At 44.4% G+C, this 93,203-nt stretch carries 85 protein-coding genes, 21 tRNA genes, 1 rRNA gene, 1 pseudogene, 1 riboswitch and 1 other annotated feature; of the genes and pseudogenes, 78 read left to right on the top strand and 30 right to left on the bottom strand.

Translation table 11 applies throughout. The features are described 5' to 3' along the window. Nucleotides 1-171: 171 nt before the first annotated feature. From rrf to AS888_RS10325, 22 genes are all read left to right on the top strand, one after another. Nucleotides 172-287: ribosomal RNA gene (gene rrf / locus AS888_RS10430) — 5S ribosomal RNA — on the top strand. A gap of 10 nt (nt 288-297) precedes the next feature. Beyond that, a tRNA-Val gene (locus tag AS888_RS10425) sits at nt 298-373 on the top strand. A 10-nt stretch (nt 374-383) separates the two neighbouring features. Further along, a tRNA-Thr gene (locus tag AS888_RS10420) sits at nt 384-459 on the top strand. A gap of 21 nt (nt 460-480) precedes the next feature. Continuing rightward, nucleotides 481-556 (top strand) — tRNA-Lys (locus AS888_RS10415). Between the two features lie 8 nt (nt 557-564). Next, nucleotides 565-646, top strand: a tRNA-Leu gene (locus tag AS888_RS10410). Between the two features lie 8 nt (nt 647-654). Further along, nucleotides 655-729 (top strand) — tRNA-Gly (locus tag AS888_RS10405). 12 nt (nt 730-741) lie between these two features. Then, nucleotides 742-830 (top strand) — tRNA-Leu (locus AS888_RS10400). Nucleotides 831-840: 10 nt separating this feature from the next. Beyond that, nucleotides 841-917: transfer RNA gene (locus AS888_RS10395), tRNA-Arg, on the top strand. A gap of 10 nt (nt 918-927) precedes the next feature. Further along, nucleotides 928-1,004, top strand: a tRNA-Pro gene (locus AS888_RS10390). A gap of 18 nt (nt 1,005-1,022) precedes the next feature. After that, nucleotides 1,023-1,098: transfer RNA gene (locus tag AS888_RS10385), tRNA-Ala, on the top strand. A gap of 28 nt (nt 1,099-1,126) precedes the next feature. Further along, a tRNA-Met gene (locus tag AS888_RS10380) sits at nt 1,127-1,203 on the top strand. A 10-nt stretch (nt 1,204-1,213) separates the two neighbouring features. Beyond that, a tRNA-Ile gene (locus AS888_RS10375) sits at nt 1,214-1,290 on the top strand. Nucleotides 1,291-1,312: 22 nt separating this feature from the next. Further along, nucleotides 1,313-1,405: transfer RNA gene (locus AS888_RS10370), tRNA-Ser, on the top strand. Between the two features lie 102 nt (nt 1,406-1,507). Continuing rightward, nucleotides 1,508-1,581: transfer RNA gene (locus AS888_RS10365), tRNA-Met, on the top strand. A gap of 6 nt (nt 1,582-1,587) precedes the next feature. Then, nucleotides 1,588-1,663, top strand: a tRNA-Asp gene (locus tag AS888_RS10360). A 23-nt stretch (nt 1,664-1,686) separates the two neighbouring features. Continuing rightward, a tRNA-Phe gene (locus AS888_RS10355) sits at nt 1,687-1,762 on the top strand. A gap of 29 nt (nt 1,763-1,791) precedes the next feature. Next, nucleotides 1,792-1,867 (top strand) — tRNA-His (locus tag AS888_RS10350). Nucleotides 1,868-1,871: 4 nt separating this feature from the next. Beyond that, nucleotides 1,872-1,945, top strand: a tRNA-Gly gene (locus AS888_RS10345). 5 nt (nt 1,946-1,950) lie between these two features. Then, a tRNA-Ile gene (locus AS888_RS10340) sits at nt 1,951-2,027 on the top strand. A gap of 12 nt (nt 2,028-2,039) precedes the next feature. Further along, a tRNA-Asn gene (locus AS888_RS10335) sits at nt 2,040-2,114 on the top strand. 1 nt (nt 2,115) lies between these two features. Further along, nucleotides 2,116-2,206: transfer RNA gene (locus AS888_RS10330), tRNA-Ser, on the top strand. A gap of 3 nt (nt 2,207-2,209) precedes the next feature. Next, nucleotides 2,210-2,281: transfer RNA gene (locus tag AS888_RS10325), tRNA-Glu, on the top strand. A gap of 44 nt (nt 2,282-2,325) precedes the next feature. Here the strand turns inward: AS888_RS10325 and AS888_RS10320 are convergent. Both AS888_RS10320 and AS888_RS10315 read right to left on the bottom strand, forming a co-directional pair. Next, nucleotides 2,326-3,072 carry a TraR/DksA C4-type zinc finger protein gene (locus tag AS888_RS10320; RefSeq protein ID WP_061142096.1) on the bottom strand — a complete coding sequence of 249 codons (747 nt, stop codon included), beginning with the start codon at nt 3,070-3,072 and terminating at the stop codon, nt 2,326-2,328. A 146-nt stretch (nt 3,073-3,218) separates the two neighbouring features. Beyond that, complete coding sequence (locus AS888_RS10315) at nt 3,219-4,139, bottom strand: 1,4-dihydroxy-2-naphthoate polyprenyltransferase (RefSeq protein ID WP_061142095.1); 921 nt, start codon at nt 4,137-4,139, stop codon at nt 3,219-3,221. A 298-nt stretch (nt 4,140-4,437) separates the two neighbouring features. On the opposite strand from AS888_RS10315, the gene AS888_RS10310 reads away from it, so the two are divergent. From AS888_RS10310 to AS888_RS25700, 7 genes are all read left to right on the top strand, one after another. Continuing rightward, nucleotides 4,438-5,847 carry an isochorismate synthase gene (locus tag AS888_RS10310; RefSeq protein WP_061142094.1) on the top strand — a complete coding sequence of 470 codons (1,410 nt, stop codon included), beginning with the start codon at nt 4,438-4,440 and terminating at the stop codon, nt 5,845-5,847. Then, nucleotides 5,840-7,591 (top strand): 2-succinyl-5-enolpyruvyl-6-hydroxy-3-cyclohexene-1-carboxylic-acid synthase, encoded by a 1,752-nt coding sequence (menD, locus tag AS888_RS10305; protein WP_061142093.1) that lies wholly within the window; start codon nt 5,840-5,842, stop codon nt 7,589-7,591. Before AS888_RS10310 ends, menD begins: the two co-directional genes overlap by 8 nt. Then, nucleotides 7,588-8,397 carry a 2-succinyl-6-hydroxy-2,4-cyclohexadiene-1-carboxylate synthase gene (gene menH / locus AS888_RS10300; protein ID WP_061142092.1) on the top strand — a complete coding sequence of 270 codons (810 nt, stop codon included), beginning with the start codon at nt 7,588-7,590 and terminating at the stop codon, nt 8,395-8,397. The genes menD and menH overlap by 4 nt, the downstream gene beginning before the upstream one ends. Before the next feature lie 13 nt (nt 8,398-8,410). Then, nucleotides 8,411-9,229: a 1,4-dihydroxy-2-naphthoyl-CoA synthase gene (gene menB / locus AS888_RS10295; RefSeq protein WP_061142091.1), complete on the top strand. Its 819-nt coding sequence runs from the start codon at nt 8,411-8,413 to the stop codon at nt 9,227-9,229. A gap of 84 nt (nt 9,230-9,313) precedes the next feature. After that, a complete protein-coding gene (locus tag AS888_RS10290) occupies nt 9,314-10,795 on the top strand; it encodes an o-succinylbenzoate--CoA ligase (RefSeq protein ID WP_061142090.1) in 1,482 nt (493 codons plus the stop codon). Next, on the top strand, nt 10,792-11,895 hold the full coding sequence (menC, locus tag AS888_RS10285; RefSeq protein ID WP_061142089.1) for an o-succinylbenzoate synthase: 1,104 nt from the start codon (nt 10,792-10,794) through the stop codon (nt 11,893-11,895). Before AS888_RS10290 ends, menC begins: the two co-directional genes overlap by 4 nt. Nucleotides 11,896-12,087: 192 nt before the next feature. Next, a complete protein-coding gene (locus AS888_RS25700; RefSeq protein ID WP_155645452.1) occupies nt 12,088-12,234 on the top strand; it encodes a hypothetical protein in 147 nt (48 codons plus the stop codon). 51 nt (nt 12,235-12,285) lie between these two features. Here the strand turns inward: AS888_RS25700 and AS888_RS10280 are convergent, their stop codons facing one another. Beyond that, nucleotides 12,286-12,981 (bottom strand): response regulator, encoded by a 696-nt coding sequence (locus AS888_RS10280; RefSeq protein ID WP_061142088.1) that lies wholly within the window; start codon nt 12,979-12,981, stop codon nt 12,286-12,288. Then, the gene (locus AS888_RS10275; protein WP_061142087.1) at nt 12,974-14,584 is read right to left on the bottom strand and encodes an ATP-binding protein; all 1,611 of its coding nucleotides are present in this window, start codon (nt 14,582-14,584) and stop codon (nt 12,974-12,976) included. The genes AS888_RS10280 and AS888_RS10275 overlap by 8 nt, the downstream gene beginning before the upstream one ends. 141 nt (nt 14,585-14,725) lie before the next feature. Here AS888_RS10275 and AS888_RS10270 point away from each other — a divergent pair, with 141 nt between their 5' ends. Then, nucleotides 14,726-15,790: a DctP family TRAP transporter solute-binding subunit gene (locus tag AS888_RS10270; RefSeq protein ID WP_061142086.1), complete on the top strand. Its 1,065-nt coding sequence runs from the start codon at nt 14,726-14,728 to the stop codon at nt 15,788-15,790. 42 nt (nt 15,791-15,832) lie between these two features. On the opposite strand, the gene AS888_RS10265 is transcribed toward AS888_RS10270, so the two are convergent. Continuing rightward, a complete protein-coding gene (locus AS888_RS10265) occupies nt 15,833-16,789 on the bottom strand; it encodes a metal ABC transporter solute-binding protein, Zn/Mn family (protein ID WP_061142085.1) in 957 nt (318 codons plus the stop codon). Between the two features lie 120 nt (nt 16,790-16,909). Continuing rightward, nucleotides 16,910-17,131, bottom strand: a complete 222-nt coding sequence (yidD, locus tag AS888_RS10260) for a membrane protein insertion efficiency factor YidD (RefSeq protein WP_397251469.1) — start codon at nt 17,129-17,131, stop codon at nt 16,910-16,912. Nucleotides 17,132-17,337: 206 nt separating this feature from the next. Here yidD and AS888_RS10255 point away from each other — a divergent pair, with 206 nt between their 5' ends. After that, complete coding sequence (locus AS888_RS10255; RefSeq protein WP_061142083.1) at nt 17,338-17,811, top strand: S-ribosylhomocysteine lyase; 474 nt, start codon at nt 17,338-17,340, stop codon at nt 17,809-17,811. Nucleotides 17,812-17,846: 35 nt separating this feature from the next. Here AS888_RS10255 and ytzI read toward each other — a convergent pair whose 3' ends face one another. After that, entirely contained in the window at nt 17,847-18,002 is a 156-nt protein-coding gene (ytzI, locus tag AS888_RS25035) for a YtzI protein (protein WP_081092389.1), read from the bottom strand. A 122-nt stretch (nt 18,003-18,124) separates the two neighbouring features. On the opposite strand from ytzI, the gene AS888_RS10250 reads away from it, so the two are divergent. Then, the gene (locus AS888_RS10250) at nt 18,125-18,565 is read left to right on the top strand and encodes a Dps family protein (protein WP_061142082.1); all 441 of its coding nucleotides are present in this window, start codon (nt 18,125-18,127) and stop codon (nt 18,563-18,565) included. A gap of 95 nt (nt 18,566-18,660) precedes the next feature. Here the strand turns inward: AS888_RS10250 and AS888_RS10245 are convergent, their stop codons facing one another. After that, a complete protein-coding gene (locus AS888_RS10245) occupies nt 18,661-18,918 on the bottom strand; it encodes a DUF6154 family protein (RefSeq protein ID WP_057915644.1) in 258 nt (85 codons plus the stop codon). A gap of 236 nt (nt 18,919-19,154) precedes the next feature. Here AS888_RS10245 and AS888_RS10240 point away from each other — a divergent pair, with 236 nt between their 5' ends. Next, nucleotides 19,155-19,505 (top strand): hypothetical protein, encoded by a 351-nt coding sequence (locus tag AS888_RS10240; RefSeq protein ID WP_061142081.1) that lies wholly within the window; start codon nt 19,155-19,157, stop codon nt 19,503-19,505. Between the two features lie 87 nt (nt 19,506-19,592). Beyond that, complete coding sequence (ytkD, locus tag AS888_RS10235) at nt 19,593-20,072, top strand: RNA deprotection pyrophosphohydrolase (RefSeq protein ID WP_260320180.1); 480 nt, start codon at nt 19,593-19,595, stop codon at nt 20,070-20,072. A 233-nt stretch (nt 20,073-20,305) separates the two neighbouring features. On the opposite strand, the gene AS888_RS10230 is transcribed toward ytkD, so the two are convergent. The 3 genes from AS888_RS10230 to AS888_RS10220 are packed head-to-tail and all read right to left on the bottom strand — an operon-like array spanning nt 20,306 to nt 22,880. Next, nucleotides 20,306-21,097, bottom strand: coding sequence for an ABC transporter permease (locus AS888_RS10230; RefSeq protein ID WP_260320179.1), 792 nt, complete (start codon nt 21,095-21,097; stop codon nt 20,306-20,308). Next, nucleotides 21,087-21,857 carry an ABC transporter ATP-binding protein gene (locus tag AS888_RS10225; protein ID WP_061142078.1) on the bottom strand — a complete coding sequence of 257 codons (771 nt, stop codon included), beginning with the start codon at nt 21,855-21,857 and terminating at the stop codon, nt 21,087-21,089. The genes AS888_RS10230 and AS888_RS10225 overlap by 11 nt, the downstream gene beginning before the upstream one ends. Before the next feature lie 30 nt (nt 21,858-21,887). Continuing rightward, on the bottom strand, nt 21,888-22,880 hold the full coding sequence (locus tag AS888_RS10220) for an ABC transporter substrate-binding protein (RefSeq protein WP_061142077.1): 993 nt from the start codon (nt 22,878-22,880) through the stop codon (nt 21,888-21,890). 131 nt (nt 22,881-23,011) lie between these two features. Between AS888_RS10220 and AS888_RS10215 the strand changes: the two genes are divergently transcribed. The 4 genes and pseudogenes from AS888_RS10215 (at nt 23,012) to AS888_RS10200 (ending at nt 25,765) form a co-directional block, all read left to right on the top strand. Then, nucleotides 23,012-23,803: an alpha/beta hydrolase family protein gene (locus AS888_RS10215; protein WP_061142076.1), complete on the top strand. Its 792-nt coding sequence runs from the start codon at nt 23,012-23,014 to the stop codon at nt 23,801-23,803. 47 nt (nt 23,804-23,850) lie between these two features. Then, a complete protein-coding gene (locus tag AS888_RS10210) occupies nt 23,851-24,093 on the top strand; it encodes a DUF2584 domain-containing protein (RefSeq protein WP_061142075.1) in 243 nt (80 codons plus the stop codon). A gap of 408 nt (nt 24,094-24,501) precedes the next feature. After that, nucleotides 24,502-24,965, top strand: a pseudogene (locus AS888_RS10205) (2-thiouracil desulfurase family protein). Nucleotides 24,966-24,994: 29 nt separating this feature from the next. Beyond that, nucleotides 24,995-25,765, top strand: a complete 771-nt coding sequence (locus AS888_RS10200) for a sulfite exporter TauE/SafE family protein (RefSeq protein WP_061142074.1) — start codon at nt 24,995-24,997, stop codon at nt 25,763-25,765. A gap of 48 nt (nt 25,766-25,813) precedes the next feature. On the opposite strand, the gene AS888_RS10195 is transcribed toward AS888_RS10200, so the two are convergent. Next, nucleotides 25,814-26,221 (bottom strand): VOC family protein, encoded by a 408-nt coding sequence (locus AS888_RS10195; protein ID WP_061142073.1) that lies wholly within the window; start codon nt 26,219-26,221, stop codon nt 25,814-25,816. Between the two features lie 246 nt (nt 26,222-26,467). On the opposite strand from AS888_RS10195, the gene AS888_RS10190 reads away from it, so the two are divergent. Both AS888_RS10190 and AS888_RS10185 read left to right on the top strand, forming a co-directional pair. Continuing rightward, nucleotides 26,468-27,829 carry an MATE family efflux transporter gene (locus AS888_RS10190; RefSeq protein ID WP_061142072.1) on the top strand — a complete coding sequence of 454 codons (1,362 nt, stop codon included), beginning with the start codon at nt 26,468-26,470 and terminating at the stop codon, nt 27,827-27,829. Between the two features lie 217 nt (nt 27,830-28,046). Next, on the top strand, nt 28,047-29,735 hold the full coding sequence (locus AS888_RS10185; RefSeq protein WP_061142071.1) for a methyl-accepting chemotaxis protein: 1,689 nt from the start codon (nt 28,047-28,049) through the stop codon (nt 29,733-29,735). Between the two features lie 64 nt (nt 29,736-29,799). Here AS888_RS10185 and wecB read toward each other — a convergent pair whose 3' ends face one another. Beyond that, on the bottom strand, nt 29,800-30,936 hold the full coding sequence (gene wecB, locus AS888_RS10180) for a non-hydrolyzing UDP-N-acetylglucosamine 2-epimerase (protein WP_061142070.1): 1,137 nt from the start codon (nt 30,934-30,936) through the stop codon (nt 29,800-29,802). Between the two features lie 199 nt (nt 30,937-31,135). Here wecB and AS888_RS10175 point away from each other — a divergent pair, with 199 nt between their 5' ends. Genes AS888_RS10175 through AS888_RS10165 form a run of 3 tightly spaced genes read left to right on the top strand, consistent with a single transcriptional unit; the run spans nt 31,136 to nt 35,025 of the window. Continuing rightward, nucleotides 31,136-32,335 carry a glycosyltransferase family 4 protein gene (locus tag AS888_RS10175; protein WP_155645454.1) on the top strand — a complete coding sequence of 400 codons (1,200 nt, stop codon included), beginning with the start codon at nt 31,136-31,138 and terminating at the stop codon, nt 32,333-32,335. Between the two features lie 29 nt (nt 32,336-32,364). Continuing rightward, nucleotides 32,365-33,681: a glycosyltransferase gene (locus AS888_RS10170; RefSeq protein WP_061142069.1), complete on the top strand. Its 1,317-nt coding sequence runs from the start codon at nt 32,365-32,367 to the stop codon at nt 33,679-33,681. Nucleotides 33,682-33,723: 42 nt separating this feature from the next. Continuing rightward, nucleotides 33,724-35,025 (top strand): nucleotide sugar dehydrogenase, encoded by a 1,302-nt coding sequence (locus tag AS888_RS10165; protein WP_061142068.1) that lies wholly within the window; start codon nt 33,724-33,726, stop codon nt 35,023-35,025. 138 nt (nt 35,026-35,163) lie between these two features. On the opposite strand, the gene pckA is transcribed toward AS888_RS10165, so the two are convergent. Continuing rightward, complete coding sequence (gene pckA / locus AS888_RS10160; RefSeq protein ID WP_061142067.1) at nt 35,164-36,750, bottom strand: phosphoenolpyruvate carboxykinase (ATP); 1,587 nt, start codon at nt 36,748-36,750, stop codon at nt 35,164-35,166. A 344-nt stretch (nt 36,751-37,094) separates the two neighbouring features. After that, nucleotides 37,095-37,257: riboswitch (SAM riboswitch) on the top strand. 163 nt (nt 37,258-37,420) lie between these two features. Here pckA and metK point away from each other — a divergent pair. Next, on the top strand, nt 37,421-38,614 hold the full coding sequence (gene metK, locus AS888_RS10155) for a methionine adenosyltransferase (RefSeq protein ID WP_061142066.1): 1,194 nt from the start codon (nt 37,421-37,423) through the stop codon (nt 38,612-38,614). Between the two features lie 148 nt (nt 38,615-38,762). Here the strand turns inward: metK and AS888_RS10150 are convergent, their stop codons facing one another. After that, nucleotides 38,763-39,281, bottom strand: a complete 519-nt coding sequence (locus tag AS888_RS10150) for a gamma carbonic anhydrase (RefSeq protein ID WP_061142100.1) — start codon at nt 39,279-39,281, stop codon at nt 38,763-38,765. A gap of 210 nt (nt 39,282-39,491) precedes the next feature. On the opposite strand from AS888_RS10150, the gene AS888_RS10145 reads away from it, so the two are divergent. Further along, the gene (locus AS888_RS10145; protein WP_061142065.1) at nt 39,492-40,295 is read left to right on the top strand and encodes an alpha/beta hydrolase; all 804 of its coding nucleotides are present in this window, start codon (nt 39,492-39,494) and stop codon (nt 40,293-40,295) included. Nucleotides 40,296-40,457: 162 nt separating this feature from the next. On the opposite strand, the gene mnmM is transcribed toward AS888_RS10145, so the two are convergent. Then, complete coding sequence (gene mnmM, locus AS888_RS10140; RefSeq protein ID WP_061142064.1) at nt 40,458-41,030, bottom strand: tRNA 5-(aminomethyl)-2-thiouridylate-methyltransferase MnmM; 573 nt, start codon at nt 41,028-41,030, stop codon at nt 40,458-40,460. Continuing rightward, nucleotides 41,020-41,988 carry a tRNA modification radical SAM protein MnmL/YtqA gene (mnmL, locus tag AS888_RS10135; protein WP_061142063.1) on the bottom strand — a complete coding sequence of 323 codons (969 nt, stop codon included), beginning with the start codon at nt 41,986-41,988 and terminating at the stop codon, nt 41,020-41,022. The genes mnmM and mnmL overlap by 11 nt, the downstream gene beginning before the upstream one ends. Before the next feature lie 170 nt (nt 41,989-42,158). Between mnmL and AS888_RS10130 the strand changes: the two genes are divergently transcribed. The 12 genes from AS888_RS10130 (at nt 42,159) to AS888_RS10075 (ending at nt 56,608) form a co-directional block, all read left to right on the top strand. Then, a complete protein-coding gene (locus AS888_RS10130; protein WP_061142062.1) occupies nt 42,159-42,665 on the top strand; it encodes an SMI1/KNR4 family protein in 507 nt (168 codons plus the stop codon). Between the two features lie 96 nt (nt 42,666-42,761). Next, nucleotides 42,762-43,025 carry a DUF2524 family protein gene (locus tag AS888_RS10125; protein ID WP_061142061.1) on the top strand — a complete coding sequence of 88 codons (264 nt, stop codon included), beginning with the start codon at nt 42,762-42,764 and terminating at the stop codon, nt 43,023-43,025. A gap of 148 nt (nt 43,026-43,173) precedes the next feature. Beyond that, nucleotides 43,174-43,405 (top strand) — a binding site (T-box leader). A gap of 52 nt (nt 43,406-43,457) precedes the next feature. Beyond that, on the top strand, nt 43,458-45,872 hold the full coding sequence (gene leuS / locus AS888_RS10120) for a leucine--tRNA ligase (protein WP_061142060.1): 2,415 nt from the start codon (nt 43,458-43,460) through the stop codon (nt 45,870-45,872). Between the two features lie 295 nt (nt 45,873-46,167). Next, nucleotides 46,168-49,335, top strand: a complete 3,168-nt coding sequence (locus AS888_RS10115) for an Ig-like domain-containing protein (RefSeq protein ID WP_061142059.1) — start codon at nt 46,168-46,170, stop codon at nt 49,333-49,335. 292 nt (nt 49,336-49,627) lie between these two features. Continuing rightward, on the top strand, nt 49,628-50,113 hold the full coding sequence (locus AS888_RS10110) for a DUF2712 domain-containing protein (RefSeq protein ID WP_061142058.1): 486 nt from the start codon (nt 49,628-49,630) through the stop codon (nt 50,111-50,113). Nucleotides 50,114-50,183: 70 nt separating this feature from the next. Next, on the top strand, nt 50,184-50,948 hold the full coding sequence (locus AS888_RS10105; RefSeq protein WP_061142057.1) for a DUF2705 family protein: 765 nt from the start codon (nt 50,184-50,186) through the stop codon (nt 50,946-50,948). Continuing rightward, complete coding sequence (locus AS888_RS10100) at nt 50,938-51,669, top strand: WxPxxD family membrane protein (protein WP_061142056.1); 732 nt, start codon at nt 50,938-50,940, stop codon at nt 51,667-51,669. The genes AS888_RS10105 and AS888_RS10100 overlap by 11 nt, the downstream gene beginning before the upstream one ends. Next, complete coding sequence (locus AS888_RS10095) at nt 51,662-52,384, top strand: DUF2705 family protein (protein ID WP_061142055.1); 723 nt, start codon at nt 51,662-51,664, stop codon at nt 52,382-52,384. The genes AS888_RS10100 and AS888_RS10095 overlap by 8 nt, the downstream gene beginning before the upstream one ends. Before the next feature lie 11 nt (nt 52,385-52,395). After that, on the top strand, nt 52,396-53,037 hold the full coding sequence (locus tag AS888_RS10090) for an ATP-binding cassette domain-containing protein (protein WP_061142054.1): 642 nt from the start codon (nt 52,396-52,398) through the stop codon (nt 53,035-53,037). Continuing rightward, nucleotides 53,024-53,671 (top strand): hypothetical protein, encoded by a 648-nt coding sequence (locus AS888_RS10085; protein ID WP_061142053.1) that lies wholly within the window; start codon nt 53,024-53,026, stop codon nt 53,669-53,671. Before AS888_RS10090 ends, AS888_RS10085 begins: the two co-directional genes overlap by 14 nt. Nucleotides 53,672-53,898: 227 nt before the next feature. After that, nucleotides 53,899-54,435 carry a GNAT family N-acetyltransferase gene (locus AS888_RS10080; RefSeq protein ID WP_061142052.1) on the top strand — a complete coding sequence of 179 codons (537 nt, stop codon included), beginning with the start codon at nt 53,899-53,901 and terminating at the stop codon, nt 54,433-54,435. 484 nt (nt 54,436-54,919) lie between these two features. Further along, nucleotides 54,920-56,608: a right-handed parallel beta-helix repeat-containing protein gene (locus AS888_RS10075; RefSeq protein ID WP_061142051.1), complete on the top strand. Its 1,689-nt coding sequence runs from the start codon at nt 54,920-54,922 to the stop codon at nt 56,606-56,608. Nucleotides 56,609-57,443: 835 nt separating this feature from the next. Here the strand turns inward: AS888_RS10075 and AS888_RS10070 are convergent. From AS888_RS10070 to AS888_RS10055, 3 genes are all read right to left on the bottom strand, one after another. Continuing rightward, nucleotides 57,444-58,052, bottom strand: coding sequence for a hypothetical protein (locus tag AS888_RS10070; protein ID WP_061142050.1), 609 nt, complete (start codon nt 58,050-58,052; stop codon nt 57,444-57,446). Between the two features lie 462 nt (nt 58,053-58,514). Next, nucleotides 58,515-59,009: a spore coat protein gene (locus tag AS888_RS10060; protein WP_061142048.1), complete on the bottom strand. Its 495-nt coding sequence runs from the start codon at nt 59,007-59,009 to the stop codon at nt 58,515-58,517. A gap of 137 nt (nt 59,010-59,146) precedes the next feature. Next, nucleotides 59,147-60,049 carry a LysR family transcriptional regulator gene (locus AS888_RS10055; protein WP_061142047.1) on the bottom strand — a complete coding sequence of 301 codons (903 nt, stop codon included), beginning with the start codon at nt 60,047-60,049 and terminating at the stop codon, nt 59,147-59,149. Nucleotides 60,050-60,183: 134 nt separating this feature from the next. Between AS888_RS10055 and gltB the strand changes: the two genes are divergently transcribed. After that, entirely contained in the window at nt 60,184-64,728 is a 4,545-nt protein-coding gene (gltB, locus tag AS888_RS10050; RefSeq protein WP_061142046.1) for a glutamate synthase large subunit, read from the top strand. Between the two features lie 16 nt (nt 64,729-64,744). Then, the gene (gltD, locus tag AS888_RS10045; RefSeq protein ID WP_061142045.1) at nt 64,745-66,226 is read left to right on the top strand and encodes a glutamate synthase small subunit; all 1,482 of its coding nucleotides are present in this window, start codon (nt 64,745-64,747) and stop codon (nt 66,224-66,226) included. Nucleotides 66,227-66,427: 201 nt separating this feature from the next. Here the strand turns inward: gltD and AS888_RS10040 are convergent, their stop codons facing one another. Further along, nucleotides 66,428-66,976 carry an MEDS domain-containing protein gene (locus tag AS888_RS10040; RefSeq protein ID WP_260320178.1) on the bottom strand — a complete coding sequence of 183 codons (549 nt, stop codon included), beginning with the start codon at nt 66,974-66,976 and terminating at the stop codon, nt 66,428-66,430. Between the two features lie 31 nt (nt 66,977-67,007). After that, nucleotides 67,008-67,337 carry a winged helix-turn-helix transcriptional regulator gene (locus tag AS888_RS10035; protein WP_061142043.1) on the bottom strand — a complete coding sequence of 110 codons (330 nt, stop codon included), beginning with the start codon at nt 67,335-67,337 and terminating at the stop codon, nt 67,008-67,010. Between the two features lie 210 nt (nt 67,338-67,547). Here AS888_RS10035 and AS888_RS10030 point away from each other — a divergent pair, with 210 nt between their 5' ends. Next, nucleotides 67,548-68,387 (top strand): pirin family protein, encoded by an 840-nt coding sequence (locus tag AS888_RS10030; RefSeq protein ID WP_061142042.1) that lies wholly within the window; start codon nt 67,548-67,550, stop codon nt 68,385-68,387. Between the two features lie 77 nt (nt 68,388-68,464). Here AS888_RS10030 and AS888_RS10025 read toward each other — a convergent pair whose 3' ends face one another. Both AS888_RS10025 and AS888_RS10020 read right to left on the bottom strand, forming a co-directional pair. Further along, on the bottom strand, nt 68,465-69,100 hold the full coding sequence (locus tag AS888_RS10025; RefSeq protein WP_061142041.1) for a FusB/FusC family EF-G-binding protein: 636 nt from the start codon (nt 69,098-69,100) through the stop codon (nt 68,465-68,467). A 140-nt stretch (nt 69,101-69,240) separates the two neighbouring features. Further along, the gene (locus tag AS888_RS10020; protein WP_061142040.1) at nt 69,241-69,504 is read right to left on the bottom strand and encodes a CD3324 family protein; all 264 of its coding nucleotides are present in this window, start codon (nt 69,502-69,504) and stop codon (nt 69,241-69,243) included. Between the two features lie 334 nt (nt 69,505-69,838). Between AS888_RS10020 and AS888_RS10015 the strand changes: the two genes are divergently transcribed. From AS888_RS10015 to AS888_RS09955, 13 genes are all read left to right on the top strand, one after another. Further along, nucleotides 69,839-70,483 (top strand): SDR family oxidoreductase, encoded by a 645-nt coding sequence (locus AS888_RS10015; protein WP_061142039.1) that lies wholly within the window; start codon nt 69,839-69,841, stop codon nt 70,481-70,483. Nucleotides 70,484-70,796: 313 nt separating this feature from the next. After that, nucleotides 70,797-71,969: a glycosyltransferase family 4 protein gene (locus AS888_RS10010; protein ID WP_061142038.1), complete on the top strand. Its 1,173-nt coding sequence runs from the start codon at nt 70,797-70,799 to the stop codon at nt 71,967-71,969. A gap of 65 nt (nt 71,970-72,034) precedes the next feature. Further along, nucleotides 72,035-73,159 (top strand): DegT/DnrJ/EryC1/StrS family aminotransferase, encoded by a 1,125-nt coding sequence (locus AS888_RS10005; RefSeq protein ID WP_061142037.1) that lies wholly within the window; start codon nt 72,035-72,037, stop codon nt 73,157-73,159. Beyond that, entirely contained in the window at nt 73,149-74,126 is a 978-nt protein-coding gene (locus AS888_RS10000) for a Gfo/Idh/MocA family protein (protein ID WP_061142036.1), read from the top strand. Before AS888_RS10005 ends, AS888_RS10000 begins: the two co-directional genes overlap by 11 nt. Continuing rightward, nucleotides 74,126-74,752, top strand: a complete 627-nt coding sequence (locus AS888_RS09995; RefSeq protein ID WP_061142035.1) for a PIG-L deacetylase family protein — start codon at nt 74,126-74,128, stop codon at nt 74,750-74,752. The genes AS888_RS10000 and AS888_RS09995 overlap by 1 nt, the downstream gene beginning before the upstream one ends. Beyond that, on the top strand, nt 74,753-75,466 hold the full coding sequence (locus AS888_RS09990) for a WbqC family protein (protein ID WP_061142034.1): 714 nt from the start codon (nt 74,753-74,755) through the stop codon (nt 75,464-75,466). A 74-nt stretch (nt 75,467-75,540) separates the two neighbouring features. After that, a complete protein-coding gene (locus tag AS888_RS09985; protein WP_221408593.1) occupies nt 75,541-76,797 on the top strand; it encodes an oligosaccharide flippase family protein in 1,257 nt (418 codons plus the stop codon). Then, the gene (locus AS888_RS09980) at nt 76,794-78,080 is read left to right on the top strand and encodes a hypothetical protein (protein ID WP_061142032.1); all 1,287 of its coding nucleotides are present in this window, start codon (nt 76,794-76,796) and stop codon (nt 78,078-78,080) included. The genes AS888_RS09985 and AS888_RS09980 overlap by 4 nt, the downstream gene beginning before the upstream one ends. Beyond that, the gene (locus tag AS888_RS09975) at nt 78,077-79,198 is read left to right on the top strand and encodes a glycosyltransferase (protein ID WP_061142031.1); all 1,122 of its coding nucleotides are present in this window, start codon (nt 78,077-78,079) and stop codon (nt 79,196-79,198) included. The genes AS888_RS09980 and AS888_RS09975 overlap by 4 nt, the downstream gene beginning before the upstream one ends. A 10-nt stretch (nt 79,199-79,208) precedes the next feature. Further along, the gene (locus tag AS888_RS09970; RefSeq protein WP_061142030.1) at nt 79,209-79,724 is read left to right on the top strand and encodes a serine O-acetyltransferase; all 516 of its coding nucleotides are present in this window, start codon (nt 79,209-79,211) and stop codon (nt 79,722-79,724) included. 138 nt (nt 79,725-79,862) lie between these two features. Then, nucleotides 79,863-80,729, top strand: coding sequence for an ATP-binding protein (locus tag AS888_RS09965; protein WP_061142029.1), 867 nt, complete (start codon nt 79,863-79,865; stop codon nt 80,727-80,729). A 15-nt stretch (nt 80,730-80,744) separates the two neighbouring features. Then, nucleotides 80,745-82,661, top strand: a complete 1,917-nt coding sequence (locus tag AS888_RS09960) for a vWA domain-containing protein (protein WP_061142028.1) — start codon at nt 80,745-80,747, stop codon at nt 82,659-82,661. A gap of 164 nt (nt 82,662-82,825) precedes the next feature. Further along, nucleotides 82,826-83,521 (top strand): hypothetical protein, encoded by a 696-nt coding sequence (locus AS888_RS09955; RefSeq protein WP_260320177.1) that lies wholly within the window; start codon nt 82,826-82,828, stop codon nt 83,519-83,521. Nucleotides 83,522-83,569: 48 nt separating this feature from the next. On the opposite strand, the gene AS888_RS25695 is transcribed toward AS888_RS09955, so the two are convergent. From AS888_RS25695 to AS888_RS09945, 4 genes are all read right to left on the bottom strand, one after another. Further along, on the bottom strand, nt 83,570-83,710 hold the full coding sequence (locus AS888_RS25695; protein ID WP_155645450.1) for a hypothetical protein: 141 nt from the start codon (nt 83,708-83,710) through the stop codon (nt 83,570-83,572). Between the two features lie 27 nt (nt 83,711-83,737). Next, nucleotides 83,738-83,881 (bottom strand): hypothetical protein, encoded by a 144-nt coding sequence (locus tag AS888_RS26425; protein WP_155645449.1) that lies wholly within the window; start codon nt 83,879-83,881, stop codon nt 83,738-83,740. Next, nucleotides 83,874-85,322 (bottom strand): YfcC family protein, encoded by a 1,449-nt coding sequence (locus AS888_RS09950; protein WP_061142027.1) that lies wholly within the window; start codon nt 85,320-85,322, stop codon nt 83,874-83,876. The genes AS888_RS26425 and AS888_RS09950 overlap by 8 nt, the downstream gene beginning before the upstream one ends. Before the next feature lie 312 nt (nt 85,323-85,634). Continuing rightward, complete coding sequence (locus tag AS888_RS09945; RefSeq protein WP_061142026.1) at nt 85,635-86,360, bottom strand: DUF4261 domain-containing protein; 726 nt, start codon at nt 86,358-86,360, stop codon at nt 85,635-85,637. Between the two features lie 263 nt (nt 86,361-86,623). Here AS888_RS09945 and AS888_RS09940 point away from each other — a divergent pair, with 263 nt between their 5' ends. Then, nucleotides 86,624-87,340, top strand: a complete 717-nt coding sequence (locus AS888_RS09940; RefSeq protein WP_061142025.1) for a YebC/PmpR family DNA-binding transcriptional regulator — start codon at nt 86,624-86,626, stop codon at nt 87,338-87,340. Between the two features lie 99 nt (nt 87,341-87,439). Here AS888_RS09940 and AS888_RS09935 read toward each other — a convergent pair whose 3' ends face one another. Beyond that, the gene (locus tag AS888_RS09935; RefSeq protein ID WP_061142024.1) at nt 87,440-88,846 is read right to left on the bottom strand and encodes a polysaccharide deacetylase family protein; all 1,407 of its coding nucleotides are present in this window, start codon (nt 88,844-88,846) and stop codon (nt 87,440-87,442) included. Nucleotides 88,847-89,031: 185 nt separating this feature from the next. On the opposite strand from AS888_RS09935, the gene AS888_RS09930 reads away from it, so the two are divergent. Together AS888_RS09930 and rsiV are read left to right on the top strand one after the other, a co-directional pair. Further along, nucleotides 89,032-89,547 (top strand): sigma-70 family RNA polymerase sigma factor, encoded by a 516-nt coding sequence (locus AS888_RS09930; RefSeq protein WP_061142023.1) that lies wholly within the window; start codon nt 89,032-89,034, stop codon nt 89,545-89,547. Continuing rightward, entirely contained in the window at nt 89,532-90,404 is an 873-nt protein-coding gene (gene rsiV, locus AS888_RS09925) for an anti-sigma-V factor RsiV (RefSeq protein WP_061142022.1), read from the top strand. The genes AS888_RS09930 and rsiV overlap by 16 nt, the downstream gene beginning before the upstream one ends. A gap of 52 nt (nt 90,405-90,456) precedes the next feature. Here rsiV and AS888_RS09920 read toward each other — a convergent pair whose 3' ends face one another. Continuing rightward, the gene (locus AS888_RS09920; protein ID WP_061142021.1) at nt 90,457-90,681 is read right to left on the bottom strand and encodes a hypothetical protein; all 225 of its coding nucleotides are present in this window, start codon (nt 90,679-90,681) and stop codon (nt 90,457-90,459) included. Between the two features lie 328 nt (nt 90,682-91,009). Between AS888_RS09920 and AS888_RS09915 the strand changes: the two genes are divergently transcribed. Together AS888_RS09915 and AS888_RS09910 are read left to right on the top strand one after the other, a co-directional pair. Further along, nucleotides 91,010-92,503, top strand: a complete 1,494-nt coding sequence (locus tag AS888_RS09915) for a peptide MFS transporter (RefSeq protein WP_061142020.1) — start codon at nt 91,010-91,012, stop codon at nt 92,501-92,503. Between the two features lie 333 nt (nt 92,504-92,836). Further along, nucleotides 92,837-93,203: transposase (locus tag AS888_RS09910; protein WP_185113073.1), on the top strand; the 367-nt coding region annotated here is incomplete at its 3' end.

The raw sequence follows: 93,203 nt of genomic DNA, 5'->3' as shown, positions 1-93,203 counted from the left end.
AAGCGTGGCGACATGTGGAGCTGACTGATACTAATAGATCGAGGACTTAACCAACGCTTTAAAAAATGAAAGGCCTTCTTATTATCTAGTTTTGAAGGAATGAAAATTTCTTCTTGCATTTTCTCGAAAAGACGTTATAATAATATATGTCTTGAAAAAATGTAAACAATGTTTGGTGACGATAGCGAAGAGGTCACACCCGTTCCCATTCCGAACACGGCAGTTAAGCTCTTCAGCGCCGATGGTAGTTGGGGGTCTCCCCCTGTGAGAGTAGGACGTCGCCAAGCAGTTATATATGGAGGATTAGCTCAGCTGGGAGAGCATCTGCCTTACAAGCAGAGGGTCGGCGGTTCGATCCCGTCATCCTCCACCATTTTACACCTGCCGGTGTAGCTCAACTGGTAGAGCAACTGACTTGTAATCAGTAGGTTGGGGGTTCAAGTCCTCTTGCCGGCACCATTTCTTTAGTAGGACAAGCACGAGCCATTAGCTCAGTTGGTAGAGCATCTGACTTTTAATCAGAGGGTCGAAGGTTCGAATCCTTCATGGCTCACCATTTTTCATGCGGGTGTGGCGGAATTGGCAGACGCACCAGACTTAGGATCTGGCGCCGCAAGGCGTGGGGGTTCAAGTCCCTTCACCCGCATCTTTCATGCGGAAGTAGTTCAGTGGTAGAATACAACCTTGCCAAGGTTGGGGTCGCGGGTTCGAATCCCGTCTTCCGCTCCACTTTTCGTATATGCCGGGGTGGCGGAACTGGCAGACGCACAGGACTTAAAATCCTGCGGTAGGTGACTACCGTACCGGTTCGATTCCGGTCCTCGGCACCATCTTATATATGCGCCCGTAGCTCAATTGGATAGAGCATCTGACTACGAATCAGAAGGTTGTAGGTTCGACTCCCGCCGGGCGCACCATGTTTTTTTGCGGGAAGTAGCTCAGCTTGGTAGAGCACTTGGTTTGGGACCAAGGGGTCGCAGGTTCGAATCCTGTCTTCCCGACCACGTGATTTTTTAATGAATGGGGCCTTAGCTCAGCTGGGAGAGCGCCTGCCTTGCACGCAGGAGGTCAGCGGTTCGATCCCGCTAGGCTCCACCATTTTTCAATCAGAAACTTATATTATATTGGCGGTGTAGCTCAGCTGGCTAGAGCGTACGGTTCATACCCGTGAGGTCGGGGGTTCGATCCCCTCCGCCGCTACCAATAAATATAAGGACCTTTAGCTCAGCTGGTTAGAGCAGACGGCTCATAACCGTCCGGTCGTAGGTTCGAGTCCTACAAGGTCCACCATATGTATTTTTTTAACAGCCATGGAGGTATACCCAAGTTCGGCTGAAGGGATCGGTCTTGAAAACCGACAGGGGAGTCAAATCCCGCGGGGGTTCGAATCCCTCTACCTCCTCCATTTCTTTAAAAGCAGCAAGTTGTTTTGAAACAACCTTTAATAGAGGAAGCGGAATAAACAATACATACGAAAACTTGATGCTAATCGTTTCATTATTACCGTCGCGGGGTGGAGCAGTCCGGTAGCTCGTCGGGCTCATAACCCGAAGGTCGCAGGTTCAAATCCTGTCCCCGCAATTATTAGGTCCCGTGGTGTAGCGGTTAACATGCCTGCCTGTCACGCAGGAGATCGCGGGTTCGATTCCCGTCGGGACCGCCATTTTTAAAATTTAATACATATGTGGCTCAGTAGCTCAGTCGGTAGAGCAAAGGACTGAAAATCCTTGTGTCGGCGGTTCGATTCCGTCCTGAGCCACCATTATTGCAAAATCCATGCAATATATTACGGCGGTTGTGGCGAAGTGGTTAACGCACCTGATTGTGGTTCAGGCATTCGTGGGTTCGATTCCCATCAGTCGCCCCATTTCGCGGGTGTAGTTTAGTGGTAAAACCTCAGCCTTCCAAGCTGATGATGAGGGTTCGATTCCCTTCACCCGCTCCAAATATGGGCCTATAGCTCAGCTGGTTAGAGCGCACGCCTGATAAGCGTGAGGTCGATGGTTCGAGTCCATTTAGGCCCACCATATTCATATTGTTCCGCAGTAGCTCAGTGGTAGAGCATTCGGCTGTTAACCGAACGGTCGTAGGTTCGAGTCCTACCTGCGGAGCCATGGGGAAGTACTCAAGAGGCTGAAGAGGCGCCCCTGCTAAGGGTGTAGGTCGCGCGAGCGGCGCGAGGGTTCAAATCCCTCCTTCTCCGCCATTTGGCCCGTTGGTCAAGCGGTTAAGACACCGCCCTTTCACGGCGGTAACACGGGTTCGAATCCCGTACGGGTCATAACAAAAAAGGAAGCATACATCAGGTATGCTTCTTTTTTTCATCTATTTTTTTTCATTGATATAACTATCTTTTTGCTTGTAGGGGATGTCCCCAAGGTTGGAATCGATATGTTCGTCTTCCAAGGTATCCTCATATTCCTTTTGCCGCTTGTTCGGCATATCCACTCTATTTTTCCCTTCAATGTCATTTGCGGCAAAGCCTTCGTAGTCTTCAGGGAATCCATTCGTTTCATCTTCATTATCATAAAGGTCATTGTAATTGTCATGGTCGCCTGTGTAATCGGATGGCGTTTCGGATGTGCCGAATTTGGCGACTTCACCAAAGCTATCTTCTTTATCGACTATTTCATTTCCGTGACGGTTTTCAAAATCATCACCCATGGATGGGATCAGGATGTCTTCTTCAACCGGGCGATCATGTGCATTCGCCCGTTCCGGCGTATGTTCGACACAATAGAGCGTGCTCGGGATGGCTTCAAGCCTCTCGAAAGGGATTTCCTTCTGGCAGGTTTTGCAATGACCATACGAGCCTTCTTCGATGGCATTCAAGGCTTCTTCAATTTTCTCCATTTCCGATTGGGCATGTTCATCGAGTGCTTGATTGCGTTCGGCTTCGAATAATTCGGTGCCAAGGTCGGCAGGATGATTATCATATGATGATAATTCCCCTACTGATTCCGTCTGGCTTTCAAGTTCAGTTCCTTCATCATTTTGTATCCTTTTTTCAAGCTCCGTTTTTTCCTGGAGCAGTTCCTTTTTGAATGTTTGTATTTGTTGCTGGGTTGGCATATCGACTACACTCCTTCTAAAGTACATATCTATGAACTATTGGTAAGATGCTTGTATTATCTATTACCCGAAATGGCGCATAGGAAAACAAAATGAAACGGAAGATAGAAAAAAGGACTGAGTCGGATGAACTCAGTCCTTTGGGGTTAAATAAAATAGCTGATGAATAAACCGATGGCCATAAGCAGGCCAAAGAAAGTGTTGGTTTGGGCCGTGGCTTTCATTGCCGGCACCATCGTGATCGGCTGCGTTTTACCGACGAAGCCTTTGACTGCTTTCATGGCTTTTGGAATGCTTAGCAGGGCAAGGAGAATCCATGCCGTTACGTTTCCGGTAACGACCAAGCCGACCAGCCATAAGTAAGAAAAACCAAACATGATGGCCATGAAGGTGAGGGCGTTTTTCCTGCCCATCACGACGGGCATCGTTTTACGGCCGTGAGCTTTATCTCCATCATGGTCACGGAGGTTATTGGATAAGTTGATCAATCCGACCAATATTCCGCTCGGTATGGCAATTAAAATGGCGGTGGCGGACACATAACCTGCTTGAATGTAAAAGGCGATCAAAATGATCAAAAAGCCCATGAACAACCCTGAAAAAAGTTCCCCGAAAGGTGTATAGGAGATGGGCAGCGGGCCTCCTGTATAAAGATAGCCGACAAGCATGCAAACCAGTCCTACTGCAGCAAGCCACCAAGATGATGCGGCACAAATGTAGATTCCAAGTAACAAGGCGATGGCATACATGCCAAGTGCCAGGGTCATGATGAGTTTTGGGGTCATTCCATGGCGTACGATTCCGCCGCCGATGCCGACCGATTCCTCGGTATCCAAGCCCCTTTTGAAATCATAGTATTCATTGAATAAGTTCGTAGCGGCCTGGATCAGGATACTGGCCATCATCATGGCGGCAAATAGCAGCCAATTGACGCCATCTTCCAAAAGCGCAATCACCGTTCCAAGCAAGACCGGGACAAAAGCTGCTGTTAGTGTATGTGGACGAATTAACTCCCACCAGATCTTCCACGTCCGTTTCATGGGAAGTCCGTCGTATTCTGTTTGCATTGTTTCTCTCCTCAAAATCAGTATGGGTACCCTCGAAATTATATCAAATATTGAAAAGTTGCACAAAAGTTACCCTATTAAGTGTAGGGAAATGGGGGAAGGGTGTCAATTGAATGAATAGGGTAATCCGCTTCCAAATTCAAGGATGTCATGCTGCATTCGCCAAGATTCATATAATAAGGAAAAAAGCGGGCAAGTATCGTTGGGAAAAGGGGCGTTTTATTGACATCAGGTTGACGGGAGGTGTATCTTTAAATAGGTTAAAAAGCTTTTAAAATGTACATTTGGGGGGATTTTTTTGGCTATCTCGGAAGAAACTGAACAGTTTCAGGGGCTGGCTTCAGCTATACAAAAGGCGAAGGACTTGAATGATCAAGTTCTATTCAGTCATATTAAGAAAATTCAAGGCACCAACCCCCTTTCATTTTATCAAGCTGGAAGAGAACGGTATGCGGGTGAACGCTTTTTTTGGGAGGATCCTGCAAAGGAAATAACCATCACTGGTTTAGGCAATGTTAAGAAACTCAAAGCGGCAGCGAATGCCGAACGTTATAGAGAAGTCGAAAAGAGCTGGATCAAACTGCAGGAAACTGCTGTCAAAACGGGAGTGACCGATTTAGAAGCGACAGGACCTTTACTGTTTGGGGGCTTTTCTTTTGATTATGAATCTAACAGTACGCTGCTTTGGAACCAATTCGGGGACAACCTGTTTTATATACCTGCCTTCATGCTATCAATAGTGGGGAAACAAGCTTACTTAACGACAAACTTACTTTGTTCGCCTGATGATTCAGAAAAACTCTTCAGAGATATGATAAATGAACGGGAAGCTTTCCTTTTCGAAAGCTTGGATGGAGCTCCATGCGGGCCTAACTCCCTTGTTAGTCAGAGGGAGGTGCAGCCTGAGGAGTGGCAGCGCACGGTCAAGGATGCTGTCGAGGAAATCAAGACGACCGATCTCGATAAGATCGTGTTGGCCAGGGAACTGCGGCTTACCTTCGATCACTCCATCGATTCAGGGAAGGTGCTCGAACGATTGATTGCAGAGCAGCCATTAAGCTATATTTTCAGTTTGGAAGCGGGCGGCGACTGCTTTGTCGGGGCTACTCCCGAACGCTTGATCAAGAAGCAGGGACATGATGTCTTTTCAACCTGTCTTGCCGGTTCGATGGGACGAGGGAAAGATGAGCAAGAAGATGTTAGCCTGGGCAATGAATTGCTTCATGACCAAAAGAATTTACAAGAGCACCAATATGTCGTATCGATGATATCCAATGCTTTTGATGCTGTATGTGAAAAGGTCATGGTTCCGGACGGACCGGAGCTCATGAAAAATCGTCATATCCAGCATTTGTATACGCCGGTTCGCGGTGTCGCAAAGGAAGGCGTCACGATATTGCAATTTGTTGAGAACCTCCATCCGACACCTGCCATGGGCGGGCTTCCTAAAGAAAAGGCCGTTATGAGAATTCGGGAAATGGAAGGGCTTGAACGCGGCTTTTATGCGGGGCCGCTGGGCTGGATGGATACGTATGGAAACGGGGAATTCGCTGTAGGGATACGCTCGGCCCTGATACAGGACAATGAGGCTTCGCTTTTTGCGGGCTGCGGCGTAGTGGAGGATTCGACTCCCATGGCAGAGTTCAGGGAAACGGGGATTAAATTCAATCCGATGTTAAGTGCTTTAGGAGGAAATCTTAATGAATGACCGAGATGCATTGACAGCTTATGCTGCTTCATTTGTCGATGAGCTGGCAGAAAATGGGGTGAAGCATGTGGTGGTGAGCCCAGGTTCACGATCCACACCGCTCGCTTTATTGTTGGTGGAACATCCTGAAATTGAAATCCATATTAATGTGGATGAGCGTTCGGCCGCTTTTTTTGCCCTTGGGATGGCCAAGGTCTTAAAAGAACCTGTCGGACTTCTTTGTACGTCCGGTACGGCGGCAGCGAATTTTTACCCGGCCGTGATCGAGGCTTTCTATTCAAGGGTGCCGCTTATTGTACTTACTGCAGATCGACCGCATGAGCTCCGTGATGTAGGTGCCCCTCAGGCCATCGATCAGATACATTTATACGGGAGGCAAGTGAAATGGTTTGTCGAAATGGCCCTTCCGGAAAACACCGGTGAGATGATGCGGTATGCAAGAACGGTCGGTGCAAGGGCAGTGGCTGCCGCAGCAGCGGAACCAGCAGGGCCTGTGCACTTGAATTTCCCGCTTCGCGAACCACTGATACCGAATCTTGAGCAAGCGAAGGAATTCAGGCAAAACAAACTGACTCCTTCCGTATTGATCGAGAGCGGAGTTCGCTCACTCTCTGCATCACAAATGGACTCGGTTGCAGCCACTTTGTCACAAGCGAAGCAAGGGCTGATCGTATGCGGGGAATTACCGGACCCAGCGATGAAGGAGGCCGTTGCCGCATTAGCGGAAACGCTTGCTTTTCCGCTATTGGCCGATCCCCTTTCCCAGCTGAGGAGCGGAAGCCACGACAAAGGTGTCATAATTGATGCGTACGATACCTTTTTACGCGATGAAGCGGCAAAATCAGTCTTCAGACCGGACGTGATTCTGCGATTTGGTGCCATGCCTGTTTCAAAACCATTACTGCTATTCATGAAAAAGCAAAAACAGGCCGTCACGCTCGTGGTTGACGGTGGAGCAGGATGGCGCGAACCGGCAGGCTTGGCAACGAACATGATTTACTGTGAAGAGAAAGATTTCTGTCAACGGGTCGGGCAAAGAATCACCGGTACCGCTGGAGATGGATGGCTGCGCTTATGGCAGACCGTCAACGGAGTGACGAAGAATGCATTGGCTACCGTCCTCGATGAAGCGGAATTAAGTGAAGGCAAGCTGTTCGCCCTGCTTGCCGATATGCTGCCGCAAAAATCCACGCTGTTTGTCGGAAATAGTATGCCGATAAGAGACTTGGATACTTTCTTCATGAATAATGAAAAAGGAATCAGGACTTTGGCGAATCGTGGCGCAAATGGCATTGATGGTGTCGTGTCCACTGCGCTGGGGGTAAGTACGGTGGCAGATAAGACCGTGCTGGCAATCGGCGATTTAAGTTTTTTCCATGATATGAATGGCTTGCTTGCAGCCAAGCTGCAAAAGCAGGACATCACGATATTATTGATCAATAATGATGGGGGCGGCATTTTCTCTTTCCTGCCACAGGCGAATGATAGGGAACATTTCGAAACGCTTTTCGGAACGCCCCATGGCCTTGATTTTTCCCATACCGCCATGCTTTACGGCGGTAAATACGACAAAGTGCAAACGTGGGACGAACTGAAGAGGGTATTTACGGAGTCTTTTGAGATTCAAGGCCTGAAGATCATCGAGGTGCCGACCGAAAGGGAGTCCAATTTGCAAAAACATCGAAATTTGTGGAGTTATGTTTCCCGGGAAATAAAATTGGTGTTAGACAGGGAAATATCATGAATATTGTCAGCGGGAAAGTCACTTATGCTGTTGAAATAACGGGAAATGGGGAACCGCTGGTATTATTGCATGGATTTACGGGAAATCGGGATACGTGGAATTTCCTCATTCCCATATTGAGTGAGGATCATACGCTGATCATGATCGACATTATCGGTCATGGTATGTCTGCGTCACCCGCTGAGCCGGAACGGTATGAAATGGATCGCGTCGCTGAAGATATCAAGCATATCCTGGATGAGCTGCATTTCCCGAAAGCACATATTCTTGGATACTCGATGGGGGGCAGGATTGCGCTTGCATTTGCCTGTTTGTATCCTGGATATGTGGAAACATTGATATTGGAAAGCGCGTCTCCCGGCCTTGTAACTGCCAAGGAGCGAGGGACACGCAGGCAAAACGATCGGAAGCTAGCCGAACGGATTCTTGAATCTGGCCTGGAGGCATTCGTGGACCATTGGGAGAACATCCCGCTTTTTGAAAGCCAAAAACGGTTATCGGCCACAACGAGGGCTGCCATCCGGAAGCAGCGGCTGGCAAATGACCCTGTCGGCCTTTCCAATAGTCTCCTTGGCATGGGGACAGGCAGCCAGGCTTCCTATTGGGGGAATTTGCAAGCGCTTGATTTTCCTGTCCTGCTGCTGACCGGGGAACTCGATCCTAAGTTTTGTGACATTGCAAAATCGATGGAAGAGAAGCTGGATCGGGCCGAATGGAAAATAATAAATGGTAGTGGACATGCGATTCATGTGGAAGATGGAGAAAAGTTTGGTAAAATAATAAGTGAGTTTTTAAAGCGAAATTAAAGGAGGAATTTAAATGACGATTCAATGGGAAACAATACGTGAGTATGATGAAATTTTATACGAAAAATATAATGGGATTGCGAAAGTGTCGATTAACCGACCGCATGTACATAATGCATTCACGCCAAAAACGACTGCAGAAATGATCGATGCATTCGCAAGGGCACGTGATGATTCAAGCATCGGTGTCATCATCTTAACGGGTGTAGGCGGCAAAGCCTTCTGTTCAGGCGGGGACCAAAAAGTGCGCGGAAATGGCGGATATGTTGGGGAAGATAACATTCCACGTCTAAACGTGCTTGATTTGCAGCGCTTGATCCGCGTGATTCCAAAACCGGTCGTGGCGATGGTGGCAGGTTATGCAATCGGCGGCGGCAATGTCTTGAATGTGGTTTGTGACTTAACGATTGCCGCTGACAATGCGATCTTCGGGCAAACAGGACCGAATGTGGGCAGCTTCGATGCTGGTTATGGCTCTGGCTACCTGGCGCGTATCGTGGGGCACAAAAAGGCCCGTGAAATCTGGTACCTATGCCGTCAATACAATGCACAGGAAGCATTGGATATGGGATTGGTCAATACGGTCGTACCATTGGACCAATTAGAAGCGGAAACGGTGAAATGGTGTGAAGAAATGCTCGAGAAGAGCCCGACTGCGCTTCGCTTCCTGAAAGCGGCAATGAATGCGGATACGGATGGTCTTGCAGGTCTTCAGCAATTGGCTGGAGATGCTACATTACTATACTATACAACGGAAGAAGCAAAAGAAGGCCGCGATGCGTTCAAGGAAAAACGCAGTCCGGACTTTGGTCAATTCCCGCGTTTCCCTTAATGGAAAGGCATAAATCGATAAGACGGACAGCTTGGCGAATCGCCGGGCTGTTTTCTATATTTAAATAGAGGAGGGGAACCGATCATGGCAGAAGAAAAGTTGCCAAACTGGCTCAAGAACCGGGCTCATCTTTCACCAGATCGCCCGGCCATCGAGTTTGAAGGTCAGACGTATAGCTTTCTGGAGCTGCATACATTAACGGAGAAAATGGCACGCAGGCTGGCGAGCGCCGGTCTCATGGCTGGCGATTCATGCGCAGTGCTGCTCCGTAATCATATTGACGGCGTCGTCGCCATCCACGCCCTATTTTATCTCGGTGTGAAGATCGTGATGCTGAATAATAAATTAACGGCAAAGGAATTGTCGTGGCAGATCGAGGACAGCGGTGCTTCCTATTTGCTCTCTGAAGGCTCCTTCGCAAGCAAGCTTGATGATATGGCGGGGAATCTTCCTGAATTGCCCCTTCTTTTAATCGAACAATTGCCAAATGGAGGAACGGCAGAGATCCTTCAGGAGTTTTATCTGGAGGATACCGCTACGATCATGTACACATCGGGCACGACAGGAAATCCAAAGGGCGTGATCCAATCATTCGGCAATCATTGGTGGAGTGCCGTCGGATCGGTGTTGAACCTTGGATTGCACGAAGGGGATACCTGGTATTGTGCGGTTCCTATCTTTCATATCAGCGGTCTATCCATCCTGATGAAAAGCGTGATTTATGGGATGAAGGTCGTCTTGGCCGAGCGGTTCGATGAACGGGAAGCGAACAGGGCAATCCAGGAAAATGGCGTGACGATCATTTCGGTCGTGACGACGATGCTTAATAGGATGGTGCATGACTTGAAAGAAGCAAGCTATCCCGACGATTTTCGCTGTATGCTGTTAGGCGGGGGACCTGCGCCCATTCATTTACTGGAAGCCTGTAAGGAGAAAAAAATCCCCGTCTATCAATCATATGGGATGACGGAAACATCTTCTCAAATCGTGACGCTGGCTCCGGAGTACAGCATGACGAAAATCGGTTCGGCAGGAAAACCATTATTTCCTTCGCAGCTACGGATCGAGCAGGATGGCAAGGCGTCCGGACCGGGTGAGGCGGGGGAAATCGTTGTTTCGGGTCCGAATGTGACAAAGGGCTATTTCAATCGGCTGGATGCCACACAGCAGGCGATTAGTGACGGCTGGCTTTATACGGGAGATCTTGGTTATTTGGATGAGGATGGCTTTTTATATGTTCTTGACCGGCGATCGGATTTAATCATCTCCGGCGGTGAAAATGTCTATCCGGCCGAAATTGAAAATGTCCTCGGTAAGCACCCTGATGTTTTCGAAGCGGGAGTGACGGGGACCGAAGATGAAAAATGGGGACAGGTTCCGCTCGCTTTTGTCGTCTTGCATCAAGGGGCGGAGCTAAGTGAGAGCGACCTGCTTGATTATTGCAGGCAATCCCTGGCTTCCTATAAAATCCCCCGGAGCGTGATTTTTTGCAAGAGTCTTCCGCGAAATGGGGCCAGCAAGCTGTTGAGAAGGGAACTGAAGAAGGGAATGGAGGAGTGGCAATGAAGGTATCGTCCATTACGCTAAAGGTCATCAATGCCCCTTTAAAGCAGCCATTCAAGACGCATCTCGAAACGGTGAACGACAGGGAAGTCATCATAGTCGAAGCCCAAGATAAAGATGGGCGGATTGGATACGGGGAAGCGGTGCCCTTTTCGAGTCCTTGGTACACTGAGGAAACGATCAAAACATGCTTTCATATGCTGGAGGATTTCTTGATTCCGTTGACATTGGCAAGTAAGCCCCGGCATCCCGGGGAGCTGCAGAGCTTATGGAGCGGGATCAGACGGAATGCGATGGCAAAGTCGGCATTGGAACAGGCCATCGTCGATCTATATGCGAAGCAGGAGGAAATCTATCTCGGACGGTTGTTTGGCGGTGAACGAAGCGAGGTCGCCGCAGGCGTGGTCATCGCTTCCCATGATGTGGGAGAGGCGATGCGCCAGATCGAAGGCTTTTCCCAATCGGGTTATCAAAGATATAAGATAAAAATCGATCCTCGTCACGATATCGAGTTTTTATCGCAAATTCGCGGTGCTTATCCCGATATCCCGTTGATGGCGGATGCCAATTCAGCATATACCCTTGATGATATCCCCCATCTGCAACAGCTTGATGACTATAAGCTGATGATGATTGAGCAACCACTGGGACATGACGACATCGTTGAACATTCCCGATTGCAAAAACAGCTGCAGACTCCGATTTGCCTGGATGAAAGCATCAATTCCTATCATGATGCCAATAGTGCCCTCTCACTTGGGAGCTGCGGGGTAATCAACATCAAGATGGCAAAAGTGGGCGGATGGACGGAAGCTGTCAAGATTCATGATCTTTGTGCGGAAAATGGCGTACCGGTATGGTGTGGCGGAATGATTGAATTTGGCATATCGCGTGCCCATAATATTGCGCTTGCCACATTGAAGGGGTTCACGATTCCTGGGGACATTTCCTCCTCTTCGCGCTATTGGGAAGAAGATATCATCGAGCCTGAAGTCGTCGTCGAGGGTGGAATGATCCAGGTCCCTGAAAGGGCCGGAATCGGTTTTTCGATCAATGAAAAGCGGCTCAGGGATTTGACCACGTACAGTGAAATATACAGGTGAAAACAGCAGAAGGGGGGCAAGCCTTCCCTCTTTTGCATGCAGGGAATACCCAATTCTATATTCGCTTATTTCAAATATATTCATTTGGACCGAGTTCCTTTTTTTAGGAAAATGGGGCTTTGTCTATTTTTTTATTAGTGGATTATTTTGTATAATGAAATAAAATATAGAAAATAAGGGAGGAAGGGGAAAATGAAAAAACCGTACTTGATTGCGGAAATTCTTTTAAGAAGGGGCATGCCCGACTGCGTCATTCAAGAAGTGACGGCGCTGGCGGAATGCGAACTGTTTCTGTTGAAGAGAAAGTGGGGACTTTATGATCGGAAGACAGGAGCGTGAATGGATCGATGGAAGGGAACCGCTTACCTTTTGTCCGGTCCCCGATGCAGGTCAAGGTTTTTTGAGCCGATACCGATTGACCGGGCGGCCGATGCTGCCATACTGAACATCAAGCAAAAGCGTATCTTCGCCATGTAAGTATTCCAGATAACGCCGGGCTGTCACCCTGGCAATGCCAATCCCGTCAGCGACCTCTTCCGCCGATAAAGACCCAGGTGTGTTTTTTATGAACCTCGTCACCTGCTCAAGTGTTGCACCATTCAATCCTTTGGGTACTTCGGATTTCGGAACCGCCTCAGAAGGTATTTCATTTTGAAAGAGAATTCGATCGAGCTCAGTTTGGGAGATGTGATGGTCCGGTTCAACCTCCATCCGAAAAGCAAAATATTGTTCCAGCGTATGTTTTAGCCTTTCGAACTTAAATGGCTTGATTAAATAATCGAAAGCCCCGTTTTGTATCATTTTTCGAATGGTTTTCTGGTCATTGGCCGCCGAAATGATGATGACATCCACATCGATTCGTTCTTTCCTAATCTGGTAAAGTGTATCGATTCCGTTTAAAGAAGGCATGAAGATATCCAAAATGACAAGATCGGGTGCGGATTTCCTGATTTTATCCAGCCCTTCAAGCCCATTCGAAGCCGTATCAACGATTGTAAAGGCAGGCAGGCGCTCAATGAACTGTTTATTGACCTCTTGGACCATTGGGTCGTCTTCAATTAAAAGTACACGAATATTATTAGTCATGTTGATTCTCCTCTATATCGTGCATCGGAAAAGAAAGAAAAAAGCTGGTTCCTTCATCGGGACGCGTCGTGAATTTCAGTTCGCCCTTCGCTTTTTTTACGATTTGATCTATTAGATAAAGACCAATTCCAGATCCGTCCGCACCTTTTGTCGTAAAGCCATAATCGAATATCTCTCCATGTATGCCCTCGTCGATGCCTGGCCCGTTATCCTCCAGTACGATTTGGCAATGATGTTCATCCTGGTAGATCGATAGATACACCTGCTTTGTTTCTTCTGCGCAGTATTTTAGAGCGGCAAAGGAATTTTCAATCAGGTTCCCGATAATCAAAACAAAATCGTGATGATCCATATCGGCAGGGAAACGGTCCAATTTCGTGTGCTTATCCATGATGAGTTCGATTCCCAGTTCACGTCCCAAAGAAATCTTGCTTAAGAGGAGCCCCACTAAATTATCATCGTGAATGTGCTTCGTTAAAAATCTGGTCAATTCCTCTTGCTCTTCGGTGATTTGAAAAATATATTGCAATGCATCGTCCAGATTCCCAAGCTGGATCAATCCTGCTATCGTATGGAGTTTGTTCATATGTTCATGGTTTTGAACACGCAGGGCTTCAACGAATGCCTTGACGCTGGTCAACTCTTCAGCAAGCTTCGTCACATCGGTCCGATCCTGGAAAATCGCGACGGCCCCGATGGTCTTATCGGCAATCTTGATGGGCACCCGGTTGCTGACGATATTCCTGTTCTGAACGGATATTTCCTGATTGAAGATCGGGGAAGTCCGATCGAGCACTTCCGGAAGCCGGGTGTCGTGGATGATGTCATTGATATTCCGGCCGATGACATCCCCGCTGATATCGAGCATCTGCTTCGCCTTTTCATTGAAGATCGTGATGGTCTGATTGTTATCAATGGCGATCACCCCTTCATGCATGGCATTGAAGGCAGCTGTCCTTTCGACTAACATCCGTGATATTTCATGGGGTTCAAGTTGAAAGGTTTCTTTTTTGATTCTCCTTGCCATGAGCCAGGAGCCGCAAACACCGAACAAGAGTGTAAGAAAGAGGATGATTGCGATTTCACCTTTCAAATCCTTGATTAGCTCCGGGATCGTCGGCAAAATGTTCCCGACAAGAACGACACCGATCTGCTCGTTATCGTCATCCAGGATTGGAACGAAGGCACGTATGGAAATGCCAAGCTCCCCAGCTGCCTTTGAAAGATATTCATGTTCAGCGAATGCTGCGCTTTCATCAGTGCTGTTGGACGTGGTGCCCAATTGGCTGAACACAGGATGGGAATAGCGTATATGCTGATTATTCAGGACAACGATATAATCTGCTTGATGGATTTTCCTCAGGTTTTCAATGATCGGGTTCAGCTGAAGCCAGCCTTCAGGTTCCCGGACCCATTTTTGGACGTCCGGGAGCTCTGCGATCGTATGGGCAGTGATCATCGAGCGTTTGCCGATTTCATCTTCCCTGACGGAAACGATATTGCCAAATATAAAAATCCCGCCTATAAGTATCGAAAAAGCGACGATTACGAATGACAGCAGGGTGATTTTTAGTTGAATGGGCATATGAAAGGATTTTTCCATGATTGTTCCTCCAGTACTTCTACACTTAATAGTACCAGAATTTTTGCCTCTTTTCGCTATTTTTCGCGCATTGTATTACGACAGGAAAAAGGCTGTGATAGAATAGATATCATGTGAAGTGAGCGGTAAGGAGCTGTCGAAATGCGAGAATTATGGGGGTATTTCCTGTTAATTGGCATGGGACTTGTGATAGCGGTGTATATCTCGTTTCAATCGTTCTTCGCAAGCTTCGGCTTCAATCTGCCGAGCGATGAAGAGCAGGAGGGGATGGAGGACCAAATCGTCATTAAATTCAGCCATGTCGTTGCCGAGAATACGCCTAAAGGGCTGGCTGCGAACCGGTTTGCCAACCTTGTTGATGAATATACCGACCATCGTGTCAAAATAGAGGTCTATCCGAATCAATCTTTATATAGCGATCATGAAGAAATCGATGCATTACAAAAAAACAAGGTGCAGATGATAGCACCTACTACTTCCAAAGTTACGAATCTATCAAAAAAATGGCTGCTTTTGGATCTTCCCTACGTCTTTCCAACGGACGCTGCCCTGCAGGAAGCCTTGAATGGGGAAGTGGGGGAAGAGCTGCTTACGTCGATGAATGTGATTGATATCGAAGGACTTGCTTTCTGGTCGAATAATTACAAGCAAATGACAAGCAATGAACCGATCCGGCGTCCCCAGGACCTGTCAGGGAAGAATTTCAGGATCATGCCAAGTGCCGTCCTCGAAAGCCAATTCGAGCACTTTGGGGCATCGACATCGGAGCTTGAATTCAATGATACGTTCAAGAGCCTTGAAATCAACAAAACGGACAGCCAGGAAAATACGATCTCGAATATCTATTCCAAGAAATTATATGAGGTGCAAAAATACTTAACCATCAGTGATCATGGATATTTAGGCTATGTCGTATTGGTAAACAAGCCGTTTTGGGATCAGCTACCACCGGATATCCGTAAGCAGATTCAACGGGCAATGGAGGATACAACGAAATGGCTGTGGGTCAAATCAAATGAATTGAATCAGGAACAGCTCAGGGAAATCAAGCAAAAATCGAATATCGACATCTATGAATTATCTGACCAAGAAAAGAAAGAATGGATGAACGAGCTGACCGTCATCTATCCGGAATTCGAATCGATGATCGGACCGGAATTGATGAGGAAGATGGAGGTTATCCGTGAGAAGTATGTAGAAGAATAACCGTAAAAAAGAAGCGGCCCAATCGGGTTCCGCTTCTTTTGCTTATTGCAATGCCGTTTGCAATGTTTTTATGTTTTTTTCCATTAAGCTGAAGTAATCTTCACCCGCTTTAATATCATTATCCGTCAGCACGGAAAGGTTATGGAGCGTCAGCGATTTCGCTCCCATTTCCTTTTGGATGATCTCGGTAAGCTTGGAACTGATATTTTGCTCAAAGATGACATAGTTCAAATCCTCCTCATCCGCCATGGTCACGATTTTTGCCAGTTCCTTTTGGGAAGGCTCATTGGATGACGTTAACCCTGTGACGCCAATCTGTTCAAGGCCGTAGCGTTCCTCCCAATACCCGTAAGCGGAATGGGAAACGATGATCTTTTTGGTCCGGCCAGCCTCGATTGTCGTTGCCAATTTTTCATCAAGTGCGTTCAGCTTTTTAGCAAGCTCGTTGAAATGGCTGTTGAAATATTCCTTTTTCTCAGGCATTTGCTTCGTCAACTCATCCCTGATGCTTTTTGCCATTTCAATGGAATAAATCGGATCCAACCACAAATGGGGATTGACCCCGCCGTGGTCATGACCGTCTTCTTCATGTGCGTGCTCATGCTCATCTTCGTGTGCATGCTCAGCTGCATCCAAGTGGACCGTTTCACCTACAGCGACCGTAGTGACTCCCTCTTTGCTTAAAATCGGCTCGGCCTTCGTTACGAAACCTTCAAGATTATAGCCAATATAGAAAAATAGGTCCGATTCCGCCATTTTTACGATATCCTTTTGTGAAGGATCAAACGAATGTTCATCCGTTCCGGGAGGATAAACGGTATCGACGTTAACGTATTCCCCGCCAATCGCCTCCGTGAAGTATTGCAGAGGATAAACCGTCGTATATATATCCAAAGTATCCTTTTTTGAATCAGCGGTATTTTTTTCCTTCGAGTTTCCGCAGGCTGATAACAGCAGCACGATAACCAGGAAAAGCGAAAGCCATGCTCGGTTCTTCATATGAATTGCTCCTTTTTAATTCGGATTGATTACGATTTGAAATGTATGTGTAAAAACGAAATCATTACGATTTGACTTCTGTATAATACAAAAATTCTAGCAAGAAAGCAAGGCTTTTTTCTAATGGCCTTCATCTTTTTTCTTTTTTTCCGGAACCGGATCGATGCCGCCTGGATGGAACGGATGACATTTAAGAATCCGGACGATGGCCAACCAGCTTCCTTTGATTGGACCGAACCGATTGATCGCTTCCAGTCCGTAATGGGAACAAGTCGGGTAAAAACGGCAGGTAGGCGGTTTTAATGGAGAAATGGCAATTTGATAAAAACGAATGATTCCCATTAAAAATTTTTTAAACAAAATGCTTCATCTCTTTTCACGTAATTTCACTGCCATTCATTATAGCATATTTTCCTTTGTGCCAATAATGGTGAAGCAGGAATAAACTGAATAAAACCGATGGAAATAATAAGAATTTATTTAAAAGGATGAAATAAATTGTCTTTCAAGGTAAAATAGAGAGGAAATACTATTAAGGAGTGAATGGAATGCCTTCAGTTGAAAGCTTTGAATTAGATCATGATGCTGTTAAAGCCCCATATGTAAGACATTGCGGTGTCCATAAGGTCGGAACAGATGGTGTTGTCAATAAATTCGATATCCGTTTTTGCCAGCCAAATAAACAAGCGATGAAGCCGGATACGATCCATACTTTGGAACATTTGCTTGCATTCAATATCCGTAAGCATTCTGAGCAGTACAGCCATTTCGATATTATCGACATTTCGCCAATGGGCTGCCAAACGGGGTATTACCTTGTTGTCAGCGGTGAGCCGACAGTAACGGAAATTATCGATGTCCTTGAAGACACATTCAAGGATGCTGTTGAAATCACGGAAATTCCTGCTGCAAATGAAAAACAATGCGGCCAAGCGAAGCTGCATGACCTTGAAGGTGCCAAGAAGTTAATGAAATTCTGGCTTGCGCAAGATAAACAAGATCTTCATAAAGTTTTCGGTTAATGAAAAAATCCTGTCATTTTGTGACAGGATTTTTTTTATTTTCGCGGTTCTTCATTCTTCGCCTCTTCCTCGGGCAAAGGATCGATCGGATCGATGGTATGCTTGTAACTGTATCCTTTTCCGATAGTCAGGATGGATAAAGCCAAGACGACCAGAATCACAATAATGGAAATGATTAAAACCGTGATCATTCTTCACAGCTCCTAACGTTCACAATTTACATTCATTTTAGCATAAGAAGCGATAAGAATATGTTTCAATTTCTGATTAGAGGGAATCATAAAGTATAACCAACTTACGGAGGTAGATATTTATGGCTCAGAAAAAATTAGGAAAATTAGTGAACAAGGAAATTGCCAATTTCAGTGTCCTTTACACAAAAATCCACAATTACCACTGGTTCGTGAATGGACCCCACTTCTTTGAACTTCACCAAAAATTGGAAGAGTTATATGTGGAAATCACAGCCAATTATGACGAATTGGCCGAGCGATTGCTGGCGATCGGCGAAAAACCAGTTGCTACCCTTAAAGAGTATTTAGAATTAACGACCCTTGAAGAAGCGACAGGCAACGAAAATACGGAAGATATGGTCCAAAGCGTCATCAATGACTTTGAGAAGCTTTCGGAAGAGTTCCTTGAAATCATCGAAGCTGCTGAAGAGGAAGACCCAGTTACGGCTGATATGCTGACAAGCATGAAGAAAAGCTTCAATAAACATGCATGGATGCTTCGTGCATACTTAGGACATTAATATTGGCTGAGAGTCCCTGCTTCGGCGGGGCTTTTTTTTATGGGCGTAAAACAAAAAGGCATCCATCGAGAGAGGGACACCTGACAAGGTATGTATTAATGGATATTCCGTGGCGGAAAATGTGTAGGTTTCGTATCGTCCATGCTATTTTGAGCAAACTTCCCTTTTAACGTTTCAATAATGTAAAGGCCCATTAGATTGGTAAGCTCTTGATCATCCATTTCTTGAAGTAATTCGAAAATTTCCTTACGGTCCAACTGCTCCAAAACCGCAAAAGTAAGCATATCAATATCTTCTTCATCACCAGTCAGCTTATTACGGTACATATTGTATAATTCTTCAATTAACTTCAAAACTTTTCACCTCACATTTGTTAGAAATCCGTTATCTCTTTATATGTAGGTTATCAAAAAAACCTCTGGGTGCATATAAAAATCTGAAGGGATGCTTGGGCTTATTATATGTTTTACCCTTTGAAAGATACTTTAATCTATTATTTAACATCTTTGTACTTCTGTAAACAAATTTTTCCATTGTATGATGTCGGGAATTACGTGAAAAATAAGCGTAGGATATTTGGAAAGGGTGGATGAAAGTGTCCGAAAACAGGAAAAAATATTACATCTGGCTTCCGACTGGGGAGATCACACAAGATAGGGAAAGCTCCCCGTGGAATTTCGAAATCGAGGCTACAGATAATGAGGTCATCCAGCTGCGCGAATTATTTGATTACAATTATTCTGTAGGCGAAGAAAACTTTTACCGAGCACATGTCCCTTACCTGCAATATCATTTCGACAGGGAAAATGATAAGCAGGATATCACACTCCAAAAAATTTATGAAATGATCCATCAACTTGGAACGGAAGAGGGAAGAAGGCATATTGAAAGCATGGGAATCTTACAGGCAAAGCCAACGGACGATGGCCTCGAATATTGAGGGCATCGTTTTATTGCCGTGAGGAAAATTCAAGCTGGATAGTCCGTTTTTTTATCCATATAATGAAGGAAGAGTCGAATATCATATATGGAGAGAAGGGAACATATGCAAAGGTTTTTCGACAAGAACGGATATATGGTGGAACTCTCCGAAAAAACCGTATTTGGCGAGTCCTGGCATGTTTTCGTGCTCAGCAGGTTCAGGGGAAGATGGGTCTTGACCAAGCATAAACGCAGGGGCTTGGAGTTCCCTGGAGGCAAGCGGGAAGCAGGAGAGACAATTGAACAAGCAGCGATACGGGAAGTGCATGAAGAAACGGGCGGAATCGTTGAGCAACTGCAATTCCTGGGACAATACAAAGTTCACGATCCAATCAAGTCATTCGTTAAATCAATATACTTTGCCCAACTACGTGAAGTGGAAAAGAAAGATACCTATCTCGAAACGGATGGGCCCATCTTTTTGGATAGATTGCCGGACGAACCCGGCGAAGAATTCAGCTTTATCATGAAAGATGAAATCGTCCCCTGGAGCGTATCAAAGCTGAATGATGGTAACCTGCCATAAAAAGCCGGAATTGGCGAGTAAACTGCCAAAACTGAGGAGAAAGCGCCGGAATCGGGATGAGAAATTCAAATTCACGAGTAAAAGTCCTAAATTCACGAATAAACTGCCTAAACTCACGAATAAACTGCCCCAAATGAGGAGAAAGCAGCCAGAATCGGGAAAGTAGCCGAAATCCAAGCTCATGAGCTAATCTGGAGTAAAACGAAAACTGCCGACGGTTATCGGCAGTTGTGTCAGTCTTTGATTAGCTTGCGTTCGAGGAGTTCGACCAGTTGATACATGATGGTGGCAAAGACGGCGATGATCATCAAGGCGAGCATGACAAGAGTGAAGTTGAAGACTTGAAATCCATAAATGATCAGGTAGCCAAGTCCTTTCGCCGAGACAAGGAATTCACCGACGATGACGCCGACCCAGGAGAGGCCGACATTGACTTTCAGGGTCGAGATGATGGTCGGGAAGGAGGCCGGTAATATGGCTTCCCGAAATGCTTGTGTTCTTGTAGCTCCGAATGTTTGGAGCACCTTCAGGTAGTTCGGGTCGACTTCGCGAAATGCGGTGTAGACGACGATGGTGGTGATGATGATGGAGATGATTGCCCCCATTGAGATGATGGAGGGAAAGCCAGGACCGAATGCGACGATGATGATGGGCCCGAGTGCGACTTTGGGCATGGCATTCAAGATGACGAGATAGGGGTCCAGTGTTTTTGACAACCGGGGCGACCACCAGAGGAGTGATGCCAGGACCGTTCCTAGCAGTGTCCCGATGATGAAGCCGAGTACGGTTTCAAAGAGGGTCACTCCGGAATGTGAAAGCAGGGTGCCATCACCCAATTTCTGTAGGAAAAGCTGCCATACTTTTGATGGTGAGCTGAAGATGAGCGGGTCGATCCATTCCATCCGGGAGAATAACTCCCAGCTGCTGAAAAATACAAGGAAAATCAGGATCTGATAAAGGCGGATGAGCCTGTTTTCCTTTTTCAAAGAGGTTTTATATTGTTTATGGAGTTGGTCAATATTCAAGGCTCTCAAGCTCCTTCCAGATTGTTTGGAAAAGAATGGGGTATTGCGGATGGTTGCGTGCATGGAATGGCATCAGCCCGCGCAGTTCATCAGGTACTTCGAATGTTTTGTGCACTCTTCCAGGATTCGGGGAAAATAGATGGATGCGGTCGCTCATGGCTATGGCTTCCCCGATATCATGGGTGACGAGCACGGCTGTCTTTCCGAAGGATTTCAAGGTTTCAAAAACAAGATCCTCCAGCTTGAGCTTCGTTTGGTAATCAAGGGCCGAGAAGGGTTCATCAAGCAACAGGATCTTTGGGTCGACCGCCAATGTCCGTGCCAGTGCGGCGCGTTGTCTCATTCCGCCTGAAAGTTCACGGGGATATAGCTTCCCGGTGCCTCCCAGTCCAACGTCGCTTAATAGCTTCAGCGTTTTTATCCTCTCAAGGCCTTCATCCTTTTTAATCAGTTTCAATCCCAATAAGATATTTTCTTCTATCGTTTTCCATGGAAAAAGATAATCCTGCTGCAGCATATAGCCGATGGAAGCGTCACTGTCGGCGTTCAATGGTTTATTTTCGAGCAGGATCTTTCCCGAGGTGGGCGGGAAAAGCCCGGCGATAATGGAAAGCAGGGTGGTCTTTCCGCAGCCGCTCGGACCTAGAAAAGAGACGAATTCACCTTTTTCAATGTCGAGGGAAATGTCCGCGAGCGCGGTCGCTGCCGTCTGATTTGAAAAATAAGTATGGTGAATGTCTTGGATTTTTAAAAAGCTCATGGATGGACATCCTCCTTACTGGTAGCTATGCTATTTTGCGGCTTTTTCTGCAAAATCGGTATTCACCAATTTATCATGGCTGACTCGTGCTGGCAGCTCGCCTGCCTCATCCATGATGTCTTGCAGATTGTTCCATTCTTCTTCATCCAGAATGGGGTCGGTGGCAAAGGAGCCTTGTTCTTTGTAACGGTTGATGACTGTTTCCATCGTTTCGACATTGATATCCTCGAAATAGGGCTGGATGACTTTGGCGATTTCGGCGGCATCATGATCCTGGACCCATTTTTGTGCTTTCTGCAAGGCTCTTGTGAATTTCGCGACAGTCTCTTTGTCCTTTTTCAAATAACTAGTTTTAGCCATATAAACCGTATAGGGGAGATGACCGGACTCGGTGCCGAAAGAAGCGACGATGTGGCCTTTTCCTTCTTTTTCAAACACACTGGCTGTCGGCTCGAACAGCTGTACGAAATCGCCCGTTCCGGAAGCAAAGGCCGTGGCAATATTCGCAAAGTCTATATTTTGTATGAGGGTCAAATCTGTTTTTGGGTCGATGTCGTGCTTTTTCAATACATATTCGCCGGCCATCTGGGGCATTCCGCCTTTTCTCTGGCCCAGGAATGTGGACCCTTTCAGCATCTCCCAATTGAAGTTATCGATTTTTTCACGTGAAACAAGGAACGTTCCATCCGTCTGGGTTAATTGGGCGAAGTTAATGACGGGGTCTTTCGAGCCTTGTGACTGTACGTAGATCGATGTTTCCGAGCCAACGAGAGCGATGTCCGCCCCATCGGAAAGAAGCGCGGTCATGGTTTTATCGCCGCCAGCCGTCGTTTTCAAATCAATTTTCAAGCCCTCATCCTCAAAGAACCCCTTTTCTATCGCTACGTATTGAGGTGTATAGAAAAGGGAGCGGGTCACTTCGGCCACCCTGACCGTATCCTTTTTGCCACAAGCCCCGAGCGGAATGATCAGCATGCACAGAAGCAAACATATGACACCTGCTTTACACCATTTTTTCAACATTGCTTCCTCCTTGATAAATAGGTATTTTGCCTACAGTATCGTATGAAGAGTAGTGAAAAATGTGAATGCCTCTCAGGGGATAAAAACAAGCGGATGTTTTACAATAAGAGTAAGAGAAAGGAGGGGAGAACTTGGAAAACGGAACGATCATTTCAAAACGGCGGTTTCCATCCCCGCATCCTCATATCAATCTTTATTCGGTTACTTACCTATCACAGGGGCTGAAGGTAAAGGGATTGCTTGCCGAGCCGGTCGATGGCCAAGTTCATGATGCCTTCTTATACTTACGCGGCGGGATTAAAAATGTCGGAAAGGTGAGGCCTGCAAGGATCGTTCAGTATGCAGCGGAAGGCTTCATCGTGTTCGCCCCTTTTTATCGTGGGAATCAAGGCGGTGAGGGGGATGAGGATTTTGCAGGCGAAGATCGATACGATGCGATATCAGGCTTCAACCTACTTGAACAGCATCCACGGGTAAACAAGGATCACATCCATATCCTCGGATTTTCCCGCGGCGGCATCATGGCACTTTGGACGGGGATACACTGCAGGAATGCAGCATCGATCGTTACATGGGGAGGCGTATCGGACATGTTCTTAACATATGTCGAACGGGTAGATATGCGCCGGATGATGAAGCGGGTCATCGGCGGCACCCCGACAAAATGCCCGGATCAGTATGAATACCGTACACCCTTATTTGCGATTGAAGATTTGAATGTTCCCGTCCTGATCATTCACGGTGAAAAAGATGACAATGTGGCCATTGAACACGCCTATCGTCTGGAGAAGAGATTGAAGCTGCACGACAAAGATGTCGAAAGCTGGTACTTCACTCCATTCACCCATTACTTCCCACCTGCAGTCAACCGCAAAGTAGTCGAAGATTTAACATCTTGGATGAAAAATAAAACGGAAAAATGATAGAATGAAGTATAATCCAAGCATATTGAAAAGAGGAGGAGATTCACATGGGCATGCCCATCGAACTCAACACGATGATCGTTACAAAAGGAAATGAAACCCGCGAAGAAGAAAATATTTTCCGGCTCGCTAAAGATGGGTACCGGCTATACCCGATCGATATCCCCATCGATGTACGAAAAACGAAACAATCCGATACAAGCGGAACGGCCGTGATCCAAAAAGTCGAATGGACCGGTGAAAAAACCATCATCACCTACGAATTATTATCTTTGAACTCCACTAACTAATAATAGAAGCGCTTGCAGAGCTGATTTTCACTGCAGGCGCTTTCTTTATTGATTCGGCTGGAAAAATTACACCAACTAACCCATAATCCGACCGTCTACCCCCATAATCCGACCGACGCCGCCCATAATTCGACGGTCCAGCTTCATAATCCGACCGCCGCCGACAATAATCCGACCGTCCAGCTTCATAATCCGACCCACGCCGCCCATAATTCGACGGTCCACCCCCATAATTCGTCCCACGCCGCCCATAATCCGACGGTCCACCCCCATAATCCGACCGACGCACCAACTAATTCGTTCCCGGCAGATAATTCGTCCCACGGCGTGAATGATTCGATTTCCTCTCCTAACGTCTTGTCACAGTTGTGACGAGAAGAATGGTAGAATGGTGTTTGGGGTGATTGGATGATTTTGGTGAGTTCTTGTTTGGCGGGTTTTGAGGTGAGATATAACGGGACTCACAGCCTGGATGAGGGGATCAGGGCATTAATCGGCGAGAAAAAGGCTGTATCGGTATGTCCGGAGCTGCTTGGCGGTTTTTCGGTACCGAGGGAGCCAGCGAAGATAGTCGGCGGTGCTGGTGTGGATGTACTTGATGGAAAAGCCAAGGTCATCGAAAGGACGGGCAGGGATGTAAAGCGTAGTACATAGAAGGAGCGAAGCTTACTTTAATGAAAGCCCAGGAGATTGGGGCGAAGCTGGTCGTTTTAAAAGAATATAGTCCATCCTGTGGCAGTGCGGCGATTTATAATGGTGAATTCATGGGGGCGAAGAGGGCCGGTAATGGAGTGACCGCGGCTTTGCTTAGGCGGCATGGATTCATTGTCACGTCAGAGGAGCGGTTATCCGATCATCTGGGAGAAAAATGAGGTGTAATGCTTTTGGGGGAGGGGAATACATGGAGGATATCAACCTCTATACGTTGTTATTTTTAATACTTGCCGGCTTTGTTGCTGCATTCATCGATTCCGTTGTGGGCGGCGGGGGATTGATCTCGATTCCAGCCTTATTGTTTACGGGAATTTCACCTTCAGCGGCATTAGCCACGAATAAGCTTGCAGGCACGATGGGATCGTTGACGAGTACGATTTCATTCATCCGGGCAGGGAAGGTGGACTTTACATTCGTCATCAAGCTGTTTCCCATCACCTTGTTCGGAGCGGCATTGGGTGCTTATATTGTTCATTTCGTTTCCGCAGAGATCCTAAAGCCGCTCATCTTGATTCTTTTGGTCATCGTCGCGGTTTATACGATGATAAAAAAGGATTGGGGGAAAGAGGCAAAGTATAAAGGACTGAAAAGGAAAAAAATGCTTTTGCTGATTGGCATTATTTTTGCCATTGGGTTTTATGATGGGTTTCTTGGACCAGGGACTGGTTCCTTTTTATTATTTTCATTTTTGATCATAGGGTTTGACTTTGTCCAGGCTGCCGGGAATGCCAGGATCTTGAACTTTGGCAGCAATATTGCAGCACTTATCATTTTTTTATCCATGGGAACCGTCAACTTCGCCTATGGGATTCCGATGGGGCTTGCCATGGTATGCGGGGCATTGGTCGGAACGAACTTCGCCATCAAGAAAGGCGCATCGTATGTGCGTGTTTTGTTCATTTGCGTCACTGTTTTGTTGATTGGGAAAAATGTCTTGAATTATTTTCATGTGCTTTAAAAAGAAAATGGCCGAAGATGAAGGTTGGATCTTCGGCCATATTTGCTGTCATTTAGTTAAGTTCAAGTCCCATTGCACGCCGAATCGATCTCTGACCTTCCCGTACTTAGCTCCCCAAAAGGTATCTTGGAGTTCCATTAAAGATGAACCTTTTGCACACAAGGAATCATATAAACTCCGTATTTCGGCTTCGCTCTCACACTCGAGGACCAACGATACGTTGTTTCCGGCTGCAAGAGGATTTCCTGGAAACGTATCGGATACCATGATCAACAGATGGCCTTTTTTGATCTTTGCATGCAAAACAAGATCGTCCGCTTCTTCAGGTGTAGGGAAATCAGCTTCTCCGTATGTCTGCAGGTCAGCAATCTCCGCTTGAAATATATCTTCATAGAATGCCAAAGCTTCCTTTGCCTGTCCATCGAACATTAAATAAGGGGTAACCTGATGCTTCATTTGACTCCTCCTTTTTCGGGTTATCATCACCTTTTCGACAGGTCTGGCATATCCTCCTTCTTTCCTGGAAATAAGAGGGGCAAGATTTTTTTTGATTCCACTTGCCTGACGAACGTTCGTTAAGTTATGATGGTACTATCAGAAATTGTTACATGGGTAAGGGCAGATGGCCAAAACTGTACTGTAAGAGATTCGGCGGCATCATGGACGATTTTCAGTAAGGTCAAACAGCAGGAGAGGATAGGCATGTCATTAAGGGAACAGCAACAACAACATGTATTGGAGTTGGAATCGACGGGAAGGGTCTTTTTGCGTTATTTGATTCCTTCGATGATCGGTATGGTATTGATGGCATTGAACTTTGTCGTCGATGGAGTGATGGTCGGCAATAAGCTGGGATCTGTTGCCCTGGCAGGCGTCAATATTGCCGGTCCCATTTATACAATCTTTGTAGCGATGTCCATTTGGATCGGAGTAGGCGGGGCAACGCTTTATTCGCAAAGCATGGGCGCAAGGGATTATGATCGTGCCCGCTTCATCTTCACCCATTCAATCATTTTGATCACGATATTTACCGTAATCATAGGCGTGGTTGCCTATGCTTTTCATAATCAGCTTGTATATGCACTAGGGGCCAATGAGGCGACCGCTCCTTTTGCGACGGACTACATGAATGTATTCCTGATGCTTGGTTTTGTTTTCACGCTGGAGAATACCTTAAGCATATTCGTCAGGAACAATGGCAATCCGAATTTGGCGATGGTCTCCCTGATCGTTACGGCCGTTTCGAATTTCGTCCTGAACTTCATCATTCTATATGTCCTTGAGCTAGGCGTACGGGAAACCGCGTATGGAACGATCATCGCAGCCGCGCTTGGCATCCTGGTTCTCAGCATTCACTTCTTCACGAAGAAGAACACGCTTCGTCTCGTTACGTTCAGGTTTGAAAAGTCGCTTTTCGTGATGACGATGATGATCGGCTTTCCAAGCTTCCTAGCCGAAATCGGGGTATCCGTCTTTACGATTGCCCATAATAATGCGTTCTCCCGCCTTGCAGGCACCGACGGGCTAGCGGCATTTTCCATCGTGAATTATGCCCATAGTGTCATGCTCTTGATGTTTCTTGGCATAGGGTCGGCCATTCAGCCACTGGTCAGCTATTATCATGGGGCACAAGATGAAAAGCGGAAGCGTGAAACGGTTCGCATCGCCATATTGACAGCAATGGGAGCAGGAATAGCGATTACGCTCCTAGGGCAGGCTGCGGCGCCTTTCATCGTCGATTTATTCGGTGATTTTTCAAGCGAAGTTAAGGAGCTTGCGACAATCGGGATCAGGATATTCTTTAGCGGCTACATCCTGATGGGGGTCAACTTCGTCATGATGACCTATTTCCAATCGATCGGGCAAGTGAAGATGGCAGCTTGGATCACGGTTGGCCGTGAATTCATTTTCATGCTGATTTTCTTGCTTACATTGCCGTTGATATTTGGGACGAATGCCGCATGGATGGCGATCCCCTTATCCGAGCTGGTCATATTCCTGACGATTCTGCTTTACTCGAAACGAGAAGGTTCGGTGCTTGGAAAAAAAGAGAAGGTCAATTGAATGTTCACCGAAAAGATCACCATTTGGTGGTCTTTTTTTGTTTTTACCCGCGAATTGGAGATGACGCCTTCATTCAGGCCATCGGCTCAACGGAAGCTTGATGCTTTCCAATTTTTTTCGACATATGTATATTGTACTGGAAAAAAAGTACTAGTTGGCCGATATTATCCATATAGATTGAAAATTTTAAATTTTGGACAAATGGAGGTTGCATATCTTGAAGTTATCCGTATCGAAAAAATTATGGGCAAGTTTTTTGTCCATCCTTTTATTTTTGGTGGCCATAGGTGTTCTGTATCTATGGATCATCATCGATTTGAATGGCAAGTATACGTTTTTATTGGATGATAGGGTGAAAAAAATCAGCCTAGTCGAGGAGATGATCAACAAGCAGCAAGCCATCTCTAATGATGTTCGCGGATATATCATCTATAAAGATTCCACTTATCTGGAAAATAGGGAGACGGCTCATGATGGATTCGAGAAAGCATACAGCACGCTTGAGAAAAGCATGACTTCCAAGGAAGACCGTGAATTGCTTGAAGAGATTCATCGCACGCAGCTGGAATATATGGGAATGGCTGAAGAGATAACCTTCAGCATGCAGCAAGGGAATAGTAAGAAGGCGATGGAAATTGCCGATAATGCGATTGAGCTGGATAAAACGATCTTGGATAATGCCGAGAAGCTGGATGGCAAACAGAATGTGTATATGCAGGAGACAAGGAAGGAATTGAATGAGAAGGTGGGGGATATGAAGGCATTCATCGTTTTGCTGATAATCGGCGGGTTCGTTCTCAGTATCATATTGCCCATCATCCTCAGCAGAAGCATTTCGCGTCCTGTCCGCAAGCTGACGGAAGCGCTGGGCCAAGTCGCTGCCGGTAATTTAGATATTGAAGAAATGAAAATCCGGAACAAAGATGAAATTGGAGAAATGGCAAGGGCCTTCAATTTAATGGTAGGGGGACTTAAATCGATTGTCCTGAATATGAGGGATTCCGCGTCACAGCTTGCTGTTCAAGCTGAACAGATGTCGGCAAGTTCAGAAGAAAGCCTGGCGTCCTCAGAGATGGTGTCGGCAACTGCAGAGGAAAATAGGAAAGGCACCTCCCTTCAGGTCGATATTGTCGAAAAATCGGTCGATTCGATGATAGAAATGGCTGCTGCCATCAAACGGATCACCCTGAGCAATGTCGAAATGCTTCATTCAGCCAAGACCGTCAATGGACTCGTTCAACAGGGGGCAGAGGGCATGAATGATGTAACGGCTCAAATGAAGGAGATTAATGCTACGATTCGCGAGTCGGCAAAAATTATGGAAAACATGTCGAGTCACTCGAATGAAATTCAACGGGTGACAACATTCATTACCGATATTTCCGAACAAACGAATTTATTGGCATTGAATGCAGCGATTGAAGCGGCACGAGCTGGAGAACATGGGAAAGGGTTCGCAGTGGTGGCTGATGAGGTCCGGAAGCTTGCCGAGCAATCGAAGATATCGGCAGCGGAAATTGAGAAAATGGTCCGGTTCATCCAGGAGGCTACTGGAAGGGGAGTCGAGTCTATCAATGTAGGAAGTAAGAAAGCGGAAGAAGGACTTGCTGCTTCGGCAAGCTCGCTACAAGTATTCACTAACATTAAATCGGCCGTCGGACAGGTGAGTGAGCAAATTGCCTCGGTGTCCTCTGCCGTTGACGACCTGCAGGTGATGACTGAAGATGTTACGGAAGGCGCTCATTCTATCAAGGAAATAGCGGTCATCTCCGCAGAAAGGGCAAATGATGCAAGTGCTGCGACCGAAGAACAGCACACCGCCACCGAACAGATTTCCGAAGGTGCCCAAGCGTTGGCAACCTTGGCTGAAAGCTTGAAAATGGAAGTGAGCCGGTTTAAGTTTTAACACGTGAAAATCAAAAAGCCTGACCGCCTATGCGAGGCGGCAGGCTTTTTCTCTTTTCATTTTTTCATGATGGAAGGGCGAACCTCACTTGACAATGCTTGAGGAGAATTTCGACAATCCGTTTCGATGCAAAGCCATCCCCATATGGATTCGAGGCTGTTGCCATTTTTTCATAGTCGCCTTCGTTCGTAAGCAGATTATGGGTTGCCTCGTAAATGCGGTCTTCTTCGATTCCGGCCAATAAAAGTGTGCCGGCCTTGATTCCCTCCGGCCGTTCCGTCGTATCGCGCAACACGACAACCGGGACGCCAAGTGATGGTGCTTCCTCCTGCACCCCCCCGGAATCTGTCAGGATGAGATGAGATCGTGCCGCGAAGTTATGGAAATCAATCACCTCCAGGGGCTCGATGATATGTAGCCTCTTTGTTTCTTCGAAGACCTCATGGGCGATTTCCCGGACGACTGGATTTTTATGAATCGGGAAAACAACCTGGATATCCCCATGTTCATCAAGAAGCCGCTTCACGGAACGGAATATCCCCTGCATCGGTTTTCCGATATTTTCACGCCGATGTACCGTCATCAATAGCATCCTATCTCCATTCAAATCAGAGAGGATCGGATGCGAATAGTCCTTCTGGATCGTTGTTTTCAAGGCATCGATCACCGTATTTCCAGTGATGTGGATGCTGTCGGTCCGTTTATTCTCCAATAGCAGGTTTTCGGCAGCCTGCTTGGTCGGGGCGAAGTGGATGTCGGCCAGGACACCGGTCAATTGCCGATTCATCTCCTCAGGAAACGGTGAATGCTTATTCCAAGTGCGGAGTCCGGCTTCAACATGGCCAATCTGGACCTTATTATAGTAAGCAGCCAAGCTAGCGATGAAAGTGGTCGTCGTATCTCCATGGACGAGGACGATATCCGGTTTTATATGCTTCATGAGCGAACTGAGTCCCTCGATGCCCCTTGTTGTAATATCCTCTAATGTCTGTCTGTCTCTCATCATATCCAAATCGTGATCTGGCTTTATTTGAAAACATTGCAGTACTTGATCAAGCATTTCCCGATGCTGGGCGGTGACCACCACGATGGTTTCTATTTCGTCCTGATGTTTTTTCAGTTCCAAAACGACTGGTGCCATTTTAATTGCTTCAGGCCTCGTGCCAAAGACCGTCATGACCTTCAAACGTTGTTTAGGCATGCTCCATTCCTCCTCCTGCTAACTGTCCTCCCCATTATAACGAGAGATTCAGAGGAAAAATGAAAACGAAACAATAATTTACGGAATATTTACAATATTAATGAGGACTTTATATTTCCTTAACCTTCCATTAATAACGGCACTTTACAATATAAAGCAGGAAGCATGACTGATCCAAGAATAGAGGTGATAGGTGAATATGAAAAGCGTCCTGATGATCGTGCAAAACTTTTATCCGGAAATCGGAAGTGCGGGAAATCGAATGAAAAATGTGTATCTCCATTTGAAAAGAAACGGATATGAAGTAACGGTCATCACGTTGAAACCGAGTTATCCCGATCAAGGTTTGTATCAAGACCATGAATTTTGGGATGAGGAACATATTGAGGAAGATGTCATCAGGATAAAACCGAATAAGGTGAAGCGGTATACAAGCAATATGGGAAGGCGCTTGCTGCATTATCTGGAAGCGATGTGGCTTTTCATTTATACAATCATCCGTCTCGAAAAAACTTATGATTATGTGTTTGTCTCGACACCGCCAATTTTCCCGACGATGGCAGCATTGATTGCCAAGAGAAAAATGAAGGCGAAACTCATTACCGATGTCAGGGACTTATGGCCAGAATCGTTGATGGGAGTGGGGGTTTTCGCAAATAAATGGATTTTGAAGTTCGCATACGTCCTGGAGCGGAAGCTGTATAGGCATTCAGATCATATTATCATCAATAGTCCTGGGTTCAGGGATTATATCAGGGCCAAGGGGGTCGAGGAAGAAACGATTCATTTCATCCCCAATTCGCTCACTGGTGATGAGCTGGCGTTGCGGAATGTATTTACCCCCATTTCTGAAACGAAAATCAAGGTCGTCTATACCGGGAATATCGGACTGGCCCAAGACCTGAAAAAACTGATAGCCATTGCTGAAACGTTAAGGAAACATAAGCAAATCGAGTTCACGATAATCGGATACGGCTACCGGGCAGCTGAAGTCGAGAGGGAAATCAGCGCGAAGGGATTGGCGAATATAAAAGTCATGAATGCGATGAATCGGAGGGTGACCCTTCATGAAGTTTCCTCCTCCCATATTGCTTATGTAAGCTTGGTGGAAAAAGAGGTGTTCAATACGGTGCTGCCTGGAAAGATCATTGATTATATGTGTGTCGGAAAGCCGATTGTCGGTGATGTGGCGGGAAGGGCCAAGCAGGTGATCTCAGAGGCGAAGTGCGGGCTGGTGGCAGATAGCCGGGATGTGGATGAAATCAGTCGCCACATTTTGACCATGGCCAGAGATCGAGCGCTGCGTGAAGAGCTAGGGGAAAACGGTTATGTATATGCGAAACAGCATTTTCAATGGTCCCAAAATATTAAAGGCCTCATCAACGTCTTGGAGGCGTAGGGAAGAATAAACCGGAAGTGGAGGACAACATGACGAAGAAGGTATGTATGTTTGTGTGGAATCACTTTACGAACGATGCAAGGGTTCTAAGAGAATGTACAGCACTTACGGAAGTGGGGTATGAAGTGGATTTGATCGCCATCCATAATTGGAAAATCAAAGATTTGCCCAAAAAGGAAAAACATCAAAGTGGCTTCACGGTCACAAGGGTCAATAACCGCTGGGAGGCACTTCATAAAATTCTTAGGATCGTCGGCAAATTGAAGAAAAAGAAGTTTGAAATCACCTTATTGACCTTATTGGTTTGGAACACGATGTTGAACCTGAACTTGATCACTAGCTGGGCGGGATCGGCGATTTTGATTGGCTCCCTAGCAATCCTTGCCTTGGGGTCCATGATCATGACCCGTACGAAGCTGCCGACTTTATTAACAAGAAGCTATATTTTTGGTCAAATGGTTTATCATGGGCGGAAAAAGAAATATGATTTTTACCATTCCAATGACTTGAATACGCTCATGCAGGGAGCGATCAGCAGTAAATGGCTGAGAAGGAAAAAGCTGATTTATGATTCGCATGAAGTCCAAACGAGCAGAACGGGATATAATAGCCGGATCTACGGGACGATGGAGAAATTCCTCTTACTATTCGTCGACGAAATGATTGCCGAGAACCATACGAGAGCTAAATATAATGAAGACTTATATGGTCTCTATCCAAAAGTTGTCCATAACTATCCGATTCCGACCAATCCGGAGGAAAGCACGTCCGTGGATTTGCATGAGCTGCTGAGTTTGCCGCCCGATGAACCGATATTGTTGTATCAAGGCGGTGTCCAGATGGGCAGGGGGCTGGAGCAATTGGTCGATGCTGTGCCGCTGATCAAGGCAGGGACGGTGGTTTTTATAGGAGATGGAAAAATCAAGGCTGCATTAATGAAGAAGGTAAAGGAAATGGATTTGGAGCATCGGGTGAAATTCTTGCCAAAGGTACCGGTCGACGAATTGCTCCATTATACGAAAAATGCTTATTTAGGTTTTCAAGTATTGAATAATGTTTGCTTTAATCACTATTCCGCTTCTTCGAATAAATTATTTGAATACATGATGAGCGGTGTGCCGGTCGTTGCCTGTAGCTTCCCCGAAATTCAAAAGGTGGTCGATGCGGAACGGATCGGTGTATGTGTCGATTCACATGATCCTAAAGCCATTGCGGAAGGAGTCAATTACTTACTGAAGCATCCTGAAAAAAGGGCGGAAATGAGCCGGAATTGCTTGATGGCCCGCCAAAAATACAATTGGAAGCAAGAGAAGGAAATCTTCATCGAGATTTATCAAACTGCCTGAGCTAGCGAGTGTAGCAGATCATAATGAATAGGAGTGGTTTATATGAAAATATGTACATTGGGACTGGGTTATATAGGACTGCCAACTTCTTTAATGTTTGCGAAACATGGTGTCGACGTCGTCGGAGTGGATATCCATCCTGATATCATCTCCAATTTGAATCAGGGCAAGCTCCATATCGAGGAACCTGGTTTGGAGCAGGTTTTGCATGAAGTGCTGGATGCCCAAAAGTTCCAAGCGTCATTAAGACCGGAATATGCAGATGTTTTCATTATTGCTGTGCCTACGCCAAATAAAACCGACATGCACAAATCCTGTGATTTGACCCATGTCACCGAAGCTGTCGCAAGCATCCTTCCATTCATCAGGAAGGGAAATGTCATCATCATCGAATCGACGATCGCTCCTCGAAGCATGGATGATCATATCAGACCGATGATTGAAATGACGGGCCTTACCATCGGAGAAGAGATCTTCCTTGTTCATTGTCCTGAACGTGTTTTGCCTGGAAGGATATTGGAAGAGCTGGTTCATAATAACCGTATCGTCGGCGGAATTACGGAAACATGCTCATATGAAGGGAGCCTGGTCTATCGAACCTTCGTTAAAGGGGAGATCATTCAGACGGATGCCAAGACGGCGGAAATGTCCAAGCTGATGGAAAATACCTTCCGGGATGTGAATATCGCCCTTGCAAATGAACTGACGAAAGTGTGCTTCGAGCTGGACATCAATGTATTGGACGTCATATCGATGGCCAATAAGCACCCGCGTGTCAACATTCACCAACCAGGGCCAGGAGTCGGCGGTCATTGCTTAGCGGTCGATCCCTATTTCGTTGTCGCAAAAGCCCCAGAGTTTGCGAGAATCATTAAGCTGGCCCGTGATACCAACGTATCGATGCCCTATTACATTGTCAATTGCGTCAGGATGATGCTTGAAGGAATCGAGCGGCCAAAGGTGGCGATCTTCGGGCTTTCCTACAAAGGGAATGTCGATGATATCCGGGAAAGTCCTGCCATCGATGTCGTCAATATTTTGATGGGGATGGACCACATGGACGTAGCCCTGCATGACCCGCATGTTCAGTCAGGCATGATGCCCATCGTTTCAGTGGAGGATGCCGTAAACGATGCCGACCTGATTCTCGTCTTGACCGACCACGATGAATTCAAGCTGATGGATTATGACAATCTATCAAATCTGATGGCCAATAAAATGATCCTCGATACACGCAATTGCATTGATGTAACGAAGACCGAAGTCCCGGTCGCCAACTTGGGCAATATTTATCAATATAAAAAGGTGTCGAAGGAAAAAGCCAGAAATAAAGCGATCAGCTAAATCAACCTAATGAATGGAAAAGGGTGCCGACCACTGTGTCCGTGCCCTTTTTTAGGGGAAGAAAGGAGGTTCGTTCTAACCTATATGGACAGAACAAAGGACCAAGCTAGTGCTTGGTCCTTTTGTGAATGATTTATTTTAAGCGATCGGCCCGCCAAGATCTTCAATTTCATTTGGAACGCTGCCGAACTTCTTGAAGTTTGCACGGAATTGAGCGGCAAGGTCCGTTGCGGATTGCTTGTAAGCTTCAGGATCTGCCCAAGTCTTGATTGGCTGAAGCACTTCGTCCGGAACGCCAGGAACATGAAGCGGGATATTCAAACCAAAGATTTCATCCTTGACCGTTTCAATGTTAGCCAGTTCCCCTTCAAGTGCCGCCTGAACCATGGCACGCGTGTAAGCAAGTTTCATGCGGCTTCCAGTTCCGTATGCTCCGCCTGTCCATCCTGTATTGACAAGGTATACTTTTGCATTGTGCTCGTCAATTTTATCACCAAGCATTTCAGCATAGCGTGTAGCAGGTAGCGGCAAGAATGGTGAACCGAAGCAAGTGGAGAATGTCGCCTCCGGTGAAGTTACCCCTCTTTCCGTTCCAGCTAACTTGCTTGTGTATCCGCTTAGGAAATGGAACATCGCTTGTTCCTTGGACAGCTTGCTGATTGGAGGCAATACGCCTGAAGCATCAGCCGTCAGGAAAATGATCGTATTCGGGTGTCCGGCGATACTTGGGCTCACGATATTATCGATTGCTTGCATTTGGTATGCGGCACGGGTGTTTTCCGTCAATGAACTGTCATCATAATCCGCTTCACGTGTATCCGGATCAACAACAACATTTTCCAAGACGGCTCCAAAACGGATGGCATCGAAGATTTGTGGTTCTTTTTCACGTGAAAGGTTGATCGTTTTCGCATAGCAGCCACCTTCGATGTTGAAAACACCGTTAGAAGCCCAGCCGTGTTCATCATCACCGATCAGCTTGCGATTCGTGTCTGCAGATAAAGTCGTCTTGCCGGTTCCGGACAGTCCGAAGAATAAAGCGACGTCCCCTTCACGTCCTACATTCGCAGAGCAGTGCATTGGAAGGATTCCAGCCTCTGGAAGAAGGTAGTTCATGATCGAGAAGATCGATTTTTTCATTTCACCTGCATATTCCGTTCCGCCGATCAAGATGGTGCGGCGTTCAAAAGAAACGATGATGAACGTTTCGGATTGCGTTCCGTCCACCGCTGGATCTGCTTTGAAGTTAGGTGCCGAAAGGATCGTGAATTCTGCTTCATGGCCTCTTAGCTCCTCTTCGTTTGGACGGATGAATAAAGTATGCGCGAAAAGATTATGCCAAGCATATTCATTAACGACACGAATTGGAAGGCGGGATGATTCTTCTGCGCCAGCGAAGCCCTTGAAAACGAAAATCTCTTCTTTTGCTTTTAAGTAGTCAATTACTTTATTATATAGTTTATTAAACACATCTTCCGAAATTGGCTGGTTCACTGGACCCCAATCGACTTTATCTTTTACGGATGCTTCCTCGACGATATATTTATCTTTAGGTGAACGGCCAGTATATTTGCCTGTTTCTGCTTTTACTGCTCCAGTTGAAGTTAAAACCCCTTCATTCCTGCTTAATACCTTTTCGACCAATTTAGGAACTGAAAGCTGAGTTTGCACGTTGTTTCCTGTTAATAACTGGTGTAACTCATTAGAAACGTCTACAGAATTCATATATGAGGTACCTTCCTTTGTTTAAGTTTTATATTACAATTAGTATAACACATTTATTTAAATAGTCTATACTATATCATCTGAATTGTGATAATTTTCATCTGGTTAGATTCATCATTTTAAATGGGCAGGAACCATGCCGGGATTCCTGCATATGCTTTAATGAAAGTCGATTTCCCCTTTATTATAGGAAGTACTAATCAATCTCATGCGCCTGAAAGTCCTTTGATGGCGGGGGAGCGAACTTTGTTGTGCCCGATTTGGCCGTTGACCGGAAATGTTCTTGATAGAAAATCATTGACAAATTCCGACCCAATACGATATTATCTTAAATTGTACGGATTCTCTTATCCCGAGTTGGTGGAGGGACAGGCCCTTTGAAACCCAGCAACCTGCCATATTGAACTTGACCAAAAGAGCAATCGCCGAAAATAAAGCGGTGTTCTTCAAGGAAAAGTGGTGATGGTGCTAACCTGAGCAAGGTAAAAAACCCTTGAACGATAAGAGTGAAAGGATAGAAGACAGAATGTTAAACCTTTCCTCATTTTCCAGGGAAGGTTTTTGTGTTTTTTAATTAATTCTGTGTCTATAGTTGAAGCTAATAAGGGAAACGAGTTCCGTAAAAAAATCAGGCTTATGCCTACCACATACTAACTTCCAAGGAGGAAATATGATGTCAAAGAAACGTCTATTTACTTCTGAATCTGTTACAGAGGGCCATCCGGACAAGATTTGTGATCAGATTTCAGATTCCATTTTAGATGCTATCCTTGCTAAGGATGCAAATGCACGTGTTGCGTGTGAAACAAGTGTAACGACAGGTCTTGTGCTTGTTGCTGGTGAAATTACAACATCCGCTTACGTGGATATTCCGCGTATCGTCCGTGATACGATTGCGGGAATTGGCTACACTCGCGCGAAATACGGCTTCGATGCTGAAACGTGTGCTGTATTGAGCTCGATCGATGAGCAGTCTGCCGATATCGCAGCTGGCGTCGATAAAGCTTTGGAAGCACGTGAAGGCAACATGTCAGAGGAAGAAATCGATGCAATCGGTGCAGGGGACCAAGGTCTTATGTTCGGATTCGCTTGCAATGAAACAGAAGAGCTTATGCCGCTTCCGATCTCATTGGCCCATAAGCTTTCATTCCGCTTGGCTCAAGTACGTAAAGATGAAACGCTTGCTTACTTACGCCCGGATGGAAAAACACAAGTAACTGTGGAATATGATGAAAATAACCGTCCTGTACGTGTAGATACGATCGTCATCTCAACACAGCATGATGCAGAAATCACGCTTGAGCAAATTCAAGCCGATTTAAAAGAGCATGTCATCAAAGCGGTGGTTCCTGCTGAATTGATCGATGCTGAAACGAAATACTTCATCAACCCGACTGGCCGTTTCGTAATTGGCGGACCTCAAGGGGATGCAGGTCTTACTGGCCGTAAAATCATCGTTGATACGTACGGCGGATACGCTCGTCACGGCGGCGGTGCATTCTCTGGTAAGGATGCTACGAAAGTTGACCGTTCTGCGGCATACGCTGCACGCTATGTTGCCAAAAACATCGTGGCAGCTGGCCTGGCCGATAAAGCCGAAGTACAATTGGCTTACGCTATAGGTGTGGCAGAGCCTGTATCGATCTCGATTGATACATTCGGAACGGGCACTGTTAGCGAAGACGTCCTGGTTGACCTAGTTCGCGCTAACTTCGACCTTCGCCCAGCAGGCATCATCAAAATGCTTGACCTTCGTCGCCCAATCTATAAGCAGACAGCTGCATACGGACACTTTGGCCGTACCGATGTCGATCTTCCGTGGGAACGCACGGATAAAGCAGAAACTTTAAAAGCACAAGCATGATCCAGATGGAAAAGGTGCGCCGCTAATTGCGGTGCACCTTTTTTTGGTAGGATTAATTTGGTTTGCAGAGGGAATAATTCAATAAACCCACTGAGTGATTTACCAGAGGATATTTGGCGTGTATTAGAGGCATGGACAAGCCCCTAGTTTATTTTATTCGGTCTGCTGTTTTGTAGTATTGTCCTTTTTCGGCATATTCGCGCACGATCCGTTCCATGTCCTGACGATCTTCCGCATTGATTTCGCGGATCACTTTGGCCGGGCGTCCGAATGCCAACATATTCGGCGGGATCACTTTGCCTTGGGGAACGAGACTGCCGGCACCGATAAAAGCTCCTTCACCGATTTCGGCTCCGTCAAGTACGATCGAGCCCATGCCTATCAAGGCTCCTTTACGGATTTTACAGCTATGTAAAATGACCTGATGGCCAATGGTTACTTCATCTTCAATGATCAATGGATTATTGGGGCTTTGGTGGAGGACACTATTATCTTGGATACTGACCTTTTTACCGATGATGGTTGGGGCCACATCACCGCGGATGACGGAATTGAACCAGATTGACGATTCGTCGCCAATTTTCACATCGCCTGTCACGACTGCATTCTCCGCAATATAAGCGCTTTCGGAAATCTGTGGTTCCTTGCCTTTGAACGGATAAATAATCATTTTCAATCATTTCCTTTCCGAAGTGAATGTTTTTATGTATTATTTTAATATACCGTATGCAAATACACTTGGCTATTTATAATACGAATGTACAACCTTGTTAGTTTTCTTTTTTGTCGAAAATCGCGAATATGGTTATAATTTATATATATATTTTAACTATCATGGATCGTATACAACAAGTGAAAAGTGAAAGGGGGATTTCGAATGTGGAAATGGGAGACAGAAGGGGACGCAAAAGGCGTCATTGTCATCATTCATGGGGCAATGGAGCATCACGGACGCTATAAATGGGTTACCCAAATGTGGCTTTCAGCCGGATACCATGTCGTCATGGGCGACCTTCCTGGGCAGGGCATGACCACTCGTGCCTACCGGGGACATATCGATTCCTTTGATGAATATTTAGATGAAGTGAAAAGCTGGATAGAGGAAGCTTATGAATACTCGCTCCCGGTCTTTTTGCTTGGACATAGCATGGGAGGCCTGATTTCAATTCGGCTTCTTCAGGAAGAGGAATGGGATATTGCAGGCGTGATTTTATCTTCACCTTGTTTAGGGCTCGTAACCAAGCCTCCGAAATTCCTCGCAAGCATCTCACATGGCTTGAATTTCGTGATGCCCCAGTTCAGGGTCGATTCGGGACTAACTCCTGAAATGGCAACGAGAAGCTCGGAGGTCCGTGAATGCGATAGGAATGATACTTTATACATCACAAAGGTTTCGGTTCGCTGGTATCGGGAGCTTTCCCAGGCCATGAAGGATGCCTTTGAGGAAATCCCTGATTTTCAGGATGTGCCGCTTTTGGTCATGCAGGGCGGAGATGACCGAATCGTGAATAAGAAGGCGGTTCGTGAGTGGTTTAATTATAACTTGGCCAGTGAGAAGCAATATAAAGAATGGCCAAAGCTTTATCATGAAATCTTCAACGAGCCGGAACGAGATGACGTATTCCAATATGCCCTGAGCTTTGTTGAGAATCGTTTGAAAATATTAGGCTATGTCGTTTGACCCGAATATACCGCTGTGCCGGATATGTAAAAAAGCTGCCGAAATGAGTGATCGGCAGCTTTTTATTTTGTTTAACATCGGACGTAATTCGTCCGACGGCGAGCGTAATCCGTCCAACATCGCATAATTCGTCCTTGATTGAGCGTAATCCGTCCGTCAGGATTACCTCTTTTCAATCGCGATGATGAAGGGAGGATGGTTGGCTTGGTTGATGAAGCCGTATTTCAGGATATGGGCTTTTTGTTGCGAGAAGTTTTTCACATAGTCCATCAGTGCATCGCGTTCCTGCGATCCGCCTGGATGCCCATGGTAGATGACGAGAACGATGATGCCTTCGGGAGCAAGCAATTCGAACAGCTGTTCAATGGCGGCTGTCGTTGTATCGGCTTCGGTGATGATCGATTTATCCCCGCCCGGTAGGTAGCCCAGGTTGAATATGGCACCGGTAATCTTTCCGGCATGTTCTTTCCTGATATAGTTACTGAGGTGTTGATGCCCATCATGGATGAGCGTGCATTGATTGCTTAGACCTTCGTTCTCCAGTTTGACGCTTGTGTTCTGGAGGGCTTCTTTTTGGATATCGAAACTATAGACATGTCCCGTTCCACCTGTAAGTCCGGCAAGAAAGGCCGTATCAAAGCCGTTGCCCATCGTGCCGTCCACGGCGATATCTCCGGGCTGCACCGTTTTTTCAAGCAAAATTCTTGCGTAAGGCAAGATGCGGTCAAGCTTCATCTGTTTGTTCCCCCAATTGATGATTTTTTCCTTGCCAGCTGTTGCGGCGTTTCAATTCGGCGTCGATGGCATTCAGGACATCCCATTTATTGACGCTCCACATCGGACCGATCATCAAATCGATCGGACCGTCACCAGTTATGCGATGAACGATCATTTCAGGAGGGATGATTTCCAGCTGATCGCATACAAGGCTGACATATTCATCGCGATCAAGGAATTCAAGCAAGCCTTTTTCATATTGCTTGACCATCGGTGTCCCTTTCAAAAGGTGAAGTAAATGGATCTTTATCCCCTGCACATCGAGTTTGGCGACTTCCCGGGCCGTTTCCATCATCATCGTGTAATCCTCCTGAGGAAGGCCGTTGATGATATGGGAGCAGACGCGGATGCCATGTTTACGCAGCTTATCGACCCCTTCTTTATAGCAGTCGAAGTCATGGGCGCGGTTGATCATCGTCGCGGTCTTTTCATGAACCGTCTGAAGACCAAGCTCCACCCATAGGTAAGTGCGCTCGTTCAATTCTGCCAAATACTCGACTACATCATCCGGCAGGCAGTCGGGGCGTGTCGCTATCGAGAGCCCGACCACACCTTCCTGGGTCAATACCTGTTCATATTTTTCGCGAAGGACATCGACTGGTGCATGCGTATTCGTGAACGCCTGGAAATAGGCCATATACTTTCCATCTTTCCATTTATGGTGCATCCGTTCGCTGATTTTTTTGAACTGGACGTCGAGCGGCTCGACGCGGCTGCCGGCAAAGTCGCCCGAGCCTGAAGCACTGCAGAAGGTACAGCCTCCATGTGCGACCGTGCCGTCACGGTTCGGGCAGTCAAAGCCGCCGTCCAGGGCAACTTTAAAAACCTTATGTCCAAAATGATTTCTCAAGTGGTAATTCCATGTATGATATCGTTTGTTATCCGTTGCATATTTAAACGGGTTTGCTTGATTCAAATCAGCAACCTCCTTGGTATAAATGAAGCGCACCATATATTATACAACATTCCGGCAGCTAGGTCTTTTTTTGAAAAATAAGCGTATAATGTATACTTGAGGGCTGAATTTATGGCTGCTAATTCGACATAATCAAGTGAAAGACTATATCCAATCGGGAGCTGATGGACATGACCGGTCAAGTTGAAGAAGCGATTAATCATATGAAAAAGCGATTAGCCGAAAATAATCAGGTATTCGAAGCAAAGGAAGATGGGTTTATATACCAAGCCTCTTGTACCTTCAATTCACCTGCTTCGGATGAGGAAATTCATTCCTTTGAAAAGAAAACCGGATTGCATCTGCCCGAAGATTATAAAGAGTTTTTGAAAATAACGAATGGCTGCAAATTATTCGAAACACGGGAATCAGGCGGGGAAAATGATATATACAGCCTTGATGATATCATGAATTACACATATGAACTCCCCTTTGAAGGCTGCTTTAAGGTAGCCTGCATCTATCAAGATAATATCGTCATTGACGGGAGAGCCGTAGCCGAGGGGAATACGGATTATATAATGGTGAAGGGCCATCTCGATGATTTTGAAGAAGGCGAGAAACTTCAAATGGGCTTTGCCGAATGGATCGAGCGCTTCATATCGGATCAAGGTGAGAAGTTTTGGGATAAAGGATGATTTGATAAATAACGCTGATAATCCTCTCGTGTTTTGTTCAAACTAAGCAAGATGATTACAAATCATCCAAATGATACGCGAAGGAGAGGGTTTGAAATGGCAACCAGACAATCCGTCGATCATTTTTTAGAGCAATGTGAAGGAGCTCTCCATTTTGCAGAGTATGAGTTTAACGAGGCTTCACGGCAAGAGCATTATGATGATGAACAATTTCAAAATTCGCAAAGGTATATCGAAGAGGCTTTGACGGATATGGAACGCTTGTATGCCAGTTCGAATGACCAGCAACGGGAAATGCTTTCGCGGATGAAGCAGCAGTTGAACGAATTGAAAAATGAAATGATCGTACTTCGACATTAAGAACAGGGGGCCATGATTTCATGGCTCCCTTTTTGCACGATTTTTTCGGAATTCGCATATATAATGAAAAACCTGTCGATAATGTTTAGGTACGGCTATTGCAATTATCGGTGAAATTGACTAGAATGAAATAAAATCCAATATTCTCATAAAGACTATGATGAGGAACAGTAGCGATTTTATTCCAGCAAAGAGAGTTGACGGGTGGTGCAAGTCAACCTGGGATGATTGTGAACTCGCCTTGGAGTTTCAGGTGTGAAGGTGAAAAGTAATGCCTGACGAACCAATCCACGTTACGGATGTTTAAGCTGGGCGGATTTTAGCTATCGCCAATGTGGGTGGTACCGCGGGAAGATATACATAATCCTCTCGTCCCTATTTTGGGATGAGGGGTTTTTTATTGTTTTTTATACGGAATAAGGAGGAAATCAAATGAGTTTTGACCATAGAAGCATAGAAACGAAATGGCAGCATTACTGGGAGGGCAACAAGACATTCAAGACGGGCGAAGAAAGCGGTAAACGCAAATTCTACGCCCTTGATATGTTCCCATATCCTTCAGGGGCAGGTCTTCATGTAGGACACCCGGAAGGTTACACGGCAAGCGATATTTTAGCCAGGATGAAGCGGGCCCAAGGATATAATGTCCTGCATCCGATCGGCTGGGATGCCTTTGGACTTCCGGCAGAGCAATATGCAATCGATACGGGAAATGACCCAGCTGAATTCACGGAGCACAACATCAACACGTTCCGTCGCCAAATCAAGGCACTTGGTTTTTCTTATGACTGGGATCGTGAAATCAATACGACGGATCCTGACTATTACAAATGGACGCAATGGATTTTCTTGAAGTTATATGAAAAAGGCTTGGCTTATATTGATGAAGTGGCCGTTAACTGGTGTCCAGCACTTGGCACGGTCTTGGCGAACGAAGAAGTCATCGATGGGAAAAGTGAGCGGGGAGGCCATCCGGTCGAGCGCCGTCCGATGAAGCAATGGATGCTTCGCATCACGGCTTATGCAGACCGCTTGATCGACGATTTGAATGATGTGGATTGGCCGGAAAACATCAAGGATATGCAGCGTAACTGGATTGGGCGTTCCGAGGGAGCGGAAGTTACTTTCCATATCGACGGCTTTGATGATACCTTCACGGTGTTCACGACCCGTCCTGATACGTTATTCGGGGCAACTTATGCCGTATTGGCCCCGGAACATCACTTTGTCGATAAAATTACGACAGCTGAACAAAGAGATGCAGTTGAGGCTTATTTGGATGAAGTGAAGCATAAAAGCGATTTGGAAAGAACCGACTTGGCAAAAGATAAATCAGGCGTTTTCACGGGGGCTTATGCGATGAACCCGGTAAACGGCGAAAAAATGCCGATCTGGATTGCCGATTATGTGCTGATCAGCTACGGAACGGGTGCGATCATGGCCGTTCCTGCGCATGATGAACGTGATTATGAATTTGCTGTCAAGTTCGACTTGCCGATCAAGGAAGTCGTCGCTGGCGGGGATGTCACGAGTGAAGCGTATACAGGCGATGGCCTTCATGTGAATTCGGAATTCCTTGATGGGTTGGATAAAGAAGAAGGCATTTCAGCCATGATCAAATGGCTGGAAGAAAAAGAAATCGGTACGAAGAAAATTACCTACCGTCTTCGCGACTGGTTATTCAGCCGTCAGCGTTACTGGGGTGAACCGATCCCGATCATCCATTGGGAAGATGGGACGATGTCTGCACTGAAGGAAGAGGAACTTCCGTTGATTTTACCGAAAACGACAGACATCAAGCCTTCAGGGACAGGGGAATCTCCACTTGCGAACATTGCGGAATGGGTGAACGTAACCGATGAAAACGGACGGAAAGGGCGCCGCGAGACGAACACGATGCCGCAATGGGCAGGCAGCAGCTGGTACTTCCTTCGTTATATCGACCCGGATAACACGGAAGCGTTGGCAGATCCCGAAAAATTGAAAGAGTGGATGCCGGTCGACATTTATATTGGCGGTGCCGAGCATGCGGTGCTTCACTTGCTGTACGCGCGTTTCTGGCATAAATTCTTGTATGATATCGGCGTCGTGCCAACGAAGGAGCCATTCCAAAACCTATTTAACCAAGGAATGATCCTTGGCGAGAATAATGAAAAAATGAGTAAATCAAAAGGAAATGTCGTGAACCCGGATGATATCGTTGAAAGCCATGGTGCCGATACACTTCGCATGTATGAAATGTTCATGGGACCATTGGATGCATCGATTGCCTGGTCGACAAACGGGCTGGATGGTTCGCGCAGGTTCCTCGACCGTATCTGGCGTTTATTGGTCAACGAGGATGGAACATTAACGGATAAGCTGACCGAAACGGATGACACGGGCAAGCTTGAGAAGGTCTATCATCAAACGGTTAAAAAAGTGACCGAGAACTATGAAGAATTGAAATTCAATACGGCAATTTCACAATTGATGGTATTCATCAATGACGCGTATAAAGCGGATTCGCTTCCTAAAGTATATGTCGAGGGCTTCGTCAAACTGCTTGCACCGGTTGCACCGCATATTGCCGAAGAGCTTTGGTCCAAACTGGGTCACTCCGAAAGCATCACATACGGAACATGGCCGGCCTTCGATGAAGCGAAGCTAGTGGATAACGAAGTCGAAATCGTCATCCAAATCAACGGAAAAGTCAAAACGAAACTGATGGTGCCAACTGACACCACGAAAGAAAAACTGGAAGAAATCGCGATGGGCGATGACTCCATCAAAGAACAAATCGACGGGAAAACGATTCGCAAAGTCATTGCCGTGCCTGGCAAATTAGTGAATATCGTCGCTAATTAAAAGCAATCGAAGGAAAACTGCTCCGCGCGAGTTTCGTGCCGGGGCAGTTTTTTTGTGGCCCAAACAGGACTTAAGTCTTGTTTGGAACAGCCCGGTTTTAGATGAAATCATCAGTGGTTGTCCGTAATTTTCCAATTATGTCGCTAACTTGGTACATGGGAATCATTTTTCGGTTCGCCGTTCACATATATCAACATTTCACATGGAAAAGGGAAAAAATTGGTTGATAAAATCTTATAGTGTGATAATTTGGTATAGTACTATATTTTTTTAACCAAATATTGGAGGTAAAAGCGTGAAACTTAACCATGTTAGTAGATTGACAGCGTTTGTACTTATTTTTGCCTTGATTTTCAGTTTGATGATTCCGCAAAATTCACAAGCTGTAACTACATCAATTGAAAATGTCAAAACGATTAAAAATGGGGATACATTGGACGGGAAGTTCAATGAACCGGATGTTCACTGGTACCAAATCAACCCGACAGCAGAAGAAATACAAAAGTTTTCCCATATTGAGTTTGAGGTCGATTCGGATAAAATTTTGAATATATCCGTCTATTCAAGTAAGGAAAAAGCCGAAAAGGATGAGAGCAACTATTGGTTTTCTTCTTATCCGGATGAAAAAGCCGTCATTGATTTCCCATATGCCTGGGAAGGAACGTATTATGTGAAAGTTGAATATTTAGGCGAAACGGATGATGAAGGAAATCCAATCCCGGATGCCAAAAATGAAGCGGGATATTCCATCAATGCCCATTCGGTAACCTTGCCGCCATCCGCTGGGGAAGAGGAGATGGGACTTGAAGAATGTCCGGTCGAAGTGAGTGCGTACGACAAGAAAACGGGTGAATCATTGTTGAAATCACTCCGTGTGTTTAGAGATGAAGTTCTCACGACGTCGTCTGAGGGACGCAGCCTTTCTTCTTTATACTATAAGGCTTCGCCATTCCTTGCCTATCATCTGGCTAGCAATAAAAAAGCGAGGGATGCCGCGTATAAATATTTAGTCGAGATTAAGCCGCTGATTGATGATCTAAATGAAAACGGAGCAAGCAGCACCGCAGTCATTGAAAAAGGCAAACAGCAAGAAGCAATTAAAGAATTGTACACTATGGCTGCGGATGCCGCACCGGCTGGATTGAAAAAGGATATGGAAAGCCTGGCAAAGAAAATCGATCTTGAGGATCTTGCAGGGGTAAAGGTAGTCGATATCGCAAGTAAAGCGGGAATCGAGCTGCCAGCTTCAAAAAATACAAAAAACAAATACATCGTCAAACTTAAACCTGGGAAGTCATTAAGCTCCTTCCAATCCAAGGTAAGCGGAAAAGGATATGGAAAACTGTCGACTCCCGAGAAGCAAGAGCCAATGTATGATGATATGTACGTCGTGGAGTTAAAGAGCCAAGCCAAGATGAGCGCATCAGCTCTATCATCGATCGAAAACCTTTCAGAAGTGGAATATATTGAGCCGGTCAAAACGTATAAAGCTCTTTCAGCCGATATTCAGTCACCGTATCAATGGTCGTTGAATAATCCTGGTGGAGAAGAAGGCATCAAGGGCGCGGACATCGATAACGAAAAACTGCAAGCCTTGATTAAAAAACGTAATTTAAAGGAAACATTGGTGGCGGTCGTCGACACGGGTGTCGATGATTCACTGGCTGATTTGCAAGATCGTGTCCGCATGGACTTAGGCAAGAATTTCATCGATAAAAAAGGCAATGCCATCGATGACAATGGCCATGGAACACATGTATCCGGCATCATCGCTGCCAAAGCGGATAACGGATATTCGATGCAAGGAATCAATCCATTAGCGAAAATCATGCCTGTAAAGGTGCTTGATTCTTCAGGCTATGGAGATAACGAGAAAATTGCACTGGGCATTAAATATGCCGTCGATCACGGTGCCAAGGTAATAAACTTAAGTTTGGGCGGAGAATACAGCAGGACGATCGAATATGCCTTGAAGGAAGCAGCTGCGAAGAATGTAATGGTTATCGTGGCAAGCGGTAATGATGGGGTGGAAGCTCTATCTTATCCGGCATCATCCAAATATGCGATTTCCGTCGGTGCAACCAATGCTCTTGACTTAGTATCCGATTATTCCAATTATGGATTCCAATTGGACATGGTCGCCCCTGGGACAGCCATCCCAAGCCTTGTCCCTAATGGAAACGTTACGTATATGGATGGTACGTCGATGGCAGCTCCGCATGTTGCGGCAGCTACAGCGCTGTTATTATCCGCAAACCCTGGATTGAAGGTGAATGAAGTAAGGCAAATCCTTCATGATACCTCCGAATATGTGAAATTCGAAGAAGAAGATAATGCTTACCCTACTGAGGAATATGAAGATGAAGATGGAGAAATCATCATTCCTCAAGAGGAACTGCCTGTCGGTAAAGATTTAGTATCAGGATACGGAAGATTGAATGCTTTCAGTGCACTAAGTGCTGTGGATTTACAAGCAAAGGTCAACTCTGTATTCGATAATAAAACAACCCTGACTGGAACGGCTAAAAAAGGTTCGGCGATCGAAGTGAAAAGCGGAAGTAAATCACTAGGTAAAGCAACGGCGGCTGCTAACGGAACGTTCACTATCAAGATTCCGGTCCAAAAAGCGGAGCAGATGCTGACTGTGCATATCTCTGATTCTGCCAAACTGGCAACTTCTTCAATCAAAGTATTCGTGAACAAGGGTGCAACCCCTGCTAAGCCAACCGTTAAGCCTGTCAGCGACAAAGACGTGTATGTAACGGGTCAATCGCAAGCCGAGGTGAAAGTCACGGTCAAAAACAGTGCGAAAAAAGTGATCGGCTCAGCAAACACGGACAGCAAAGGAAATTTCAAAGTCAAAATCAGCAAACAAAAGGCCGGCTCCAAACTGTCGGTCACAGCAACTGATCTAGCAAAACGCGAAAGCAAGGCAGCAGCCGTGACGGTTCTCGATAAAACCGCCCCGGATGCACCGAAAGTGAATGAAGTAAGCGACAGCGCCACCAAAGTAACAGGTAAAGCGGAAGTGAGCTCAACCGTTACCGTGAAGTACAACAATAAAAGCATCGGAACGGCAACCGTTGATAAGAAGGGGAACTACTCCGTCAAAATCAGCAAGAAAAAAGCAGGATCCGTGTTATATGTCTCAGCAAAAGACAAAGCGGGCAATACAGGAAAAGCAACAAAGGTAACAGTGAAAGATAAAACCGCACCATCCGCACCGAAAGTGAATGAAGTGAATGACAAAGCAACAAAAGTAACAGGTAAAGCGGAAGCGGGTTCAAAAGTTACCGTAAAGCAAAACAATAAAAACATCGGAACGGCAACCGCTGATAAGAAGGGGAACTACTCCGTCAAAATCAGCAAGCAAAAAGCAGGGTCCGTGTTATATGTCTCAGCAAAAGATAAAGCAGGCAATACAGGAAAAGCAACAAAAGTAACCGTGAAAAAATCCAAATAGCAATGCGCGAAGGCCGTTTAACGAATATGTTAAACGGCCTTTTTGTTGTGGGAAAAAAGGGAGGCTCCGCTCCATCAGCGATGCTATGAGCTTGGAGTGAAATTTCAAATATGGTATTTCCCGTTTTAATATTGGAACTTCATATACTCTCTTTTCCAGTATTATGAATCTTTACTGGATCAAAGGAGATGAGCGAAAGAACAGGGATGAAAAAAACATCAAAAAATTTTTGAAGTGACTACAATGGCCAGCGCCAAGAAAATGCACTTATTTCATATCAGGAGGATATAACATGAAAAAAATAAGAGTAATAGCATTAGGGACCATTTTAGCTTGCTCGATTGGGTTAGGAACACTATCAGTTGAGGCTGGAAATGAGAATAACAAGTATTCATTTACAATTCAGAAGGATCAAAAAAATTCGTACACAGGCACAGAGTATCGTCAAACGACTACAGAACGGAATACATGGAAAGTGAGAATGTATAAATCAACAGAAGGAACTAATACGGTAACGACGTATTGGCTCGAAAAAAGCAACGGCACGAACGTATCTCCTTCAGTTAAAGTTACAGCTGGTAGCGGCGGTTTAAATAGTGGGCGAAATCATTATGTTAAAGGCAATGCAGGTGCGAATGCGGCTAATGTTAGGTTAACGGCTGAGAATAATAATGTGAGTTCTAGCACCTATTCCGTAAACGGATATTGGGATGAAGAGACAGGGAGGATATTACCTGGACAGTATAAAGAAACATACACCACAGAATATAATAAATAAAAAATGATGAATATGGTGATGCTACCTTGGATGATCGTTGATTCAAGGTGGCCTTATAAAGGGAGACTAAATGAATAGTTATTATTATCGATTAACACATAATAAAAAAACAAAGTTCATCGTGTTATGTATAATGGCGATTGTCATGATTGATATCTTTATCTTGATCGGCAATGTTTCAGAATCATGGATCATGCCCCATCTAGCCACTTTTTTAGCGGCAAGTTCATTAGGTCATATGATGCAAATACTACTAATCTGGTTTTTGCCCATTTTTCTATTAATCATGTGCGCCGACAGCTATATTCAAGACTATAAAACAGGCTACCATTATATCGTAGCGACCAAAAAAGGGCGATATGCTTATTATAAAACGATGTTATTGGGAAATATGTCATTTTCCTTTTTAGTGATGGTTGGTTGCTTGCTGTTAAATATGTTCATTGTCTATTTGGTATTCAGGAATGGTGAATTTGACACTGGGTTGACCCCGGATTTATTTCCGGAAAATCCTATATATACACTCGCCAACCAAATGCCTGCTGTCGCCAATGTGGTTTATATCATCATTTTTGGGTTTTACACGAGCTTATGCGCAGGGATGGCGACTGTCCTTAGCTGGTGTTTCCCGGATATGAAGTATACATATCCGTTAAGCTTTGTTATTTGGTTTTCACAAATTTTAGGACTGAATTATTCATTGGCCATGATCATCCAGCCTTTTAACGAAGTGACCTTGGAAGCTTTCGGGTTGATTTTCTTTAGATCGACCATCCTGTTTTTAGCGATCATCACGGCCGGGTTTCTGTATAAGGTGAAAAGTGATGAAATCTAATCAAAAAAAAGTGTATGTATCCCTGCTGCTATGTTTTTTATTTGGATGTTTATGGATGACCTATAATATTCATTATTTAAAAATCAAGCAGCTAGATCCAGCGTATCCATTGATCATTGATGTAAGTGGAAGTGTAGAAGGCTATCTCTCGGTTAAAAATTTATTGATCACATATATGATTCCTTTGTTACTGTTTTATCGTTTTTTTATTGAAGATGAGCATCCGCACAGGATCGTTCGCTTCACATCCAGAATTGATTTGTATCGTAGACGGACGATCCAAGTTTTTATCAGTTCGTTTATCTTTGCGTTCAGCATCTTATTGATTCATTTCGCAGCTGTGTTCCTATTTGATCGATTTCATTTTGTATCTTCGGATTTTTGGAAACTAACACTTCTTAATCTAGCATTATTGACGTGTATCTATTTCTCGATTGGCCTGCTTTATTATTTCATTTTTGATTATTCCAATTCAATCATGGCGATGGCAGCGACCTTTTGTATTTGTTTTTTCTTATATGTAATGAAGAGTCAGCTGAATCTGGCATGGGGCCCTGCCAGTGATGCAAATGTAATCGATCCTTTTTTAAGCAGCGGAATGACCGGATATCAATCGTTGATTTTGTTAGGAAAAGAGGTATCGCTATCTCTCGTGATGGCTTTACTTGGGCTGTTTGCAATAGAGGAAAAAGATTTCCTGGTTGGTGTTTCCGATGACTAAACGTATCTTCTTACTGATGTTGATCATCATCTTGTTGCAAATTTTATTATTTGATTATTTTGATGGCTCTATTGCCGATCTTACGGGCTATATGATCGTTAGCGGAGTTCCGGTCAGTAATAAGTTTGTTGTATTGGGAACATGGTATATGTTCTTTGCTGGCTTGAGCTTTTTATCGCTCGGTTATATGCGGAAGTATATTTCCGGTTATGGCGTGTACCTGATGATCAGGGAAAAAAGCAGGGTGAAGCTTGGATTTAGAAGAATCGGTAATCTAATGATTCTTATATTTGGATTATCTTCCATCCAGTTTCTTTTCTCGATCGTATTCGCTTTTATAACTAATGAGGAGCAGGCTTTTTTTTATGATGATTTTCAATCATTCATCTGGATAGCGAGTCTTTATATGTTGTCCAATTTTGTCTTGATTTTCATCCAAATGGCACTTCAGCTGCATGTTACGGAGGAAGTAGCTTTATTGCTGACAAATGTTTATGTGCTTGTTTCGGTCACTTTGGGCGGAGTTCTTTTATCTGCGCAAAAGCTGACGTGGTTACTCTATTTTTTGGTTCCCAATTTCGGGATGTATGTAAGAAGTGATGTCCTTGAAATGGGCGGAATATCAGCAGTACATGCTTATATTGTACTAACCGTAATGACGCTCATTTTAACTGTTTTAACATATGGACGATTAAAGAAAATCGATTTAATTTAACGAGGTGCACAATGACGACAATACGAATTCGCTCTTTACATAAAAAGATAAGGAAGAAAACTCTTTTGCATGATATCAATTATGAGTTTAACAGCGGGAAAATATATGGTTTGTATGGAAGGAATGGCTCCGGTAAAACGATGCTGCTTAGAGCGATGGCAGGCTTGCTCATGCCAAGCTCAGGAGAAATTGCCATAGACGAAAAAATCCTTCATAAAGATATTTCCTTTCCGGCTAATAGTAGTGTCATTATTGAAAACACTTCGCTGCTGCACCAGTATGATGCTTATACGAATCTGAAAATATTAGCGAAAATCAGGAACATCGCCACGGATGAAGATATTAAAGTTAATATAAGAAGAGTCGGCCTTGATCCGGAATCGAAAATGAAGGTAGGGAAATTTTCGTTAGGAATGAAGCAGCGTCTAAGTGTCGCTCAAGCGATATTTGAAAAACCGGACATCTTGTTATTGGATGAACCGACCAATGCGATTGACGAAGAAGGAGTTACGCTAGTTTATCGCATTTTGAAGGAAGAAAAAGAGCGCGGCGCACTCATTCTGCTGACAAGCCATCATAAACAAGACCTGGAAGCATTAGCCGATGAATATATAAAGATGGATAATGGAGGCATCGTCCTTGACTCTAAATAAAACCATAGCCGCGTTAACCTTACTCGTATTAATAAGCGGATTTCTTATTTATAAAGTGTACATTGTTCCTTCAGAGATGAATGCCGATCATAGAAATACGGAAAATAATACAGCTTCCTATAAGGTGTTGGAGTCACAAAACATCATCGTCGGAAAGGATATCGATCAGGGCCATTATGACATTAAAGCCCTCGATAGTGAAGCGGAGTTTTTTGGCGATAAAATGCACAAAAATGCTGTTTTACATGCAAGGCCTTTTTATCTAAATTCGAAAATGTCGATTAAAGGGAAGATTGAATTCAAGCCTTCTGAATTTAAAAAAGTCGTGAAAAAAAATCAACAAATCATCATGAAAGATCCTGGTCATTATGTGGTCGGTACAGAGATACCATCGGGGAATTATCTACTATCAAGAACAAGCGATAAAATCCGAGTGTTTGTCGATATAAAAGATGAAACGCAAACCGAAAGCTTGCTGACGATTCAATGGGAAATCGGTGAAAAAGTGAAAAAGCCAATCGTGCTCGAACTGAAAAAGGGCTATAACGTCTATATTGATAAAACGGGAAAAGAGGGCTATATCTCAAATGCAGGTAATTTGATATTGGAGGTAAACGCGCAGGAAAACGAATAGTGCACTGGTCAATGTAAAATTAAAGATGTAAGTTAATCTATAAGGTAAGGGACCCTAATTGGGTCCCTTAATGCATTTTAGTTGTTCACGAGTAATGAGTTGTTAAAAAGCGAAGGCCGATCCTTTTAAATAAAATAGGGTGCTTGCTAATTCCCATACATGTACAATAAGGTAAGGATTTTCGTTCAACTAAAAGGCGGAATTTAAAAATAAAAGGAGGATGGATGATGATTGAACTACAATATTTCGAGCGCTCAGATATAGAACAATTAATAAATTGGATACCTTCAGCTGAATTTGCATTGCAATGGGGTGGTCCTGCATTCCAATATCCGTTAACGGAAGAGCAACTAGAAAAATACCTTGAACAAGCGAACAAAGAAGATTCTGATACATATATTTACAAAGTAATCGACCAAGACTTACAAAAAGTGATTGGACACATTTCTTTAGGGAAAGTCGACCGAGTTCATAGATCAGCGAGAGTAGGGAAGGTATTGGTCGGTTCACCAGAAGTAAGAGGAAAAGGGATTGGTTTTGAAATGATGAAAGCCATTTTGACAATTGCGTTTGAAGAACTAAAACTACATAAGGTAACCTTAGGTGTTTTTGATTTTAATACATCTGCGATTCGTTGTTATGAAAACGCTGGATTTGTTAGAGAAGGATTTTTAAGGGATGCTCGTAAAAATGGTGATGAATACTGGAATTTGATTGAAATGGGTGTTCTAGAAAACGAATGGCGTGAAATGAATAAAAGATAGAGGATCGGGATTACAGCTGCATGATCCGAGAACTTTAAAAGGAGATACTACGACAAATAGTAGTATCTCCTTTGTGTTTTCAAGAGCCAAATTAAATCAGTGTAACCAACCAACATGGAACAGACGATTCCTTTTTCCTTTAAAAGTGTTAGCTGTTCCTTCATTAACAGGAACAGCTACCCCAGCAATCTCTCCTCTTCGATCTTAAAGCATGCATGTTCATTTTCATAGTGTCAGATTTGGTATTTCGCGTTTTAATTATGAAACTTCCCGTCCCCGCTTTTCTTGTAATATAGCTGGTAACGGAAAAAAATAAGAGGAGAGAAGGACTATGCAAGAAAAAGCCATGGCAACGTTCCTTACAATGATTACTTTGGTAGGTTTCCATTCTATAGAAGCTTTAGAGTTCACAAAATTATCTTCCCAAGCCATCTTTGGGTGAAGGAAGGGTGGATAATAAATAACTAGCATGAGGGGTTTTCAGATGAAAATGTTTAGAAGTGCGGCATTGTTCCTTCTGTTTATAGCCGTTTTCTTTTCTCTCCCATCCATGATATCGGCAGCCAATCCGGTTTGCGAACCAACAACAGGAGCGACACTTCAATTATTCGACAGCAGCAATACGCTTATGGAAACGTCAACGTTAGCACCGAACTCTACATCGTCATCAGTAAGAGCTGCTGTTAATAGTGCGATTCTAAGCGTTTCAAAATATCAAAGGAATGGAACAAACGGAAACCGAGGGACCGTTCTCCTATCGAAAGGGAATTTCACGGCGAGTGCCTTTATTGTGATGCGATCTGGAGTTACATTGGAAGGAACCATGGAGAACGGCAAGTCGGTCACGACAATCTGTACCGAATCGAGAAGTGACCCGGTTACCATCAAAATACTGGAAAGTCAGGCTAGGATTAAAAACCTTAATCTGGATGGGAAAAGAAAAACAGAAGATACCGTAACAGGGGAGCCAAGGAAGTATTATGCATCAAGGCATAGAGGCATCCAGGTTACCGCCATCGATCAAACGAAATCAACGGATGAATTAGCCAGTACATACCCAACAACTAATAAAGATGCTGACGCGAAAAGACTGAAAAATATCACGATTGAGGATGTTCAAATTAGCGGCTATGAAGGGTATGGCATCTATTTAGAGCATGTGGATGGAGTGACCATCAAAGGGTCTGACACCATGTATAAAAAAAGCATGAACATCACGGATATAGGCTATGCCGGCATTGGCGGCGTCTCAGCGAATAATGTGTCCGTAAAGCATACGACCGTGAGTGACCTTTTGCCAGGAGCAACCGTAGGAAGCGTACAGCAAAGCTATGGCATGGCCTTTAGTCATAGGAAGATCAATACAAGAAATGATGCCAAAACCCAAGCGATATTTCCGCCAAGTCATACCATTGTGGTCGATCAGAACGTGGTCGCCAATAACCCGACATGGGAGGGAATCGACACACACTCTGGACAAAACGTATCCCTCACAAACAATGTCATTTTAAATACACGTTTCCCGATTGTCGTTGGGGGAATGGAGTATGATGCCGGCGAGATGTCCGCTTACCCGCCTCGAGACATTATGATTTCAGGAAATCGGATTAACAGTCAAAGAGTGGGCATCCAGGATGATTATGAGGTTTATGATATAGAAAAAAATGACACGATTACTGAACGAGGCATCGCCGTTAACGGATCACAATTTACGGACCTGACCAAAAGGGAGATGGGATTCTTGGAATCGGTGGTGATTAAGGGTAATTATGTAAGCAATGTCAAAGCAGCCGCAGAGTCACATGGAGGTATCAGCATCCACGTGACCAAGAATGCGATCATTGAAGACAATACGATTGAAAACAGCTTCAACAATGGGATTGTGTTTCTCAGTTCCAACAAGTCCACGAAACTGTATAGAAACAGCATTCATCATATCGATAAATCCGAACATAACTTTATCCCCGCTGCCATCGGCATACGCGGGTCCCATAATAACGGGAACGTTAATAATGACTATACAGCCCTGCCATTGACCTTGACCAACACGTTGATTGAGAATGATCACACATTTGCCGAGGTTGGAAGGGAAATTCATTTCCAAGCAGGAACATCAAATAATTTATTGAATAATCGGATCGGTATTCCGCCTGCTTTTAAAAGCGATAATTGATAAAGCGGATGGATATCTTAAAATGTTATAAGGGCAAAAAGGGAATCATTCAGATTTAGCAATTCTTGAAAGAAGAATAAAGAGTAAGGGGAAGCTTGATAAAAATGGATACTGGAGGTGCGGAAATAAAAGCCTGTCCCAGCAGGTACGAAGTGTATATGGAAAAAAGGGAAAGGGTGCTGTTAGGATGATTTTCCCTTTAAAATAATACTCAGGGTTTTTAATACTTGAAAATGAAATTCACGATATTCATTTTTGCGGCAGCAATCATTACTTTCATAGGATGTACAGTCCATGCATATAAAACAGAAACGACAGATTGAACCAGAGAAAATATAAATCAATTATATTTATTGGATAGTTTGGAAAAGTATCGAAAGGACCATTTCCTTACAATTTCTAAGGATATTAGACTCCGGGCTATGAAATATACAATATTGATAAAAATATTAATGAACGAATAACTGTTGATAATTGAAGCTTTTAATTCTAGCTACAAAACTTCGAAATGTATCAATAGGTACATCTGTAAAAGATTTAATTAACATTTATGGAGAAAATTATAGAGAACGTTCAAGTGATCAAACGGACAAATTAATTGAATACGTTGATTGGGATAATAATATTTAAATTTCATTCTTTATCTATAAAGATCAAGAACTTGCTTCGCCACAAGCATTTCTGTTGCGACCATCATGGAAGAAAAGCAGCCATTCAAGTGATGGCTGCTTTTTCGGGTATCATCCAATAACCTGTAGTTTTTATTGTTTACAAGATTTGTTCAAGAACTCCGCGACATAGCCCAAGATTGTTCGGGCCGGGATTTCATCGGCAGCTATTTTGTAAATTCACTCCTCAGAAGATAGACGACATCATATGCTTTTAATTCGTCGATATGGCTATCCATATCATGATAAAAATCCGTGGAAAGCGAGCTTATCCCTCCTTGTGTGCTTGAATAACCAATACTTGCCAATACAGGCTTGCTCGTATTTTTCAGGTCAATTTTATCTGTACTGCCCGATACGCTGGCACCCTTCTTTTCGATTTTTTCGGGGGAAGTGGCTGTACTTGTGCCGCCGCCGTTTTGAATCGTGATATTGAACATGGAAAGATTTTGTTCGTCATCCGTTTTTGATGTTGTAAATATGATTGTCCCATTCTTTTCAACCTCTGTTGTCAGGCGGCCTTTTTCAGCTTCGACAAGTTTACCAGCTTCATATTTTTCGACCCAGACAGACAATTGCTTGTATGTATCATCAACATTGAAATCGATAAGCATGGCGTTTTCACTCGTATTGGTGAGAATGGCCTGCTCCCTTGCTGTCAGCTTAGGGACGGAAAGAGTATTGGTCGATTTTGGCTGATCCCCCTTACATGCAACGAGAGATAAGGAGACCAAGGATAAGAGGAGCGATAAAAGGATTTTTTTTATGATGTTCACCTCCTGAAATCTCGGGTGTTAATTAAATCCAATTCTAATATATTATAACATTAGCAACAGAATTAAAAGAAAACGTCCTGATTTGTACAATGAACGTTCCTTTCCACTCAGACTCTCGCGCCTTCCGTTTCCATTCCCGACATCCCGATAGCCTACATTGTAGCTGGAGAGAATCCCAATTGCGTGTGGAAAGCACAATTTATACGAAAATCGGCCTCAAATCCGATGCAAAGCCCAAACTCGCGAATAAAAGCACGAAATTGACGAGTAAAGTCGGTAAACTTGCGAGTAAAAGTGCCGAATTCGCGAGTAAAGTGGCTAAATTTGCGAATAACGCAAGAATTAGCCGAGAACCGCCCCCTCCAATTGCGTGTGGTAAGCGCAATTTATACGAAAACCGCCCCACTTATCCCTAAGCAAAAAGAAGGCAAGCATTCCTGATGCTGTGCCTTCTTTTTGCATTTAGTATGGCTGGGAAAGGGCCTTGTTGGCTGAGTCGACGTCATTTTGGAGCAATTGGTTTAAGTCATAAGCAGGGTAAAGATTCCGTTCATATAAGTAGTTGAAGATTTTCGCATGGTTATCGATGGCTGCATTTAAGTGCTTCGTGAAAACTTTTCGCAAAGAGGGGGTTGCCGTTTCCGTGATGGCCCCTGCATAATTTTTGATCAAAGATTTCGCAAGTCCAAGCAAATCCCCTGCGGCTGCGGCGGATGCATCGTCTCTTAATGCCGCATCGGTGCTGCTCAACTTAGGGGTCAGCGGGTAAAATTGGAGCAAATCCACGATGTTCTGGGAAAGTGTCTCGATCATTTGCTTGTAAATCGTTTTTAGTATGGGGTCTGTTATTTCCGGATAGGCTTTTTTCAATTTCGTAAGGGCATTGGCCTGCGAAGCGACGAGTTCATGAAGTTCAAGCGTTTCATGCCATGCAAGATGTGAATGATTGGGTGTCATGTTAATTCCTCCTGAACAAATAATCTTGATACGTTATTCGAACAGTGGGCGATTGGGAAGTTGTCTCGGGTAAACCGTTGGCCATCCGGAATGAGCGCCGCCAGGCTGAGGAGGGCCTTGTTGACTAAAAGACATGATCATTGATATTGCTCGAGAACAGAGAAGAACTTTTTGGCGAATTGGTAAAAAACCTTCTCGGAAGGGGCCAATTCCCTGTTTTTCGGTGTGATGATGCCAACAGTCCGTTTGACCTCCGGTGTATCGATCGGGATCTTGACGGTCAGTCTGGGGATGACTTCATAAAAGGTGCTGTCAGGCAGCAGGCTTACGCCGATTCCGGCTGATACAAGGCCCTTTATCGAATCCATGTCTTCACCTTCCGAGGCAATGTTCGGTGTAAAGCCCGCGGCCTTGCATGCTTCGATCGCGATGCTATGAAGGATGTATCCTTTTGGGTATAAGACGAATGGATCATTTCTTAAATCACTTAGACGCAGGCTTTTCCGTTCAGCGAGTGGATGCGTGATCGGCAGTAATGCAGAAATATTTTCGGTGAATAAGATATGACCTTCGATATCAGGGTCGTTCGTCGGAATCGGGCCGAGAAAGGCTAATCCAATTTCACGGTTCTTGACAGCTTCCTTCAGGGAGGAGTATGACCCTTGCCTTAAGTGGAACGCGATATTGGGCTGTTCATCCTTAAAGGCGGAAATGACGGTAGGCAGCAAATGGGTCGAGAGGCTTGATGGGAAACCGATTTTAATGGTTCCATGTTCAGGATCCAAAAATTCTTCAATTTGGTCTTTAGCATATTCGATCGCCTTTATCGCCGTTTTTGCATGGATCATAAATATTTTGCCAATTGGGGTTAACTGAATATTTCGGCCGACTTTTTCAAATAAAAGTACGCCCAGCTCATCTTCCAGTCTGGAAATTTGCCGGCTGATGGCAGATTGTGCGATATGCAGGTGTTCCGCGGCCTCAGAGACATGTTCTCTTTCGGCTACTTCAACAAAATAACGTAATTGACGTAGTTCCATTTATTCATCCCCTGAGTATTCATCTCAATTTGAGATAGATTATACATTAATTATATATTGTTTATATCGATTTGAAAACCTAGAATAAAATGTAAGTGACATAACGGTGTAAGAATACGATGGGGGCGATTAATATGACATACAATCAAATACCAAAAGCACAAGGGCTCTACCATCCTGAATTTGAACATGATGCATGTGGGATCGGTTTATACGCTCATATAAAAGGGCTTGCTACACATGACATCGTCAAACAAGGACTGAAGATGCTGTGCCAATTGGATCATCGCGGCGGACAAGGCAGTGATCCCCTGACGGGAGATGGCGCAGGACTGATGGTGCAGATTCCTGATAGCTATTTTAGGCTGGCATGCCCGGAAATGAATTTGCCAGCAAAAGGGCGCTATGGTGTAGGTATGCTCTTTTTCTCAAACGATGATGCCGAACGGAATGAAATCGAAGCTCGCTTGAATGAATTTATCGAGCAAGAGGGCCAAACGCTGTTAGGCTGGAGAACGGTTCCTGTAGATGCAGGGAAAATCGGGGAAGTCGGCAAGGAGACATGTCCGACGATCCGCCAAGTATTCATCGGGGCCGGTGAAACGATATCCGATGATTTAGCGTTTGAGCGTAAATTGTTCATTATAAGAAAGCAAGCGGAAAACTGGGCGCGTGAACGTGGAAACCGTTTTTATTTTGCCAGCCTTTCAAGTGCCACGATCGTTTACAAAGGATTGTTGACACCGGAGCAGGTGGATGCTTTTTATCTTGACCTTCAACAGGAAGCTTTTGTTTCGGCTTTTGCTTTAGTGCATTCCCGCTTCAGTACGAATACCTTTCCAAGCTGGGAGAGGGCGCATCCAAACCGTTATCTGATCCATAATGGCGAAATCAATACGCTTAGAGGTAATGTGAATTGGATGAAGGCGCGTGAACAGCAGTTTGTTTCGGAAGCATTCGGAGAGGACCTGCAAAAGGTGCTGCCAATTTTGGATATAGACGGCAGTGATTCCTCCATCCTTGATAATGCCCTTGAATTCTTCGTGCTTGCAGGGCGTAAGCCGGCCCATGCGGCCATGATGCTCATTCCTGAGCCGTGGACGGAGAATCCGCATATGACGAAAGAAAAGAAGGCATTTTACGAATATCATAGCATGCTCATGGAGCCGTGGGATGGTCCAACCGCCATTTCCTTTACGAACGGCAAGCAAATCGGGGCCATCCTGGATCGAAATGGTCTTAGGCCGGCACGGTATTATGTGACAAAAGATGATTACATCATTTTCTCCTCAGAGGTCGGCGTGATCGATGTAGAGCCTGAAAATGTACTATATAAAGATCGTTTAAGCCCAGGAAGAATGCTGTTAATAGATTTGGAGGAAGGGCGGATTGTATCCGATGATGAAATCAAATCCGAGATGGCCCAGGAAAATCCCTATCAGCAGTGGCTGGACGAACAGCTTGTACAACTTAGCGACGAAGAATCGGTGTCAGGGGATCAGCCAATTGGTGATTTGCTATTCAGGCAAAAAGCGTTCGGATACACCTATGAAGATGTCCAAAAATATTTATTGCCTATCATCAACGAGGGAAAAGATCCATTGGGAAGCATGGGGAATGACATTCCGTTAGCGGTGTTATCCGATCGCCCCCAATCATTATTCAACTATTTCAAGCAATCCTTCGCACAGGTGACCAACCCGCCAATCGATTCGCTTCGTGAACAAATCGTCACGTCCACGATGACATTCCTTGGAGCGGAAGGGGATTTGCTGAAACCGGATAAAATGAACAGCCGCCGCATTCAATTGGATACACCCGTATTGACGCCAGCTCAGATGCAGCAGATAAAAGAGAATGCGTTTCCGGAATTTCAAAGCAAGGTCATATACACGCTATTTTCAGAAGATTTGGAGAGCGAGCTCGACCGGATCTGCCGCGAAGCGGAGCAGGCGATCTCCGAAGGCATCAGCCTTTTGATCTTATCCGATCACGGGTTGACCGAGGAAAATGCCGCAATCCCATCCTTATTGGCTGCGAGTGCCCTTCATCAGGAGCTTATCCGCCATGGGAACCGTACGAAAGTGAGCATCATCGTTGAATCGGGGGAAGCAAGGGAAGTCCATCATTTTGCATCCCTGATCGGATATGGCGTGGATGCGATTCACCCGTATCTTGCCTATGAAACGTATAAGCAGGCGATATTGGAAGGCAGCCTGGCCGTCAGCTACGAGGAAACGGTAAGGAAATATGTACGCTCGGTGACGGAAGGCATCGTAAAAGTAATGTCGAAGATGGGGATTTCCACGATCCAAAGCTATCGCGGAGCACAAATTTTCGAAGCGGTCGGAATCGGCGCGGAAGTCATCGAACGCTATTTCAGCGGGACGGCCTCGCAGCTTAGCGGGATCGATTTGGATACGATCGCGGATGAAGCGTTGATACGCCATAGAAAAGCTGCTGCTGGCTCCTATGACCAAACCCTTGAAAGCGGAAGCGATTTTCAATGGAGAAAAACGGGCGAACATCACGCCTTCAATCCGAAAACGATCCATACCCTGCAATGGGCTTGCCGCAAAGGCGATTATCAATTATTTAAGAAATATTCAAACTTGGCGAATGAAGAAAGACTCGGTTTTTTACGGAATTTATTCTCGTTCGACCAAAATCGCCAAAGCATTTCCATCGATGAAGTGGAATCCGTTGAATCGATTGTCACCCGTTTTAAAACGGGGGCGATGTCATTCGGTTCTTTGAGCCAGGAAGCGCATGAAACATTGGCGATTGCGATGAACCGTCTCGGCGGAAAAAGCAATAGCGGTGAAGGCGGGGAGCATCCAAGCCGTTACCATTTGGATGAAAACGGTGATGACCGCCGCAGCGGGATCAAGCAGATCGCATCCGGTCGTTTCGGTGTGAAAAGTCATTACCTCATCAATGCCGACGAGCTCCAAATCAAGATGGCACAAGGCGCAAAGCCTGGTGAAGGCGGCCAGCTTCCAGGGAATAAAGTATACCCTTGGGTCGCAGAGGTACGTGGTTCCACCCCTGGTGTGGGCTTGATTTCACCGCCTCCGCATCATGATATTTATTCGATTGAAGACCTGGCGCAGCTGATTCACGATTTGAAAAATGCCAATCGTGATGCCAGGATCAGTGTCAAGCTTGTGTCAAAAGCAGGTGTCGGCACGATTGCGGCCGGTGTTGCCAAAGGTGCCGCGGATGTCATCGTCATTAGTGGCTATGATGGCGGCACGGGTGCATCACCAAAAACGAGCATTAAGCATACTGGGCTTCCTTGGGAGCTGGGCCTTGCCGAAGCGCACCAAACCTTGATGCTGAATGGACTGCGCAGCCGGGTGGTCCTCGAAACGGATGGAAAGCTGATGACGGGACGCGATGTGGTCATGGCGGCGATCCTTGGCGCGGAAGAATTCGGCTTTGCCACGGCGCCGCTTGTGGTCCTTGGCTGTGTCATGATGCGTGCGTGCCATCTGGACACATGCCCTGTCGGGGTAGCTACCCAAAACCCTGAGCTTCGCAGCAAGTTCACTGGAGATCCGGATCATGTCGTCCATTTCATGCGCTTCATCGCTGAGGAAGTGCGGGAAACGATGGCAGAGCTTGGTTTTAGAACGCTGGAGGAGATGGTCGGCCGCACGGATGTTTTGCAAGTGAGCGAGCGGGCACAAAACCATTGGAAAGCGAAGCATCTGGACTTGACGACACTTCTATTCCAACCGGAGGGGATACGTACGTATCAGCTTCCTCAAAACCATAAAATCGAAGAAGCATTGGATATCCGAAAAATTTTACCGATGGTTCAGCCAGCATTGAATGATCAAGCCCCGGTGGATGTCAGCTTCCCGATTACAAACGTGAACCGCGTTGTCGGGACGATTGTCGGAAGCGAAGTATCCAAGCGTTATGGCGAAGCCGGCCTGCCTGAAGATACGATAACATTGCGGTTTACCGGCTCTGCGGGCCAAAGCTTCGGTGCCTTCATTCCAAAAGGGATGTCGCTGTATTTGACAGGCGATGCCAATGATTATGTGGGGAAAGGGCTGTCCGGCGGTAAAATCATTGTTTCGGCACCTGCTGGCAATCAGATCGAGGCCGGGGACAATGTCATTGCCGGGAATATCGCCTTATATGGTGCAACAAGCGGTGAGGCGTACATCAATGGACGTGCCGGGGAACGCTTTGCGGTACGGAACAGCGGAGTCAATGTCGTGGTTGAAGGAATCGGTGACCATGGCTGTGAGTATATGACCGGAGGACGTGTAGTCATCCTGGGCAATGTCGGCAAGAACTTTGCGGCGGGCATGTCAGGCGGCATCGCCTATGTCCTTGCTGATGATGCAGAGGAATTCAAGGCATTATGCAATGCTGAAATGATCGAGTTCGAGACGCTTGGCGATGATGCAGGCGAGGTTAAAGAGATGATTCATAGCCACCTTCATTATACGGAGAGTGCCAAAGCTTCCTATGTACTGGAGAACTGGGACGATTTTGCAAAGAAATTCGTGAAAGTCATTCCTAAGGATTACAAACGGATGATGAGAAGCATCGAAGAGCAGAAGCAAGCGGGATTAACGGATGAAGAAGCGGTCATGAGCGCCTTTCAAGCTAATGCCGTTCAAGATAAAAAAATCACGAAACAAGCAGTGATGCTGTAAGAAAGGGGAGAGAAAGATGGGAAAAGCAACAGGATTTATGGATTATCCGCGAGAAAAGCCAAAAGACCGGAATCCTCTCACTCGTTTAAGCGATTGGAGAGAATATTCAACTCCTTTCTCTGATGAAAAATTAAGCATACAGGGAGCGCGGTGTATGGACTGCGCTACCCCATTCTGCCATATGGGCATGGAATTGAACCGTGTCACGACAGGCTGCCCGATCAATAATCTGATTCCTGAATGGAATGACTTGGTATTCCGCGGCAGATGGAAAGAAGCGCTGGACCGTTTATCGAAAACGAACAATTTCCCTGAATTCACCGGGCGTGTCTGCCCGGCTCCATGTGAAGGGTCTTGTACGGTGGCGATCAGTGATCCTGCGGTTTCCATTAAAAACATTGAACGGACGATCATCGATAAAGGGTTTGAAAATGGCTGGATCACGCCTCGCATTCCCGAAAGCAGGACCGGCAAGAAAATTGCCATCATCGGTTCCGGCCCGGCAGGATTGGCGAGCGCCGATCAGTTGAATCAAGCCGGTCATTCCGTCACCGTTTACGAACGAGCTGACCGTGCAGGCGGCCTTTTGACATACGGCATCCCGAACATGAAGCTGGAAAAAGATGTCGTTGCCCGACGGATCAAATTATTGACGCAGGAAGGCATCGATTTCGTCACGAACACAGAAGTCGGAAAAGATATTTCAGCCGAGGAACTGCAGGAGCAATACGATGCGGTCATCCTCTGCACAGGTGCCCAAAAACAACGGGACCTGGAAATCGAAGGCCGCGGGTCTGCGGGCATTCACCTGGCAATGGATTACTTGACGACGTCGACCAAAAGCCTGCTCGACTCCAATTTTGAAGACGGCCAATTTTTAGATACAAAGGGTAAGGATGTCATCGTCATCGGCGGAGGAGATACAGGAGCTGACTGTGTCGCAACTGCCCTTCGCCAAGAATGCAGAAGCGTCGTCCAATTCGGGAAGCATCCGATCTTGCCGGCAAACCGTACCTCCGATAATATGTGGCCGGCTTATCCGAATGTTTTTTCACTTGAATATGCCTATGAAGAAGCGGAAGCGAAATTTGGAGCAGACCCGCGTCAATATTCAATCCAAACAACGAAAATCGTAGCCGATGAAAATGGAAACGTTCAAGAACTTCATACCATCTCCATGGAAAAAATCAAAGACGAAGAGGGAATCTACATTTTCAAGGAAATCCCGGGAACGGAAAAAGTATGGCCGGCTCAATTCGTATTCATCGCAATCGGATTCGAAGGAACGGAACAACCGCTATTGACCCAATTCGGCGTAGAAACGGTCAATCAAAAAATAGACGCCGTCTACGGCCATTACAAAACGAATGTCGAAGGTGTATTCGCTGCCGGAGATGCAAGAAGAGGCCAAAGCCTCATCGTTTGGGCAATCAATGAAGGCCGTGAAGCAGCACGTGAAGTCGACCGCTACCTGATGGGCGCCTCCGTCCTGCCCTGACTGTAAAGAAGCACCATAATGGTTATGGTGCTTCTTTTGCTTTTTCCTGCGGGCGAATAGGATCGCAATTGGCGAGTAAAGCGCCGAATAGGAGGATGGATCGCAAAAATTAGCTGAAAAAAACGCACAACTCGCGAGTAATGCAATCCCATGTCACGAGTAAGCGCATCTATGCGAAGAAAGCACGCGCAGGCGTGGTTTCTATTTTATGCTGGGAGCCGGCAAGTAGCGGTCGGAGACGATGATTTCATCGCCGATAAGAATATAGGGATGTGTTTCCAGTAAAATTTTCTCGAGGTGGGCTGGCATTTTAAGTTCTGAGTAGGCGCAAATCAATGGGAATGAGAGCTGGTTTACGGCTTCGTCTACTATTCTCTCGAATTCTTCAATGATGTCCAGGGGTTCTTCGATGGTGGCCCACTCGACATGTGCCCATGAACGGAAAGAGATCTTGTTTTCGACATAGGGCTGGACCATTTTATTAAAGTATTCTTCGATTGCAGGAGGATGGTAACTCCCGCTTGAACAATAGAAATCGAAGTTGTTCACAAAGTGGATGAACTTCATTTGATCGTTCTTCAATCGTTTGCTCAGCTCTTTGTGGATAAGGGGGAATAGGCGGTCATTTTCGACAAGGATGGTGTACTCACCAGCCGTGATACCGTCCTGGATGAATTTCATAACTTGTTCGATGTAGTTTTCCATATCGTTATAAGGATATAGAACATGAAGGCTCTTTTCATCTTTCAATATTCATTCCTTCTTTCATACACTCGTTTTTTTATTGTTGCTGCTTTTTGGCCAAATGAGAGGCGCCCCACTCATGCATCATTTCGAGTACGGTTTGGAGCGTCTTGCCGTATTCGGTCATTGAGTATTCAACCTTTGGGGGGACTTGCGGATAGGTTACCCGCTTAATGACGCCTTCTTGCTCCAATTCACGGAGATGTGAAGTGAGCATTTTTTGAGTGACACCGGGCATCATTTTTTGAAGTTCATTAAATCTCATTGTTCCATTATGAAGCAAATTGAGCAAAATAGCGATTTTCCACTTACCTACAATCATATCCATCGTTGTGGCAACTTTACAATTATACGGTTTTCCGAGCATTTTATGCGCCTCCCTTTCATATGCAGCATGTTGTAGTTCATTTTAACTCGGTTGGCCTGAAACTGCAAAACTCATGCAGGAGGCTTCAATAGTGGATGAATTGAAGGTTTCTTCCAGGAAACTATGTCTCTTTATAGTGCCTACTTCATTTATGTCGTGAATAGTTACATAATGTACTCATGGCGAGTAACGTCAAGGAGGAATGCAATAATGGACAAAAAAGGTGTTTTTAGCCGCGGAATTAAAAATGTTCGGACCGCAAGCTTTCAAAAAAATAGTGATATTCATACGATGGCGTGGGTGGTTGAGCCTGGTGATTGGAAAGAGCATGATCCCTTTTTGCTTATGGCTCATGATTATATGCGCAGCGGTGTCTTCGGCATTCATCCGCATCGGGGAATCGAAACGGTCACCTTCTTAATTGATGGCCACCTTAATCATTATGACAGCAAACATGGGGAGGGGGTCCTTAATCCTGGCGACGCTCAATGGATGACGGCAGGTCAAGGTGTCGAACATAATGAGGATGCGGCAGAAGGGGAAGCTGTAAGCCTGCTGCAATTATGGGTGAATCTACCGGCAAAATCAAAAATGATGCCTTCGAGATATCAAGATTTACGGAAAAACGATATGTGGACCTTTGAAGGCGAAGGTTCTCAAATCCGGTTATTTTCAGGGTCCTACCAAGACAAAACCGCTGAAACGGAAAATGTAGCGCCGGTCATGATGCTGGAGATGAATTTGGAGGAGGGAGCAACGGTCATTCCTCAACTTCCGGGATCATTTAATGGTTTTTTGTATGTTTTGGAGGGCGCAGGAGTGTTTGGCGCGAATCAAACGGCTGGGAGACAAGGGCAGGTTCTCTGGATGAATCGTGCAGAGGATGCTGAGGAGAGCGAGATAAAGATTGAAGCACACAGCAGGATGCGAGTCATGTTGTATGCCGGTGAACCAATCGGGGAGCCTGTGGTGGCGAGAGGGCCTTTTGTTATGAATACAGAGGAAGAAATCGTTCAGGCCTTTGATGATTACCGCAACGGTAAATTTTGAGGATTCACGGCGCCTGGGGCCACAACTTTAAGCACAGAAAGCAATCCTTCCATTGCCGAAGGATTGCTTTTTTTGTCTTATTTCAGCCGGGCGATGAGATCGTTCATTTTATCTAAGGTGGTTATGTTTTGGTTGCACTTCATGCTATCGAGGCAAATGTAGTTGCCTTTTTTAATGAATGTTCCCTGGATCGTTCCTTTTGTTTCGGACATGAACATCCCTATTTCCTCAAAACGGCTGCAGATGGCACAAATCCCTTTCTTGTTGGCCGGTTTGATCGTACCGTGCAGACCGGTGAAAGTATCATGATGAGGGACAATGATGAATTTCTTACCGGAGCCGCCATCATCCCAGCCCAAGTATGACAGCTCCCTTAAGTCGATATTCTCCAGCAAGGGGGCTTTTAGCTTCTTTGCTTTTGGAAATAGTTTCTTCACCGTTTTTTCGGTAACTTCTTTAAAGGGAATGACATACGGCTTGATTTGTAAGAGATAGTCCTCCGCCTGTGCGGGGTCTTTAATGGTCTCAACGGGGGCCAAAAGCTGATTTTGCTCTTCAGTTATGTCGCTGAACAACTGTAATACACGTTCTTTTGAAACAGTTTTCAGAGTATTGATCACATCTCTATCGTTTGCAGTCGCGTGCCCATTGATGAGAATCTGTGTTTGTAATTTAATGAAGTTATATTGCTCGCTTCTGATAAAAGGTTCCATTGTCTCACTCTCCTGTTTCTGATGATTCCGTTGCTATTACTTTACAGAAATCGCATCCGCATGAAAAGGGGGAGAATGGCTAAGAAATATTCTCGACATATGAAAAGCACTGATATCATCATCAGTGCTAGCTTGTGACCTTATTTGGAATACACGATTTTCTTGATGGTCTCCATGGAGAGAAAATGTTCTTCGGCCAATTCAAGGATGGTACGGCCGGTTTTATATGCAGATCTAATGGCAGCATTTCGGTCATCGATCAGTTCCCTTGATCCCGAGCACGTTCCCCATTTGCGATGGGTCTTTTCGGGTTTGGGAATATATAGGGTTTCACCTTGTACGTACTTTTGAATTTCAACAATTAGCCTTTCAGGCAAAACGGCCGTTGCTTTTACATATTTCATTTCTGCCAGCCCCTTATTCTTTTTTAAGAATGAAATAAGGTGCAAAGCCAAATATCGGAAATGATTGTTGGGCGATTAGTTTAAAATGATTGAACCCCATGCAAAGTATCGCCTCCAATACTAGGCTTTGCATGAGACGTTGCAGAAGGTGGCATTAAGGTACGTATTGCCAATCTTTACACCTCCCCGTTGTTTTATTGTCATTATTATAAGATAGATAAGGTGGATTGCCAAACTTTTTCCATTGTGTAACGGGCTGATTGTTTGATAATGAGCTTCGTCCATGAAATAATTTGTACGGAAACCAAACTAACCATTATGGGGGCTGACTTTAATGAAAGTATTCGTAGTTGGGGCAAATGGGCAGATCGGTAAACACTTGGTGGACCTGTTGAATGAAAGCAGGGAGCATCGTGTACGGGCAATGATCCGGAAGGAAGAACAGAGGAAGTACTTTGAGAAAAGTGGAATCGAATCCGTGGTGGTCAGTTTGACCGGGTCGGTGGAAGAGATTGCAAATGCGGCTAAAGGCTGTGATGTTATCGTCTTTACAGCTGGATCCGGGGGAAGCACGGGGGCAGATCAAACGCTGCTGATCGATCTGGATGGTGCCGTTAAAACGATTGAGGCTGCAGAGAATTTGGGCATCAAGCGATTCATCATGGTAAGTGCTTTTCAAGCGAATAATCGGGATAACTGGAATGATGCCATCAAACCGTATTATGTCGCCAAGCATTATGCGGATCGAGCCCTGCTGCAAAGCGATTTAGTGTATACGATCATTCGGCCGGGCGGACTTGTGAACGAACCGGGAACGGGCAAAGTGACCGCAGCTGAAGGGGTGGAACGTGGGTCGATTTCACGGGAAGATGTCGCCCGGACAATTGTGGCAGCATTGACTGAAGAAAATACCTACAAGCGTTCCTTTGACTTGGTCGCCGGGGATACGGCGATCTCGGATGCATTGAGGGGAATTTAAGGGGAAAAGTGGCAGCATCTCTCAGTTGAATGATATCACTGAAAAGCAGCTTCCACATATCAGGCTGTTGACAATATAATATATTTCTTAAACCTGCATGGAATTCGTCCATGCAGGTTTTTTTATTATCGAAGGGTTCTTATTCGGTCATCATAGTGGCTTAAGAAGTAGCGATGGAACTACTTCCTTTTAGAGGGATTCAAAATTGAAACGCTCCATGCTAAAAAAGGGACGTGCCCCCACTGGTTTAAATGGTAAATTTATTATCTGAGAATGGATGATGACGAAATATAGCTATAGAGGAGGTGGATAAGTGAAAATTCTTTATTTGCATCAATATTTCAATACTGATAAAGGCAGTACTCGATCATATGAAATTGCCAAATATATGGTATCCAAAAATAATAAAGTCACCATTATTACCGGAAATGACACAGATTCTTGTGCGGGAATAAAGATCAAAACAACCAAAACCAAATATAAACAAGAATATGGGTATGGGAAAAGAATACTTTCCTTTATTCATTATATGTACAAGAGTTTTTTTATTGGGCTGAAGGAAAAGGAAGTGGATGTCGTTTTCGCATCGTCCACTCCTTTGACAATCGGATTGATAGGGATGCTGCTTGCAAAGGTGAAACGCTGCAAATTTGTTTTTGAAGTAAGGGATTTATGGCCAGATATACCCATCGAGATGGGGATCATAAAAAACAAAGGGCTGAAGAAGATTTTATTTGCGTTGGAAAGCATGATTTACTCTGCTGCCGATAAAATCATCGTGCTTTCGCCGGGCATGAAAGAAGATTTATTGAGTAAAGGGGTCAAATGGGAAAAAATTGCTACAATCACTAACTTTGCGGATATAAACTATTTTTCTCGAATTTGTTCCGAAGATAAAGAAGGAGCATTGGCTAAGTTAGGTTTGAAGGAGAAGTTCATTTGCTTATATGCAGGTACATTAGGATTCATCAATCATATCGATTATATTTTACAGCTTGCCGAAGAGACCGATGACCCCGATATTGTCTATCTAATTGTAGGGGATGGAAAGGAAAAAGAACGCTTGATTCAAGTGAAGGAGAGCAAAAAATTAAACAACGTCATTTTCTTGGATCAGGTATCTAAACAAGAAGCGTACTTATTAATGGCCGTATCTCATATAGGTCTGTGTTTTGTACGTGATCATGAAATATTGAATAGGAACAGTCAAAATAAACTTTTTGATTTTTGGGCAGCCGGAAAACCAACATTAATAAACTATAAAGGCTGGCAGCATGAGGTCATGACAAAATATGAAGCTGGTCATGGTTTTGAATATAGTGAAAAATCAAAGATGATAGAGTATGTAAAATCAATGAAAAGTGACAAACGGATGTATCTGAAAATACAAGGGAATATAGAGCGTCTAGCCCTGAATTATGAGAAAACCAGATTGATTGCGAAACTGGAGAGAACACTGTCGGAATTGGTTGATCCTAATCATTGAATATATTTGTCTGCTTTCACTAACGTCCATTGAAAGATCGAATTTTGGAAAAAGGAGGGTGTTCCATGGAGACTATCGTAAATACAAAGCCAGTGATAACAGATTGGGTAAAACGGGAATATCTTACGAACGTTGAGCGAATTTTGGATTCTGGCAGGTTGATTTTAGGTGAGTATACTCGGAAATTCGAAGAAAGTGTCAGACAATACAGTGATTCTAAGTATGCTGTCGCAATTTCCAGTGCAACGGCAGCCATTGAAATTATTTTAAAGCATCTGGATGTTGAAGGCAAAGAAGTGATCATGCCGAGCAATACATTCATTTCTCCAGTATATGCGGTGAAAAATGCGAAAGGAAGGGTCGTTCTTTGTGACATTAATTTAGAGGATTTCAATATGGATTTAACTAGCCTGAAGAACGCCGTGACTCCTAGCACAAAAGTTGTCCTGATTACGTATATTGCCGGACGAATCCCTGATAACATCTTTGAGATTAAAGCATTTTGTGATGAGAATGATCTTTATCTGATCGAAGATGCTTCACATGCTTTTGGGGCGACCGTGAATGGATACAAGGCTGGTGCGATTGGATATGCCGGGGTGTTTTCCATGTATCCCACTAAAATTGTAACCAGTGCGACAGGCGGTGTCATTACATCGGATGATATAGATTTAATTAAATACTGTGAGCTATCAAGGCATCATGGGAATGAAAATGGTGCAGTCAATCAAGTGTTATCAGGTGACCTGCTTCTTAGTGAATTCAATGCATTGCTTGGTTATCTGCAAGTTCAGGAAGCTTTTGGGATGATCCAGGTCAGGCAGGAAATCTTTAGTTTCTATCAAGAACATTTGAAAGAGGTTTTCGGTGAACACGGTCTTTACTTCCAAGTTTCATCTGACAACGCTACATCTTCATTTTATAAAATCATCGTCATGTGCAAAAGCAAAGAGCAATGCGAAACATTTAAAAAGCATTTAAACGCGTGTCATATAAGCACAGGGCATTGTTATGGGACCCCATTACATTTACAGCCCACCTTGCTAGAAGAATATCCGCAGGCATCTCTCCCGAATGCCGATAGATTTCGTGAATCTCATTTCACGTTGCCATGCCACTTGGATTTGTCAGATGGGGATCTGAAATACATTGTAGCGAAATGTAAACAGGCAGTGGAACATGGCGGTTAAAAATAGGATTGGGGTGGTAGGGTCAGGTTCAATAAGCTGTGCCATGATCGATGCCATTAATGAAAGTTCAAATGGAGAGTTGACGGGAATATGGGGGAGGAGAGTTCATTTTGCCAAGGAGCTTGCAAAAGGAAAAGGAATTGCTAAAGTTTATGGGTCCCTGAATGAAGTGTTTGAAGATGATGAGTTGGATACGGTTTACATAGCCACTCCAAATGCTTGCCATTATGATCATGCGCTGGCAGCCATTGGGCATGGAAAGAACGTCATCGTGGAGAAGACGGCATTCATGACGACCGATCAGGCCAATCGGGTTTTCGATGCTGCAGAAAAACAAAATGTTTTTGTGTTTGAGGCAGTAAGAACGATTTATGAACCCAACTTTCAAATTGTAAAGAATGCTATTGAAAAGTTAGGGAAAATCCATGGAGCAACCCTAAAATACCAAAACTACTCCAAGCAGTATTCGGCCTTATTAAAGGGAGAGAGAGCTCCACTTTTTGATGAAAATCATGGTGGCGGGACATTGAGGACAATTGGAATTTACCCTATTTATGCGGCAATCCAATTATTTGGTGTTCCCGTTAAAAGTTATTATTTTAAACAGCCGATCGTAAAAAATATCGATTTAGGCGGTACGTGCATTTTTGAATATGAAGATTTTAAAATAACGATGTTGATTTCAAAAATTAACTTAACGAATGATACAATATCGGAAATTTATGGAGAGAACGGAACCTTGCGTTTTCACTCGTTGTACGATATCCGCACGATAAGTTATCGCAGTATCACTAATGACATGGAAGAAACGATAAGTGAGCCCATCAGTGATAATAGTTTGCTTTATGAAATGAATCAATTTTCGGAATTCATTTTAATGAAAAATGTAGCCGCCTACATGGAAAAAAAGAAGATGACGCTTCAAGCGATATCCATTATTGAACAAGCTTTAAATGGAGGAACATGATGAAAAAAATATTGCTAGTAACAGCACACCCGGATGATGCGGAAATTAGTATGGGAGGCACCATTCGTAAGCTGTTGAACCAAGGACATCACATTATCAACATGATATTTTCCATCCCCTCGAATATCGAGGTAAGGAAACAAGAGGCAATACTGTCAGCAAGGGAATTCGGTTATGAGGTACGGTTTTCCGAGCATTGCGAGGGTAATAACGTTGAAGATATCCCTCTTCATAAATTAATAAAAGAACTCGACGATATCATCGAAAAGGTGGATCCAGACGAAGTATACACACATTGGATGAAGGACAGTCATCAAGATCATCAAAAGCTTTCAAAGGTGGTAAGAAGCTGTTTCAGGAAAAAACAATTCACCATATATGAATTCGAACAAATCAACCAGAATAATAACATCGCTGCCAATCAATTTCACCCGAATATTTATAGTGATATTACGGAATTCATGGAAGATAAAAAACGTATGATCACCATATTCCAATCACAGCTTACCGGTTATATGGGGCATTATTTAGTGAATGCGGAGCATATCGGCAGTTGGAGGGGGTCCCAAGTGAATAGTAAATACGCGGAGACCTTCCTATTAATCTTTTCAAAAGAGGTTTTATAGGTGGAAAAAAAGAAGATCGTCACCATTCACCAGCCCAATTTCCTGCCCTGGATCGGATTGATCCATAAGATATTCCAATCGGATGTTTTCATCTATTTGATAGATGTGAAATACTCCGCAAGTAATTTTCAAAATAAAACGTATATACAAGGTGCCGATGGTAAAGGGTCCAGGTTAACGGTGCCCATTCAAAAGAAGCCTGACATGTTACATGAAAAGCTAATTAGCTACCATCCGCCCAACCAAAAATGGCAAAGGAATCACTTGCAGCAAATTTCGGACGTTTATAAAAAGGCTCCGTACTTCCACGATTTTTTCCCGCTGTTGGAGGAAGCCTATCAAAAAGAACACGCTATGCTGGTCGATTTAAACGTTCAGTTACTAGAGTTGATTTTACAGTATTTAACTTATGAAGGTGAAACGCACCTTTCCACTGATTTTGATACAACCGCCGGGAAAACCGAGAGATTGGTCAGCTTACTTCAGCAAACTGGAGGTACATGCTATTTGAGCGGAAAAAGCGGTAGAGCTTATCTTGACGAGGAGCTATTTCAAGCAAAAGGTATCGAAGTCATCTATCAAAACTTCAGTCATCCCGTATATGAGACCAGAAATGGGAAAGAGTGTATACAAAATTTATCGATCCTTGACTGGATGATGTACCATCCGGGCGATGAAATAAAAGAAACGTTAACGAAAGGGAAACCAAGCTGATCTGAACAAGGTATCCAAGTCTATAAACTAGAGATGTGGCGTGATATGAGAATATGAAAATTAAAAATGAATTCATGAATAAGTTACTTGTATTATTAACGGGGAATTCCCTTGCACAGCTGATCATCGTTGCAAGTTCGCCCATATTAACAAGAATATATAAACCAGCAGATTTTGGGGTGTTTGCAACCTATTCATCCCTTTTGGCCATTCTCATGTCATTTGCCTCTCTTTGTTTGGAGAAGGCGATTCCTTTAGAAAAAAACCATAAGAATACGGTTCATTTAATGTACATGAGCATGTTTACGATTGCCATCGTTTGTATCTTCAATCTAGGTTTAGGCTTCCTTGATCTATCGCTATTTCGCTTATATGGTATAGAAAATTCGATCATGAATGACCTTTTGCTTTCATTTGGGCTGTTTTTTGCAGGGGTCTATCAGGTGATGACTTACTGGCTGTTAAAGGAAGATAAGTTTAAAGGGTTAACCCATTCTAAACTGCTTCAATCGATTAGTAATGTGATCAGTCAGTTCTCACTTATTTCCATTAATCATGTGACGCCAGGCATCGGTTTAATCGCGGGAGATATGATTGGACGCGGAATTTCCCTTGCGTATATATGGAGATTATTCTTGGAAAAGATGCATTGGCCGAAAGTGGATTTTAGAAGAATGCGTTATTTGCTTAAAAAATATGAGAAATTCGCCAAATACTCCACATGGTCAACTCTCTTAAGTTCTTTATCTCTGCAAATCATCATTTTGTTATTGATGCGTTTATACGGACCTGACGTGACAGGCCATTTTTCCATGGCTATAAAAACGGTCGGTTTACCCATCAGTTTACTGGGAGCGAGTATTTCGACAGTATTCTATGCCGAAGTGTCAAAAAGCATTCCAAATGAACCAGGAAGGGTTTTGCATTTGTATAAGAGCATCATTACTAAAACGGCGATGGTCGGTTTGCCCTCAATGGCACTTTTAGCAGTGATGGCACCCGGTCTCTTTAGTTTTGTTTTTGGAGAAGAATGGCGTGTTTCTGGACAATATGTGAGGTTGTTGTCAATTATGTTGTTAGCTCAAGTGAACATTATGCCAGTTTCGCAAATCTTGTTTTTAGTCAATAAACAAAAGACTCAGCTTGTATGGGAGATTTCACGGCTGTTGTTATTATGTATTGGAGTCGTGTTCCTTTTCACTTTAGGGAAATCGGCTGAAACGGCGATACTTTATTTTAGCATTTGTATGGGGGCCAGCTACTACCTTCTTGCTCTCCTCGGCTATAGGGCGATACATTCCATAGAAGGAGAGGAAAACGCAAAAAAATGAAGCTTATCCAAATCATTTTAGTGGGATTGTACGTTTTGTTACTTGATATTTCCTACGTTCATTTCATTTCTCCTGAATATGGGTATATGGGCTTCGTTTTCCGGGGACCTCCGACCGCAGGGATGATAGCCTATTCAATGTTTTTTATCCTATTGCCTGTCCTATTCACCAAAAATGATCTGCAAAAGCCTTCAGAACTCGTTTTTTGGATTTTATATTTCATTGTGTATATACCGGTAGCTTGGGTTCCGAATTATTTATTTAGTGATATACAGCCTAAATTTATCTATACGAATACGATGTTATTTCTATGTTTACTGATCATTGGAAACGTAAATCGCCTGCCGGCGTTGAAGTTTACACCCGCGCATATGAAAATGGGCCTATTAAAAGTCGTTTTCATTGTTTCACTGCTGATTTTTTTCCTTTATACCTTCATGGTTTCGGGTGGAATCAGCCTGAAGCCTCCGATAGATGCCGAGGATATTTATGATAAACGAATGATTTCACGAGTCAAGCTAACGCCTGCTGGAGGATATATCATCCAGTGGCTCGCAAAAGTATGGAACCCCCTTATCGTGGCCTTCGGTTTATGCCGGAAGAAATTTAGCTATGTGTTTCTCGGCCTGGCCCTGCAATACCTTTTGTACACCACAAACGGGTTGAAATCGACGCTATTATCGACGTTTTTGTTAATTATGGTATTTATTGCGTCCCATGATAAAGGGCGGAATTTCGCCATATATTTTTGCTTGAGCCTGTGCTCGCTGCTGGGCATCAGCATTCTCCTGGATTTCATCCTTGATCAGGCTTATTTATCCAATTTATTCGCCAGAAGGATGATCATCACACCGGGTTTGCTGACAACCTATTATATCGACTTTTTTTCAACCCATCCAAAAGCGTTGCTATCGTATAACATTTTAGAAAGATTCATTGATCCTGTCTATGACAGGAGTCCGCCCTATATTATCGGTACAGAGTACTTTGGCCGGCCGCAAATGGCCGCTAATGCGAATATGTTCGCCGATGCTTTTGCTAATTTTGGTTATATTGGTTTGTTCATGTATACAGGGATTTTGTCGGTTTTATTATGGATTTATGACAGTCTTACCGAGGATGTAAAGTGGCGGCGGTTTGGAATCATCCTGTTTGTCATACCTGCCTGGTGTTTAGCGGATACTTCGCTTACCACTACGTTTGTTACAGGCGGGATGGTATTTACCTTCCTTATCATGTATGCATTGCCAGGGGCGGATACACAAAAAGGAGTTAACAAATGAAGTTATTTTATAATATTAGTTCGGTTCATCCATGGAGTGATACGAGAATATATTTTCGGCAAGCATTCACTCATGGAGGAACAGGAAAATACAAGGTCAAGCATATAGCGGTTGAAAATAATCTAATCCCGGGTAACATCCCGCCCAATATAGAGGTGGAATTGTTACCTAAACGGCCAAAGAAAAAAAGGGCGTTAAACTGGATACCATTATATAAGAAGATTAAGAAAGAGAAACCTGATGTGATTCAGTTTCACGATCCAGAGCTGCTCATTTTAATGAAAATCATAAGATGGATTCCTCACTATCGGCCCGTCATCGTATATGACATGCATGAAAATGTACCAAAGGTTCTCATGAGGAAAAAGATCCCTGGTTTTGCATTGAATATGTATCGGCAGTTGGAAAGGAAATTGCTAAAATCCTGCAGCGGCGTCGTGTTCGCAGAAAGTACGTATAAAGATGACTATCGATTCCTGACATGTCCAACGGTCGATGTGTATAATTACCCGAAGGTCCCTTTTATGAAAGAAAATGTCACGAAAGAAGATGTGTTCACTTTCATTTATCTAGGGAGCATTTCAGCTATTCGTGGCGGGGAAACGATGCTCCATCTCGCTAAAAGGTTAGTGGAAGTAAAGAAAACATTTCACATGAAGATCATCGGAACGGGCAGTGAAGAGTATATTGGACAATTGAAAACCTTCATTCTTGATAACGACTTGGGCGAATATGTCAGTCTTGAGGGTGGAATGGCCTTTGATAAAGCGTTTGAAGCGATTCAGAGGGCACATGTAGGAATGGCATTTTTAGTTCCCAATCCGAATTTCATCGGCGGTAAAACGACAAAATGCTTTGAATATATGGCGGCAGGCATTCCCTTCCTGGTTTCTGATTTTCTGATTCAAGATGAACTGGAAAAATGGAACTGTGGCATGTCGGTCGATGTATCCGATATCGATGATGTCGTTCAAAAAGCGGTTGATTTACTGGATTCCCCTGGCATGGCAGCACAGATGGGGGAACGAGGCAACACTGCCTATAAACAAGAATACAACTGGGAAAAAGAAGAAGGAAAATTACGAACTCTGTTTGATAAATTAGAGTCACGCTCCTAGGAGGTTTAGTATGGGGTTATTTAAATGGTTAAATAAATTGGCGTTGTTTAATAACTGGGGGAGGCTCGGCGGAATTCACGGAGTGATGGTCATGTTTGTTTATCGAATAGGCAATATCATTTACTATAAAGTGAAGATTCCTGTCTTAAAGCAACTATTATGGATTTTGTACCGCATGATTGATTTGTTGATCATAAGACTGTTCATGAACTGTGAATTTCCTGCGCAATGTCAAATTGGAAAGGACTTACGTCTGCCTCATGGAGCTAAGGGCATTCTTATCAACCCATATGCTCGTATCGGCGACCATGTCACAATCTTGCACCAAGTAACATTCGGGCAAAATAAAGAAAATAAAAAAGCCCCTGAGATTTGTGATCACGCCTATATTGGTGCGGGCGCTAAAATATTGGGTGGCATCCGGATCGGCACGAATTCGAAAGTGGGGGCAAATGCAGTCGTTTTGAAATCCGTTCCCGATCATTGCACGGCAGTCGGAGTACCCAGTGTAAATATAGAAAAGTAAAAGAAAAAAACCGATTTCCATAGCATGTGGAAAATCGGTTTTTTTCTTTCTCGCGCTTTGTATGACTGGTCTTTTTCTTCGTGTTTGTTTTTAATAGGAAAGAGCCTTAAAATGTACAAAAAGGGGTGTAGGAACATAATGATCAATGAATTGCCAAAAGAAATCGCTAATATATTAGAAGTAAATAAGAAAAATCCTGCTCAATTTGAGGAATTGATTCGGCCGGGCGGCTATTTGCCTCCGGAGATGGACTTGATGGTGGATGCCATCAGCGCCTTGAGCATGGGGAAGAACATCCTCTTGAAAGGGCCGACAGGGGCGGGGAAAACAAAGTTTGCCGAGACATTATCACATCTATTCAACCAGCCGATGTTCAGTGTCAACTGCTCGGTCGATTTGGATGCCGAAAGCTTATTGGGCTTCAAGACATTATCTTATAAAGAGGAAAAACAGGTGATAGAATTCGTTCCCGGACCTGTGATCAATTCGATGAATTACGGGCATTTTTTATACATAGATGAAATCAACATGGCGAAACCGGAAACACTGCCGCTGATCAATGGAGTGCTCGATTACAGGCGGACGATAACGAACCCCTTCACGAACGAGGTCATCACGGCGAAAGATGGCTTTAATGTGATTGCGGCGATCAATGAAGGATACGTAGGGACGGTTCCGCTGAATGAAGCGCTGAAAAATAGGTTTGTCGTCATAGAGGTTCCCTACATTGAAGGGGAACAGCTAAAGCAATTGATCGAGACCAATACGAAGCTGCAGGATCCAAGAAATATAGACTTGTTCGTCAAGCTGTCGAGTGATTTGATAAACGCTGTCAATCAAGGAAAGGTTGCCGAAGATGCCGCGTCGATCCGGGCGTTGCTTGATGCTTGTGATCTGAGTGTTCTAATCCCGCCGAAACGGGCGATCCTCCGTTCGATCGTCGATAAATTGGACGAGGAGCGGGAGCGTGAGTTTGTGAAGAATCTGGCGGACACATTATTCTAACTAGGAGAATGCCTCATGAAGTATATCCGGTTCAATGATTCAATAATCGATACGGCTCTATTTTTGCAGCTGCAGGATCTTTCGACAGTCTTATCCGGCATTCCGGATCTTGAATTCGAATACAATTATGGCTCCTTCATCGACTTGATCGAGAATAAGGTCACAGCAAGCCATTTTTGGGAAAATGGCAATAAGGAAGTGAAGGAAGCGGGCTTAAAAACGGACGTCCTCCTAAGAACGATAGGGACGCTGCATTATTCAGCCATTAAAAGCATGAAGGATTATCAGGACATGATGGCAGAAACCTCGATTCCGAAGTTTGCTGCCCAATTGTTCGCATTATTGGAAGACATGCGCTTGGAAGAGCTGGTGAAGAAAGAAAGGCCGGGCACGAAAAGCTGGTTTTCGGTAAGGGGCACATACCTTAAACAATATTTCGAAAGTCAATTAGCGACGAATGTCACAAGAAGCTTTGCCCTGGATGAATTATACTGCCTCATCTATTTGCTGCTTCAATCAGACCGGCCAGATCCGATTTTTCCGAGAGCCAACATCCGGCAGCTGGAAGAGCTGGAGAAAATCAAACCGTACATCCATTCCGTTTTCGAAGCGAGGAAAACGGATGATATCACAAGAATTTGCGAGCAAATCATTTTTCGGGTGAACGATGAATATCAGGATACGATGAATGAATATTTCATCTTCCCGATCGCCCATGTCGATAAGTACAAAGCGAACTCCTTATTTGATGAGCTGACGAGGAATGATGAACTGAACAACGATGATACGGAAGATGTGGATGAAGAGAAGAGCGAGTTCATTGATGAAAAATTCTCGACATGGCATCGGGAAAACAAGAATGGCGAGAGTAACTCGACCTTCCTGCAATTTGAATTGGAGCAAGGTACGAAAACAAGCCTGATGGGCGGGGGGGCACGTGAAGCGGAAGATGCCGATCAAGCATTGGCATCGATTCAAGGTTCATCAGGGGAAAGTCAGCAAAAGGAATACAATCAGCAGGAAACGCTTGAGAAGAAGCAAACGAACGTCGGAAAAAGTGGTGAACACCCATTTGGTGAAGACAATAAAGACGTCGTCCAAGTCATCAAAGAAGCAAAAGTGCCCACTCCTGCCGAAGAAAAACGGTACCGTGAGTTTGTCGCGGATATTGAGCCATTCAAGCGGAAACTTTCGAGCACGATTGAAAAGACACTTGAAAATAAAAAGAATGCACCTAGAAAAGATTTGCTTTTTGGTCGTTTATCGCAGAAGCTGCTGCCGCTTGTACTCGATGAAAATCCAAGGGTTTTCTATAAAAAGAACCAAGATTCCAATGAATTGGATGCCGTATTTACACTACTAATCGATTGCTCGGCTTCGATGCACAACAAAATGGATGAAACGAAACGGGGAGTCGCCCTGTTCCATGAAGTGCTGAAAAAGCTAAGGATCCCCCACTCGATCGTTGGTTTTTGGGAAGACGCAAATGAGGTGAGGGAGGGCTATCAGCCGAATTACTTCCACGTGATCCAGTCCCATTCCGATTCGTTCCATTTGAACTCGGGAGCAAAAATCATGCAGCTTGAACCGGAGGAAGACAACCGTGACGGATACAGTATCAGGGTTGCGGCAATGGAATTGGAAAAAAGACGAGAAAAAAACCGTTTCTTGCTCGTGTTTTCCGACGGTGAGCCGGCAGCTAGCGATTATGACCAAAATGGAATTGTCGATACGCATCTTGCCGTATCCGAAGCCAGAAAAAAAGGAATAGAGGTCATTGGCCTGTTTTTAGCCGACGGAACGATTGAAGAAAGCGAAGAGATGACGATGAAAAACATCTATGGCAAGGAGCGCCTGATGGTTCCGAGTGTAGCTGAGTTGCCGGAACAATTTACACCGCTTTTGAAAAAACTATTACTGAAGACGATTTAATGGAAAGCTGAACGAATATCAAAACACAGTATGCCTTTTACTGTGTTTTTTTATGCGAGGAAAGTTGTGGGCAACAAGCGAATATATAGAGGGAAAACATACGAAAACGAAGGGGATTGCTTTTAGCTTGGTTTGGGTAAACCATAGGAGAGGAAGTGATCGTTTTGACGAATGTATTGTTTATGCTGCTTTATATGATAATTATTGCTCTGGTTATTGAAATATCGGTTACGCTGTTGAAGATGACTGGATTGAAGTCAAAGGTAGCCAGATTCCAAGTGATTTCCATGCTGACAGGGACTGGGTTCACAACGGACGAATCAAAATCCATCATTGATCACCCTGTGCGAAGAAAAATAAGCATGTTTTTAATTTTATTTGGTGTTTTCTCCCTTGCAGTCATTATTTCATCAATCAGTACATTACTTAGTGATGACCTGCGCTTGACTGAATTGAGCATCATCATTGGAATATTGATTGTATTGACCGTTCTTATCAAATCAAGGTTCATGAATAACCGACTTTCGGCTAAAATGAAAAGTGAAATGTACAATCACTATGAATTATGGGAACATCCGATAGAAGACATCCTATTTTTGGAAGATGATGATGTACTCATGAAGATTGATATATATGAAAAGTCTGAGTACATCGACGTCAAGGTGGCTGATATCCTATCGCAAGAAGCCGATATCAATATTTTATTTATTGAAAGCGGAGAAGTGAAACATCGGAAAGAGCTATGTGAATATAAAATTAAAATGGGCGATAATTTGTTTTTATATGGAAATAAAAAAGAAATCGAAGAAACATTTTCAAATGAAATCGAAGTGATGAAGAAGAAAAGTGCAGAGGAATGAAAATCATCCCCTTCCTTATCAGGAGGGGATTTAGTCCGTCTTCGGAGATCATCCGACCACCATCGAGCGAAATCCGTCCGTCCCCGTGCATAATCCGTCCACCATCGAGCGAAATTCGTCCGTCCGTGTGGATAATCCGACCACCATCGAGCGAAATTCGTCCGTCCATGTGGATAATCCGCCCACCATCGAGCGAAATCCGTCCGTCCCCGTTGATCATCCGACCACCATCGAGCGAAATCCGTCCGTCCCCGTGGATAATCCGTCCAACATCGAGCGAAATCCGTCCGTCCATGTGGATAATCCGACCAACATCGAGCGGAATTCGTCCCCGTGGATCATCCGACCACGATTAACCATTCCATTGAATGGTTTGGGCGATGATCAAAAAAGTGCCAGATAGGAGGAACCAGATAAAAAACAACGGGAGGTAGAAGCGAACCCATTTTTGCCAGGCAACTCCCGATAAGGCAAGGGTCGCCATGAAATAGCCTGATGTGGGATATAATATGTTGCCAATTCCATCTGCCAACTGATAGGCTAACACGGCTGTTTGTCTTGTAACGCCGATGATGTCGGCCAATGGTGCCATGATGGGCATGGTAACCAGAGCTTGACCGCTTCCGGATGGGATTAAAAGGCTGAATAACATCTGGACAATGAACATGCCGATGGCGCTGAATACAGCGGGGAAGTCCCCTACAAGATTACCGAGGCCATGAACGATCGTGTCCATTACTTGGCCGTCCTCCATAACAACTGCGACAGCCCTTGCCACACCTACAATCATGGCGCCGACCAAGACTTCCCGGAATCCTTCGTTAAATCCTTCACAAATTTCGTTGATGTTTAACCCGGCAATCAGACCAACCACGATTCCCATTATGATGAAAAGCCCCGCCATTTCCAACATGAACCAACCTTTTGCTAAAACGCCATATACGAGGAGAATCAAAAAGCCAAACAAGGCAATTGAAGCAATTTTCTGTTTATTATTCGCCTTATATTTTTCAGATTCGGGTTTATTCAGAAATTGCCTCCGTTTGTCCTTGTCTTCTTCCCATACAAAACTGTACACGGGATTGCCTTTAACCTTTTTAGCATAGCGCATGATGTAAGCCGTCCCCGCGCAAAGGAAAAGGATAAAAGCGATGATCCTGAGTTCGATGCCAGAATATACGGGGAGTCCTGCTATTTTCTGGCTTAAACCGGTGTTGACGGGATTAAGGAAACCTGTCATGAATCCAGCGGTCGTTGCTACTAAGGCTACTGAGACGGCAACCATGGAATCAAATCCTAAGGCAATCATAAGAGGGAGGATGACGGGAACATACACTAAGCATAATTCCTGTGTGCCGATCAAACTGCAAATAATCGAAAATACGAAAGTGAGGATGGGGATCAGCATCATGCTTTTTGATGAAAATCGCCGGGCCAATCGATCGACTCCCATTTCAATCAAACCTGTTTTACGAAGTACAGAGAAAATTCCTCCGATGATGAATGTAAAAAAAACAACCTCTCCGGCAGCTATCAAGCCCTTTGGTATAGCTGTCATGAAATCAACAGGCGTAATAGGTGTTTGTTCAACGGTTTGATAGGAATGTGGGTTGATCGTAAGCCTGCCCTCCGGACCTGGAATTCGCTCATAAACCCCTGCTGGAATGAAATAAGTGGCGATGGCGGCAAGTGAGATAAATGCGAATAAAATGACATAAATATGCGGCATATTAAACTTCTTTTTTTTAGAATGATTGATTTCATCCATGCTGACCATTTTTTTTGTGTTTTCTAAGGCCATTCTTATTCCCCCATTATCTTTAGTGAGTGCTCGCGGATTACTGGATTCCGATGCGATGTTATATTAAGTAACGTCTTATGTAACTTTTTATTTCATAATAAATGAATGTTATAGGATTGTCATTGTTCATAGTCACTAAAATTAAGAGGGTGAATTAGATGATGTGAATAATGGGGAACAATGATGCTAGTTGTTGAAAGGATTATAGGCGATTCAATTTAAATGAACTTCATTCAACCATTCCTTTGTATAAAACAAAAAAACTGTGGATAAGCTCGAGTGTCATCGAGTTTATCCACAGTTGAATAGGAGCTATTTACTGATGCCCAAATTCCATAATCCGTATGGGTTGTAGAAGGGGTGGTCCTGCTCGTACCTGAAATCCTGAAGGCTCGTTAAGGTGAAGTCCGGTGCGTCCTGCTGGATGCTGAAGGTTTCACCGTTCGTAAAGACAGGCCGTTCACCGACATGGTAGTAATTGAAGGTGTTGAGCAGGGAAGCGGCTTCTTTCGGACTCATCGTGTTAAGTGTCACGGCATCTGGAAGTCCAAAAGATTTCATTCCGAACGAACAGTAATAATCTTCCTCGCCTATGATCGTGACGAAATGGGCATAAACCGAGAGAATATCAGGGCTTTGCTGAAGCTTTAGCCAATCTTCCTTCGAATGGGCAATGCCAGTCGTTTCAATTTTCACGGCCATTCCGCCTGCCCTCAGGATGGCAGCTCCGGCATCGATCAAATCTGCAACAGAATCAGTATCGGATGCATCGGCTAGTATATAAACGGTAAGGGTGTGTTCATTGATTTCCGCTAGTAAGCCTTCAGGGAAATTTCCTTTACTGGCATACGAAAAAGTCTCTTTTAAAGCTGGCTCATAATCCTGGATCTCCGCCTGAAACGTAATGTTTTTATCGTTATTGTGAAAAATATTCCCGGTTAACAGGTACCCTTCGCTCTTTGAAGCGACCGTCTGAATCAATTCCGCCCGGTTCTTCCATTTACCGGGTATCCCGATGATGATATTGCTTTCCGTCATGAATATCTCTCCTTTCCAATCACTTCATACTATACCAATCTTGATAGTTTCCAAAGTATTTTATTAAGGAAGCATCAGCCAATCCAGTTACGCCCATTGATGGGGGTATCAGGACTTTTTCAAATTTATACAATTGATGTATAATATAATCTAGTAAATGTATGGTCGACCTCGATCGGGATTCTCATGGCGGATGTCCCAGCAGGCCAGATATCTTCATAAGCTATTCGTATCTATTCAATGATGAAAGAGAGTGAAATATAATGGGTCGTAAATGGAATAATATTAAAGAAAAAAAAGCGTCAAAAGATGCTAATACAAGCAGGATTTATGCTAAGTTCGGCAGGGAAATTTATGTAGTGGCGAAACAAGGCGAACCTGATCCGGAATCGAATCAAGCATTGAGGGTCGTGCTTGAGCGTGCCAAAACATACAATGTCCCAAGAGCGATCATCGACCGTGCGATTGAAAAGGCAAAAGGCGGTTCGGAAGAGAGCTATGATGAACTTCGTTATGAAGGGTTCGGACCGAATGGATCGATGGTCATCGTGGACGCATTGACAAATAATGTGAACCGGACGGCATCCGATGTACGTGCCGCATTCGGGAAAAACGGCGGGAATATGGGTGTCAGCGGATCTGTTGCTTATATGTTCGATGCAACGGCAGTGATCGGGATCGAAGGTAAAACGGCCGATGATGTACTGGAATTATTGATGGAAGCGGATGTTGATGTACGCGACATCATCGAAGAAGAAGAATCGGTCATCGTTTATGCCGAGCCTGAACAATTCCATGCTGTGCAACAGGCATTCAAAGAAGCCGGCATCACGGAATTTACAGTGGCGGAGCTGACGATGCTCGCTCAAAATGACCTATCCCTTCCAGAAGATGCACAAGCGCAATTCGAAAAAATGGTCGATGCATTGGAAGATTTGGAAGATGTTCAACAAGTTTATCATAACGTAGACCTTGGGTAATGAAAGAACGGAGAGGACCTTTGCCATATGAACAAAGGTCTGCTTATTTTATATGGATGCAAAAGAGCCTGTCTCGAAAGGACAGGCTCTTTTTTTCGTTTATTCATTTACGACGATTCCGGAAAGTTCACGGTCCTTCTGTACCTTCTCCAACTCCGAAATAGTGACCATTTGATAGTCTTTGTCATGAAGCTGCTTAATGATTTTGCCGGCAGCTTCTGCGCTTGTTTGGTAAATATCATGCATCAATACGATTTTGCCATCACTGACTTTGTCCATCACTTTGTTGACGATTTTCTTTTCATCGCGGTATTTCCAATCCTCGGGATCGACATCCCAAAGTACGACCTTCAAATCATCCATGTAATCACGTACGTTGTCGTTGATCGCTCCATATGGGGGGCGGATCAGACTTGGCTCCATGCCAGTGGCTTTATCAACAGCTTCCTGGGTGCTTTTGATTTGATCCTTGATCTTCCCCTTGTCTAAGCGTGTCAGCTGTGGATGATCCCATGAATGGTTGCCGATTTCGTTACCTTGTTCCAGCATTTTTTGCAGAACCTGTGGATAATGCTGTACACGGTTTCCGAGCACGAAAAAGGTTGCATGTGCATCATACCTGTCCAAATCATTTAAGATGGACATGGTATGACTTGGGTGCGGACCATCATCGAACGTTAAGGCAATGACCTTCTTGGCTGGATCAATCCATTCGTTTTGCACAGGCAGCTTGGCGACAATATGCTCAGGCTGCCATTCCTTTACACGATCCTCATTCAAATCTTTACTTTGATAGGAATCTAGCAAACTATCTTTGAAAAGATCCTTATTGATGGCAATCGTATGAACCTTGGTTGAGTCGTCAGTCTTAACATAGAAAACGAGCGTATCTTTCAAAATTGAAAAAGAATCAAAATTGGCTGCTGTCAGTTGGTTTTCCTTTTTAATGAGACCCTTTGAAATTCCCTCTTTTTCCCTGGAAGTCAACTCTTCAAAAACAATTTCGGATAAGACGGATAAATAATCACTATCCTTGGCAAAAATGTCTTCTATGGAGAGTTTCTTCTGGGAGGGGATATCATAAGTGAAGATTCGCGATTCGCTATACTTCTTACCTTCCACCTGTTCATATTTATCGAAGGAAATGGTAAAGGTTTGCTTACTGAAATGGAGGATCGTATAAGTGAGGTTAAGCTCGGACGCCTTTACGTCGGAGGACTTCCATTTCAATTCATAGTCCTTGATTTCGTTCTTTATGTAAGCTTCTAGTTGCTTGTCGATATTTTCTACATGTATAACGGGCCTGCTCACCGAATATCCGCCTTTCGTATCGTCCTTCACATACGTTTGGATATCCGCTTCTGGGTAATTTTTATCGTTGGTATAGGCCGAAACGGTTTTCTTTTTATCAAAAGCAAGGCTTTTGATGGCTAACCCCATCGTACCGACTACCGCTATTAAACAAAATAGAAAAATAAAGACTTTTTTATAATTTAATCTCCTCATGACGCACTCCACCTCGTTTATCATTCTACTATATAGACGCGCCAAAAGCCTTAAAAGTTTGTAAAAAATTGCATTAATTTGTATGAAAATATTTCCTTGTGAAATTTCAAACTTTTTCTACTTCATAGGCGTCTATTCTTTGTACCTAGGATACGTAATTTAAAGGTAAGGAGCTCTTTCATGCAATGAAGAATCTAGATATGAATCAATTATTAGCGGCCAGGATTACCGAACGGCAAGAAAATTTGTACAGACTTGCTTTTTACTATGTTAAGAATCAGGAGGATGCACTGGATATCGTTCAAGAATCGATCAGGAAGGCGCTTACCTCCAGCAATAAAATCAAAGACCCGGCATCCATAGATAGCTGGCTATATAAAATCATCGTCAGAACGGCATATGATCTCCTGCGGAAGAAAAAGAAGCTGACCGTCGCCGATGATGAAACGATCGAATATTTGCGCAGCGGCGAGGAAGATCACTACCCTGACCTTGATTTGCAAAAGGCGCTGGAAGGTCTTTCGCTCAAATACCGAACGATAATCGTCCTTCGTTTTTTTGAAGACCTGAAATTGGAGCAAATAGCGGAGGTTCTGGAAGAGAATGTGAGCACAATCAAAACGAGGCTGTATAAAGCACTGCAACTATTGCGGGCCAACATGACTGAACAGGGGGAAACGAAAAGATGGAAAAAGAATTAAAGGATCTGCGTGACGAGTATCTTCATATACCGATTCCCAAGGAATTGAAAGATGTCGTCCAAGCTGCCCTGAATGAAAAGCCAAGGAGGAAGCCGAGGGTTGGCAGGAACATCTTGGTTACGGCGGCTGCAGCACTTCTGATTATGACGGCATCCGTGAATATAAGTCCGGCAGCGGCGAAAGCGATGAGTGATATTCCTTATATGGAAAAAATCATTAAAGTGATTACATTCGTCGAATGGAAGGAAGAAGTCAATAATTCCTCGGCCGTCATCAGGACTCCAGCCATTTCCGGTCTGGAGAATAAAAGGCTTGAACAAAGCTTGAATGATAAATACTTATCTGAGAGCAAGGAGCTCTACAAGGAGTTCACCGATTCGATGTCAAAACTGAAGGAAGGCGAAAAGGGAAATCTTTCGGTTGAAAGCGGGTATGAAATATTGACCGACAATGAAACGATCTTATCCGTACAGCGTTATACCGATACGACCGCTGCGTCCAGTTCCACTGAAAGTCAGTTCGATACAGTCGACAAGAAAAACGAAGTGCTGCTGACATTGAACAGCCTATTCAAAGACGATCGCTATCTGCAGGTGATCAGCGAGAACCTCAAGGAACAGATGAGGCAGCAAATGGCAGCCGATCCGGATAAGGTATATTGGGTCGAAGAAGAAGAGGATCTTCCGGAATTTAAAGGTATTGATGAAAAGCAAAGCTTCTATATAAACAAGGACGGCAAACTTGTCATCGCCTTCGATAGCTTCGAAGTTGCCCCGGGATATATGGGGGCGGTCGAGTTCGTCATCCCGACCAAGGTCATATCGGAGCTGCTTGTCGGCGACCAATACATTCATTAAACTTAAGCTGAGTGTTAATATACCCATAAAAAAACGAACCAACGTTACCTGATTACAGTAACCTTGGCTCGTCTTTTTTTTGGTCGAAGTTCATCTGATCCAGTTCCAGTCTCATCTTTTCCGTCTCCAATAGGAAGTTTTCATGTTTCAGTTTTTCGAGCTCCAATTGATCCTTGAGCATATTGTGCTTCAGTTTGGTTTGTTTTTCGAAATGGCTTGTGATTATGCCGAGTATGGGAATGGAAAAAATCAGCACTACGGTTATCGTCCCGAGCATTTTTTTGCCTCCTTGCTTTGATTACTACCATTATACGGGGTAACGAGCGATTTGGGTTCAGATTTTTTAAAAAGCAGACCATTACTTTTCATTCAGTGCACGTTTAATGATAAACAGATTTATATGGTAATAGAGGGGGGAAGTTAGGGCAATATATCATTGATGGGAGAAGTGCCTTTGTTGAAAAGGCTTACAATTTTTAGGAAGTTTGTATATAAGGGAATGGCACTACATAATTGTTTTGAAATTAATTATTTAAATATACTAAATATTTGTTTACAAAGATGAAAATAAAAGTTATTATACAATAATATAAGGGGGGCTAGGTATGGCAACGATTAATAAACAGAAAATTGTGGATAGTGTACCTCAAAAAGGTTTTTTTGGAAATCCTAAAGGATTATTCACACTTTTCTTTACTGAGTTCTGGGAGCGATTCTCCTATTATGGCATGAAGGCCATTCTTGTTTACTATATGTATTATGAAGTTTCCAAAGGGGGACTAGGCCTTGATGAAACCACGGCCCTTGCCCTTGTTTCCATATACGGGTCTTTAGTGTACATGTCCGGCATCATTGGCGGCTGGTTCGCCGATAGGATTTTCGGGACCTCGAAAGCGGTATTCTACGGGGGAATCCTGATCATGCTCGGGCATATCGTCCTTGCTGTACCAGGCAGTCTTTCCATGTTCTTTGTATCCATGGTACTTATCGTACTAGGTACTGGTTTATTGAAACCAAACGTCTCCAGCATTGTCGGTGAAATCTACGCAGAAAATGACGAACGCCGGGATTCCGGTTTCAGCATCTTCTATATGGGTATCAACATGGGTGCATTCCTTTCGCCGTTCGTTGTCGGTACGGTTGGAATGAACTACAGTTTCCACCTAGGTTTTGGACTGGCGGCAATTGGTATGCTGATCGGGCTTATCGTCTTTGTTGCCACAAAGAAAAAGAACCTTGGACTTGCTGGAACGGTTCCTGCCAATCCTTTATCACAAGATGAAAAGAAAGCGACCTTCACTAAAATTGGAATAGGTGCCTTGATCGTAGCTGTTCTCATTGGCATCAGTGCCTATGCAGGGATCTTGACGATTAAAACCTTTATTAGTCTTGTTGGTATCCTAGGAATCGTTATTCCGACGCTTTACTTCATTTTCATGTATCGCAGCCCGAAAACGACTTCCGTCGAACGGTCCCGCTTGATCGCCTATATTCCTTTGTTTATCGCAGCGGTCATGTTCTGGGCGATTCAAGAGCAAGGAGCAACCATCTTGGCAAGCTATGCAGACAAACGCACACAGCTTAATTTTGCCGGAATTGAAATAAACCCGGCCTGGTTCCAATCATTGAATCCTTTGTTCATCATTACCCTTGCACCAGTATTCGCCTGGTTATGGATTAAACTAGGAAAGCGCCAGCCGACCATTCCGCAAAAATTCTCAATAGGCTTGCTGTTCGCCGGGTTATCCTTCCTGGTGATCCTGCTTCCAGTTTATTTCAGCGGATCAGAGTCATTGGTCAACCCATTATGGCTTGTACTTAGCTATTTCCTAGTCGTGCTGGGCGAGCTTTGTTTATCGCCGGTTGGACTTTCAGCAACGACTAAATTGGCTCCGGCTGCCTTCTCGGCACAAACGATGAGCCTGTGGTTCCTGGCAAGTGCAGCAGCGCAAGCATTGAACGCGCAAATCGTCAGATTCTACACGCCGCAAACCGAAATGGCATACTTTGGCGTGATCGGTGTTGCTTCCATCATCCTTGGACTGGCCCTTCTGGCCTTATCACCAAAAATTCAAGGATACATGAAAGGCATTCGCTAATCCGATGCCAGTCGGTTTATAGGAATGAAATATGAAAAGGATGACCCTTAATCGGGTCATCTCAGACTGTAGACAAACTCGATGAAAATCGAGTTTGTCTATTTTTATGGCCTGTACAATTTAGACGTTGATTTCCACTCCAGGCACTCGCTTTCCGCGGGCGGTCGGGGAGCCTCCTCGGCTTTGCCTGCGGGGTCTCCCCTAGACGCGCTTTTCCCGCAGGAGTCTCGAACACCCGCTCCAATCAACTTTGTCTTACCTTTTAGATAGAACACTTTTGACTGGAGTCATTTTTGTTTTAAAATTGAAGGATTAAAACTTGAGGTGATGAGGATGCTTTCTAAACATGATTCTATTCAGCGAGATCAACTTGAAATGATTACTTTAGATCAACTGGTGCCACCGAACCATTTGGTTCGTAAAATGGAGGCTGCCATTGACTTCACTTTCATTTATGACTTGGTGAAAGATATGTACTCAGAGGTAGGACGCCCAAGTATTGATCCAGTTATTTTAGTTAAACTGACTTTCATTCAATATACCTTCGGTATTCGTTCCATGCGTAAAACGATTGAAGAAGTTGAAACCAATATGGCTTACCGTTGGTTCTTAGGCTATGGTTTCCATGATAAAGTGCCTCATTTCTCTACGTTCGGAAAAAATTATGAGCGACGCTTTAAAGATACAGACCTGTTTGAAT

Source organism: Peribacillus simplex, from assembly GCF_001542915.1.
GTDB lineage: Bacteria > Bacillota > Bacilli > Bacillales > DSM-1321 > Peribacillus > Peribacillus simplex_B.
Note: the sequence above shows the minus strand (reverse complement) of the source record. Positions and strands in the feature narration are given on the sequence as shown.

What these genes read in the sequence shown, in the direction of transcription:
- AS888_RS10320 (WP_061142096.1), bottom strand. Translation starts at nt 3,072, where the DNA reads ATGCCAACCCAGCAACAAATACAAACATTCAAAAAGGAACTGCTCCAG.
- AS888_RS10315 (WP_061142095.1), bottom strand. Translation starts at nt 4,139, where the DNA reads ATGCAAACAGAATACGACGGACTTCCCATGAAACGGACGTGGAAGATC.
- menD (WP_061142093.1), top strand. Translation starts at nt 5,840, where the DNA reads ATGAATGACCGAGATGCATTGACAGCTTATGCTGCTTCATTTGTCGAT.
- menH (WP_061142092.1), top strand. Translation starts at nt 7,588, where the DNA reads ATGAATATTGTCAGCGGGAAAGTCACTTATGCTGTTGAAATAACGGGA.
- menB (WP_061142091.1), top strand. Translation starts at nt 8,411, where the DNA reads ATGACGATTCAATGGGAAACAATACGTGAGTATGATGAAATTTTATAC.
- AS888_RS10290 (WP_061142090.1), top strand. Translation starts at nt 9,314, where the DNA reads ATGGCAGAAGAAAAGTTGCCAAACTGGCTCAAGAACCGGGCTCATCTT.
- menC (WP_061142089.1), top strand. Translation starts at nt 10,792, where the DNA reads ATGAAGGTATCGTCCATTACGCTAAAGGTCATCAATGCCCCTTTAAAG.
- AS888_RS25700 (WP_155645452.1), top strand. Translation starts at nt 12,088, where the DNA reads ATGAAAAAACCGTACTTGATTGCGGAAATTCTTTTAAGAAGGGGCATG.
- AS888_RS10280 (WP_061142088.1), bottom strand. Translation starts at nt 12,981, where the DNA reads ATGACTAATAATATTCGTGTACTTTTAATTGAAGACGACCCAATGGTC.
- AS888_RS10275 (WP_061142087.1), bottom strand. Translation starts at nt 14,584, where the DNA reads ATGGAAAAATCCTTTCATATGCCCATTCAACTAAAAATCACCCTGCTG.
- AS888_RS10270 (WP_061142086.1), top strand. Translation starts at nt 14,726, where the DNA reads ATGCGAGAATTATGGGGGTATTTCCTGTTAATTGGCATGGGACTTGTG.
- AS888_RS10265 (WP_061142085.1), bottom strand. Translation starts at nt 16,789, where the DNA reads ATGAAGAACCGAGCATGGCTTTCGCTTTTCCTGGTTATCGTGCTGCTG.
- yidD (WP_397251469.1), bottom strand. Translation starts at nt 17,131, where the DNA reads ATGGGAATCATTCGTTTTTATCAAATTGCCATTTCTCCATTAAAACCG.
- AS888_RS10255 (WP_061142083.1), top strand. Translation starts at nt 17,338, where the DNA reads ATGCCTTCAGTTGAAAGCTTTGAATTAGATCATGATGCTGTTAAAGCC.
- ytzI (WP_081092389.1), bottom strand. Translation starts at nt 18,002, where the DNA reads ATGATCACGGTTTTAATCATTTCCATTATTGTGATTCTGGTCGTCTTG.
- AS888_RS10250 (WP_061142082.1), top strand. Translation starts at nt 18,125, where the DNA reads ATGGCTCAGAAAAAATTAGGAAAATTAGTGAACAAGGAAATTGCCAAT.
- AS888_RS10240 (WP_061142081.1), top strand. Translation starts at nt 19,155, where the DNA reads ATGAAAGTGTCCGAAAACAGGAAAAAATATTACATCTGGCTTCCGACT.
- ytkD (WP_260320180.1), top strand. Translation starts at nt 19,593, where the DNA reads ATGGAGAGAAGGGAACATATGCAAAGGTTTTTCGACAAGAACGGATAT.
- AS888_RS10225 (WP_061142078.1), bottom strand. Translation starts at nt 21,857, where the DNA reads ATGAGCTTTTTAAAAATCCAAGACATTCACCATACTTATTTTTCAAAT.
- AS888_RS10220 (WP_061142077.1), bottom strand. Translation starts at nt 22,880, where the DNA reads ATGTTGAAAAAATGGTGTAAAGCAGGTGTCATATGTTTGCTTCTGTGC.
- AS888_RS10210 (WP_061142075.1), top strand. Translation starts at nt 23,851, where the DNA reads ATGGGCATGCCCATCGAACTCAACACGATGATCGTTACAAAAGGAAAT.
- AS888_RS10200 (WP_061142074.1), top strand. Translation starts at nt 24,995, where the DNA reads ATGGAGGATATCAACCTCTATACGTTGTTATTTTTAATACTTGCCGGC.
- AS888_RS10195 (WP_061142073.1), bottom strand. Translation starts at nt 26,221, where the DNA reads ATGAAGCATCAGGTTACCCCTTATTTAATGTTCGATGGACAGGCAAAG.
- AS888_RS10190 (WP_061142072.1), top strand. Translation starts at nt 26,468, where the DNA reads ATGTCATTAAGGGAACAGCAACAACAACATGTATTGGAGTTGGAATCG.
- wecB (WP_061142070.1), bottom strand. Translation starts at nt 30,936, where the DNA reads ATGCCTAAACAACGTTTGAAGGTCATGACGGTCTTTGGCACGAGGCCT.
- AS888_RS10175 (WP_155645454.1), top strand. Translation starts at nt 31,136, where the DNA reads ATGAAAAGCGTCCTGATGATCGTGCAAAACTTTTATCCGGAAATCGGA.
- AS888_RS10170 (WP_061142069.1), top strand. Translation starts at nt 32,365, where the DNA reads ATGACGAAGAAGGTATGTATGTTTGTGTGGAATCACTTTACGAACGAT.
- AS888_RS10165 (WP_061142068.1), top strand. Translation starts at nt 33,724, where the DNA reads ATGAAAATATGTACATTGGGACTGGGTTATATAGGACTGCCAACTTCT.
- pckA (WP_061142067.1), bottom strand. Translation starts at nt 36,750, where the DNA reads ATGAATTCTGTAGACGTTTCTAATGAGTTACACCAGTTATTAACAGGA.
- metK (WP_061142066.1), top strand. Translation starts at nt 37,421, where the DNA reads ATGATGTCAAAGAAACGTCTATTTACTTCTGAATCTGTTACAGAGGGC.
- AS888_RS10145 (WP_061142065.1), top strand. Translation starts at nt 39,492, where the DNA reads ATGTGGAAATGGGAGACAGAAGGGGACGCAAAAGGCGTCATTGTCATC.
- mnmM (WP_061142064.1), bottom strand. Translation starts at nt 41,030, where the DNA reads ATGAAGCTTGACCGCATCTTGCCTTACGCAAGAATTTTGCTTGAAAAA.
- AS888_RS10130 (WP_061142062.1), top strand. Translation starts at nt 42,159, where the DNA reads ATGACCGGTCAAGTTGAAGAAGCGATTAATCATATGAAAAAGCGATTA.
- AS888_RS10125 (WP_061142061.1), top strand. Translation starts at nt 42,762, where the DNA reads ATGGCAACCAGACAATCCGTCGATCATTTTTTAGAGCAATGTGAAGGA.
- leuS (WP_061142060.1), top strand. Translation starts at nt 43,458, where the DNA reads ATGAGTTTTGACCATAGAAGCATAGAAACGAAATGGCAGCATTACTGG.
- AS888_RS10110 (WP_061142058.1), top strand. Translation starts at nt 49,628, where the DNA reads ATGAAAAAAATAAGAGTAATAGCATTAGGGACCATTTTAGCTTGCTCG.
- AS888_RS10105 (WP_061142057.1), top strand. Translation starts at nt 50,184, where the DNA reads ATGAATAGTTATTATTATCGATTAACACATAATAAAAAAACAAAGTTC.
- AS888_RS10100 (WP_061142056.1), top strand. Translation starts at nt 50,938, where the DNA reads ATGAAATCTAATCAAAAAAAAGTGTATGTATCCCTGCTGCTATGTTTT.
- AS888_RS10095 (WP_061142055.1), top strand. Translation starts at nt 51,662, where the DNA reads ATGACTAAACGTATCTTCTTACTGATGTTGATCATCATCTTGTTGCAA.
- AS888_RS10090 (WP_061142054.1), top strand. Translation starts at nt 52,396, where the DNA reads ATGACGACAATACGAATTCGCTCTTTACATAAAAAGATAAGGAAGAAA.
- AS888_RS10080 (WP_061142052.1), top strand. Translation starts at nt 53,899, where the DNA reads ATGATTGAACTACAATATTTCGAGCGCTCAGATATAGAACAATTAATA.
- AS888_RS10075 (WP_061142051.1), top strand. Translation starts at nt 54,920, where the DNA reads ATGAAAATGTTTAGAAGTGCGGCATTGTTCCTTCTGTTTATAGCCGTT.
- AS888_RS10060 (WP_061142048.1), bottom strand. Translation starts at nt 59,009, where the DNA reads ATGACACCCAATCATTCACATCTTGCATGGCATGAAACGCTTGAACTT.
- AS888_RS10055 (WP_061142047.1), bottom strand. Translation starts at nt 60,049, where the DNA reads ATGGAACTACGTCAATTACGTTATTTTGTTGAAGTAGCCGAAAGAGAA.
- gltB (WP_061142046.1), top strand. Translation starts at nt 60,184, where the DNA reads ATGACATACAATCAAATACCAAAAGCACAAGGGCTCTACCATCCTGAA.
- gltD (WP_061142045.1), top strand. Translation starts at nt 64,745, where the DNA reads ATGGGAAAAGCAACAGGATTTATGGATTATCCGCGAGAAAAGCCAAAA.
- AS888_RS10035 (WP_061142043.1), bottom strand. Translation starts at nt 67,337, where the DNA reads ATGCTCGGAAAACCGTATAATTGTAAAGTTGCCACAACGATGGATATG.
- AS888_RS10030 (WP_061142042.1), top strand. Translation starts at nt 67,548, where the DNA reads ATGGACAAAAAAGGTGTTTTTAGCCGCGGAATTAAAAATGTTCGGACC.
- AS888_RS10025 (WP_061142041.1), bottom strand. Translation starts at nt 69,100, where the DNA reads ATGGAACCTTTTATCAGAAGCGAGCAATATAACTTCATTAAATTACAA.
- AS888_RS10020 (WP_061142040.1), bottom strand. Translation starts at nt 69,504, where the DNA reads ATGAAATATGTAAAAGCAACGGCCGTTTTGCCTGAAAGGCTAATTGTT.
- AS888_RS10015 (WP_061142039.1), top strand. Translation starts at nt 69,839, where the DNA reads ATGAAAGTATTCGTAGTTGGGGCAAATGGGCAGATCGGTAAACACTTG.
- AS888_RS10005 (WP_061142037.1), top strand. Translation starts at nt 72,035, where the DNA reads ATGGAGACTATCGTAAATACAAAGCCAGTGATAACAGATTGGGTAAAA.
- AS888_RS10000 (WP_061142036.1), top strand. Translation starts at nt 73,149, where the DNA reads ATGGCGGTTAAAAATAGGATTGGGGTGGTAGGGTCAGGTTCAATAAGC.
- AS888_RS09995 (WP_061142035.1), top strand. Translation starts at nt 74,126, where the DNA reads ATGAAAAAAATATTGCTAGTAACAGCACACCCGGATGATGCGGAAATT.
- AS888_RS09985 (WP_221408593.1), top strand. Translation starts at nt 75,541, where the DNA reads ATGAATAAGTTACTTGTATTATTAACGGGGAATTCCCTTGCACAGCTG.
- AS888_RS09980 (WP_061142032.1), top strand. Translation starts at nt 76,794, where the DNA reads ATGAAGCTTATCCAAATCATTTTAGTGGGATTGTACGTTTTGTTACTT.
- AS888_RS09975 (WP_061142031.1), top strand. Translation starts at nt 78,077, where the DNA reads ATGAAGTTATTTTATAATATTAGTTCGGTTCATCCATGGAGTGATACG.
- AS888_RS09970 (WP_061142030.1), top strand. Translation starts at nt 79,209, where the DNA reads ATGGGGTTATTTAAATGGTTAAATAAATTGGCGTTGTTTAATAACTGG.
- AS888_RS09965 (WP_061142029.1), top strand. Translation starts at nt 79,863, where the DNA reads ATGATCAATGAATTGCCAAAAGAAATCGCTAATATATTAGAAGTAAAT.
- AS888_RS09960 (WP_061142028.1), top strand. Translation starts at nt 80,745, where the DNA reads ATGAAGTATATCCGGTTCAATGATTCAATAATCGATACGGCTCTATTT.
- AS888_RS25695 (WP_155645450.1), bottom strand. Translation starts at nt 83,710, where the DNA reads ATGGTGGGCGGATTATCCACATGGACGGACGAATTTCGCTCGATGGTG.
- AS888_RS26425 (WP_155645449.1), bottom strand. Translation starts at nt 83,881, where the DNA reads ATGGTTAATCGTGGTCGGATGATCCACGGGGACGAATTCCGCTCGATG.
- AS888_RS09950 (WP_061142027.1), bottom strand. Translation starts at nt 85,322, where the DNA reads ATGGCCTTAGAAAACACAAAAAAAATGGTCAGCATGGATGAAATCAAT.
- AS888_RS09945 (WP_061142026.1), bottom strand. Translation starts at nt 86,360, where the DNA reads ATGACGGAAAGCAATATCATCATCGGGATACCCGGTAAATGGAAGAAC.
- AS888_RS09940 (WP_061142025.1), top strand. Translation starts at nt 86,624, where the DNA reads ATGGGTCGTAAATGGAATAATATTAAAGAAAAAAAAGCGTCAAAAGAT.
- AS888_RS09935 (WP_061142024.1), bottom strand. Translation starts at nt 88,846, where the DNA reads ATGAGGAGATTAAATTATAAAAAAGTCTTTATTTTTCTATTTTGTTTA.
- AS888_RS09930 (WP_061142023.1), top strand. Translation starts at nt 89,032, where the DNA reads ATGAAGAATCTAGATATGAATCAATTATTAGCGGCCAGGATTACCGAA.
- rsiV (WP_061142022.1), top strand. Translation starts at nt 89,532, where the DNA reads ATGGAAAAAGAATTAAAGGATCTGCGTGACGAGTATCTTCATATACCG.
- AS888_RS09920 (WP_061142021.1), bottom strand. Translation starts at nt 90,681, where the DNA reads ATGCTCGGGACGATAACCGTAGTGCTGATTTTTTCCATTCCCATACTC.
- AS888_RS09915 (WP_061142020.1), top strand. Translation starts at nt 91,010, where the DNA reads ATGGCAACGATTAATAAACAGAAAATTGTGGATAGTGTACCTCAAAAA.